Source organism: Naumannella cuiyingiana, assembly GCF_013408305.1.
In the GTDB taxonomy this organism is placed as follows: domain Bacteria; phylum Actinomycetota; class Actinomycetes; order Propionibacteriales; family Propionibacteriaceae; genus Naumannella; species Naumannella cuiyingiana.
Genome location: NZ_JACBZS010000001.1, coordinates 1,527,320 through 1,640,875, shown reverse-complemented (window position 1 = coordinate 1,640,875; position 113,556 = coordinate 1,527,320). Strand labels below are relative to the sequence as shown.

The 113,556-nt window shown below is 71.0% G+C and carries 104 protein-coding genes (2 of these 104 only partly in view); 56 read left to right on the top strand and 48 right to left on the bottom strand.

The window, feature by feature from the left end; genetic code table 11:
- Positions 1–370, top strand: the end of a protein-coding gene (locus GGQ54_RS07575) for a dipeptide/oligopeptide/nickel ABC transporter permease/ATP-binding protein (protein ID WP_179444838.1). 1,526 nt of this gene lie to the left of the window's left edge; only the last 370 of its 1,896 coding nucleotides appear in the window; the start codon falls outside the window, past its left edge; it ends in the stop codon at positions 368–370.
- Here GGQ54_RS07575 and GGQ54_RS07570 read toward each other — a convergent pair.
- Complete coding sequence (locus GGQ54_RS07570; protein WP_179444837.1) at positions 282–1,937, bottom strand: PucR family transcriptional regulator; 1,656 nt, start codon at positions 1,935–1,937, stop codon at positions 282–284. The two genes, GGQ54_RS07575 and GGQ54_RS07570, sit on opposite strands and share 89 nt — an antisense overlap.
- Positions 1,938–2,107: 170 nt before the next feature.
- Here GGQ54_RS07570 and menC point away from each other — a divergent pair, with 170 nt between their 5' ends.
- Genes menC through GGQ54_RS07555 form a run of 3 tightly spaced genes read left to right on the top strand, consistent with a single transcriptional unit; the run spans position 2,108 to position 5,636 of the window.
- A complete protein-coding gene (gene menC / locus GGQ54_RS07565) occupies positions 2,108–3,208 on the top strand; it encodes an o-succinylbenzoate synthase (protein ID WP_179444836.1) in 1,101 nt (366 codons plus the stop codon).
- On the top strand, positions 3,205–4,524 hold the full coding sequence (locus tag GGQ54_RS07560; protein ID WP_179444835.1) for a type I glutamate--ammonia ligase: 1,320 nt from the start codon (positions 3,205–3,207) through the stop codon (positions 4,522–4,524). Before menC ends, GGQ54_RS07560 begins: the two co-directional genes overlap by 4 nt.
- A 5-nt stretch (positions 4,525–4,529) precedes the next feature.
- Positions 4,530–5,636: an amidohydrolase family protein gene (locus tag GGQ54_RS07555; protein WP_179444834.1), complete on the top strand. Its 1,107-nt coding sequence runs from the start codon at positions 4,530–4,532 to the stop codon at positions 5,634–5,636.
- A 1-nt stretch (position 5,637) separates the two neighbouring features.
- Here the strand turns inward: GGQ54_RS07555 and GGQ54_RS07550 are convergent, their stop codons facing one another.
- From GGQ54_RS07550 to GGQ54_RS07480, 15 genes are all read right to left on the bottom strand, one after another.
- Complete coding sequence (locus GGQ54_RS07550; RefSeq protein ID WP_179444833.1) at positions 5,638–6,348, bottom strand: response regulator; 711 nt, start codon at positions 6,346–6,348, stop codon at positions 5,638–5,640.
- Entirely contained in the window at positions 6,345–8,846 is a 2,502-nt protein-coding gene (locus GGQ54_RS07545; protein WP_343045890.1) for a DUF4118 domain-containing protein, read from the bottom strand. Before GGQ54_RS07545 ends, GGQ54_RS07550 begins: the two co-directional genes overlap by 4 nt.
- A gap of 11 nt (positions 8,847–8,857) precedes the next feature.
- Positions 8,858–9,442 carry a K(+)-transporting ATPase subunit C gene (gene kdpC / locus GGQ54_RS07540; RefSeq protein WP_218844070.1) on the bottom strand — a complete coding sequence of 195 codons (585 nt, stop codon included), beginning with the start codon at positions 9,440–9,442 and terminating at the stop codon, positions 8,858–8,860.
- A 19-nt stretch (positions 9,443–9,461) separates the two neighbouring features.
- A complete protein-coding gene (kdpB, locus tag GGQ54_RS07535) occupies positions 9,462–11,582 on the bottom strand; it encodes a potassium-transporting ATPase subunit KdpB (protein ID WP_179444831.1) in 2,121 nt (706 codons plus the stop codon).
- Positions 11,579–13,240: a potassium-transporting ATPase subunit KdpA gene (gene kdpA, locus GGQ54_RS07530; protein ID WP_179444830.1), complete on the bottom strand. Its 1,662-nt coding sequence runs from the start codon at positions 13,238–13,240 to the stop codon at positions 11,579–11,581. Before kdpA ends, kdpB begins: the two co-directional genes overlap by 4 nt.
- A gap of 9 nt (positions 13,241–13,249) precedes the next feature.
- Positions 13,250–13,351, bottom strand: coding sequence for a potassium-transporting ATPase subunit F (locus tag GGQ54_RS17605; RefSeq protein WP_179444829.1), 102 nt, complete (start codon positions 13,349–13,351; stop codon positions 13,250–13,252).
- A 196-nt stretch (positions 13,352–13,547) separates the two neighbouring features.
- The gene (locus GGQ54_RS07520; protein WP_179444828.1) at positions 13,548–14,507 is read right to left on the bottom strand and encodes an ABC transporter substrate-binding protein; all 960 of its coding nucleotides are present in this window, start codon (positions 14,505–14,507) and stop codon (positions 13,548–13,550) included.
- Between the two features lie 54 nt (positions 14,508–14,561).
- Positions 14,562–15,455, bottom strand: coding sequence for a hypothetical protein (locus tag GGQ54_RS07515; RefSeq protein WP_179444827.1), 894 nt, complete (start codon positions 15,453–15,455; stop codon positions 14,562–14,564).
- Positions 15,456–15,473: 18 nt separating this feature from the next.
- Complete coding sequence (locus GGQ54_RS07510) at positions 15,474–17,183, bottom strand: FAD-binding oxidoreductase (protein ID WP_179444826.1); 1,710 nt, start codon at positions 17,181–17,183, stop codon at positions 15,474–15,476.
- Positions 17,180–17,971: a 1-acyl-sn-glycerol-3-phosphate acyltransferase gene (locus GGQ54_RS07505; protein ID WP_179444825.1), complete on the bottom strand. Its 792-nt coding sequence runs from the start codon at positions 17,969–17,971 to the stop codon at positions 17,180–17,182. The genes GGQ54_RS07510 and GGQ54_RS07505 overlap by 4 nt, the downstream gene beginning before the upstream one ends.
- Positions 17,972–18,035: 64 nt before the next feature.
- Entirely contained in the window at positions 18,036–18,818 is a 783-nt protein-coding gene (locus GGQ54_RS07500) for an SDR family NAD(P)-dependent oxidoreductase (RefSeq protein WP_343045889.1), read from the bottom strand.
- A gap of 9 nt (positions 18,819–18,827) precedes the next feature.
- Positions 18,828–19,562: a VOC family protein gene (locus GGQ54_RS07495; RefSeq protein ID WP_179444824.1), complete on the bottom strand. Its 735-nt coding sequence runs from the start codon at positions 19,560–19,562 to the stop codon at positions 18,828–18,830.
- Between the two features lie 79 nt (positions 19,563–19,641).
- On the bottom strand, positions 19,642–22,458 hold the full coding sequence (locus GGQ54_RS17345; RefSeq protein ID WP_179444823.1) for a helix-turn-helix transcriptional regulator: 2,817 nt from the start codon (positions 22,456–22,458) through the stop codon (positions 19,642–19,644).
- Positions 22,459–22,463: 5 nt separating this feature from the next.
- Positions 22,464–22,739 carry a hypothetical protein gene (locus GGQ54_RS07485; protein ID WP_179444822.1) on the bottom strand — a complete coding sequence of 92 codons (276 nt, stop codon included), beginning with the start codon at positions 22,737–22,739 and terminating at the stop codon, positions 22,464–22,466.
- A 101-nt stretch (positions 22,740–22,840) separates the two neighbouring features.
- Positions 22,841–23,635, bottom strand: coding sequence for a deoxyribonuclease IV (locus GGQ54_RS07480; RefSeq protein ID WP_179444821.1), 795 nt, complete (start codon positions 23,633–23,635; stop codon positions 22,841–22,843).
- A 107-nt stretch (positions 23,636–23,742) separates the two neighbouring features.
- Between GGQ54_RS07480 and GGQ54_RS07475 the strand changes: the two genes are divergently transcribed.
- A complete protein-coding gene (locus GGQ54_RS07475; protein ID WP_179444820.1) occupies positions 23,743–24,165 on the top strand; it encodes an organic hydroperoxide resistance protein in 423 nt (140 codons plus the stop codon).
- Positions 24,166–24,289: 124 nt separating this feature from the next.
- On the opposite strand, the gene GGQ54_RS07470 is transcribed toward GGQ54_RS07475, so the two are convergent.
- Positions 24,290–24,886 carry a DUF998 domain-containing protein gene (locus tag GGQ54_RS07470; RefSeq protein WP_179444819.1) on the bottom strand — a complete coding sequence of 199 codons (597 nt, stop codon included), beginning with the start codon at positions 24,884–24,886 and terminating at the stop codon, positions 24,290–24,292.
- 69 nt (positions 24,887–24,955) lie between these two features.
- Between GGQ54_RS07470 and GGQ54_RS07465 the strand changes: the two genes are divergently transcribed.
- Both GGQ54_RS07465 and GGQ54_RS07460 read left to right on the top strand, forming a co-directional pair.
- Positions 24,956–25,324, top strand: coding sequence for a MerR family DNA-binding protein (locus GGQ54_RS07465; protein WP_179444818.1), 369 nt, complete (start codon positions 24,956–24,958; stop codon positions 25,322–25,324).
- 40 nt (positions 25,325–25,364) lie between these two features.
- On the top strand, positions 25,365–26,645 hold the full coding sequence (locus GGQ54_RS07460) for an MFS transporter (protein WP_179444817.1): 1,281 nt from the start codon (positions 25,365–25,367) through the stop codon (positions 26,643–26,645).
- Here GGQ54_RS07460 and GGQ54_RS07455 read toward each other — a convergent pair.
- Positions 26,630–26,806 carry a hypothetical protein gene (locus GGQ54_RS07455; protein ID WP_179444816.1) on the bottom strand — a complete coding sequence of 59 codons (177 nt, stop codon included), beginning with the start codon at positions 26,804–26,806 and terminating at the stop codon, positions 26,630–26,632. The two genes, GGQ54_RS07460 and GGQ54_RS07455, sit on opposite strands and share 16 nt — an antisense overlap.
- A gap of 111 nt (positions 26,807–26,917) precedes the next feature.
- On the opposite strand from GGQ54_RS07455, the gene GGQ54_RS07450 reads away from it, so the two are divergent.
- Together GGQ54_RS07450 and GGQ54_RS07445 are read left to right on the top strand one after the other, a co-directional pair.
- Positions 26,918–28,321 carry a sigma 54-interacting transcriptional regulator gene (locus GGQ54_RS07450; protein ID WP_179444815.1) on the top strand — a complete coding sequence of 468 codons (1,404 nt, stop codon included), beginning with the start codon at positions 26,918–26,920 and terminating at the stop codon, positions 28,319–28,321.
- Between the two features lie 2 nt (positions 28,322–28,323).
- Complete coding sequence (locus GGQ54_RS07445) at positions 28,324–30,357, top strand: vWA domain-containing protein (RefSeq protein ID WP_179444814.1); 2,034 nt, start codon at positions 28,324–28,326, stop codon at positions 30,355–30,357.
- A gap of 12 nt (positions 30,358–30,369) precedes the next feature.
- Here GGQ54_RS07445 and GGQ54_RS07440 read toward each other — a convergent pair whose 3' ends face one another.
- Positions 30,370–32,001, bottom strand: coding sequence for an acyl-CoA dehydrogenase family protein (locus GGQ54_RS07440; RefSeq protein WP_179444813.1), 1,632 nt, complete (start codon positions 31,999–32,001; stop codon positions 30,370–30,372).
- A 111-nt stretch (positions 32,002–32,112) separates the two neighbouring features.
- Between GGQ54_RS07440 and GGQ54_RS07435 the strand changes: the two genes are divergently transcribed.
- Positions 32,113–32,661 (top strand): N-acetylmuramoyl-L-alanine amidase, encoded by a 549-nt coding sequence (locus GGQ54_RS07435; RefSeq protein WP_179446482.1) that lies wholly within the window; start codon positions 32,113–32,115, stop codon positions 32,659–32,661.
- Here GGQ54_RS07435 and GGQ54_RS07430 read toward each other — a convergent pair whose 3' ends face one another.
- On the bottom strand, positions 32,662–33,201 hold the full coding sequence (locus GGQ54_RS07430) for a dihydrofolate reductase family protein (protein ID WP_246292585.1): 540 nt from the start codon (positions 33,199–33,201) through the stop codon (positions 32,662–32,664).
- Positions 33,198–34,121 carry a helix-turn-helix domain-containing protein gene (locus GGQ54_RS07425; protein ID WP_179444812.1) on the bottom strand — a complete coding sequence of 308 codons (924 nt, stop codon included), beginning with the start codon at positions 34,119–34,121 and terminating at the stop codon, positions 33,198–33,200. Before GGQ54_RS07425 ends, GGQ54_RS07430 begins: the two co-directional genes overlap by 4 nt.
- A 97-nt stretch (positions 34,122–34,218) precedes the next feature.
- Here GGQ54_RS07425 and GGQ54_RS07420 point away from each other — a divergent pair, with 97 nt between their 5' ends.
- The 6 genes from GGQ54_RS07420 (at position 34,219) to GGQ54_RS07395 (ending at position 38,087) form a co-directional block, all read left to right on the top strand.
- Positions 34,219–34,785: an NADPH-dependent FMN reductase gene (locus GGQ54_RS07420; RefSeq protein ID WP_179444811.1), complete on the top strand. Its 567-nt coding sequence runs from the start codon at positions 34,219–34,221 to the stop codon at positions 34,783–34,785.
- 219 nt (positions 34,786–35,004) lie between these two features.
- Entirely contained in the window at positions 35,005–35,310 is a 306-nt protein-coding gene (gene rpsF / locus GGQ54_RS07415; RefSeq protein ID WP_179444810.1) for a 30S ribosomal protein S6, read from the top strand.
- An 89-nt stretch (positions 35,311–35,399) separates the two neighbouring features.
- The gene (locus GGQ54_RS07410) at positions 35,400–35,927 is read left to right on the top strand and encodes a single-stranded DNA-binding protein (protein ID WP_179444809.1); all 528 of its coding nucleotides are present in this window, start codon (positions 35,400–35,402) and stop codon (positions 35,925–35,927) included.
- Between the two features lie 62 nt (positions 35,928–35,989).
- On the top strand, positions 35,990–36,223 hold the full coding sequence (rpsR, locus tag GGQ54_RS07405; RefSeq protein ID WP_179444808.1) for a 30S ribosomal protein S18: 234 nt from the start codon (positions 35,990–35,992) through the stop codon (positions 36,221–36,223).
- A gap of 19 nt (positions 36,224–36,242) precedes the next feature.
- Entirely contained in the window at positions 36,243–36,689 is a 447-nt protein-coding gene (gene rplI / locus GGQ54_RS07400) for a 50S ribosomal protein L9 (protein WP_179444807.1), read from the top strand.
- 549 nt (positions 36,690–37,238) lie between these two features.
- Positions 37,239–38,087, top strand: coding sequence for a hypothetical protein (locus tag GGQ54_RS07395; protein WP_179444806.1), 849 nt, complete (start codon positions 37,239–37,241; stop codon positions 38,085–38,087).
- A gap of 4 nt (positions 38,088–38,091) precedes the next feature.
- Here the strand turns inward: GGQ54_RS07395 and GGQ54_RS07390 are convergent, their stop codons facing one another.
- The 3 genes from GGQ54_RS07390 to argE form a co-directional block, all read right to left on the bottom strand.
- Positions 38,092–39,156 (bottom strand): LLM class flavin-dependent oxidoreductase, encoded by a 1,065-nt coding sequence (locus GGQ54_RS07390; RefSeq protein ID WP_179444805.1) that lies wholly within the window; start codon positions 39,154–39,156, stop codon positions 38,092–38,094.
- 63 nt (positions 39,157–39,219) lie between these two features.
- Positions 39,220–40,482, bottom strand: a complete 1,263-nt coding sequence (locus tag GGQ54_RS07385) for an MFS transporter (protein ID WP_179444804.1) — start codon at positions 40,480–40,482, stop codon at positions 39,220–39,222.
- Positions 40,483–40,514: 32 nt separating this feature from the next.
- Complete coding sequence (argE, locus tag GGQ54_RS07380) at positions 40,515–41,687, bottom strand: acetylornithine deacetylase (protein ID WP_179444803.1); 1,173 nt, start codon at positions 41,685–41,687, stop codon at positions 40,515–40,517.
- 188 nt (positions 41,688–41,875) lie between these two features.
- On the opposite strand from argE, the gene GGQ54_RS07375 reads away from it, so the two are divergent.
- On the top strand, positions 41,876–44,800 hold the full coding sequence (locus GGQ54_RS07375; RefSeq protein WP_179444802.1) for a beta-galactosidase: 2,925 nt from the start codon (positions 41,876–41,878) through the stop codon (positions 44,798–44,800).
- Between the two features lie 3 nt (positions 44,801–44,803).
- On the opposite strand, the gene GGQ54_RS07370 is transcribed toward GGQ54_RS07375, so the two are convergent.
- Together GGQ54_RS07370 and GGQ54_RS17600 are read right to left on the bottom strand one after the other, a co-directional pair.
- On the bottom strand, positions 44,804–46,129 hold the full coding sequence (locus GGQ54_RS07370; protein WP_343045888.1) for an MATE family efflux transporter: 1,326 nt from the start codon (positions 46,127–46,129) through the stop codon (positions 44,804–44,806).
- 39 nt (positions 46,130–46,168) lie between these two features.
- Positions 46,169–47,632 carry a YibE/F family protein gene (locus tag GGQ54_RS17600; protein WP_179444801.1) on the bottom strand — a complete coding sequence of 488 codons (1,464 nt, stop codon included), beginning with the start codon at positions 47,630–47,632 and terminating at the stop codon, positions 46,169–46,171.
- Positions 47,633–47,850: 218 nt separating this feature from the next.
- Between GGQ54_RS17600 and GGQ54_RS07360 the strand changes: the two genes are divergently transcribed.
- From GGQ54_RS07360 to GGQ54_RS07350, 3 genes are read left to right on the top strand one after another with little or no spacing between them, the layout of a single operon-like run.
- Entirely contained in the window at positions 47,851–48,585 is a 735-nt protein-coding gene (locus GGQ54_RS07360) for a DUF3152 domain-containing protein (RefSeq protein WP_179444800.1), read from the top strand.
- Complete coding sequence (locus tag GGQ54_RS07355) at positions 48,558–49,487, top strand: DNA-3-methyladenine glycosylase family protein (protein ID WP_343045887.1); 930 nt, start codon at positions 48,558–48,560, stop codon at positions 49,485–49,487. Before GGQ54_RS07360 ends, GGQ54_RS07355 begins: the two co-directional genes overlap by 28 nt.
- 46 nt (positions 49,488–49,533) lie before the next feature.
- Positions 49,534–50,289 (top strand): enoyl-CoA hydratase family protein, encoded by a 756-nt coding sequence (locus GGQ54_RS07350; protein WP_179444799.1) that lies wholly within the window; start codon positions 49,534–49,536, stop codon positions 50,287–50,289.
- Between the two features lie 151 nt (positions 50,290–50,440).
- Here the strand turns inward: GGQ54_RS07350 and GGQ54_RS07345 are convergent, their stop codons facing one another.
- The 3 genes from GGQ54_RS07345 to GGQ54_RS07335 form a co-directional block, all read right to left on the bottom strand.
- Positions 50,441–51,001 (bottom strand): hypothetical protein, encoded by a 561-nt coding sequence (locus GGQ54_RS07345; RefSeq protein ID WP_179444798.1) that lies wholly within the window; start codon positions 50,999–51,001, stop codon positions 50,441–50,443.
- A gap of 186 nt (positions 51,002–51,187) precedes the next feature.
- Complete coding sequence (locus GGQ54_RS07340) at positions 51,188–52,609, bottom strand: sensor histidine kinase (RefSeq protein ID WP_179444797.1); 1,422 nt, start codon at positions 52,607–52,609, stop codon at positions 51,188–51,190.
- 5 nt (positions 52,610–52,614) lie between these two features.
- Positions 52,615–53,307 (bottom strand): response regulator transcription factor, encoded by a 693-nt coding sequence (locus tag GGQ54_RS07335; RefSeq protein ID WP_179444796.1) that lies wholly within the window; start codon positions 53,305–53,307, stop codon positions 52,615–52,617.
- Between the two features lie 173 nt (positions 53,308–53,480).
- On the opposite strand from GGQ54_RS07335, the gene GGQ54_RS07330 reads away from it, so the two are divergent.
- Positions 53,481–53,954 (top strand): hypothetical protein, encoded by a 474-nt coding sequence (locus GGQ54_RS07330; protein WP_179444795.1) that lies wholly within the window; start codon positions 53,481–53,483, stop codon positions 53,952–53,954.
- Here the strand turns inward: GGQ54_RS07330 and GGQ54_RS07325 are convergent.
- From GGQ54_RS07325 to GGQ54_RS07315, 3 genes are all read right to left on the bottom strand, one after another.
- Positions 53,932–54,402: an arsenate reductase/protein-tyrosine-phosphatase family protein gene (locus GGQ54_RS07325; protein ID WP_179444794.1), complete on the bottom strand. Its 471-nt coding sequence runs from the start codon at positions 54,400–54,402 to the stop codon at positions 53,932–53,934. The two genes, GGQ54_RS07330 and GGQ54_RS07325, sit on opposite strands and share 23 nt — an antisense overlap.
- Positions 54,403–54,478: 76 nt before the next feature.
- Positions 54,479–55,381, bottom strand: coding sequence for a PDDEXK family nuclease (locus GGQ54_RS07320; RefSeq protein ID WP_179444793.1), 903 nt, complete (start codon positions 55,379–55,381; stop codon positions 54,479–54,481).
- A gap of 121 nt (positions 55,382–55,502) precedes the next feature.
- Positions 55,503–56,096 carry a mycothiol transferase gene (locus tag GGQ54_RS07315; protein ID WP_179444792.1) on the bottom strand — a complete coding sequence of 198 codons (594 nt, stop codon included), beginning with the start codon at positions 56,094–56,096 and terminating at the stop codon, positions 55,503–55,505.
- A 175-nt stretch (positions 56,097–56,271) separates the two neighbouring features.
- Here GGQ54_RS07315 and GGQ54_RS07310 point away from each other — a divergent pair, with 175 nt between their 5' ends.
- Positions 56,272–57,138: a dimethylarginine dimethylaminohydrolase family protein gene (locus tag GGQ54_RS07310; protein ID WP_179444791.1), complete on the top strand. Its 867-nt coding sequence runs from the start codon at positions 56,272–56,274 to the stop codon at positions 57,136–57,138.
- 32 nt (positions 57,139–57,170) lie between these two features.
- Here GGQ54_RS07310 and GGQ54_RS07305 read toward each other — a convergent pair whose 3' ends face one another.
- Positions 57,171–57,575, bottom strand: a complete 405-nt coding sequence (locus GGQ54_RS07305; protein WP_179444790.1) for a hypothetical protein — start codon at positions 57,573–57,575, stop codon at positions 57,171–57,173.
- 36 nt (positions 57,576–57,611) lie between these two features.
- Between GGQ54_RS07305 and GGQ54_RS07300 the strand changes: the two genes are divergently transcribed.
- The 7 genes from GGQ54_RS07300 (at position 57,612) to GGQ54_RS07270 (ending at position 67,920) form a co-directional block, all read left to right on the top strand.
- Positions 57,612–57,983, top strand: a complete 372-nt coding sequence (locus GGQ54_RS07300) for a hypothetical protein (RefSeq protein WP_179444789.1) — start codon at positions 57,612–57,614, stop codon at positions 57,981–57,983.
- An 85-nt stretch (positions 57,984–58,068) separates the two neighbouring features.
- Positions 58,069–59,898, top strand: coding sequence for an ABC transporter ATP-binding protein (locus GGQ54_RS07295; protein ID WP_179444788.1), 1,830 nt, complete (start codon positions 58,069–58,071; stop codon positions 59,896–59,898).
- Positions 59,895–61,724, top strand: a complete 1,830-nt coding sequence (locus GGQ54_RS07290; RefSeq protein ID WP_179444787.1) for an ABC transporter ATP-binding protein — start codon at positions 59,895–59,897, stop codon at positions 61,722–61,724. Before GGQ54_RS07295 ends, GGQ54_RS07290 begins: the two co-directional genes overlap by 4 nt.
- 242 nt (positions 61,725–61,966) lie before the next feature.
- The gene (locus tag GGQ54_RS07285) at positions 61,967–63,010 is read left to right on the top strand and encodes a hypothetical protein (RefSeq protein WP_179444786.1); all 1,044 of its coding nucleotides are present in this window, start codon (positions 61,967–61,969) and stop codon (positions 63,008–63,010) included.
- Positions 63,011–63,209: 199 nt separating this feature from the next.
- A complete protein-coding gene (locus tag GGQ54_RS07280) occupies positions 63,210–64,970 on the top strand; it encodes a hypothetical protein (protein WP_179444785.1) in 1,761 nt (586 codons plus the stop codon).
- Positions 64,971–65,365: 395 nt separating this feature from the next.
- A complete protein-coding gene (locus tag GGQ54_RS07275) occupies positions 65,366–66,616 on the top strand; it encodes a hypothetical protein (RefSeq protein ID WP_179444784.1) in 1,251 nt (416 codons plus the stop codon).
- A gap of 110 nt (positions 66,617–66,726) precedes the next feature.
- Positions 66,727–67,920 carry a dipeptidase gene (locus GGQ54_RS07270; RefSeq protein ID WP_179444783.1) on the top strand — a complete coding sequence of 398 codons (1,194 nt, stop codon included), beginning with the start codon at positions 66,727–66,729 and terminating at the stop codon, positions 67,918–67,920.
- 9 nt (positions 67,921–67,929) lie between these two features.
- On the opposite strand, the gene hemG is transcribed toward GGQ54_RS07270, so the two are convergent.
- A complete protein-coding gene (gene hemG / locus GGQ54_RS07265; protein ID WP_179444782.1) occupies positions 67,930–69,333 on the bottom strand; it encodes a protoporphyrinogen oxidase in 1,404 nt (467 codons plus the stop codon).
- Between the two features lie 91 nt (positions 69,334–69,424).
- On the opposite strand from hemG, the gene GGQ54_RS07260 reads away from it, so the two are divergent.
- The 5 genes from GGQ54_RS07260 to GGQ54_RS07240 all read left to right on the top strand — a co-directional run bounded on the left by GGQ54_RS07260 (position 69,425) and on the right by GGQ54_RS07240 (position 75,258).
- The gene (locus GGQ54_RS07260) at positions 69,425–69,706 is read left to right on the top strand and encodes a hypothetical protein (protein ID WP_179444781.1); all 282 of its coding nucleotides are present in this window, start codon (positions 69,425–69,427) and stop codon (positions 69,704–69,706) included.
- Positions 69,707–69,975: 269 nt separating this feature from the next.
- On the top strand, positions 69,976–71,070 hold the full coding sequence (gene pdhA / locus GGQ54_RS07255) for a pyruvate dehydrogenase (acetyl-transferring) E1 component subunit alpha (protein ID WP_179446478.1): 1,095 nt from the start codon (positions 69,976–69,978) through the stop codon (positions 71,068–71,070).
- Positions 71,067–72,041, top strand: a complete 975-nt coding sequence (locus GGQ54_RS07250; RefSeq protein ID WP_179444780.1) for an alpha-ketoacid dehydrogenase subunit beta — start codon at positions 71,067–71,069, stop codon at positions 72,039–72,041. Before pdhA ends, GGQ54_RS07250 begins: the two co-directional genes overlap by 4 nt.
- 11 nt (positions 72,042–72,052) lie before the next feature.
- Positions 72,053–73,534, top strand: coding sequence for a dihydrolipoamide acetyltransferase family protein (locus tag GGQ54_RS07245; protein WP_218843751.1), 1,482 nt, complete (start codon positions 72,053–72,055; stop codon positions 73,532–73,534).
- Positions 73,535–73,593: 59 nt separating this feature from the next.
- Positions 73,594–75,258 carry a peptidase M16 family protein gene (locus GGQ54_RS07240; protein WP_179444778.1) on the top strand — a complete coding sequence of 555 codons (1,665 nt, stop codon included), beginning with the start codon at positions 73,594–73,596 and terminating at the stop codon, positions 75,256–75,258.
- A 78-nt stretch (positions 75,259–75,336) separates the two neighbouring features.
- Here the strand turns inward: GGQ54_RS07240 and GGQ54_RS07235 are convergent, their stop codons facing one another.
- Positions 75,337–77,607, bottom strand: coding sequence for a bifunctional metallophosphatase/5'-nucleotidase (locus GGQ54_RS07235; protein ID WP_179444777.1), 2,271 nt, complete (start codon positions 77,605–77,607; stop codon positions 75,337–75,339).
- 276 nt (positions 77,608–77,883) lie between these two features.
- Between GGQ54_RS07235 and GGQ54_RS07230 the strand changes: the two genes are divergently transcribed.
- Positions 77,884–78,357 carry a lamin tail domain-containing protein gene (locus GGQ54_RS07230; protein ID WP_179444776.1) on the top strand — a complete coding sequence of 158 codons (474 nt, stop codon included), beginning with the start codon at positions 77,884–77,886 and terminating at the stop codon, positions 78,355–78,357.
- On the opposite strand, the gene GGQ54_RS07225 is transcribed toward GGQ54_RS07230, so the two are convergent.
- Together GGQ54_RS07225 and GGQ54_RS07220 are read right to left on the bottom strand one after the other, a co-directional pair.
- Entirely contained in the window at positions 78,358–79,257 is a 900-nt protein-coding gene (locus GGQ54_RS07225; RefSeq protein ID WP_179444775.1) for an oxygenase MpaB family protein, read from the bottom strand.
- A gap of 54 nt (positions 79,258–79,311) precedes the next feature.
- Complete coding sequence (locus tag GGQ54_RS07220; protein WP_218843749.1) at positions 79,312–80,493, bottom strand: FAD-dependent oxidoreductase; 1,182 nt, start codon at positions 80,491–80,493, stop codon at positions 79,312–79,314.
- 126 nt (positions 80,494–80,619) lie between these two features.
- Here GGQ54_RS07220 and GGQ54_RS07215 point away from each other — a divergent pair, with 126 nt between their 5' ends.
- Entirely contained in the window at positions 80,620–82,470 is a 1,851-nt protein-coding gene (locus GGQ54_RS07215) for a VWA domain-containing protein (RefSeq protein ID WP_179444774.1), read from the top strand.
- Here GGQ54_RS07215 and GGQ54_RS07210 read toward each other — a convergent pair whose 3' ends face one another.
- From GGQ54_RS07210 to GGQ54_RS07200, 3 genes are all read right to left on the bottom strand, one after another.
- A complete protein-coding gene (locus tag GGQ54_RS07210; protein ID WP_179444773.1) occupies positions 82,471–82,935 on the bottom strand; it encodes a hypothetical protein in 465 nt (154 codons plus the stop codon). It lies immediately after the preceding gene.
- Complete coding sequence (locus GGQ54_RS07205; protein ID WP_179444772.1) at positions 82,932–84,389, bottom strand: hypothetical protein; 1,458 nt, start codon at positions 84,387–84,389, stop codon at positions 82,932–82,934. The genes GGQ54_RS07210 and GGQ54_RS07205 overlap by 4 nt, the downstream gene beginning before the upstream one ends.
- A gap of 124 nt (positions 84,390–84,513) precedes the next feature.
- Positions 84,514–85,044, bottom strand: coding sequence for a hypothetical protein (locus GGQ54_RS07200; protein ID WP_179444771.1), 531 nt, complete (start codon positions 85,042–85,044; stop codon positions 84,514–84,516).
- A 58-nt stretch (positions 85,045–85,102) separates the two neighbouring features.
- On the opposite strand from GGQ54_RS07200, the gene GGQ54_RS07195 reads away from it, so the two are divergent.
- The 12 genes from GGQ54_RS07195 (at position 85,103) to GGQ54_RS07140 (ending at position 95,378) form a co-directional block, all read left to right on the top strand.
- Positions 85,103–85,768 (top strand): prepilin peptidase, encoded by a 666-nt coding sequence (locus GGQ54_RS07195; protein ID WP_179444770.1) that lies wholly within the window; start codon positions 85,103–85,105, stop codon positions 85,766–85,768.
- A 148-nt stretch (positions 85,769–85,916) separates the two neighbouring features.
- On the top strand, positions 85,917–86,648 hold the full coding sequence (locus tag GGQ54_RS07190) for a hypothetical protein (protein ID WP_179444769.1): 732 nt from the start codon (positions 85,917–85,919) through the stop codon (positions 86,646–86,648).
- A gap of 23 nt (positions 86,649–86,671) precedes the next feature.
- Positions 86,672–87,376 (top strand): Flp pilus assembly protein CpaB, encoded by a 705-nt coding sequence (gene cpaB / locus GGQ54_RS07185; RefSeq protein ID WP_218843748.1) that lies wholly within the window; start codon positions 86,672–86,674, stop codon positions 87,374–87,376.
- Entirely contained in the window at positions 87,373–88,926 is a 1,554-nt protein-coding gene (locus tag GGQ54_RS07180; RefSeq protein ID WP_179444767.1) for a CpaE/TadZ family protein, read from the top strand. Before cpaB ends, GGQ54_RS07180 begins: the two co-directional genes overlap by 4 nt.
- Positions 88,923–89,252, top strand: a complete 330-nt coding sequence (locus GGQ54_RS07175; protein ID WP_179444766.1) for a TadE/TadG family type IV pilus assembly protein — start codon at positions 88,923–88,925, stop codon at positions 89,250–89,252. Before GGQ54_RS07180 ends, GGQ54_RS07175 begins: the two co-directional genes overlap by 4 nt.
- Positions 89,249–90,562 (top strand): TadA family conjugal transfer-associated ATPase, encoded by a 1,314-nt coding sequence (locus GGQ54_RS07170; RefSeq protein ID WP_218843746.1) that lies wholly within the window; start codon positions 89,249–89,251, stop codon positions 90,560–90,562. The genes GGQ54_RS07175 and GGQ54_RS07170 overlap by 4 nt, the downstream gene beginning before the upstream one ends.
- On the top strand, positions 90,559–91,482 hold the full coding sequence (locus tag GGQ54_RS07165; RefSeq protein WP_179444765.1) for a type II secretion system F family protein: 924 nt from the start codon (positions 90,559–90,561) through the stop codon (positions 91,480–91,482). Before GGQ54_RS07170 ends, GGQ54_RS07165 begins: the two co-directional genes overlap by 4 nt.
- 1 nt (position 91,483) lies before the next feature.
- A complete protein-coding gene (locus GGQ54_RS17595) occupies positions 91,484–92,398 on the top strand; it encodes a type II secretion system F family protein (RefSeq protein WP_179444764.1) in 915 nt (304 codons plus the stop codon).
- The gene (locus tag GGQ54_RS17590) at positions 92,395–93,582 is read left to right on the top strand and encodes a histidine kinase (protein WP_179444763.1); all 1,188 of its coding nucleotides are present in this window, start codon (positions 92,395–92,397) and stop codon (positions 93,580–93,582) included. The genes GGQ54_RS17595 and GGQ54_RS17590 overlap by 4 nt, the downstream gene beginning before the upstream one ends.
- A complete protein-coding gene (locus GGQ54_RS07150) occupies positions 93,543–94,223 on the top strand; it encodes a response regulator (RefSeq protein ID WP_179444762.1) in 681 nt (226 codons plus the stop codon). Before GGQ54_RS17590 ends, GGQ54_RS07150 begins: the two co-directional genes overlap by 40 nt.
- A 164-nt stretch (positions 94,224–94,387) precedes the next feature.
- Entirely contained in the window at positions 94,388–94,636 is a 249-nt protein-coding gene (locus GGQ54_RS07145) for a hypothetical protein (RefSeq protein WP_179444761.1), read from the top strand.
- A gap of 88 nt (positions 94,637–94,724) precedes the next feature.
- On the top strand, positions 94,725–95,378 hold the full coding sequence (locus GGQ54_RS07140; protein WP_179444760.1) for a pilus assembly protein TadG-related protein: 654 nt from the start codon (positions 94,725–94,727) through the stop codon (positions 95,376–95,378).
- Here the strand turns inward: GGQ54_RS07140 and GGQ54_RS07135 are convergent.
- From GGQ54_RS07135 to GGQ54_RS07125, 3 genes are read right to left on the bottom strand one after another with little or no spacing between them, the layout of a single operon-like run.
- Positions 95,335–95,838: a hypothetical protein gene (locus tag GGQ54_RS07135; RefSeq protein WP_179444759.1), complete on the bottom strand. Its 504-nt coding sequence runs from the start codon at positions 95,836–95,838 to the stop codon at positions 95,335–95,337. The two genes, GGQ54_RS07140 and GGQ54_RS07135, sit on opposite strands and share 44 nt — an antisense overlap.
- Complete coding sequence (locus tag GGQ54_RS07130) at positions 95,826–96,362, bottom strand: hypothetical protein (protein ID WP_179444758.1); 537 nt, start codon at positions 96,360–96,362, stop codon at positions 95,826–95,828. Before GGQ54_RS07130 ends, GGQ54_RS07135 begins: the two co-directional genes overlap by 13 nt.
- Positions 96,359–97,603, bottom strand: coding sequence for a hypothetical protein (locus tag GGQ54_RS07125; RefSeq protein WP_179444757.1), 1,245 nt, complete (start codon positions 97,601–97,603; stop codon positions 96,359–96,361). The genes GGQ54_RS07130 and GGQ54_RS07125 overlap by 4 nt, the downstream gene beginning before the upstream one ends.
- A gap of 117 nt (positions 97,604–97,720) precedes the next feature.
- Between GGQ54_RS07125 and GGQ54_RS07120 the strand changes: the two genes are divergently transcribed.
- The gene (locus GGQ54_RS07120; RefSeq protein WP_179444756.1) at positions 97,721–98,089 is read left to right on the top strand and encodes a DUF192 domain-containing protein; all 369 of its coding nucleotides are present in this window, start codon (positions 97,721–97,723) and stop codon (positions 98,087–98,089) included.
- 10 nt (positions 98,090–98,099) lie between these two features.
- Here GGQ54_RS07120 and GGQ54_RS07115 read toward each other — a convergent pair whose 3' ends face one another.
- From GGQ54_RS07115 to GGQ54_RS07105, 3 genes are all read right to left on the bottom strand, one after another.
- A complete protein-coding gene (locus tag GGQ54_RS07115) occupies positions 98,100–98,459 on the bottom strand; it encodes a DUF4186 family protein (RefSeq protein WP_179444755.1) in 360 nt (119 codons plus the stop codon).
- 4 nt (positions 98,460–98,463) lie between these two features.
- Entirely contained in the window at positions 98,464–100,995 is a 2,532-nt protein-coding gene (locus tag GGQ54_RS07110; protein ID WP_179444754.1) for an excinuclease ABC subunit UvrA, read from the bottom strand.
- A 200-nt stretch (positions 100,996–101,195) separates the two neighbouring features.
- On the bottom strand, positions 101,196–103,046 hold the full coding sequence (locus tag GGQ54_RS07105; protein ID WP_179444753.1) for an acyl-CoA dehydrogenase: 1,851 nt from the start codon (positions 103,044–103,046) through the stop codon (positions 101,196–101,198).
- Positions 103,047–103,548: 502 nt separating this feature from the next.
- Between GGQ54_RS07105 and GGQ54_RS07100 the strand changes: the two genes are divergently transcribed.
- The 5 genes from GGQ54_RS07100 to GGQ54_RS07080 all read left to right on the top strand — a co-directional run bounded on the left by GGQ54_RS07100 (position 103,549) and on the right by GGQ54_RS07080 (position 108,796).
- Positions 103,549–103,917, top strand: a complete 369-nt coding sequence (locus GGQ54_RS07100) for a hypothetical protein (RefSeq protein WP_179444752.1) — start codon at positions 103,549–103,551, stop codon at positions 103,915–103,917.
- A gap of 75 nt (positions 103,918–103,992) precedes the next feature.
- On the top strand, positions 103,993–105,498 hold the full coding sequence (locus tag GGQ54_RS07095; protein ID WP_179444751.1) for a sugar ABC transporter ATP-binding protein: 1,506 nt from the start codon (positions 103,993–103,995) through the stop codon (positions 105,496–105,498).
- 105 nt (positions 105,499–105,603) lie between these two features.
- The gene (locus tag GGQ54_RS07090) at positions 105,604–107,151 is read left to right on the top strand and encodes a molybdopterin-dependent oxidoreductase (protein ID WP_343045886.1); all 1,548 of its coding nucleotides are present in this window, start codon (positions 105,604–105,606) and stop codon (positions 107,149–107,151) included.
- A 25-nt stretch (positions 107,152–107,176) separates the two neighbouring features.
- A complete protein-coding gene (locus tag GGQ54_RS07085) occupies positions 107,177–107,533 on the top strand; it encodes a bifunctional 3-phenylpropionate/cinnamic acid dioxygenase ferredoxin subunit (protein WP_179444750.1) in 357 nt (118 codons plus the stop codon).
- Positions 107,534–107,707: 174 nt separating this feature from the next.
- Positions 107,708–108,796 carry an SH3 domain-containing protein gene (locus GGQ54_RS07080; protein WP_179444749.1) on the top strand — a complete coding sequence of 363 codons (1,089 nt, stop codon included), beginning with the start codon at positions 107,708–107,710 and terminating at the stop codon, positions 108,794–108,796.
- A 516-nt stretch (positions 108,797–109,312) separates the two neighbouring features.
- On the opposite strand, the gene GGQ54_RS07075 is transcribed toward GGQ54_RS07080, so the two are convergent.
- Together GGQ54_RS07075 and GGQ54_RS07070 are read right to left on the bottom strand one after the other, a co-directional pair.
- Positions 109,313–109,459, bottom strand: coding sequence for a hypothetical protein (locus GGQ54_RS07075; RefSeq protein ID WP_179444748.1), 147 nt, complete (start codon positions 109,457–109,459; stop codon positions 109,313–109,315).
- 173 nt (positions 109,460–109,632) lie between these two features.
- Entirely contained in the window at positions 109,633–111,171 is a 1,539-nt protein-coding gene (locus GGQ54_RS07070; protein ID WP_179444747.1) for a deoxyguanosinetriphosphate triphosphohydrolase family protein, read from the bottom strand.
- Between the two features lie 61 nt (positions 111,172–111,232).
- On the opposite strand from GGQ54_RS07070, the gene pgi reads away from it, so the two are divergent.
- Positions 111,233–112,903 carry a glucose-6-phosphate isomerase gene (gene pgi / locus GGQ54_RS07065; RefSeq protein ID WP_179444746.1) on the top strand — a complete coding sequence of 557 codons (1,671 nt, stop codon included), beginning with the start codon at positions 111,233–111,235 and terminating at the stop codon, positions 112,901–112,903.
- A gap of 9 nt (positions 112,904–112,912) precedes the next feature.
- A protein-coding gene (locus GGQ54_RS07060; protein ID WP_179444745.1) for a glycosyltransferase crosses the window boundary here: on the top strand, positions 112,913–113,556 show its 5' portion. 607 nt of this gene lie beyond the right edge of the window; 644 of the gene's 1,251 nt are visible here — the first part of the coding sequence; the start codon lies at positions 112,913–112,915; the stop codon falls past the right edge of the window.

Below are 113,556 nucleotides of genomic sequence, written 5' to 3'. Positions count from 1 at the left end.
TGCCAACCACGTGGACCGGATCGTCGTGATGTACGCGGGATCGGTGATGGAGGTGATCGGCGCCTCGGTGCTCGCCGAGCACGGGCCCGCGCATCCCTACACGCTGGCGCTGCTGCGCAGCGTGGTGCGTACCGATCAGGACCGCGACCAGCCACTGCCGTCGATCCCGGGCAGTCCGGCATCGGCTCCGACCGCTCCGGGAGCGGCCGGAGCCGGCGGCTGTCCGTTCGTGGACCGCTGCCCGGATGCCTTCGAGCCCTGCCACACCGTGCCGCCGCTGATCACTCTGGCGGTCGATCATTCCTCGCGTTGCTGGCTGCATCTGCAGGATCGCCCGGACGGGGTGGCGCCGGTCGCGGCCCAGCGATGAGGTAGGTCTGCAGGTGCGCGATCAACCGCTGCACCGGGTCGTCCAGATCCAGCCCGGTGATCTCCTGGATCCGGCGCAGCCGGTAGCGGACCGTGTTGGGATGCACGAAGAGCTGGCCCGCCGCCGTGGGGATGCCCATCGGCTGGACGTCGAGATAGGTACGCAGGGTGGCGACGTAGTCGGTGTCGTTCTCCTCGTCATGGGCCCGGAGTTGGCGTACCGGACCCGCGAGCAGCGCGTCGCGACCCAGCGCAAGGTCGCGGAGCTGGTTCAGGACCACCTCGTGCACGACGGTCGCGAACGGGGTCAGCGACAACCGATCCCCCGTCGCGGCGGGGGTCACCCGCATGGCCTGCTCTGCCTCCCAGCGGGCCCGCGGGACCTGGGCCCAGGTGGCGACGGGCGTACCGATGCCCGCGCGCAGGTCGGCGGCGAGGATCTCCCGCAGGAACGTCCCGGTGCTTCGCGCAAGCTCCAACACCCGGTCCTTGTCGTCGCCTGCCGGAACCGACAGGCAGGCGTAGAGCACCTGGTCGGTCGAGTGCACCACCGACGGCACCGACTTCGCCGCCAGATGCACCCGCAGCAGTCGCGCTGCCCGGTCCGCCCGCGACTCCCAGTCCTGCTGGTCCGGTCGGCCGAACGCGATCACGCTCAGCGGCCGCGCGGCGCTCGCCGGGACGCGGTCGAGAACCGACGGCGCGATCTCGCCGTCGAACAACAGCGCAGCGACATCGGATGCCGAGGCCGAGATCTCCGATGCCTCGCTGAACAGGATGCCGGCGATCCTGGCGGCCTCCTGGGCGATCTCCAGGTCGGCTGCGGACTCGCGGTTGTCACGCCGGATCACCGAGATGAATCCGACCACCTGGTCGCCGAGCCGGATCCTGGCCTGCAGTCGCGCGTGCAGGTCGCGGTGCGGGACGGCGGGGTAGTAGAACGTGTCGGCGGCGATCGTCCGGGCCGGCGGCCAGACTCCCGCGACATCGGGTGGCAGCTGGGCGCTGGTCCGGCCGCGCAGCGACGCCGAGCGGATCTCGTCGAGGTCTTCCAGCTCGTGGTTGGAGTACGCCGCGAGCCGGCCCTCCCAGTCGACGATGGTGACGGCGCCGTCCAGTGCCCCCGCGAGGGCATCGGCCAACGCGTACAGCGAGCCGATATTGCCCTCGGGCAGCCGTGCCCGCTGGTCGCCGGCGCGGCTGGTCCACAGCCGCTCGGTCAGCCCGGCGTACAGCCGTCCCCAGTCCGTGCCGGCGGGAACCAGCCCGACCCAGGCCTCGGCATCGAAGGGCTCCACGTAACCGGACCGGCGAAAGATCACGCCGCTGCTACGCGCCACCAGGGCGGCGGCCTCGGGTGAGTCCGGTCCGACGCCCACGGCCAGCACCAGGGCGCCGGGCGGGATGGTTGTGTCGTCATGGCGATCAACGATGTGCAGCCCCGAACAGCCGCGGCAGACGCCGCTCAGCGTGCGGATGTGCAGGGCCCGGGCCGCCGCGGCGAGCGTCTCGGCGCTGAACAGCGGCGCGGCGGCATCGGGCTCGACCGCCGCCTGATCCGCGCCCATGGCGTTCCGTCCTGTCCGATCCGCGCGCCCTGCACGGGTTCGCACCATCCTGCCAGTCACGGCCCGCCGGGCAATGGATCGGCGCACAATCACCGGGGCCCCCGCGTTGTCGGGACGCGCCATGCCCGGATCCGGCGTGCATAAGGAAGGCTGTGCCCGGGAGGACATCCATGCGCATCGTGAATGCCGAGCTTCATCAGGTCGAGCTGCCGCTGCGGTCGGCGTTCCGGACCTCGTTCGGGCACGAGGTCACCCACGCCCTCGGCCTGCTCCGAATCGAGACCGAAGATGCGGTCGGCTGGGGCGAGTGTGTCGCCCCGGCGCTGCCGCACTACTCCAGTGAGTACCTTGGGGCCGAGCTGGACGTCATCGAGCGGCACCTGTTGCCGCTGATCGGCGAGCGCGAGCTGCGCGCCGCCACCATCGCCGAGGATCTGCATCGGATCCGCGGCCATCGGATGGCCAAGTCGTGCGTGGAGACGGCCGTGCTCGATGCGGAGCTGCGCGGCCGGGGCGACTCGCTGTCCACCGAGCTGGGCGGGGTGCGCGAGCGCGTACCGTGCGGCGTCAGTGTCGGGATCCAACCCTCGATCGGCGAACTGCTCGACATCGTTGCGGGCTACCTGGCTGCCGGCTACCTGCGGATCAAGCTGAAGATCGAGCCCGGCTGGGACCTGGAGCCCGTCGCCGCGGTCCGGGAGAAGTTCGGGCCCGACCTGATCCTGCAGGCCGATGCCAATGCGGCCTACGAGCTGTCCGATCTGCCACATCTGCGCCGCCTCGACCGCCACGAAATGATCATGCTGGAACAGCCACTGGCCTCCGACGAGCTGCTCGGACACGCCGAACTGGCGGCCGCGATGACGACCCCGATCTGCCTGGACGAGTCGATCACCTCCGCGCGCGCCGCGCTCACCGCGCTGCGGCTGGGCGCCTGTTCGGTGATCAACATCAAGCCGGGCCGGGTCGGTGGCTACCTGGAGTCGCGGCGGATCCATGATCTGTGCCGGAGCTGGGGAGTGCAGGTCTGGTGCGGTGGGATGCTGGAGTCCGGGATCGGCCGGGCGGCCAATCTGGCGCTCGCCAGCCTGCCCGGATTCACGCTGCCGAACGACATCTCGGCCACCGAGCGCTACTACGAACGCGACCTGACCGAGCCGTTCACCATCGCCGACGGGCAGATGGCGGTGCCGACCGGGCCGGGCATCGGCATCGATCCGGATCCCGCCGCGCTCGCGGACTTCACCGTCCGGACGAGCACGATCCGATGACCGGTACGCCGACGGACGAGCGCCTGCGCGGGATGCGCACCCTGACCGCCGTGATCAGCGACACCGGCGGCGTGCTGCGCGCCAAGACCGCGCCCGCGCACCGGATCGAGGCACTGGCGACCTCGGGCTTCGGAGCCTCGGCGACCTGGTCGGTCTTCTGCGTCGACGGTTGCGTCGCCGAGACCGAGGCGATCAGCCCGGTCGGCGACAACCGGCTCACCGCCGATCTCGCCAGCGCCGTGCTGTTGCCCGGCGGGTTCGGCTGGGCGGCTGCCGACCTGCGCGATCAGGACGGTGCCATCTCTGCCTACTGCTGGCGTGACGTCGTGCGCCGCCAGGTCACGCGGTTGGAACGGATCGGCGTCGCCGCACGGCTCGGACACGAGCTGGAGTTCACCCTGTACGCCGCCGACGGTGGCCCGGTCAGCCCGGTCACGGGCTGGCCGCCCTATGGCGCCCAGCAGCACTTCGCCCACGCGGGATTCGCTGCCGATGTCTGCGCGGCGCTCGCCCGGGTCGGTGCGCCGGTCGAGCAGTTCCACGCCGAGTTCGGGGCCGGACAGGTCGAGCTGTCGCTGCCGCCTGCCGACCCGCTGACCGCCGCCGACCGAGTGATCCTGGCCCGCACCGTGATCGGCCGGGTCGCGCACGAGCACGGCCTGCTGACCAGCTTCTCCCCACAGCCCGCCCCCGGTGGCAGCGGCAACGGCGCGCACCTGCATCTGTCGCTGGCCCGCGACAAGACGCCCCTGTTCGCCGGCGACGGCACCGGCGTACCGGCCGACGGCCTGGCCGCGATTGCCGGGATCGTCACCGAACTGCCCGCCGCGATCGCCGTGCTCGCCGGCACCGTCGTCTCCGGCGAACGGCTGCAACCGGGCAGTTGGTCGGGCGCGTGGGCCGCGTGGGGTGTGGAGAACCGGGAGGCGGCGGTGCGCTACATCGCCGGTGGCCCGGGCACCCCGCGCGGGGCCAATGTCGAGGTCAAGTGCATCGACGGCGGCGCGAATCCCTGGCTGGCGACCGGGCTGGTGCTGGGTCTGGCCGCGCACGGCCTGGAATCGGCGGTGTCCGACGTCGCGCCGGTCCAGGTCGACCCACAGACCCTGGCCGAGACCGAGCGCCACAGCCGTGGCATCGTCGCCCTGCCCACCGACCCGCAGGAGCGGATCAACGCGTTCGCGGCCAGCGCGGTGGTCAGGTCGATCCTCGGGGACGCGCTGCACGAGGCCGTGCTGGCGGTGCGCCGGCACGAGGCCCGCCATGTCGATCCCGACGGGGTGCACGAGCGGGTGCGCTACGCCTGGTCGGGCTGATGATCATGAACGCCGCCGAAACGCTGGCCGAGTACGCGGAGAGCCTGCCGCTGGTCGATCATCATGTGCACGGTGCGCTGCGGAAGGCTCCGGACCGCGCGGAGTTCGAGGAGCTGCTGACCGAGCGGGCCGGCGGCAACGGGTTCGACACGCAACTGGGCTTCGCGGTTCGTCGGTGGTGCGCGCCGCTGCTCGGGCTGGAGCCGTCGGCGGATGCCGAGGCGTACCTCGCCGCGCGGGTGGCGCTCGGGGAGACCGAGGTGGCCCGGCGGCTGCTTGCCGCCGCCGGGACCGACACGCTGCTGATCGACACCGGCTTCGCCGCCGCCGGCCTGTTGGGCATCGAGGAGATGGCGGCGCTGACCGGGCAGCGGGTGGCCGAGGTGCTGCGGCTGGAGGCCCTGGCCGAGGACCTGCTCGCGGAGGACCCGAGCCCGAGCGACTTCCTGGATCGCTTTCCGGCGGCGCTGGCCGAGACGGATGCGATCGCGTTCAAGAGCGTGATGGCGTACCGCTCGGGCTTCGACGTGCCCGCCGAGCGCCCGTCGCGCGCGGCATTGCTGGCCGCCCTGGACCGGTACGCCGCGGCCGGCGCCGGGCGGCTGACGGACCCGGTCCTGCTGCGGCAGTTGCAGTGGTGGGCGATCGATGCGGGGCGGCCGTTGCAACTGCACTGCGGCTACGGCGATGCCGATCTTGATCTTCGGCTGGCCGACCCGTTGCTGCTGACTCCGTGGCTGCGAGCGGTCGAGGGATCGGGCGTACCGATCATGTTGCTGCACAACTACCCCTATCACCGGCAGGCGGGCTATCTGGCCGAGGTCTTCGGATCGGTCTACTTCGATGTCGGGTTGGCGATCACCCACTCCGGTGCGGCGAGCCGGGCCGTGATCGCGGAATCGCTCGAGGTGGCACCGTTCGGCAAGCAGCTCTATTCCTCCGATGCCTTCGGGCTGCCCGAGTTGCACCTGTTGGGTGCGCGGTTGTGGCGGCGCGGGATGGCGGCCGTGCTCGCGGGATTCGTCGACGCGGGGGAGTGGGAGCTCGCCGACGCCCGACGGGTGCTGGCGTTGATCGGCCGGGAGAATGCCGTGGCCGTCTACGGCCTGTGACTCACGCGTCGCCTGCGGCCGCGCGCCCGGTGACCAGCCGGTAGCCGAGCCCGGGCTCGGTGATCAGGTGCACGGGACGGGCGGGGTCGGCCTCGAGCTTGCGGCGCAGGGTGGCGAAATAGGTACGCAGGTAGTGCGTCTCCTTCTCATACCCCGGGCCCCAGACCTCGGCGAGCAGCCGCGCCTGGCTGACCAGCGTGTCGGGGTGCCGGGCCAAGATCTCCAGCAGCCGCCACTCGGTCGGGGTGAGCCGCACGGGCGTACCCGACCGTTCGACGATCGAGCGGGCCAGGTCGATCCGCAGCTCGCCCGCGCTCAGCACGGGTTCGGCGGGCGCCTCGCGGCGGTGGCGCAGCCCGGCCCGGATCCGGGCCAGCAGCTCGGTCAGCTCGAACGGCTTCGTCACATAGTCGTCGGCGCCGGCGTCCAGCGCCTCGACCTTGTCGTCGGCCGCCTGCCGCGCGGACAACACGATGATCGGTACGCTCGACCAGCCCCGGATGCCCGCGAGCACCTCCATCCCGTCGGCATCGGGCAGGCCCAGATCGAGCAGTACCAGATCGACGTGCGCATCGGCCATCGCGCGCAGCGCGGCGCCCGCGTCGGCGGCCGTGATCACCTGATAGCCGCGGGCGGAGAGGTTGATCTTCAGTGCCCGGCTGAGCGACGGCTCGTCGTCGACCACCAGGATCCTTGGGGTGGGCTCCGTCATCGGGCCTGCCCTGCCGGGAACGAGATGATCATCGTCAGCCCGCCGCCCGGTGTGTCCTCGGCCTGGATCCGGGCGCCGACCGCGTCGGCGAATCCGGCGGCGACGGCCAACCCGAGCCCGAGGCCCGACCCGGCCGGCGCATCGCCGGCGCGCTGGAATGCCCGGAACATCCGTCCGCGGACATCGGCGCTGACGCCCGGACCATGATCGATCACCCGCACCTCCACGCGATCTTGTTCGGGCAGCGCGGCGATGTCGACGCGGACCGGCTGCCCGGGTGGCTGATGGCGTACCGCATTGTCCACCACATTGGCGAGGATCCGCTCGGCGAGCCCCCGGTCGGTGTCGATCAGCAGCAACTGGCCGCGCTGGTCCACCGAGACGGCATCCGCATCCGCGCCGGCGAGCGCGCCGCGCAACACCTCGTCGACCAGTACGCGGCGGCGCTGCACCGCCATCTCCTGGGTCTGCAGGCGGGTCATGTCGAGCAGATTCCCGATCAACCGCGACAGTCGGTCCGCGCTCTCGTCGGCCATGATCAACAACTCGCGGCGGTGGTGTTCGGGCAGGTCCACGTCCTCGGCCAGGACGCCGCCGAGGCCCGCCTTGATCGAGGCCAGCGGGGTCCGCAGATCGTGTGAGACCGCGGCCAGCAGCGAGGTCTGGAAGGCGTTCCGGGCGGCCAGCTCGCGGGCCTGGCCGGCCTCGGCGGCGAGGTCGTGGCGCTCCAACTGGGCCATCACCTGGTTGCCGAATGCGGTCAGCACCCGCTGCTCGGCCGGGGTCAACCCGCGGCCGTGCAGCGCGAACGAGCGCCGGTCGTCCAGTGCCAGCTCGGTGTCCGGCGCCCCCTCGGCGGTGCCGCCCGCCCGCGCCTCCACCACCCAGGGTGCGGTGTCGCTGTCGCGATGGCGCAACAGCACGACCCGCTGCCGGAAGGTCTCCTGGATCCGGGCCAGCACCGAGGAGACCGACGCCTCGGGTCGCAGGGTGTCGGTGGTCAGCGCCAGCAGCGTGTCGGCCTCGGCCCTGGCCTCGGCGGCCTGCCGGGCCCGTCGTGCCGCACCGCCGACCACCAGCGAGACCGCGACCGCCACCACGACGAAGATGATCAGCCCGGCCACATTCAACGGATCGGCGATGGTCAGGGTGTAGCGCGGATCGGTGAAGAAGAAGTTGATCAACATGCTGCTCAGCAGCGCCGCGACGATCGCCGGCACCAGCCCGCCGACCAGCGCGACCAGCACCGTCGCGGCGAGGAAGCTGACCAGCGACACCTGGTGGCCCTGCAGCGCGGGGGAGGCGGCGAAGAAGGCCGTCAGCAGCACCGGCAGGACCACGGCAAGCACGGCGCCGATCAACCGCCGCCGCAGGCTGAGCTGGCGGGGCGTGGGATTCGCCCCGCTGCCCACCCAGTCGTGGGTGACAATCTGACAGTCGATGTCGCCCGAGCCGCCGACGATGCGGGCACTGACCGGCGTCCGGACGAGCCGCTGCCAGGACCGGCGGCGCGACTGTCCGACCACGATCGAGGTGGCGTTCACGCTCCGGGCGTACTCCAGCACCGCCTCGGCCGGATCGTCGCCGGTCAAGGTGTGGAAGGTGCCGGCGAGGTCCTCGACCAGCGCCCGCTGATCATGCAGGGCCCGGGAATCGCGGTGGGCCAGCCCGTCGCTGCGGGCAACGTAGACGGCGTGCAGCTCGCCGCCCACGCCCTTCCCCGCGGTACGCGCGCCGCGGCGGATCAGCGCCGCACCCTCGGGTCCGCCGGAGAGCGCGACGACCACCCGGTCCCGGGTCGGCCAGGGCGCGTCGATCCGGTGCTCGGTCCGGTAGCGGGCCAGCCCGGCATCGACCCGATCGGCCACCCAGAGCAGCGCCAGCTCCCGCAGCGCGGCCAGGTTGCCCGGCCGGAAATAGTTGTGCAGCGCGGCATCGACGCGCTCGGCCGGGTAGACATTGCCGTGCGCCATCCGGCGGCGCAGCGCCTCCGGCGCCATGTCGACGAGCTCGATCTGGTCGGCGGCCCGGACCACGGCATCCGGCACGGTCTCGTTCTGTCGGATGCCGGTGATCGACTCGACCACATCGTTCAGGGACTCCAGGTGCTGCACGTTCACGGTGGTGATCACGTCGATGCCCGCCGCGAGCAGTTCCTCGACATCGGCGCAGCGGCGCGCGTGCCGCGACCCGGGCACATTCGTGTGGGCCAGCTCGTCGACCAGCACCACCTGCGGCTCGCGGGCGAGGATCGCGTCGACATCCATCTCGGTGAACTCCGCGCCGCGGTGGGCGACGGTCCGGCGCGCGATCACCTCCAGCCCCGCCACCTGCTCGGCCGTGCGGGCCCGGCCATGGGTCTCGACGAACCCGACCACCACGTCGGTGCCGCGGGCGGCGCGCCGCCGGCCCTCGTTCAGCATCGCGTAGGTCTTGCCCACACCCGGGGCGGCCCCGAGCAGGACCCGCAGCTCGCCCCGGCGGTCGCCTCCCGTCACAAGGAGCCAGCCTAGGACAGCCGGTCCAGCGCCAGATTGGCCTGCACCACGTTCACCGTGGGCTGACCGAGGAAGCCGAGCAGCCGGTCATCGGTCGCCTCGGCGATCGCCGCTCGCACCTGCAGCCCGGTCACCCCGCGGGCGCGGGCGATCCGCTCGACCTGGATCTCGGCGTAGGCGGGGGAGATGTGCGGGTCGAGCCCAGAGCCGGAGGCGGTCACGGCGTCGGCGGGGACCTGCTCGGGCAGCACCCCGTTGACCTCGGCGAGGTACGCCCGGCGCGCCGCGATCTCCTCGGTCAGGCCGGCGTCGTTCGGGCCGAGATTGCTGCCGCCGGAGGACTGGGCGTCATAGCCGTCGCCGGCGGCCGAGGGCCGGCCCCACAGTTGTCCCGGCTGGTCGAAGGTCTGCCCGATCAGCGCCGAACCGACCGGCCGCCCGCCGGCGCTGACCAGCGACCCGCCCGCCTGCCAGGGGGCGGCGACCTGGCCGATGCCGAAGACGAGCAACGGGTAGCCGATGCCGAGCAGCAGCGTGAAGACGGCCAGCGCGCGGAGCCCGGCGAAGGTGTGGCGAGAAAGGGCAGACATGATCAGTTCCTTGGCGGTGTGGGGATCAAACGAGGAGCGAGACGACGAGATCGATCAGCTTGATCCCGATGAACGGGGCGATCAGGCCGCCGACGCCATAGATCAGCAGATTGCGCCGCAGCAGATCGGCGGCCGAGCGGGCGCGCGAGCGTACCCCCTTCAGCGCCAACGGGATCAGGGCCACGATGATCAGCGCGTTGAAGATCACCGCGGACAGGATCGCCGAGCTCGGCGAGGACAGCCCCATGATGTTCAGCACGGCGAGCTGGGGAAACACGGCGGCGAACATGGCGGGGATGATCGCGAAGTACTTCGCGACATCGTTGGCGATGGAGAAGGTCGTCAGGGCGCCCCGGGTCATCAGCAACTGCTTGCCGATCTCGACCGTCTCGATCAGCTTGGTCGGGTCGGAATCGAGATCGACCATGTTGCCGGCCTCCTTGGCCGCGGTGGTGCCGGTGTTCATCGCGACACCGACATCGGCCCGGGCCAGCGCCGGCGCGTCGTTGGTGCCGTCACCGGCCATCGCCACCAGATGCCCCTTGGCCTGTTCGGCGGTGATCAGGGCCACCTTGTCCTCCGGCCTGGCCTCGGCGAGGAAGTCGTCGACTCCCGCCTCGGCGGCGATGTGGGCGGCCGTGCGGCGGTTGTCGCCGGTGATCATCACCGTCCGGATGCCCATCGCGCGGAGCGCGTCGAAGCGCTCGGAGATGCCGTCCTTGACCACATCGGCGAGGAAGATCACGCCCAGGCAGCGGGCCGGCCCGTCGGCGGGCTGTTCGGCGACCACCAGCGGCGTACCGCCGACAGCAGCGACCCGGTCGACCGCCTCGGTGATGTCGTCGCCCACGGTGCCGCCGGTGGCGCGTACCCATGCGACGCAGGCGCTCGCCGCGCCCTTGCGGATGCACCCCCCGCCGGGGAGGTCGACCCCGCTCATCCGGGTCTGCGCGGTGAAGGCGACGAACGCGCAGCCGGGCGGTGCATCGCCGAGCGCGCCGTGGTCGGCGGCGACCAGGTCGACGATCGAGCGGCCCTCGGGCGTCTCGTCCGCCAGCGACGACAACCGTGCCGCCGCGGCCAGGTCGGCGACCTCGACGCCGCGGACGGGGGTGATCTCGCGGGCCTGCCGGTTGCCGTGGGTGATGGTGCCGGTCTTGTCCAGCAGCAGTACGCCGACATCGCCGGCGGCCTCGACGGCACGGCCGGACATGGCGAGCACATTGCGACGGACCAGCCGGTCCATGCCGGCGATGCCGATGGCCGACAGCAGGGCGCCGATGGTGGTCGGGATGAGGCAGACCAGCAGCGCCACCAGCACGATCACCTGCTGCTGCCCGCCGGAGTAGACGGCGAACGCCTGCAGGGTGACGACGGCCAGCAAGAAGATGATGGTCAGCGCCGACAACACGATGGTCAGCGCGACCTCGTTGGGAGTACGCCGCCGATCGGCCCCCTCGACCAGGGCGATCATCTTGTCCAGGAAGGATTCCCCGGGCTGCTGGGTGATCTTGACCACGATCCGGTCCGAGAGCACCCGGGTGCCGCCGGTGACCGCGGAACGGTCGCCGCCGGACTCGCGGATCACCGGGGCCGACTCGCCGGTGATCGCGGACTCGTCGACGCTGGCGACGCCCTCGACGACATCGCCGTCGCCCGGGATCACCTCGCCGGCCTCGACGACGACCAGGTCGCCGCGCGACAGCGCGGAAGCGGGCACCGACTCCTCGATGCCGTCGGTCAGCCGGCGCGCCACGGCATCGGTCCGGGCGGCGCGCAGGCTGGCCGCCTGGGCCTTCCCGCGGCCCTCGGCGATCGCCTCGGCGAGATTGGCGAACAGCACGGTCGCCCACAGCCAGATCACCAGGCCGACCGAGAACACGCTCGGGTGCAGCACGGTGAGGACGGTGGCGAGCACCGAGCCAACCCAGACCACGAACAGCACCGGTTGGCGCAGAAGGTGTCGCGGGTCGAGCCGACGGAACGCCCCCGGGATGGCCGCGATGATCACCTCGGAGCCGAACCCGCCGCGGGTCGGACCCTGCGCGCCCGCCCGGGCGCCGCCGGCCGGATCGGGCAGCGAGGCGCGCGGGCCGGTGCGGGTGGGGCCGGTGCGGGTGGGGCCGGTGTCGGTACGGGTGTTCATGCGAGTGCCTCCGCGATCGGGCCCAGCGCGAGCGCCGGGAAGAAGGTGAGCCCGGCGACGACGATCACCACGAACGTCGCCAGCGAGACGAACAGCGGGCCGTGGGTCGGGAACGTCCCGGCGTTGGCCTCGGTACGCGGCTGGGCGGCCAGCCGGCCGGCCAGCAACAGCACGCAGGCGATCGGCACGAACCGCCCGATCAGCATGGCCAGACCGAGGCCCGTGTTCAGCAGCGGCGTGCCCGCGCTCAGGCCAGCGAAGGCCGAGCCGTTGTTGTTGGCGGCCGAGGCGTACCCGTAGAGCATCTCCGACAGGCCGTGCGGCCCGGTATTGGCCAGCGAGTCCAGACCGCTCGGGTTCATGATCGAGATCGCCGCGCCGACCAGCAGCGCGAACGGCATCGCCAACATGGCAAGCGCGACCAGGGTGATATCGTCGCGGCCGATCCGCTTGCCGAGGTACTCCGGGCTGCGGCCGACCATCAGGCCCGCCAGGAAGACGGTCAGCACCGCGATCATCAGCATCGAGTACAGGCCGGTGCCGACGCCGCCGGGGGAGACCTCGCCGAGCATCATGTTCAGCATGGCCATCCCGCCGCCCGCGGCGGTGAACGAGTCGTGCATCGCGTTCACGGCGCCGGTCGACGTGCCGGTGGTGGAGGCGGCGTAGAGCGCGGAGGCCCATTCGCCGAAGCGGGCCTCCTTGCCCTCCAGCGCGCCGCCGGCGGCGACGGGTGCCGTGCCGCGGCCGGCGATCTCGGAGGCGGTGATGATGATCACCGAGCCGAGCCAGAGCGTACCCATGATCGCGGTGGTCGCGATCCCCTGGCGGCGGTCGCCGACCATCTTGCCGAAGGCATGGGGCAGCGAGAACGGGATCACCAGCAGCGCCCAGATCGACAGCAGGTTGGTCGCCGGATTGGGATTCTCGAAGGGATGTGCGGCATTGGCGTTGTAGAAGCCGCCGCCATTGGTGCCGAGCTGCTTGATCGCCTCCTGGGACGCGACCGGGCCGCCGGGGATGAGCTGCTGGCCGCCGTTCAGGGTGTCGACCGGTACCGGCGCGGCGAAGTTCTGCACCGCGCCGCCCAGCAGGAAGAGCACGGCGACGATGATCGACAGCGGCAGCAGCACGCGCAGCGTGACCCGGGTCAGGTCGACCCAGAAATTGCCGAGCTGCTCGGTGCCGCCCCGGGCGAATCCGCGTACCAGTACGAACGCGACGCAGATGCCGACCGCGCCGGAGAGGAAGTTCTGGACCGAGAGGCCCGCCATCTGCACCGTGTGTCCGAGGGCGGAGTCGCCCGAGTACCACTGCCAGTTGGTATTGGTGACGAACGAGATCGCGGTGTTGAACGCGCCGTCGGGTTCGAAGCCGGGACGGTCCAGGCTCATCGGCAGGTACGCCTGGAGCCGCAGCATGGCGTACAGCAGCAGGACGCCCGCGAGGCTGAAGCCGAGCACGGCCAGCAGATAGTTGCGGGCATTCTGCTCGGCACGCGGATCGACGCCGATCAGGCGGTAGATCACCCGCTCGACGCGGAGGTGGCGCTCGCCGGTGGCGGTGGCGTACAGCAGCCGGCCCACCGGGTCGTGACAGGCGGCGATGAGCATGATCAAGAGGCCGGCCTGCAGCGCGCCGGCGGCGGTCGGGGTCATGGTCGGTCCTCAGTAGCGGTCGGGGAAGACCAGTGAATGGAGCAGGTAGCACAAGAGCGCCGCGGCGATCACCAGGCCCGCGATGTTCTCGATGGCGAGGAGGTCGGTCACGGCCGGGCTCCACGAACCGTGGCGAGGGTGGCGACGGTGGCGAAGAACGCGATCAGGATGATCAGGAACAGTGCATCGAACACGTCCGTCAGGACACACCCGCGTGGACCGTTACGCGGGGGTTCTTGACGGGTTCTTGGCGACCGGCGCCGTGATCTTGACGAAATCTTGACGCGGGCGGCAACCGCCCGTGTGGTCAGGTCAGGGGACGGGCGGCGGTGTAGGCGTCGGCGAACTGGTTGAGCCAGGCGGCGTAGTTCGCGTGGTGATAGGGCCGCTTGTCGTTCCAGGGGGTACGCTGCCCCGCCCGGATCGCCGCCAGATCGCCGAAGACCGGATTCTTCTCCGCCTCCGCCGGGTAGCCGTCGAGCACCATGATCAGGTCGGACTCGTCGCCGGCGAGATTCTCCCAGCTCACCTCCGCCCACGCGCTGTCGCCCTCGACCGGGTACTCGGTGAACCGCACGCCGCACGCACCGAGCAGTTGGAGCTGGGCCTGGTTCACGCCGACATAGTTGGTGTCGGCGCCGATCGACAGCGGCAGGACCGTGAGTTGCTTGTCGGCGGCGAGGCCGCGGATCCGCTCCTGGGCGGCCGCGTAGTCGTCGCGGGCCCGGGCGAGCTCGGGGGTGTCGACGGCGCCGCCCAGGGAACGCGCCAGTTCGGCGTACTCCCCGATCAGCTCGTCCACACCGCGTCCACGCATCTCGATCGGCATGAACGGGGCGATGGCCGTGGCCTGCTCCGCGACGGGCTCCTCCCACCACGTCCACCCGGTGCCGTCGGCATTGCCGAATCCGATCAGCACGTCCGGGGTGAGACCGGCCAGCGTCTCGAGGTTGAACTCGGCGTCCTTGCCGACGATCGGCACGCCCTCGATCGACGCCCCGCCGAGCGAGGTGTCGTCGGCGAGCCCGTAGCCCCAGGCCCCGACCGGCCGGATCCCGTACGGCGCCATCGCCGCGAGCGAGTAGAAGTCCGTGACCACCCGCTGCGGCGCGCGCGGCAGCGTGACGGTCTTGCCGCCGTATCCGGTGAGCGTGTGCGAGTAGCTGTCGTCGGCGGGCGCGGCGGGCGCCGGGGCCGAGCACCCGGCGGTGCCGGCCGCGACGGCGGCCAGGCCGAGCGAGAACAACAACGAGCGGCGATTCAGCATGCGGCGAAGGTTAGCCACACCTAAGAACTCCTGTCGAGCCGGGCGGCCCGCCGGTCAGTCGCTCTGGCCGATGAGACGCTCCAGCGTCGCGCGGGCGTCGTCGGCGGCCGCCTCGGCGGACGCGACCGCCGCGCTCGCCTGGTCAGCGGCATCGCTCGCGCGGGTACGCCGCCTGCCCGCGTCCTTGCGGCCGGCGCGGGCCCGGGTGAGCTCGGCCTCCGCGGCCTCGACCGCCTCGTCCGCGGCAGCCACGGCGCCCTCGGCCGCGGCCAGCTCGGCCGCCGCCTCCTGCGCGCGCTCCCGCGCTGCCGCCAGCTCGGCCATGACGCGATCGGCGGCCTCCTGCGCCTCGGCGAGCGCCCGCTGCCGGGCCTGCTCGGCCGCCCTCGCCTGCGCATCGGCCGTGTCGTCTGTCCGCCCACGCCGGGCGCCGCCGGCCTGCCGCTCGGTCCGGGGCCGCAGCGGGATCACCCGCGCGTCGCCGCCGAGATCCAGCGTCCCGAAGCCGGAGGCGGGGACCGCCTGCAGCACGGTGCCGGTGCGCAACCGGTCGGCCAGCGCGGCGTCGGTCAGCGCGCCGGTCAGGATCTGCCCGATCTCGGCCTGGATCGCGGCGGAGACCGCGCCGCCGGCGATCTTGCGCGTCAGCGCGTTGATCAACTGGTTGCGCTGCCGGGTCAGCGCGCGAAGATCATCCGGGGCCAGGGTGCGGTGCGCCTGCGCCAGCAGCTCGGCGAGCCCGGCCAGCTCGTCGACCTCCTCCGGGGCGGCCCGTGCCCACCGGTTCACCAGCCAGGCCGACCGGGTCGGCTTGCGCAGCGCCTTGATCGATGTCGCCAGCTCGCGGTCGCCGTCGGCCCTGGCCTGCCTGGCCAGCGCGTCGCGTACCCCGACGAAGTCGGTCAGCTCCGCGCCGTAGAGCCGGTCCACCGCCTCCGCGAGGTCCATGATCGATCGATCCGGCGCTCAGTCCTCCGGCTGCTTCGAGAGCACCGAGACGCCCGGCCGGCCGGTGTGCACGACCTTGCCCGGATTGAGGTTCTGCTTGGGATCCACGCCGGCGAACAGCTCCCCGATGATCTTCATGCCGGCCGGGGAGAGATCTTGTTCCATCCACGGCGAGTGCTCGACGCCGACGCCGTGGTGGTGGGAGAGCGTACCGCCGGAATCGATGAAGGTCTGTTGGATGGCGCGCTTGACCACGTCATAGCGCTCCAGCACCTCGGGGGAGTCGTCGGCGATGGCGAAGGTGAAGTACAAACACGCGCCCGCGTGGTAGGAGTGCGACAGGTGGCACATGATGTAGCCGGAACGGTCGACCTCGGCGAGCGCGTTCTCCGCGGCCTCGATCACGTTGTCATACAGGGGCTTCAGCTTCGACCACGGTGCCGCCGTCTCCGACACGTCGGCGGCCGCGCCGCGATCGAGCAGGAAGTCGCGGATGTAGGGGGTGTCGAACTTCTTCTGGTCATAGAGCTGACCCGGGCCGGTGCCGACGTTCATTCCGCCGTGCTCGGAGATGATCTCCTTGACGATGCCCTTCTGGCGGGCGACATGGCCCTTGGAGCCCTCGAATCCGACGAAGGACAGGCAGATCTGATCAAGGTCCCAGCCACGCGCCTTCAGCACCCGCATCAGCCCGGCCGTGACCAGTTTCGACACCCCGCCGGACTTCTTCTGGGTGGCGAAGGAGAACGCCGTCTCGCGCTCGTCGGAGACCCGGGAGACGGTGACATTCGCCTCGGACCGGGTGATGTCGTGCATGGCCTTCAGCCCGGCGGCGAAGGAGGGGAAGAAGTACGCCTGGATCTCGCGCACCTCGGGCAGCCGGTGCACCTGCACCGTGGCCTCGGTGATCACGCCGAGCCGGCCCTCGGAGCCCAGCACCATCTCCCGCACGCTCGGCCCGGTGGAGGTGCTCGGCAGCGGCCGCAACTCCAGCGTCTCGCCGGGCATCGCCATCTTCAGGCCGCGGGTGATCTCGGCGATGTCGCCGTACTTGTCCGACTGCATCCCCGACGAGCGGGTCGCGATCCAGCCGCCCAGGGTGGAGTGGGAGAACGAGTCCGGGAAGTGCCCGAGGGTCCAACCGCGCCGGCCCAACTGCTCCTCCAGGTCCGGCCCGAGCGCGCCGGCCTGGATGGTCGCCAGCCCCGCCTCGTCGTCGATCGACAAGACCTTGTTCAGCCGGCCGAGGTCGACCGAGACGATCTGCCGATTCTCCTCCAGCGGCACCTCCAGCGACCCGGCGATGTTCGAGCCGCCGCCGAACGGGATCAGCACCGCATCGGCGTCGACGCATGCATCGACGATCTCCTGGACCTCCTCGTGGCTCCCCGGGTAGACGATCACGTCCGGCACCCGGCCGAGCTCGCCGCGGCGTACCCGGATCAGGTCGCGCACGCTCTTGCCCTTGGTGTGCACCACGCGATCAAGATCGTCGTCGACCACATTCGCCTGGCCCACGATCTTGGTCAGCGTCGCGCGGAGTTGATCACTGAGCCGGCTCGGCGGGATGGTCAGATCCTCGAGCTGCAGCGAGCGCCGGCCCGGGGTGGTGATGTCGAGCCCGACCTTGTCCAGCACGAACGGGGCCAGCCGAGGCTTGTCCTCGTGGTGGAAGGCGATGCCGTCGACACCCCAGCCCCACCACTTCATGTGCTTGACGCCGGTCATGTCAGCTCTCCTGGATTGATCGGTTCCTCGTTCTCGCTGTCCGGTGAGGCGACCGCCTTCGGCGGCTGCTCCTCGCGCAGCGACACTTCCCCGCGAGCGTACGCCTCCAGCGTCGGTTTCCCGACCTCGAGCGCCTTCGCGTCGTGCAGTTCGGCCACCGCCGCGCGGACCCGCTCGCTGAACTGACGCGCGCTCTCGCCGGGCCCGGGGAGCATCGGCGTACCGAAGACCACATCGATGGACGGCCGGCCGCGCTTGGGCCAACTGGTCCCGCGCGGCATTGCGGCGCCCGCGCCGACCAGCGCGGTCGGGATCACCGGCACGTCATTGCTGATCGCGAGGCTGGCCGCGCCCGGCAGAAAACGCGCCATCCGGCCGGTCTTCGACCGGGTTCCCTCGGGAAAGATCAACAGCGGTACGCCGTCGCCGAGCAGCTCGCCCGACAGGCCCCGGTGGGCGCCGCTGCCGGAGCGGTCGATCGGGTAGGAGTTGAACACCAGCGCCGTCGGCAACTGGCGGATCTTGGAGGAGTAGAAGTAGTCCATCGCCACGCCGGTCGCCAGCAGCCGCGACAGCCGGTAGGGCAGGCTCGTGATCAGCAGTGGCGCGTCGAGGTGGCTGGAGTGGTTGGACACCACGATGTAGGCCCCCTGCAGTCCGCTGAGCCGCTCGCGCCCGTGGATGCGTACCTTCGTCAACGCGCGCAGCACCGGCTTGAGCAGCAGGTGTTGGCCGACGAAACGGGAGGCAGCATGGAGGCTCGAGGTGTAGCGCTGCCGGGATTGCACGGCCCAACACTAGCGAGATCGCTGCGCCGGGCCGACCGCGGACACGAACGGCCTGTGCCCGCCCTCAGTCCCGGCCGGAACTGAGCTGGCGCGACACCCAGCGGACCACGGGGCGGGGGAGCAGGCGCGCGAGCTGGATCGCGGCCGCCCACTGTGGCGTCGGGATCGAGACCACCTTGCCTGCGGCGGCATCGCGCAGGCATTCGGTGACCAGGCGGTCGACGTCGATCCAGACCGCATCGGGCAGCTTCGAGGCATTCAGCCCGGCGCGCTCGTGGAACTCGGTACGCACCCAGCCCGGTGCCAGCGCGGTCGCGGTCACCCCGGTCCCGCGCAACTGGTTGGCGAGCGCCTCGGTATAGGTCGTCACCCACGCCTTGATCGCGGAGTAGTTGCCCAGCGTGATCCAGCCGGCGGTCGAGGAGACGTTGACGATCACGCCGCCGCCGTTCGTCCGGAGCTGGCGGGCTGCGGCGCCGCTGAGCACCATCACCGCGCGGATCATCACCTCGAAGGCCTCGTCGTGCAACTGCTGGTCGGGGGTGATCAGATCACCCGCCAGCCCGAAGCCGGCGTTGTTCACCAGCATGTCCACGGGGCTGGTGCTGGTGTCCTCGATCCGGTCGGCCACCGCGCTGACCGCGCGCCGGTCCGTCAGGTCGGCGGGCAGCGCCTCCACCTCGACCCCGAACTCGGCCGACAGCTCCTCCTGCATCGCGACCAGCCGCTTCACGTCGCGGGCGACGAGGACCAGGTTGACGCCGCGGGCGGCGAGGATGCGGGCGAAGGCGGCGCCGATGCCGGAGGTGCCGCCGGTGATCAGGGCGCGCTTGACGGGGAGACTCACCCCCCAACGTTAACCAACGCGCGGCGGCCGATCGGTCAGGCAGTACTCGTGTCCGCCCGGCGCGGTCAGCACGGTCCAGTGTTCGGTGCGCCGGACCAGCTTCGCGCCGAGCCGCAGGTGCCGGGCGGTCTCGGCCTCGACATCGGAGCAGCCGAGGTCGAGATGCGCGCGGGTGAGCGGCGTGGGTTCGTCGAGGCGCTGCAGCAGCAGTTGCAGCGGCTGGTCCGGCGACGCCAGCCGGGAGAACTCGGTCCGGACGCGGCCCGGGGTGTGCGCCCAGCCGGTCAGGCCTGCCCAGAACGCCGACTCGGCCTCGTGCAGCTCGGGCGCGATGTCGATGCACACCTGGTCCACCGCGCTGCTGTGCCCGCCCCAGTCCCGGGCGGGCGGCGCCACCGCCGCGCCGGCGGGCTCGACCAGGCAGAAGCGCATCCCGCCGGGCGAGGTCATCACCAACACGTCGCCGTAGTCGGTGTGCTCGCGCCCGCCCAGTTCGACCGCCCGCGAGACCGCGGCCGAACGGTCGGCGACCTGCAGGTCAAGGTGTACGCCGAGTCCGCCGGTGCCGGTGTTCTGCACCCGCAGGTACGCATCGCCCTGCGCGGGCTCGATGGTCGCGAACTGCCCGTGATCGCCGCGCGCCGGGGACAGCTCCCCGCCCGTCACGGCGCACCAGAAACCGGCCGCCCGCTGGTGCGCGGCAGCCGGGACATCGACGAACGCCGAGATCCAGTCGATCTGCATGGGCGCCACGCTAGGTCAGAGGTGTCGCGGCGGCGGTGCTGCTCACATGGCGAGGCGGGCAGGCGTACCGATCAACCGGTCAACCGGCGAGCAGCGATTCCCGGTGGGCGACGGCGGCGGCCTCGCCGCGCGAGGAGACGCCGAGCTTGGCGAGGATGTTCGACACGTGCACGCTGGCGGTCTTGGTGGAGATGAAGAGCTCGCGCCCGATCTGGCCGTTGGAGCGGCCGTCGGCGACCAGCCGCAGCACCTCCAACTCGCGGCCGGTCAGCCCGACCGTAGCGCGGGATCCGTTGCCGGCGAGGAACCCCGAACGGGTACGCAGCCGCGCGATCCGCTCGGTCAGGACGCTCGCCCCCATCTGCTCGGCGAGATGAGCCGCCTCGGCCAGCACCCCGCGGGCCTCCTCGCGGGTCTTGTCGGCAATCAGCCGCTCACCGAGGACCAGGCCCGCATGACAGCGCAGAACGGCGGGCCCCGCGGTCAGCGCCTTGACCGCCAGTCGCCACGACTCGGTCTCGTCGGCCAGCTCGGCGTCGATCAGGGGCCGCAACACCGGGGTCAGCCCGACCTGCGGCAGGTCGCCGATCCAGCCCAGCAGCGGCGCGGGATCGGGATCGGCGCCGCCGGCGCGCAGCTCGCGGATCGCGGCCGCCGCGACCGCGGCGATCAGGAGCTGTCGGCTCGGGTGGTGCTGATCTGACTGCGCGGTGGCCGCAGCGGTGGCCAGCGCCCCCTCGGCATCCCCGCGCAGCAGGCGCAGCCGGGCGTCGACCAGCGTGAACATCTGGTGGTACTGCGGGTGGCTCGCGCCGGCGATCGACCGGAACTCCGCGAGATTGCGGTCAGCGGAGTCGAAGTCGCCGCGCCAGGTGTCCAACTCCGCACGCAGCAGTCGGAGCTGGATCCAGTACTGCTTCGGTGGGCGCAACTCCAGCGCCCGGTTGATCAACTTCTCCGCCCGCTGCCACTCGCCGAGCGCGAGCAGCGGTTCTGCGGCATTGCCGGCCAGCATCGCGCCCTTGGTGCGCTGCGTCCCCTCGCGGCTGGTGTGGGCGATGCCCTGCATGGCCTCATCGACCGCCTCGGCGTACCGCCCGGCGAGATGCAGATTGTCGGACAGGTTCACCCAGTAGCGCGCCAGCCCGGAGTCGTTGCGGATCAGGGCGCGGCTCTCGCGCAGCGCCGCGATGCCGCGGTCCTCCTCGCCGCGGATGGTCAGGTGGCAGGCCCAGGTGTTCATCGCATGGGCCTCGATGTCGGTGTCGCCGATCTCGCGGGCGGCGGCGATGGCCTGGACGATGATCTCGTCGCCCAGCCGGGCGCGCGGGTCGCGCAACATCAGGTGCCCGGCCATCCGCATCAGCGCCTGCGCCCGCGCCTGAGTCATCGGGTGTTCCGGGGTGAGCGCAAGGGCCTCGGCGATCAGCTCGCCGTCGCCGGCGCGCATCTGTACGCCGAGCGCCCAGGACTTCATCAACAGCAGCCGCGACCGGACCAGCGGCTCGGCGGCCCCGGGATCGTCGAGTGCCTCGTCCACCAGCGCCAGCGTCCGGTCGCCCTCGCCGGCCTCGTGCGACGCGAGCGCCGCGGCATGCAGCACCTCCACCCGGGGGCCGGCCACCGACTCCGGGTCCGGCACCCGCTCCCAGATGCCGAGCGCGCGCTCGTAGAGCCGCAGCGTCTCGTGCGGGGCGGTACGCGCCTCGCGGGCGGCGGTCAGCGCGGCCGCGAAAGCCCGCTCCAGGTCGTGGGCGGCGAAGTAGTGGTGGGCGATCTCGACCGCCGCCGCGGCCGACAGCTCCGGGCGTGCGGTGAACGCCTCGGCATACGCGTGGTGTGCCCGGACCTGTTCGCCGGGCAGCAGATCCTCGTTGATCACCTCGTGCAGCAGCGCATGCCGGAAGCAGTACGCATCGTCGTCGATGATCAGTACGCCCGCGTCGATCGCCTCGCGCAGGCAGCGCTCGATCGCCTCCGGTTCGGCCCCACTGACGGCGGCCAGCAGCTCGTCGCCGATCCGGAACCCGGCGACGCTGGCCAGCCGCAGCAGCCGCTGGGTCTCGTCACCGAGCAACTGGATCCGCTGCTGCAGGGCCTCGCGCAGCGTCCACGGCAAGGTGTCGCAGGAGCCGCCGCAGCGGGCGAGCTCCACCACGAAGAACGGGATGCCCTCGCTGCGCTCGGCCAGCACATCGATCGCGTAGTCGGTGGCATCGGGCTCGGCCCGGTGGACCAGCTCGGCCACCTCGTCGCGGGTCAGCCGGGGCAGGTCGATGCGGCGTACCGCCGGAATGCGCTGCAGCTCGGCCAGGAACGGCCGCAGCGGGTGGCGGCGGGTCAGCTCGTCGGTGCGGAAGGTGCCGATCAGCAGCACCGGGGCATCGGCGACGGCGCTGGTCAGGAAGTTCAACAGGTGCCGGCTGGACTCATCGGACCAGTGCAGGTCCTCCAGCACCACGAGCAGCGGGGTCTCCCGGGCCGCCCCCTCCCAGATCCGGGCGATGGCCTCGAACATCCGCAGCCGCTCGGTCGTGGAGGGTTCCGGCGTCGCGCCGAGCTCGGGCAGCAGCGGCGCCAGCGACGGCCAGCCGGCGCCGGCCCAGTCGATGATCCGGTCGCGGCCGTAGCGGGCGAAGAGCTCCCGCATCACCTGCAGCACGGGCGCATAGGGCAGGCCCTCGCCGCCCAGCGGTACGCACTGGCCACGGACCAGTTGGGCACCGGACAGCGAAGCCGCGAAGGCGCCGGCCAGGGTGGTCTTGCCCCCGCCGGCCTCGCCGCCGAGCAGCACGAGACGCGGTTCGTGCTGCAGCGCCTGTGCCCACATGGTCTGCAGCTCGGCCAGTTCGCGGGCGCGCCCGACCATCCAGTCGGAGTCGGCGCCGATACCCATAACGGTCATCGTGCCACGGGCAGGTGACCACGCAGCGGGGTTTTCGCGGTGCGAGCATCGGTACGCGAGGCGGCGGCGTCGGCGCGCGAGGAGCGGGCTTCGGTGCGCGAGGCGCGGGCGGTCGGCGTACCGCCCGTCGCGGAGGCGAGCGCGTCGGCGAAATGCCGCCACCAGGTCCGGCGCCCACGGGTGGCCTCACGGGCCAGGCGGTCGTCGGCCGCCTCGGTCAGGAAGTCGTTGATCCGGGCCTCGGTGAGGAGCTTGGCTTCGAAATCGTTCATGTCCCCAAGCCTCGTGCTGAGGCAGGGGGTCGCACATCGGGCAGATGCCCACAGTTGCCGGGATGCGGCTACCTCAGAGCGGGCGGGGGTGCCTTAGTGCCTCAGGTGGCGCGCTCGCGCAGCCACGCCAGATCGGCGACGTGGCCCTCGACTCCGCCCGGGGTCTCCACGACGATGGGCGCGCCGGCGGTCAGCGCGGTCTCGGCGAGGCCGTCGGGGTCGCAGTGCCCGGCGCCGAGGTTGGTGTGCCGGTCCGCGCCGGAGTCGAAGGCGTCGCGGGAATCGTTGGCATGGATCAGGTCGATCCGCCCGGTGATCGCCATGATCCGCTCGACCAGCCCGGCCAGCTCGTTGCCGCCGGCGTGGGCGTGGCAGGTGTCCAGGCAGAAGCCGACCCGGCCCGTGTCGTCGGCCGCCGCGACCGTCTCCCAGAGTCGCGCGATCCGGTCCAGGCGGCGGGCCATCGCGTTGTCGCCGCCGGCGGTGTTCTCGATCAGCATCGGGACCGGCAGCTCCATCCGCTCGACGGCCTTGCGCCAGTTGTCGAAGCCGGCCTCGGGGTCGTCGTCGTTGCCGACGTGGCCGGCGTGCACGATCACCCCGGCGGCGCCGATCGAGGCCGCCGCCTGCATCGTCTGGTCGAGCAGCTTGCGGCTCGGGATGCGGATCCGGTTGTTGGTCGAGGCGACGTTGATCCGGTACGGCGCGTGCACGTAGAGCGCGACTCCGGCTGCCTCGGCGGCGGCGCGCAGGGCGTCGGCGCCGCCGGCGTACCTGACTTCCGGTTTCTTGTAGGACTGCGGGTCGCCCAGGAAGAACTGCGACAGTTGCGCCTCGCGGGCCTGCGCCTCCGCCACCGGGTCGGTCTGGTCGACGTGGGCGCCCATGCTGGTCATGGATCCAACCTAGCGGCGGGCGGAGACGGGTCGCGTGATCGCTCCGGCTAGCGTGGAAGCCGATCACCCCCCACCGGGCGATCACCACCGATCAGAGAGGGAGCGCCATGCCGCTCGAGGAAGTCACCGAAGTCGTCTACACCACCGCCGCCACCGCCAAGGGCGGCCGCGAGGGACGGGTCACCAGCGAGGATCAGGTGATCGACCTGCCGCTGGGCAAGCCCGGCAGCACGAGCGACCCGAAGGCCAATCCCGAGACGCTGTTCGCGGCCGGGTACGCCTCCTGCTTCTCCGGCGCCCTGAACGCCGTCGCCAAGGCCGATGGGCTCGATGTCAGCGAGTCGACCGTGACCGCCAAGGTCAGCTTCGGCAAGACCGACAGCGGCTTCGGGCTCGCGGTCGACCTGGTCGCAGACATTCCGGGCGTCGAGGAGGATGTCGCCCGCGAGCTGGTGGAGAAGGCGCACCAGATGTGCCCGTACTCCAAGGCGACCCGCGGCAACATCGCCGTCTCGGCCAACCCGTCCTGACCGAGGCTCCTCCGGATCGCACTTTTCTGGCTCGGAGCGCCAGGGCCGCCCGGGCGGCGCCCGCCATCTCGCGGCGGTGCGCGACCCGGCTCGGGCTCCGAGCCAGAAAAGTGCGCTGGGCCCATCAGCGGCGGCCACCGGCCAGCGCTGCGGCAACGAACCACACCTTGGCCGGATAGCTGATCGCCCGCTCGACCAGACCGGGGTACGCCCCGAGGGGCGCGCCGGCCTGGATCGCCACGAAGAGCACCGTTCCGACCAGGCCCAGGACGCCGGCAGCCACCGCCGTGGCCCCGAGCCGCGGGCGGCCGCCCCGCAGCAGCCCGGCGCCGATCAGCAGCAGGCCGATGCCGGCGAGCGGGAGGTTCAGCGCGCCGATGCTGTGCAGGGCGAGATTCGCGTCCTCGGGTACCGCCGCCACCAGCAGTCCCAACGCGCCCGCGATCGCGATCAGCACCGAGCCGGCGCGGACCGGGCCGCGTCCCGCGACCACCAGCACGATCCCGCCGCCCGCGAGCGCGAGGGCGTTGATCACGAATACCGCATTGACCAGCGCGTGCCACGGCGAGGCCGCCGTGCCCAGGGAACTGATGGTCCGGGCCAGCGGGTCGTAGCCCGGCCAGGCGGCCGCGGCTAGCGCCTGCGTACCGATCCCGACGACCGCGCCGGCGGCGATCACCGCTGTGCCGGGTCGGGAGATGGTTGCTCGTGAGATGTCCATGCCGGGGACGCTAGAGCTTGTAACAATTGCAAGGTCAAGCGGCGACTTCACGGGCTCAGGAGGATGCGGATGCAGATCGGCGAGCTGGCCCGCCGGCACGGGATGTCGACGGCCATGATCCGACACTACGAGCGCCTCGACCTGTTCGATCCCGATCATGTGGTGCGCGCGCCGAACGGCTATCGCGAGTTCACCGAGGGCGCGTCCGCGCGAATCCGGCTGATCCGGATCGGCCAGCAGGCGGGGTTCTCGCTGCGGCAGATGCGCACCGAACTCGCGCACTGGGCCGACGGCACCATGGCGCCCGAGGAGCGGGCCGCGCTGCTGCGCCGCCAGTTGGCGACGATCGAGGCGAAGTTGCGTGAGCTGCGCGCCTCCCGGCGCTTGATCCGCGCCCGCCTCACCGAGCTGGACGGCGCCGAACGGGCCGCGCGATAAGGGATTGTGTCGCCCCGAACCGTGGTCGTAGGTTCCGGGCATGACCTCGGCGCCGGTGACCACGCGGGTACGCCGGCGCGCGATGGGCGCGTTGATCACGGGCCAGGTGCTCGGCGGGGTGGGCGTGGCGACGGGCGTCTCGGTGGGTGGCGTGCTTGCCCAGCAGCTCGCGGGCACCAGCGCGGCCGGCGGGCTGGCCTCGACCGCCTCCATCGTCGGCGCCGGGATCGCGGCCGGACCGCTGGCCGGGCTGTCGGCGCGGCGGGGCCGGCGCGCCGGGCTCGCCGGTGGGCTGGCGATCGCGGCGGCGGGCGCCGCGCTGGTGCTGGCGGCGGCCTTCGCCGGCTGGTTCTGGCTGCTGCTGATCGGGATGATCGGATTCGGCGCGGCCACCGCCGCCGGTCTCCAGGCGCGCTACGCCGCCGGTGATCATGCCCGGCCCGGTCACGAGAGCCGCGCGCTGTCCATCGTGGTCTGGGCGACCACGATCGGCGCCGTGCTCGGTCCCAACCTCGCCGAGCCGGCGGCCGCGCTCGGCGTACGGCTCGGCATCCCGGACCCCGCGGGCCCGTTCGCCCTCGCGCTGCTGGCATTCGCCGCCGCGGCGGCGATCATCGCGACCAGCCCGCCCGCCGACCACCCGGCCGCCGCGGATGATCAGAACGGCGAGCGGGTGTCGTCGTGGCGCCTGCTCGCCGAGGCGTGGCGCGATCGACTTGTCCGATTGGGAATCACGGCCGCCATCGCCGGGCACTCGATGATGGTCGCGGTGATGGTGATGACCCCGGTGCACATGTACGACCGCGGCATGACCCTGACGATCATCGGGCTGACGATCAGCATCCACGTGCTCGGGATGTACGCGGCCAGCCCCCTGTTCGGCATCCTCGCCGACCGGCTGGGCGCCCCCGCCGTGGTCGGCGTCGGCATGATCATCTTCCTGGCGGCCTTCCTCACCGGCGCGTTCGCGCCGACCGAGGGCGCGGCGCCCGTGCAACTGATGATCGCGCTCGGCCTGCTCGGCCTCGGCTGGTCGGCCTGCCTGATCGGCGGGTCCGCGCTGGTCAGCGCCGGGGCGAGCGGCGAGCGCCGGGTACGCCTGCAGGGCGCGGTCGACTCGGTGATGTCGCTCGGCGCCGCGCTGCTCGCCGCGCTGGCGGGCCCCGTGCTCGGCGCGGCCGGCTACCCGGGCGTCAACCTGCTGGGCGCGCTCGCCCTCGCCGCCCTGATCGGCGTCGCCGCCAGCGCGTGGCTCGGGCGTACCACCGGTCGATCGCAACCGCTCGGGGGAAAGCGCGTGTCAGGTCATCGATCTCGATGATCCTCGACCGGTTCTTCGCGACCCTTGAGCTCGTCCCTGCTCGGCAGGATCACGAAATCACTCGGGTCGCTGACGAACCGGTCGTGCCGAATCTCGTCGCGCTGCGCCGGATCACGCTCCGGTCCTGGCGGTCCGCCGTCGACCCACTCGTTCTCGCTCATCCCACGCACCTTTCGTCCCCGCCGACATCACGAGACGTTAGCGACGTGAGTCGCTGATCGACAGGTCCGGCCATCCGGACCTGCCCTTGACCGGGGGAGTTGGATGGTGTCATGGCCGAAACCACCACCCGGCCCGATGCCACCACCGTTGGTGAGCTGCGTGCCTCGGGCCACACCGCCAAGCCCCTGCGTACCGAACTCCGCGACAACCTGCTCGCCGCGCTCGCCCGCGGCGACGATCCCTGGCCCGGCCTGCACGGCTTCGCCGGCACCGTCATCCCCCAGGTCGAGCGGGCGATCCTCGCCGGCCACGACATCGTGTTGCTCGGCGAGCGCGGCCAGGGCAAGACCCGGCTGCTCCGCACGCTCGGCAACCTGCTCGACGAGTGGACGCCGGTGATCGACGGCTCCGAGCTGGGCGAGCACCCCTTCGAGCCGATCACCGCCGCCTCGATCCGGCGCGCGGCCGCGCTCGGCGACGACCTGCCGGTCGTCTGGCGTCACCGCTCGGAGCGGTACGCCGAGAAGCTGGCGACCCCCGACACCTCCGTGGCCGACCTGGTCGGCGATGTCGACCCGATGAAGGTCGCCGAGGGCCGCTCGCTGGGCGATCCGGAGACGATCCACTACGGGCTGATCCCGCGCTCCCACCGCGGCATCGTCGCGATCAACGAGCTGCCCGACCTGGCCGAGCGGATCCAGGTGGCGATGCTGAACGTGATGGAGGAGCGCGACATCCAGATCCGCGGCTATCTCGTCCGGCTGCCGCTGGACGTGCTCGTGGTGGCGAGCGCCAACCCCGAGGACTACACCAACCGCGGCCGGATCATCACCCCGCTGAAGGACCGCTTCGGCGCCGAGGTGCGCACCCACTACCCGGTCGAGCTGGCCGAGGAGGTCGCGGTGGTACGCCAGGAGGCCGAGCTGGTCGCCGAGGTGCCCGAGCCGCTGATCGAGATCATCGCCCGGTTCACCCGCGAGCTGCGCGACTCCAGTTCGGTCGACCAGCGCTCCGGGGTCTCGGCGCGGTTCTCCATCGCCGCCGCGGAGACCGTGGCCGCGGCCGCGCTGCACCGCGCCACCGTGCTCGGCGAGGAGGCGGCGGTGGCCCGGGTGGTCGATCTTGGAACCGTGCTCGACGTGCTCGGCGGCAAGGTCGAGTTCGAGAGCGGCGAGGAGGGGCGCGAGCGGGTCATCCTGGAGCATCTGCTGCGTACCGCCACCGCCGAGACCGCCCGGGAAACCTTTCGTGGGTTGGATTTCCGGCTGCTCGTGGACGCGATCTCCGACGGCGCGACGATCACCACCGGCGACCGGGTCTCGGCCGCCGATCTGCTCGCCGGGTTGCCGGTGCTGGGGGAGTCCGAGCTCTACGACGAGATCGCCGAGCGCGCCGGCGCGACCGGGCCGGGCGAGCGTGCCTCGGCGATCGAGCTGGCGCTGGAGGGCCTGTATCTCGCCCGCCGGATCTCCAAGGACAGCGACGGCCGGACCACCCTGTACGGGGAGGCGTGATCATGCCCGGCCCGCGCTCGCGCCCCGATCCGCACCGCGCCCGCTACGGCCGGTACGCCGGGGGCCCGGATCCGCTCGCGCCACCCGTGGACCTCGGCGAGGCGCTGGCGGCGGTCGGCGAGGACGTGATGGCCGGCTACTCGCCGGAGCACGCGCTGCGCGAGTTCCTCCGCCGCGGCGGCGCCGACCAGCGCGGCCTGGATGATCTTGCCGCGCAGGTCGCCCGGCGGCGCTCCGAGCTGCTGCGCCGCAACAATCTCGACGGCACGATGCGCCAGGTACGCCAACTGCTGGACTCCGCGGTGCTGAACGAGCGCAAACAGCTCGCCCGCGACCTCGACGACGACGCCCGGTTCGCCGAGCTGCAGCTGGAGAACCTGCCCGGCCAGACCGCCGCCGCGGTGAACGAGCTGGCCGACTATGACTGGCGCAGCTCCGACGCCCGCGCCGACTACGCCAAGATCAAGGACCTGCTCGGGCGGGAGGCCCTTGATCAACGCTTCGCCGGGATGAAGCAGGCGCTGGAGAATGCGACCGACGCCGACCGGGCGGCCGTGCAGGAGATGCTGCGCGACCTGAACGAGCTGCTCGACGCGCACCGGCGCGGGGAGCCCACCGACGAGCTGTTCGCCGACTTCATGGACAAGCACGGGCACCACTTCGCTGAGAACCCGCGCACCATCGACGAGCTGATCGACGCCCTCGCCGCCCGGGCCGCGGCCGCGCAGCGGATGCGGAACTCGCTCACCGAGGAGCAGCGCGCCGAGCTGGATGCCCTTGCCCAGCAGGCCTTCGGCTCGCCCGAGCTGGCCGACCAACTCTCCCGACTCGACCAGAATCTGCAGTCGCTGCGGCCGGGCCAGGACTGGTCCGGGCGGGAGTCGTTCGACGGCGAGCAGTCGATGGGGCTCGGCGAGGCGACGGGCGCGATGCAGCAGCTCGCCGACCTCGACGCGCTGTCCGAACAGCTCGCCCAGGCCCGTCCCGGCGCGCGGCTGGATGATCTTGATCTTGACCTGCTGGCGCGCGAGCTCGGCGCGGAGGCCGCGGCGGACGCGCGTACCCTGCAACGGATCGAGGCGGAGCTGCGCGATGCGGGGATGCTTCGGCGTACCCCCGACGGCGACCTGCGGCTCTCCCCGCGCGCGATGCGCCAGCTCGGCCGCTCGCTGCTCCGCGACGTCGCCGAGCGGCTGGCCGGGCGCTCGGGGCAGCGCGACACCCGGCAGGCCGGCGCGGCGGGCGAGCCGAGCGGCGCGAGCCGGGAGTGGCGGTTCGGCGACACCGAGCCGTGGGACGTCACGCGTACCGTCGGCAATGCCGTGCTGCGCACCGCCGGCGAGGGCCGCGACGCGTCGACGGGGGTACGCCTGGACGTGCGCGACATCGAGATCGCCGAGACCGAGGCCCGCACCCAGGCGGCCGTCGCGCTGCTGGTCGACACCAGCTTCTCGATGGCGATGGAGGGCCGCTGGGTGCCGATGAAGCGGACGGCGCTGGCGCTGCATCACCTGGTGTCGACGCGGTTTCGTGGCGACCGGATGGAGCTGATCGGCTTCGGCCGGTACGCGCAGCGGATCGGCATCGAGGAGCTGACCGGCCTGGACGCGCTGTGGGACAAGGGCACCAACCTGCACCATGCGCTGCTGCTCGCGAACCGCTTCTTCCGCAGGCATCCGAGCGCCCAGCCCGTGCTGTTGATCGTCACCGACGGCGAGCCGACCGCGCACCTGGAGGGCGACGGGCAGGTGTTGTTCGACTACCCGCCGCATCCGGTGACCATCGCGCGTACCGTCGCCGAGTTGGACGCGTCCGGCCGGCTCGGCGCGCAGGTCAGCTTCTTCCGGCTGGGCCAGGACCCGGGGCTGGAGCGGTTCATCGGCCAGCTCGCCCGGCGGGTCGGGGGTCGGGTCGTCTCGCCCGAGCTGGACGACCTGGGTGCTGCCGTGGTCGGGTCCTATCTCGGCGCCCGGACCTCGGATGCTCCGGCGTCGTTCCGCGACCTGTTCGGCGAACGGGGCTTCTGGGCCGGCTGAGGTGCCGGCCGGTCAGGCCGGTGACGAGGTTTCGACGATTGCCCGGTCGATGATCGGGTCGAGGTCGATTCCCGGCGGGAGGGTGCCGAAGGCGCCGCCCCAGTCCCGATCCAGGCGGGTCGCGCAGAAGGCGTCGGCGACGGCCGGCGGGGCGTAGCGCAACAACAGCGATCCCTGCAGGACCAGCGCCAACTGCTCGACCACTCGTCGCGCCCGCAGCTCAAGATCGTCGACGGAGGTGAACTCCTTCTTCAGTCGGCTGAGCGCGTCGTCGAAGCGGCCATCGCCGGTGGCCTGTTCGACCTCGGCGAAGTACGCGTCGAGCGTCTGCGGCTCCTTCGCCAGCGCTCGCAGGGCGTCGAGCGCGGCCACATTGCCCGAGCCCTCCCAGATCGACAGCAGCGGCATCTCGCGATAGAGCCGCGGCATGCCGGATTCCTCGACATAGCCGTTGCCGCCCAGGCATTCCAGCGCCTCCCCGACCTGCGCCGGGCCGCGCTTGCAGATGTAGTACTTGCTCACGGCCAGGCCGATCCGCCGGAGCGCGGCCTCCTGCTCGTCGCCACGGATCGCGCGGTCGTTGGCACCGGCGAGGCGCAGCATCGCTGTGGTCGCGGCCTCCGACTCGACCGCGAGGTCGGCGAGCACATTGCGCATCAGCGGTTGATCGGCCAGCGCCTTGCCGAACGCCGCCCGGTGCCTGGTGTGGTGCACGGCCTGCACCAGGGCCGCCCGCATGCCGGCGGCCGTGCCGATCACGCAGTCGAGCCGGGTCATGTTGACCATCTCGACGATGGTCCGTACGCCGCGACCGGGCTCGCCGACCAGCCAGCCGAGCGCGCCGTCGTACTCGATCTCGGAGGAGGCGTTGGAGCGGTTGCCGAGCTTGTCCTTCAACCGCATCAGGCGCAGCGCGTTGCGCTCGCCACCCGGCAGGACGCGGGGCACCAGGAAGCAGGACAGCCCGCCGGGCGCCTGCGCCAGCGTCAGGAACAGATCCGACATCGGTGCCGATGTGAACCACTTGTGGCCGGTCAGGGCGTACCCGCCCGAACCGTCCGGCGTGGCGCGGGTGCTGTTGGCACGGACATCCGACCCGCCCTGCTTCTCGGTCATCGACATGCCGGCGATCAAGCCGCGCTTGGTTGCCGGATCGCGCAGTCCGAAGTCGTAGTCCCGGCTGGTCAGCAGCGGCTCGAAGGTCCGCGCGAGATCCGGATTGGCGCGCAGCGCGGGCACCGAGGCGTAGGTCATCGAGATCGGACAGCCGTGCCCGGGGTCCACCGACCAGACCATGAACTTCGCGGCCCGCGCGACATGCGCGCCGGGCCGGTCGTCGGCCCACGGCGCCGCGTGCAGCCCGTTGTCGACCGCGGTCTGCATCAACGAGTGGTACGCCGGGGCGTACTCGACCTCGTCGATGCGGTGGCCGAAGCGGTCATGCGTCAGCAGTCGCGGCGGATGACGCTCGGCCAACGCCGCCCACTCCTGACCCTGCGCGCTCCCGGCCAGCCGCCCGAGCGCGTCGATATCCGGCAGCGCCCACGCCGCGCCCTCGCGCTGCACGCCCTCGCGCAGGGCTGGATCGTCGGCGGTGTTGTGGCCGACCAGCGGGGGCGCCTGATTCACCACCTCGTGAGTCATGCGCCCGACGCTACCAGCGAGTAACCTGCCGGGCCAGGGTCGCCGGATCCCCGATCAAGCCCAGTGCTTAATCCATTCCCGCCCGCGGGTTCGCCTGCCTAGCGTCGTGTCATGCACCTCACACGACGAAAGTTCTTCGGCCTGACCGGTGCAGCCACCGCGGTGGCGGCAACCGGCCTGGTTCTCCCGGAGATTGCCCATGCAGACACCAAGGCTCTGAATCCGGTCTGGATCGAGTCCCCCAACTTCACTGCCGGCCGTGGCGGCGCCGCGGTCGACAAGATCGTCATCCACCACATGGCCGGCACCCGGGCCGCGACCGACTCCTGGTTCCAGCAGACCGAGGCCCAGGTCAGCGCGCACTACGGGATCGGCGAAGGTCAGCTCAGCCAGTACGTCGCGGAGGAGAACACCGCCTGGCATGCCGGCGATTCCGCGGCCAACCGCTCCAGCATCGGCATCGAGCACTCCGCCGACATCGGCCGGCCGCCGGACGACTACACCTACAACACCTCCATCGAGCTGTGCACCGACCTGTGCCGTCGCTACGGCATCGACCCGAACACCGGAATCCTTCCGCACAAGCAGTTCTCGTCGACCGACTGCCCGGGCGAGATCAACCTGCAGCGGATCATCGACGGTGTGAACGCCGCGCTCTGATCAACGTTCGACCGCGTACCGGACGGCCGCGAAAGCACCATTGCGGGCCACCTCGACGGTACGCAGATCCAACCGGCGGGGCAGCAGCGGGCGACCCGAACCGAGCGTCACCGGCGCGATGCTGACGATGATCTCGTCCAGCAGCCCCGCATCGGCGAACTGACCGGCAAGATCACCGCCGCCGACGATCCACACATCGCGATCGCCGGCGGCGGTGATCATCTGCGCATGTACCGGAGCGACATCGCCGGTCGCGTACCGGATGTCCGCGCCGTCCGGTACGCCGCCCGGCCGAGTGGTGAAGACCCAGGTCGGCTGGGTGTACTCCCAGGCGCCACCGGATCGGGCGAGATGATCGAGCACCCACCGATAGGTGGTGCCGCCCATCACGATCGCGCCCACCCGCTCGATGAACGCCGGATAGCCGAAGGCCCCGGCGTCGTCGTGCTCCTGCACGAACAGCCAGTCCAGCGAGTCCTCGTCATCGGCGAGATAGCCGTCGAGCGTGGTCGCCGTGTAGTAGATCGTCGCCATGATCATTGCCTCTCGTTGGTGGTGCGCAGCCAGCTGATCGGATCGGGATCCGGTGTCGCCGCGCCGGTCTCGGCGAGCATCCAGCGCAGCAGCATCCGACGATGTGCGTCGAAGGTGATCACATGCGCGACGATGCTGGAGATCACAAAGCTTTCCGGGGGATCGCAGATCGCGTCGACGATCCGGTCCTGCCAGGCGCCCCGCCGGTCGATCTCGGCGAGCGCGGATCGCCAACGTGTCGCCGCGGCGTCGTGCCGGGCGAGCAGGTCCAGCCCCGGAGTGGGCGCCGGAGGTTCGGTGCCCTCGATCGCGGCGAGCCACTGCTCCAGCGTGTCGACCAGGTGCTCGGCGAGTTGGGCGATCGTCTCGTCGGGCCCGTGCCAGGGGAGGGCCGACGAGCCGGGTAGGCGTACCCGATCCGCCTCCGCCGCGGGCAGATCGACCACCACCCGGAGCAGGGCCCGGGTGTCGGCCAGGTCGTGTTCGATCAGCAACCAGGTGGGCCGGTCGCGGCCGTCGGGACCGCCGCTGTCGATCCACAGCGACATCGGGGGGTGGAAGTGGATGCCGTTCGGGGCGGCCAGCCAGTGGGTGTGGTCACCGCCGAATGCGCTCGGCGGCACACCGTGAGCGCGCGCGAACGCCCGACCGAATCCCTCCACCGATTCATAGCCGGCCTCGAGCGCCGCATCGGTCACCGAGGCGCCCGAGCGCAGCCGCCAGGCCGCGCGCTCCAGCATGACGCGTCGGCGCATGGCGACCGGCGGCTCGCCGGCGAGTTCGCGCAGTTGCCGGGAGAAGTGGAAGGGCGAGGAGTACGCCCGCGCGGCCATCGCGTCCAGTTGCCCGTCGTCTCCGTCGAGGACCGCGTCGAGCAACTCGCGGAGTCGATCGCGGCCGGTGCCCCGGCGTACCGCATCAGTCATCTGCCCACTCTCGCCGATCCGCGACCGGCACCGCCCGACCGATCTTGCTGAGGCATGATTGGCGCGGCCCACGTACCCGAATCGAGGAGCACATCCGATGACCGAGCCCGTCCTCCAGGTGATCATCGCCAGCACGCGCCCGGGGCGCGTCGGGAGGGCCTTCGGCGAATGGTTCGCCGAGATTGCGCGCGAGCACGGCGGCTTCCGGGTCGAGCTGATCGACCTTGCCGAGGTCGGGCTGCCGTTCCTCGACGAGCCGAAGCATCCGCGGCTCGGCGACTACCAGCATCAACACACCCGGGACTGGAGCGCCACCATCGCCCGCGGCGATGCCTATGTCTTCGTCACCCCGGAGTACAACTACGGCTACAACGCGGTGTTGAAGAACGCGATCGACTTCCTGCACAACGAGTGGCACGACAAGGCGGTCGGGTTCGTCGGCTACGGCGGGATCGGCGCCGGTACGCGAGCCATCCAGCAGCTCAAGCAGGTCGTGACCACGCTGCGGATGGTGCCCGTGTTCGAGGCCGTGAACGTGCCCTTCGCCGCGAAGTCCCTCGACGCCGAGGGGAGGGTCGTCCCCGATCCCGAGCGCACGGCCGCGGCGAACGCCATGCTGGACGAGCTGGCCCGGGTCACCGCCAAGCTGCGCCCCGCGAGCTGACTCCCCGTTGTTTCCGCAGTTGAGCCCGCTCAGCGAGCCCGATGGCGGGCTCAACTGCGGAAACAAATCTGACGGGCGGCGCAGATTCGCCGCGGCGGCGGGGGTGGCGTACCATGTCACGCGGCCCGGACGGCACCTGTCGCCCCGGGCCAGGCATTCGCCCTCCTGTCACGGGACCGTCCCGTGGCCGCTCGAGACCAGAGGAGGTGGAGTTCGCGTATGCGCAAGTACGAAGTCATGGTCATCCTGCAGTCCGAGACCGACGATCGTCAGGTCACTCCGATCCTGGAGAAGCACCTGTCCGTGATCACCAAGGCCGGCGGCACCGTCGACAATGTCGATGTCTGGGGCCGGCGCCGGTTCGCCTACGAGATCCAGAAGAAGTCCGAGGGGATCTACGCGGTCATCGATCTGACCGCCACCCCGGACGCCGTCAAGGAGATGGATCGGCAGTTCGGCATCAACGAGCAGATCGTCCGCACCAAGGTGATCCGCCCGGAGCTGCACGCCAAGAAGATGCGCTGAGTCATCACAGATCCACCCGCCCCGGCCCGATTGTCGGCGGCAGGTGGCAGGCTGGGCCCGATACCGCTCACCCGATCGAGAGACGAGACATGGCAGGCGAAACGATCATCACCCTCGTCGGCAACCTGACGGCCGACCCGGAGCTCCGGTTCACCCCGTCGGGGGCCGCCGTGGCCAACTTCACCGTGGCCTCGACGCCGCGGACCTTCGACCGGCAGACCCAGGAGTGGCGCGACGGCGAAGCGATGTTCATCAACTGCTCCGTGTGGCGTCAGGCGGCCGAGAACGTGGCCTCGTCCCTGCAGAAGGGGATGCGGGTCGTCGTCCAGGGCCGGCTGAAGTCGCGCAGCTTCGAGACCCGCGAGGGCGAGAAGCGTACCGTCTTCGAGATCGACGTGGACGAGATCGGCCCGTCGCTGCGCTATGCGACCGCCGATGTCACCAAGACCAGCGGCGGCGGTGGCGGTGGCGGGGGCCAGCGCGGCGGTGGCTACGGCGGCCAGCAGTCCCAGGGCGGCGGCAATGACCCGTGGGGCGGCGGTGGCGGTGGCCAGCAGCGGCCCCAGGGCGGCAATGACCCGTGGGCCGGCGCCCAGAGCGACGAGCCCCCGTTCTGACCAAATATCCAGATCAGGCACATTCCGGCGCGAGCCGGGCTTCATAAGGAGGAAGCACCACAATGGCCTCACGCAAGCCAATCCAGAAGAAGAAGGTCGTCCCGACCAAGACCGTTCGCATCGGTCAGGTCGACTACAAGGACACGCAGTTGCTGCGGAAGTTCATCTCCGAGCGGGGCAAGATCCGTGCCCGCCGGGTGACCGGGCTGTCCGTGCAGGACCAGCGCAAGGTCGCGATGGCGATCAAGAACGCCCGCGAGATGGCGCTGCTCCCGTACGCCACGACGGCTCGCTGAGCAAGGAAGGACGACGCAGATGAAGCTCATCCTCACCAGCCCCGTCGACAACCTCGGCATCGCCGGGGACGTCGTCGAGGTCAAGGACGGCTACGGCCGCAACTTCCTGCTCCCGCAGGGGTACGCCATTGCGTGGACCCGGGGCGCGGAGAAGCAGATCGACGGCATCAAGCGGGCGCGCGATGCCCGCCAGGTCCGCGACGCCGAGCACGCCCAGGAGCTGCGCGAGCAGATCGAGGGCCTGTCCGTGTCGCTGGCGGTACGCGCCGGCGACAACGGCCAGTTGTTCGGCGGCATCACCCCGGCCACCATCGCCACGGCGATCAAGAAGGCCGGTGGCCCGAACGTCGACAAGCGCTCCGTCGAGATCGCCAAGCCGATCAAGACCGTCGGCAAGCACACCGTCGGCGTGAAGCTGCACGACGCCGTCACCGCGCACCTGCCGGTGCAGGTCGACGCCGAGTGATCATTCCTCGCTGACCGACACGTCGGCCCGGGTCCCCAAGGGGCCCGGGCCTTCGTGTTCTCGAAGCTGGCTGAGCCGACAGGCGCCCCTGCCAGGGCAGGTTGGTGTCACCGCCAATCGTTGTGCACCTGAACCGTGGCTGGTACGTGTAGCGACAGCAGAAGAACGTCACCTGCCTCGAGCGAACGGAGCACACCGATGCGTGCATGTCTGATCGGGGCGCTGCTCGGCATCGTGGCCGCAGTCGGCTGCGTTGCTGTCGGGTCGGCGCTCAGCGAAGCCGGTGTCGGGGGAGTGTGGGCGCCGAGCACATGGGTTGCGGCAGCAGTCGGGGGCGTCACGGGCGCCGTCGTGGCGCGACGGGCGACCGTGTCGTCGGCACGTCGCAAGTAGCGGACCTGGGTTGACGAGGATCATGCACAACGCGGCACATCTTCCGCCCTTTGCATGATCCTCGCGTGCGGGATGACCACCCATCCCGAAGCGACCTGTGGACAACGTCCCGAGCGGCTGGCCGAGCACCGCAAGGGCTCGCCAGCATGGGTGCGCATGGAACGACGACGGCGTGCGGGTCTCGTTCGCGGGCTCGCCGATGATCATGATGGCGTCGCGCACCGCCGTGACCTGCGACGGATCGGGATCACCCGGGAGGATGTCCGCGGAGAGGTGCGCGCCGGGCGATGGGCTGTGCACGGCAGGCACACGATTGCCATCGACGGCGAGCCGGGCGGTCGCGCGTTGCTCTGGTGGGCGGTCTGGGAGTCAGGTCCGGGGGCGGCACTCGACGGTGTGAGTGCACTGCTTGCCGACGGGCTGCCCGGCGTCATCCTGCACCGCCCGGGCCGCGTCGCACGCGCAACGCGCGCCGGTCTCCCGCGGGTGCTCCTCGAGGTTGCGGCGATCAATGCCGCCCGATGGGCCACCTCGGACCGCCAGCCCGCGTTGTTGCTGTGCCTTCCCGTGCAACAGCGCCTGATCACGCCCGCTCACCTCGAGCAGGCGTGGCGCGACACGGGTCGCGTGTCCAACCGCAAGCGCCTCGATCGCTTCATTCCGGACATCTGTGACGGGGCGCACTCCCTCGGCGAACTCGACTTCGCGGCGATGTGTCGCACCCGCGGGCTCCCGGAACCGACCCGGCAGGTGCGCCGGGCAGGCCGCCACGGCAGCTACTACCTCGACGCGTACTTCGATGGCCCCGGGGTGGTCGTCGAGATCAACGGCGCCCAGCACGGTTGGGGACTGGCGACGATCGAAGACGACCTGCGCGCCAACGACCTCACCCTCGACGCCGACCGGGTGCTGCAGATCTCGCTTCTCGGCCTGCGCCTGGAGCCCGACGCGTTCTTCGTCCAGCTCGCCGCCGCACTGGGGGTGAGCGCGCCGGTCGCGGCCTGACCGATCAGCCTTCGGCCAGCAGCTCCCGGACGCGGGGCACCACCTGGGTGGCGTACCGCTCGATGGAGCCCATCAGTTGATCATGGCCGACCGCGCCGTCGTACTTCAGGTCGAACCGGTCCGCCTGCAGCAGCGAGATCGTGCGGGCGATCCGGCGGGCGACGGTCTCGGGCGAGCCGACGTACTGGCTGCCGGTCCGCGTCTCCTCGTCGAACTCCTCCCGGGTCGGCGGCGGCCAGCCGCGCTGGCGCCCGATCCGCTCGCGCATCCGCGCGTACCCGGGCCAGTACGCCTCCCGCGCCGACTCGTCGTCCTCGCCGACGAAACCCGGCGAGTGCACCCCGAGCGGCAGCCGCTCCGGCGCCGAGGCGTCGACCTGCTCGCGGTACGCCGCCTGCGCCCGCTCGTAGAGATCGACATAGGGCACGAAGCGCTCGGAGTCGCCGCCGATGATCGCCAGCATCATCGGGATCTGGTAGTTCACGGTGCGCACCACCGACTCCGGGCTGCCGCCCACGCCGATCCACGCGCCGAGCCGTCCCGACTCGGTCTTGGGGAAGACGTCCGCGCCCTCCAGCGGCCGCCGGTGGCTGCCGGACCAGGTCACCGGCCGTTCCTTGATCAACTCCGCGAACAGGTCAAGCTTCTCCGAGAACAACATGTCGTAGTCGGCCAGATCGAAGCCGAACAGCGGGAACGACTCGGTGAACGATCCGCGCCCCAGGATCACCTCCGCGCGACCGCGGGAGATCGCGTCGATGGTGGAGAACCGCTCGAACACCCGGACCGGGTCGTCGGAGCTGAGCACCGTCACCGCGGAACCGAGCTTCACCTTCGAGGTACGCCCGGCCAGCGCCGCGAGCACGATGTCCGGCGCGCTGACGGCCATGTCAGGCCGGTGGTGCTCGCCGACATCGAACGCGTCCAGGCCCAGCTCGTCGGCCAACACCCCTTCCTCGACGACCTGCCGGATCACCTCCGCGCCGCCCGGCTCCTTGCCCTGCTCATCGGGCACGACCGTGCCGAAGGTGTTCAGCCCGAACTTCACCGCTGCCGGATCAACTGCCATCTCGTCCTCCCACGACTCACGTTGATGATTGAACAGTCAATCTTCGGCCGGTATTCCGGCGCATCAGGGCTGGTGGTACACCCGGCGTGCCAGCGCCAGCCCGATCAGCGAGATGACGCCCACGATGATGTAGTAGAAGCCCGGCGCCAGCGGGGTGGACTGCACCCAGTTGGCCAGGATTGCCGGCGCGAAGCTGCCCATCGCGGTCACCCCGATGTTGTAGCCCACCGACAGCCCGGTCGCCCGCACCTGCACGGGAAAGAGCTGCGCCATCAGCGACGGCAGGGGGGCGAAGTACGTCGCCATCAACAGCCCGAGCACCACCTCGACCACCAGCAGCGCCCAGACCGCCCCGGTGGAGATGATCAACTGCACCATCGGCACCACGGCGACGATCCCGACGACGGCCGCGACGATCATGATCCGGGTCTGCCCGATCCGATCCGCCAGCATCCCGACGAAGGGCGACAACACGAGCGCGACCAACCCGGCGAGGAACGCCCCGGCGTACCCCGACCAGTTCGGCAGACCGAGCTTCATCGCGAACGCAGGCAGGTAGGTGATCAGGTAAACGCTCATGGTCGCGACCCCGACGCACATCGCGGCGACCAGGATCCGGCCGATGTACTTGGCGAACGCCGCGCGCAGCGGGAACGACTCCGGCGACGCCGCGGCGAACTCGGCGGTGTCGGGCAACTGGCTGCGGATCCACAGCCCGACCGGGCCGATCAGCAGCCCGAAGATGAACGGCACCCGCCAACCCCAGGAGTCCAGCGCGGCCGGGTCGAGGAAGCTGAACAGGAGCCAGCCGGCGAGCCCGGCGAGCAGCAACGACGCGCCCTGGGTAGCGACCTGCCAGCTCGCGTAGAACGCCTTGCGCGACCCGCTGTTCTCTGTCATGAAGGCCGTCGCCGAGCCGAACTCGCCGCCCGCGGAGAAGCCCTGCACCAGGCGGGAGATCAGCAACACCACCGGGGCGCCGACCCCGATCATCGCGTACGTCGGCGCGAAGGCCATGATCGCCACCCCGAGCGTCATCAGCCCGATGGTCAGGGTCAGGGCCGCCTTACGGCCGTGCCGATCGCCGTAGTTGCCGATGATCACCGCGCCCAGCGGACGGATCAGATAGCTGACGCCGATGCCGAGGTACGCGCTGATCAGCTTGACGGTCTCATCCTCGCCCGGGAAGAACAACCGAGCGATCACCGGCGCCATGAAGGCGTAGACGATGATGTCGAACCACTCCAGCACGTTGCCCAGGCTGGCGGCAACCACCGCCCGTCGGGCGCGGGCGGGATCGTAGGCGGTCGGTGCGGTCGCGCTCATCGGGTCTCCTCCCGGGCCGATTCCTCGGCAGACTACCCGGACAATACCTTGATCAGCTTCTCGACGAAGCGTTCACAGGCCACGAGTTGGTCGAGCGCGACGTACTCGTTCGCGGCGTGCGCCTGCGCGATGTCGCCCGGACCGCAGACCACTGTCTCGATGCCGGAGCCGGCGAACTGCCCGGCCTCGGTGCCGTAGGTGACCTTCTCCTCGCTCGGGATCGCGCCCAATTGATCACCCAGCGCGATCGCCGCGGAGTCGCCGGGGGTGTCCAGGCCGGGCACCTTGGCCAGCACCTTCACCTCGATGCCGGCGGCGGGATTCTCCGCGCGCATCCGCTCGGCCAGCTCGTCGGCCTTGCCGCGGATCCGGTCGATGATCTCGTCCGGGTCGATCTCGGCGATGCCGCGGAACTCCAGCTCCACGAAGCATTCCTCGGGCACGGTGTTGGAGGCGATCCCGCCGCGGATCAGGTTCACGCTGGCGGTGGAGTAGGCCAGCGGGTACGCCTCGTCGAACGGCCCGTCGGCCCGCCAGGCGTCGGCGATCGAGCGGACGAAGGTGATCAACTCCGCGGCGTACTCGATCGCGTTCACCCCGGAGCTGGTCAGCGAGGAGTGCGCGGCCACCCCGGTGAACTCGACGCGGATCAGGTTGATCGACTTGTGCCCCCTGATCACCCGCATCGAGGTCGGCTCGCCGACGATCGCCGCGCGCGGTGCCAGGCCGAGGTCGGCGATCTGCTTGACGATCTCCTCCCCGCCGAGGCAGCCGACCTCCTCGTCATAGGTCAGGGCGAAATGGATCGGCTCGCGCAACTCGGCGGCGACCATCTCGGGTAGGTAGGTCAGCCCGACCGCGGTGAAGCTCTTCATGTCGGCGGTCCCGCGGCCGTAGACCCGGCCGTCGCGTACCTCGGGCACGAACGGGTCGGAGTCCCAGTCCTGGTCGTCGACCGGCACCACGTCGGTGTGCCCGGATAGCACGACGCCGCCGGAGGTGGTGCCGTCGGCCGCGGGCACGGTGGCCACCAGATTGGCCTTGCTGCCGTCGGCGTTCGGGAACACGTGCGGTTCGATGCCGTGGCGCCGGAACTCCGCGCTCACCGTCTCGATCAGCGGAAGGTTGGAGTCTCGGCTGGTGGTGTCCAAGCTGACCAGGCGTTCGATCCAGGGCAGCGACCTGGGTGTGTTGTCATCGCTCACGGGTCCATGTCAGCACGAGCCGCCCGGCCGCGCATCCCGCCCACCATGCGGATGCCACGGAGGTCTTGACATCCGACCATTGATACGGAGATCTCCCAGAAACCCCGCATTATCACGAGGATTCGCCATATTGGTCCGATCAGTCTGAATCAATCAGTGGCGGTCCGCGGCAAAGGAGCCCCCCGGCCATGATCAAGCGCATCGTTGCGATCGTCGTCTCCGTGCTGTGTGCCGTGGTGGCCCTGCCGCAACTCGCCAGAGCCGAGCCCGCTCTGCCACCGGTGGTCGACGGTCGCACGGTCTCCTACGACGGTGACTCGATGATCATCGACGGCAAGCGGGAGTACATCTACGCCGCGGAGTATCACTACTTCCGCGACCCGAGTCCGGGGGTGTGGCGGGACAAGCTGGAGAAGGTGCGAGCGGGCGGTTACAACGCGGTGTCGCTCTACGTGGCCTGGAATCAGGTCTCGGCGCGGGCCGGGGAGTTCGACTGGTCAGGAGTCCGCGACCTCGGTGCGGTGATCGACTACGCAGGCGAGCTCGGCCTCTTCGTGATCGTTCGCCCCGGGCCGTTCATCGGCGCGGAGACGAGCGCGGGCGGCCTGCCCGGCTGGATCAAGGCATCGGAGGACCCGGGCCGCGGCGCGACCCGGACCATGTTGGATGCCGGGCGGGAGTACTTGGCGTCCGTCGACGAGATCATCGCACCCCGGCAGTGGCAGTTCGGCGGCCCGGTGATCGGCTACCAGGTCGACAACGAGTACTGCCGGGACAACCTGCAGCGCGAGCCCGACCGCGCGTACATGGCGGCGATGGTCGACCAGGTCACCGAGGACGGGATCACCGTGCCGCTGACCGCGAACAACTGCGGCACCTGGGACGACCTGGTCGACATCTCGGGCAAGGACACCTACCCGATCGGCTGGGACTGCAAGGCGCCCCAGGGTCGCGTCCCGGACCTTTTCGAGGACTTCTGGGACTTCAAGCCGGGGACCCCGCGCTACATGGTCGAGTACCAGGGCGGCATGTTCGACTACTGGGGCGGTGGCGGGTACGCCAACTGCACCGAACGCTACGTCGACGGGAAGGCCGAGATCGCGCTGCGCAATGTCGCGCTTGCCAGCGGTTACACCATGCAGGGCATCTACATGGCGGTCGGGGGAACCAACTGGGGCTGGTCGGCCAGCCCGCCGCTCTACACCTCCTACGACTACGGCGCGGGCGTACCCGAGGATCGCGTACTGCCGGCCAAGTACTACGAGTCGAAGGCGCGGGCCTACTTCATGTCGACCTTCGCGCCACTGCGCCGGACCGACCCTGCGCCAGCCCCCGCGGTGACCGACGCGGACGTGCGGGTCGAGGCGCGCCGCAATCCCGAGACCGGCACCCAGTTCAACTTCGTGCACCACCGCGGCGACTGGAACGCCCGCGCCGACCGCTCCGTGCGGGTCACCGTGCCCACCAGAACGGGCGAGCGGACGATCCCGGCGGAGGGTACGCCGGAGCTGCGCGTCGGGCCGCGTGAGTCGCGCACGGTGCTCACCGACTACATCTTCGGTAGCGGCGACGGGGGCAATCCCGGAGCCGAACTGGCCTACACCACCTCGGACCTGATGGTCGATGCGCCCGGTCGTGGCCGGGGGCGGCTCGGCGTCCTGTACGGGACGAAGGGCGATGCCGGACAGACCGTGCTGCGTTACCGCGGTACCCGGCAGCCGAAGGTCTCGGTCGACGGCGGCGAGGTCAGCACCACCTGGGATCGGGCCACCGGCGAGCTGCGCCTGGACTACCGCCATGACGGCGTCGCCACGGTGACCATCGACGGCGGCGGCTATCGCGACCTGACCCTGGTCATCGCCGACAGCGAACGCGCGCAGCGCTTCTGGGTGCTGCCCGCCGACGACGGGCCCCTGGTGATCGAGGGCCCGGACCTGGTGCGCAGCGCGACGCTGTCCGCGGGGCGGCTCACACTGACCGGCGACACCACCGGCGCCGGCCGGACCGTCACGGTGCACGGGCGCGCCGCGAGCGCCACGGCGATCACCTGGAACGGCGACGGCATCCGCGCCGGGGCTGAACTGCCGGCCCCCGCGGAGCTCGCGTTGCCGGAGCTGACCGACTGGCGGCGCTCACCGGTCGACCCGCAGACCGCGCCGGGCTTCGACGACTCCGGTTGGGTCCGGGCGGACAGGACCACCACCAACTACCAGGTGGTGCCCCAGACGCCCGTGTCGCTGTACGCCGACGACTACGGCTTCCACACCGGCGACATCTTCTATCGCGGGCGCTTCAGCACCGACCGGATCCCGACCAGGCTCGACCTGACGGCCCACTTCTCCTCCGACGGATCGGGCGGGGACTACTCGGTCTGGCTCAACGGTGTCTTCCTGGGCAGCCATGGCACCACCGGTCAGCAGAACGCCGTCGAAAAGTCCTTCGCCATCCCGGCCGGGACGGTACGCCCGAATCGGCCGAACGTCCTCGCCATCCAGTTGCAGGGCCAGGGTCAGTACCAACTGACCATCCCCGGTCGCTGGAAGGTGCCGATCGGGATCAGCAAGGTCGCGCTCAGCGGCCGCTCCGGCGCGCTGAACCCGGCGATCGACTGGCGCCTGCAGGGCAATGCGGGCGGTGAGGATCATGCCGACCGAACGCGGGGACCGCTGAACAACGGCGGCCTGTGGGGCGAGCAGCAGGGTTGGGGTCTGCCCGGCTTCGACGACTCGGCCTGGCGGCCGGCACAGGTGCCGAACGACGACCAGCGCACCCCGGGCGTCACCTGGTACCGCACCACGGCCACTCTCGACGTACCGGACGGCCTCGATGCCTCGATCGGGTTGACGATCACCGAGCCGAGCGCCGGGGTGCACCGGCGAGCGCTGATCTTCGTCAACGGCTGGCAACTCGGACGCTATGTGGCCGACACCGGGCCGCAGCGTACCTTCCCGATCCCGCGGGGCATCCTGGACGAGAACGGGGAGAACACCATCGCCATCGCGTCGTGGAACACCGACGCGACGACCGGCGGGATCGGGGAGGTCTCCTTCACCGAACTCGGGCGCGCGAACAGCCCGCTGGAGGTGCCGCTGGTCGACAGCCCGGGGCGGTGATCCTCAGATCCCCAGCCGCAGCCAGCCCTCGCCGCGGGCACGCACCCCCAGCGTGACCAGCCGCGCCACCAGGTAGCCCGCCCAGGCCGCCCACAGCCACGCGATCCCGGCGTCGAGCCCGGCGACGACGAGCGCCAGCGGCAGGTACGCCGCCAGCGCGCAGACGCCCGCCACCGCGAGGTAGCGCGCGTCGCCGGCGCCGATCAGCACCCCGTCGAGCACGAACACCAGCCCGGCGACCGGCTGGGCCAGGGCCAACACGATGAGCGTCGCCCCGAGCAGCGCCTGGACCTGCGGGTCCGGCGTGAACAGGCCCGCCAGCGCCCCGCGTCCCAGCGCCAGCGCCGCCCCGAAGATCACGCCTGCGCCGGCGCCCCACCAGAGCAGGGTTCGCAGCAGCGCCCGCGCCCGAGCCGCATCGCCCGCGCCCAGGGTCTTGCCGACGATGGCCTGGGCCGCGATCGCCAGGGCGTCCAGCGCGAAGGCCAGGAAGATGAAGATGGCGCCGGTCACCTGATGGGCGGCCAGCGACGGCGCGCCGAACCGGGTCGCGATCACCGTGCCGATCACGGTGGCGGCCTGCAGGCTGAGCGTGCGCAGGAACAGCCAGCCGCCGGCCCGCGCCGCGACCAGCACCCGGACGGGATGCGGCCGGAGCGGGGCGCCGGCCCGGGCAGCGCCGCGCAGCACCACCCCGACCAGCACGAGTGCCCCGAGCGACTGCGCGATCACCGTGCCGAGCGCGGCGCCGGCGATGCCCAGGCCGGCGCCGTAGACCAGCGCGAAGTTCAGCCCGATGTTCGCGAGATTGATGGTCACCGCCACGTACAGCGGCGTCCGGGTGTCCTGCAGCCCACGCAACACCCCGGTCGCCGCCAGGATCGCGAGCAGCGGCAGCAGCCCGAGCGAGGCGATCCGGAAGTAGGCGAGGCCCTGGTCCAGCACGGCGGCCGGTGGGGCGTACCAGCCGAGGACGGTACGCCCGGCCACCTGCGCGACCACGACCAGCGCGATCCCGAGCACTCCGGCCAGCACCAGCCCGTCGACACCGGCGCCGAGCGCCCCGGTCCGGTCGCCGGCGCCGAGCCGACGGGCGACGGTCGCGGTGGTGGCATAGGCGAGGAACACGCACAGGCCGACGGTGACGTTGAGCACGCTGCCGGCCAGGCCGAGCCCGGCGAGCTGGGTGGTGCCGAGGTGGCCGACGATCGCCGAGTCGGCCAGCAGCATCAGCGGCTCGGAGACGAGCGTCGCGAACGCCGGGATCGCCAGCGCGAGGATCTCCCGGCCGACGGAGCGCGGCGGCGTACCCGCGCGCGAGTTATCCACAGGGCTTTTCCACAGTGGGGATAACTACACCGGTGTGATTCAGGCCTGGCGGCGCGGCTTCGGGCCCTCCGGCTCGTCGCCGCCCTCACCGCGCGAAGGACGCGGCAGCGACGGCCGCGGCAGCTTGGGCAGCCGCCGCCCGCGCTGGCTCGGCGCGCTCGGCACCCAGTCCGGGTGGCTGGTGTCGAGGTCGAGCAGCTCGTCGTCGGGGTGCCCACCGGGCGTACCGCCCTCGGTCGCGGGCTTCAGGTCGCCGATCCGGCCGCGGGTGGCGCTGACCACGGCAACGCCGATGGCGGTGGTCAGCGGCATCGCCAAGATCACCGAGATTGCGCCGACCATCGTCGCGATGATCTCCATCGAGAACTGCTCCAGCCCGATCACGTCGAGCAGCGGCCGGTTGTAGACCACCAGCATCAGGTAGGTGGCGAGCGAGGCGCCGGTGGTCGCGAAGGCGATGGTGTAGACGGTCGAGGCGATGTGGTCGCGGCCGATCCGCATGGCGCGACTGAACAGCCGCTTGCCCTCGGGGTCGACGCTGGACAGCTCCCAGACCGCCGAGGCCTGGGTGATCGTCACGTCGTTCAGCACCCCGACCGAGGCGATGATGATCGCGCAGATCACCACCCCGGTGAGCTGCATGTCCGGCGCCGAGGCCCACAGCAGCGAGTCGTCCTCGCTGCCCACGCCGGTCAGGTGCGCCCAGGTGCTCGCCAGCCAGCCGAGGAACGTCGCCACATACATGCCGAACAGGGTGCCGAGCAGGGCCGTCGTCGTGCGGACGGAGAATCCGTGGGTGACATAGAGCACCACGAACAAGATCGCCGACCCGCCGAACAGCGCGACCAGCACCGGACTGGAGCCCGAGATCAGCGCCGGCAACATGAACTTCACGATGATGAACGCGGAGAACGCCAGCCCGACCAGGGCCAGCGCGCCGCGTTTGCGCGCGATCGCCACCAGCGCCACCGCGAACAGGAGCGCCATCGTGATCAGCGGCACCGTCCGTTCGAAGTCGGTGAACTGGTAGGACGCCGGGGCGCCCTCGATGGGCACGCGATAGACGGTGACGGTCTGCCCGACCGCGACCCCGGAGGAATAGACGGCCGGCTGCATGCTGATCTGGGTCTGCTGGCCTGCCTCGGGCCCGTCGAGCAGCTCGACGGTCAGATCGGCGGCCGGGCGCGGGTCGTTGGTGCCGTCGCTGCCGACCTGGCCCGAGCTGCTGATCTCGCGTACCTCGAGGATCCGCGCGCGCTGCACGCTGACATCGGCCTGGGAGTACGCCGTATTGCCCCGCAGGTGGTCGCTGACATTGCCGGGCCACATCACGATCAGTCCCACCAGCGTCCACAACGCGATCGGGATCAGCACCAGGATCATGATCCGGGTGGCCCGCCGCTGGCGCGCGATGTCCTCCTCGGACAGCGGTGCCGGGTCGTCGTGCAGCGCGATGTGCGAGTGCGCGGTCATGCCGCGGTTGCGTACTGGGTTCTCGCTCACGGGTTCGCCTAGTCTGAGTCGTCGTGACAGGTCATTCGGGTCGGGGGGCTCATCCGGACCCACGGCAAGATACCTCGCCGCGCCGCGATGCCCGACATCCGCGGCGCGCGGCCGCCTCCGGTCCGCGCCGCGCGCGCGGCACCGACGAGGGTACGCGCGGTGGGCGCGAGCTGCGGCCCGGTGGCGCCCCGCTGGCCCGTCCGATCACCATCGCCTGTGTGGTTCTGGCGCTCACCGTGCCGGTCGCGATGGCCGTGCGCGCCGCGACCCCGCAGGACCAGGCAACCATCGCGATCCCCGACGCCGTCGTCGAACCGACGCCGACGCCGTCGGTCACGCCGACCGTCGAGGTCGAGGAGGACGAGGGTCCGGAGCCCACCCCCGAGCAGCGGCCGGACCCGAAGAAGAAGGCCGAGCCGCCCAGGATCCCCGAGCGCGGGCCCGGCACCTGGCAGACGTCGAGGTTCGCCGCCGAGTCCGACCGCGGGGACGGGCGTACCGTCCGGGTCCGGGTCCGGGTGGAGAAGACCCTGCCGATCAAGGCCGACGATGCGGCCAAGGAGGCGGCGAAGATCCTGCACGACGACCGGAGCTGGCAGCGCTCGGAGAATCTTCGATTCGATTTCGTCGGGTCCGGCGACAGTGCCGACCTGACGATCAACATCGCCACCCCCGCGACCACCGACAAGAACTGCCTACCGGCCCGCACCGGCGGCGAGCTGAGCTGCCGCAACGGGAACGAGGTCAATCTGAACGCCAAGCGCTGGCTGCTCGGGGCCCGGGCCTACGGCGATGACATGGAGAACTATCGGCGCTATCTGGTCAACCACGAGGTGGGGCACTTCCTCGGGCACGGCCACGAGGGCTGCCCGGCCGCCGGCGAGCGCGCCCCGCTGATGATGCAGCAGACCAAGGGTGTCGGGAAGTGCAAGCCCTACCCGTGGCCGAACTGACCCGCCGGATCCGCACCCCGGTTGACCTGGGGCAGGCGATCGGCCGGCTGCGCCGCGGTGCGGGCGATCCGACCCACCGGCGTGCGAGCGACGGCTGGTGGCGTGCCACCCGGACGCCGCAGGGCCCGGCGCTGCTGCGGCTGCACCGCGAGGGGGAGGCGATCGTCGCGCGGGCATGGGGCAGCGGCGCCGATTGGGTGCTGGAGCAGGTGCCCGAGTTGCTCGGGCTGCACGACGATGCCGCCGGGTTCGAGCCTCGGCACCCGCTGCTGGTCGATCTGGCCCGCCGCAACCCGTGGCTGCGGATCGGGCGCACCCGGGCGGTGCTGGAGGCCTTCGCGCCGACGGTGATCGAACAGAAGGTGACCGGCCGCGAGGCCTTCGGGGCTTTCCGGCGGCTGGTCCGGCGGTTCGGCGAGCCGGCGCCCGGCCCTGCGCGGGACCCGGCCTCGCCGGCGTACGGGATGTGCGTCCAGCCCGACGGCGCCGGGTGGGCCGCGATCCCGAGCTGGGAGTGGTTGCGGGCGATGGTGGACGGCAAGCGGTCGACGGCGCTGGTCCGCGGGGCGCGCCGGGCCGCGGCGCTGGAGCGTACCCTCGAATCGGCCGATGTCGACGCGGCGCTGCGCTCGCTGCCGGGGGTCGGCCCCTGGACCTCGGCGGAGGTCCGCGCGGTCGCCCACGGCGATCCCGATGCCTGGTCGATCGGCGACTACCACGTGCCGCGGATGATCATCTTCGCGCTGACCGGTGAGGATCGGACGTCCGACGAGGTGGCCACCGAGTTGCTTGAGCCGTGGCGCGGGCACCGGCTTCGGGTGCAATTGTTGATCATGAGCGCCGGCCTGGGACCGGAGCGGCGCGGTCCGCGCCGCTCGCTGCCCACCCATCTGCCCCGCTGAGCCCTGCGGCAGGATGGCCCACGGATTCGACGGCGAAAGGGACCGGATGAGCAGGGTACGCACGGAGCTGCGCGGCAACGCGTACTGGGTGATCTTCGACTCGCCCGAGAACCGCAACGCCCTGTCCGGGCAGTTGATCGCCGAGGCCCGCGAGGCGCTGGCCGGCGCGAGCGCCGAACCGGCCGCGCGCGCGGTGGTGCTCTCCCACACCGGCAACACCTTCTGCGCCGGGGTCGACCTGGCCGAGGCGCGCCGGGCGGCGCCGGAGGACCAGCCGGCGCGGCTGATGCTGCCGCTGATGCGCGACCTGATCACCCACGAGCTGCCGGTGATCGCCGCGGTGGACGGGCATGTGCGCGCCGGCGGTGTGGGGCTGGTCGGCGCCTGTGATCTTGCCGTCGCGACGGATGCGGCGAGCTTCGCGCTGACGGAGGTACGCCTCGGCCTGGCCGCGTCGGTGATCTCCGTCGTGGTGCTGCCGCGGCTGCGCGATCGCGATGCGGCCCGGCTGATGCTCGGCGGCGCCCGGCACGACACGGCGCAGATGGTGGAGATGGGCTTCCTGAACGCGCGGGTGGACGACCTCGGCGCGGCCGTCGACGAGTTGCTGGCCGAGCTGGTGAAGGGATCGCCGCAGGGGCTGCGGGAAACCAAGCGGACCCTGAACGCGGCGCTGCTCGCCGACTTCGACGCCCGGATCGACGGGCTGGCCGATCACTCGGAGTCGCTGTTCGTCAGCGAGGAGGCCCGGGAGGGGATGGCCGCCTTCCTCGCCAAGCGGCCGCCGCGCTGGGCGCAATGAGTGCGCCGGCGCGACCCCGTCGCCTGCCTCAGCGAACGGGGCAATGGTGCTCTCCGACGAACACGAGGCATTCCGGCGAAGTGTCGGAGCGTTCATCGAGCGGGAGTTCGCAGGCCGGAACATCCGACCGGCGTGCGGTTCGTTCAGTCGCTCACTGTGGCGGCGTCCGTGCCGACTTGAGTTCGCGCTCGCGTCGGCCGTAGAGCTCGGCGAGGATCCTCAGCCTGCGCACGGCCTTGAGCCCGCGCCAGCTGGCGAGGACCGCGCCGAGCCAGACGATCATGACCACGAGAATGGCCACAACCGTTGGCCAGGCCGATTGCTCGAACGACAACACGACGGCCCCGGCGACCCCTGCAATCAAGGCCGAGGGCACGGCCGACACTCTGATTTGCCACTCGAGCGCTGCGCCGCTTGAGATCTCGTCGATCTCGCCTTCGGCCCGCGCCTGCCAGTCCTGACACTGTCGCTCGGTCCGTAGTTGGGATGGGTTCGGGTAGTGGCTGATTCGGCCTTTGCGATCATGCTCGATCGCGATCGGCGCGTGCGGGTCCTTCGGTAGCCACGAAGGTACGTAGAGCACCGGCAGGTCGTTGTGCGCTTCGTCGTCACCTGACGTCGGGTGACGCGCGACCTGTTTCCGGGTGGTCCCTGCCGTCCACCGAGTCGAGCCGCTATCACTCGGCTGACGCTGCGCCCTGGTCGGCTTCATTCCTCGACCTTCCTCGCGCCGATCGGAGAGGCCAAACCCCGACCCTCCTCGATCACGGCCCCGAATCCGCGGTCCGCGCCGGCGCGGGTTGCTGCCGCGACCGCGATACCGGCGCACGCTACCCGCACGCCGCAGTCTGCGCACCCACGCCGGGGTCGAAGCGCCTGGTCATGAGGGCCCGGGCCCTCAGATGAGCTGTTGCGGGGCCGGCTCGGCGGGCTCGTCCAGCGGGGTGGTCGAGCCGGGCAGCCGGAGCGTGAACTCGGCGCCGCCCTGCGCCGACCGGGAGGCCCGCACCCAGCCGCCGTGCCGGGCGACGGTCTGCGCGACGATCGACAGGCCGAGGCCGGTGCCGGGGGTGTTGCGCGCCGCATCGGCGCGATAGAACCGGTCGAAGACGTGCGGCAGGTCCTCCTCGGCGATGCCGGGGCCCTCGTCGGCGATGCGTAGTTGATCACCGTCCAGGTAGACCCGCACGGTGCCGCCCGGCGGGGAGAACTTCACCGCATTGTCGAGCAGGTTGGTCACCGCCCGCTCCAGGGTGTCCGGCTCGCCGATCAGGTAGAGCGGATTCAGCTCGACATCGAAGTGCAGCCCGGGGCCGCGTCGGCGTACCCGCTCCAGGGCGTGGGTGACGATGTCGCGCAGGTCGATCTCCTCGCGCGTGGGCTCGATCCGGTCCTCGCGGGCGAGCTGTACCAGGTCCTGGATCAAAGTGGTGAACTCGGCAAGCTGGGCGGAGATGTCGCCGAGGATCTCCTCGCGTGCGGAGTCCGGCAGCATGTGGGATCGCTGGTCGGCGACGAGCAGTTCGATATTGGTCCGCAACGAGGTGAGCGGCGTCCGCAGTTCGTGGCCCGCGTCGGCGATCAGGCGGCGCTGCCGCGCGCGAGAACTGCCGAGGGAGTACAGCATCGTGTTGAACGAACGCGTCAGCCGGGACAGTTCGTCGTCGCCGTGCACCTCGATCGGGTCGAGCGCGTCGGTCCGGGTGATCCGGGTGACCGCTGCCGACAGCTCGCGCAGCGGCCGCAGGGTGGATCGGGCGACCAGCGCGCCGACCACCGCGGCGGCCAGCGCCAGCAGCGCGCCGACCAGAATCACCGTGATCAACAAGGTGGCCAGCGCGCTGGTGGTCGGCCCCAGGTCGCGGCCGATCACCAGGGCATACGGGTGGCCGTTGACCTGCATCGGGACGGCCACGATCCGGTAGGGCGTACCGTCATCGGCCCGGCCGGTACGCGCCGAGGAACCCTCCTGCAGGCGCGCCACGGCCAGCTCGGGCGTGCCCCACTGCAGGGTGCGCGGGGCGCTCTGGATGGTGATCGGCTGCCGGTCCGCACCGACCACGACGAGCGTGACGTTGACGGCGTTCAGCGCCTCGGCGTTCAGCCCGCCCATGGTGTTCAGATCGGCGGCGACCGTACGCGAGGCCGTGGTAGCGACGGAGATCAGCTCGCGGTCGAGCTGGTCGAACAGGACGAGCCGGGTGACGAAGTACGCCGAGAGGCCGGCGATCCAGACGCCCGCCGCCACCACGATGGTGGTCAACCAGGTGATCCGGCGGGGGAGCGACGGGGCCCCGAAGATCCGGCGCAGCAGCCGCATCGGGCTCAGGAGTTGGTCTCGCGCAGGACGTAGCCGACGCCCCGCACGGTGTGGATCAGGCGCTCCTCGCCCTCGGCCTCGGTCTTGCGGCGCAGGTAGCCGATGTAGACCTCCAGCGAGTTCGCCGTGGTCGGGAAGTCGAAGCCCCACACCTCGTTCAGCAGCCAGGACCGCTCCAGCACCCGGCGCGGATTGCGCAGGAATGTCTCCAGCAGCGCGAACTCCGTGCGGGTCAGGTTGATGTGCCGTCCGGCGCGCAACACCTCGCGGGTGTGCACATTGAGGCTGAGGTCGGCAAAGGTCAGGGTCTCCTTGTCCTCCTCGCTCTCCTCGCCCGCGCCCGCCCGCCGGACCAGCGCCCGCAGCCGGGCCAGCAGCTCGTCGAGGCTGAACGGCTTGGCCATGTAGTCGTCGCCGCCGGCGTCCAACCCGTCGACGCGGTCGTTCACCGCATCGCGCGCCGTGAGCACCAGGATCGGCACATCATTGCCCATCTGGCGCAGCATCCGGGTGGCCTCCAGGCCGTCCAGCCGGGGCATCATCACGTCCATGATCACCGCATCGGGACGGTCGGCGGACAGGCTGGCCAGCGCCTCGACACCGTCGGAGGCGGTGCTCACCTCATAGCCGTTGTACTGCAACGACCGGGCGAGCGAATCGCGTACCGCCTGATCGTCGTCCACCACCAGGATCTGCATGGCGGACAGTGTGTCACGACCGCGCCCGGTCGCTGGCATGTCGCGCCGCGCCCTGACGTTCGTCACGTCGTCGCGATGAGGCGTACCCGCAAGCCCGTGATCACCAACACTGCCCGCGGCGCCGATCGGCCGATTGGATGGTGTGGACCGCAAGCGATCAGAAGGAGAAGGAAATGCTCGACGCGATCAGAGGCTTCGCCGAGACGACGCCCGAGGCGGTGCAATGGCTGGCCGTGATCGCGGTCAGCGCGATCCCGTTCGTGGAGTCCTATTTCGGTTCGGTGATCGGAGTGGTGATCGGACTGCCGCCGGTCGTGGCGATCGGCGCCGCGGTGGTCGGCAACTTCATCAGCATGGCGGTGCTGGTGCTGGGCGCCGCGAAGGTGCGTGGCGCGGTCCGCGGCGGACGGACGGAGACCACGCCGAAGCGGGCCCGGCTGAAGCGGATGTTCGACCGGTTCGGGGTGCCGGGGGTGAGCCTGCTCGGGCAGACCGTGCTGCCGAGTCAGATCACCTCGATGGCGATGGTCTCCTTCGGCGCCTCGCGGGATCAGGTCCTGATCTGGCAGACCATCTCCATCGTGCTCTGGGGCATCGTCTTCGGCACGCTGGCCACCTTCGGGATCAATCTGCTCGGCATGCGGTGACGATGCCGGGCATCGCCGCCTCGATCGTGGCGAGGGTGCTCTCGAAGCCGTCCTGACCGCCGTACCAGGGGTCGGGTACGCCGGGGCCCGGCTCGGCGGCCGGGTCGAAGTCGGTGAGCAGCCGGCCCTTGTCGCCGAGCGGCTCGCCGAGGACGCGGGCCATCCGGTCGAGGTGGCTGTCCTCCATGGCGATGACCAGGTCGGCGTCGCGGATCTCCGCGGCGTCGATCTGGTGTGCGGTGTGGTCGTCGACGGGGTAGTCGTGCTCGCGCAGTGTCCGGGCCGCGCGGGGGTCGATGGGATTGCCCAGTTCCTCCGCGCTGACCCCGGCCGAGCTGATCTCGATGTCGACGCCGGCGTCGTCGGCGTACCTCCGGGCGACCTGGGCCGCCATCGGCGAGCGGCAGATATTGCCCCAGCAGACGAAGATCACATGCGGTCGTGTCACGCTCCGGGAGCCTACCGAGCGTGCGTACCGACGTTTGCGTCAATAGTGACGCGAACGTCGGTACGCACGACTCGCCTCAGCTCGCCTCGCGCAGGTCGAGGGCCCGACGCACCTGTTCCAGCCACGGCGCCGGGTCCAGCCGCAGCCCGAGCAGGGGAATCCGGAGCACGCGGTCGGACTGCAGCACCAGCTCGTTGCTACGCAGCTGATCCTGCAGTGGATTGAGGCCCCAGCCGTGCTGGGCGCCGTCGATCTCGACCACAAGGTTGTGCTCGTCGAAATGGCAGTCGAGGTAGACCGCGCCGCGAGGCCCCGCGCGCGGCACCTGCCGGCTCGGGGCCGGCAGCCCGGCACGAACGCACAACCGGGCGAAGTCGAGCTCGCCCAGCGACTCGGCGCCGGCGCAGACCGTGGTGATGATCAGGTCGAGCCGCATCGGCCGCCTGCCGGATTCGAGCCAGGCGGCGAGCAGCGCCTCCGGGTGGATCAGCCGTTGCTGGACCGGCAGGCAGACCAGCAGCGCGGCCTGAGTGTCCGAGACGGCCCACCGCGCGGCATTGAGCACGGCGAGTTCGCGCGCCAGCCGCGGGACGCCGGCACCGTCCAGGGCGCCTCGGATGCGACGGCGGTGCAGCCGGACACCCGGCCCGCGGTGTGCGCGGGCATTCGGCGGCACCCACACGTCGATCACGGAGGCGTCGAACTGCCTCATCCCGGCACCGATCAGGGCTGCGGCCCCGTCGAGGATGGCTCGCGGACCGGCCTCCCATACGGCGCGCCAGAGCGGGGCCCGGCCGCGCAGCTCGCTGCCGTCGGGGGAGATGGTGTTGCGACCGACGGCGCTCCAGTAGCCGCATCGCAGCTCGGTGCGCAGCTCGTGGCGGCCGACGCCGGCCGCAAGCAGCGCCCGCCGATGGACCACCCCATCGTGATCGTCCGCCAGCTCGGCGGCGAGCCGGCGGCGGGTGGCGCGATCCATGCCACCAGCCTGTCGGGGCGTCACCCCGCTCCGCTCGCCGAGCCGAGGGTTGTCCACAGGGCAGATCGTGCGTACCGACGTTTGCGTCACTATTGACGCAAACGTCGGTACGCACGATGCCTCAGGCGCCGATGGTGCCCGGGGCGGGCTGATAGTCGCCGATGAACTCGTTCGCGGGTACGCCCGCCGCGCGCAGTTCCAGGCTCGGCACCTGCACGCCGTCGAGCTGTTCGCGGATGATGTCGGCATGCCCGGCGTGCCGGGCGATCTCCTCGATCAGATGCACCAGGTAGAAGCGCTGCCGGATGGGCCGGGCGTCGAAGATGCCGAACCAGGGCGCCGGTGCATCGTGGGTCGGCTGATCGGGATCGCTGGCGAGGATTGCCTCCCGCAGCTCGCCCCGCGCCGCGGCAAGCTCGGCCAGAATGCCCGCGGTGGTCTCCTCGGGGCCGACCACGAACTGCGCCTCGTGCGCGGCGATCTGGTCCGCGGTGATCTCTTCGGTCGGGGCGCCGTCCCGAATCCGGCCGGGGGCCGTGCGGACGATCGCCGTGATGTGCTTGGCGATCCCGCCAATCGACAGCCCGCTGCGCAGCGGCGTCTCCCGGGCCTGCTCCTCGGTGAGCCCGGTCGCCGCCGCGGCAATCGCGTCGAGCTGGCTGTCCACATAGTTGGCGAGTCCGGTGACCTCGTCGTGTTCGGCCGGTGCGTACATGTCTGTCCTCCTGGTTGTGCCGTGACCTGCACCGACACCCTGACCCCCTATGCGGACAGCTTCGGTCCGCACGAGGCCGGCGCCGGTGGGTGGACAATGGACCCGACGAGACGGCGCGACGACGACGCCAGATTCTGTTATGAATACGTCGAGTCGCGACGAAAGGTGGTGTCAGATGGACTGGGGGCGGAATTATCTACTGGTCGACCCGGAGCATTTCCGGATCGACTACCGGATCAACCCGTACATGGATCCGACCCAGCAGCCTGACCTCGCCCGGGCTCGCGCCCAGTGGCAGTCGCTGATCGAGGCGATCGATGCCGCCGGCGGCTCCGTGGAGGTGCTCGACCAGAGCCCCGACTGCCCCGACATGGTCTATGCGATGAACCTCGCGCAGGTCTGGACCCGCGCCGGCCAGCGGCACGCCCTGCTCAGCCACATGCGCTACCCGCAGCGCCGCCTGGAGACCCCGGCCGTCGCCGAGTGGCTGACCGAGCACGGCTACCAACTGCACTGGATCGGTACGCCGGAGCTCGCCGACACCACCCAGCTCGATACCGACGGTTCCCCCGCGCCGCACTTCGAGTCGGGCGACGCGTTCTGGTGGCGGGACGAGTTGATCATCGGCCACGGGCCGCGCAGCCAGGCCGCGGCCGTCGACCGGGTCGGCGCGATCACGGGCGTACCCACCGTCGGCATCGCGATCACCCACCCGGCGATGTTCCACCTCGACCTCTCCTTCTGCCCGCTGACCGAGACCGCCGCGCTGGTCTGCCCGGGGGCCTTCGATCCGGCCGACGCCGACGCGCTCCTGGCCCGCGTACCCGATCCGATCACCCTCGGCGTGGACGAGGCACTGGATTTCGCCGCCAACTGCATCGTGGTCGGCGACACCGTGCTCGGGCCGAGACTGGACGATCGGTTGATCAAGGAGCTCGACAGTCGCGGCCTGCGCCATGTCGCGCTCGACCTGTCGGAGTTCCAGCTCTCCGGCGGCTCGGCGCGCTGCCTGAGCAACCCGCTGGACATCACCTTCTCCTGATCACCACCGACCCGATGATCACGAATCGATGATCACCGGCCCACCCGGCGCAGCCACCACATCCCGACGATCGGCAGCAGCAACGGAATGAACAGATAGCCCATCCCGAACCGGGACCACACCGTGTCGCGGGCGAACAGCTCGGGGTGGGTCAGGCTGGCAATGCCGATGGTCAGCACGCCGATCAGCTCGACGGTGATGGTCAGCCAGGAGATCAGGTACGCCAACCGCCCGCGCCTGGCCAGCGCGACCGTGGCGACCAGGTAGATCACCCCGGAGAATGCCGACAGCCCATAGGCCAGCGGTGCCTCGCCGCCGCGGGTGATCAACTGCACCGCCGAGCGCGCGGTCGCGGCGAGCGCGAAGATCGCATAGACGGCGATCAGCGCGCGGCCGAATCCGGACGAGCGCTCGGGGTGGGGCGCGGGTTGACTCACCGGCCCAGCCTAGGTGCGCGGCGCTACGCTGCGGCGGTGCTCGTCCTGCCGTACGCCCTGGGTGTCGTCGCGCTGCTGCTCGCGCTGTTCGCCGGCTACCACGCCTGGCGCGAGCTGCGGGTCAGCAATCTGCTGATCTACGGCATCGGGCTGCTGGAGCTGGGCGTCCTCGTCCAGCTCGGCGTGTTCGCCGCCGCGCTCGTCGCGACCGGCCGTGTGGTCGACGGGCCGGTGCTCGTGGCGTACCTGATTGCCGCTGTGGTCGTGCCCCCGGCCGCCACGATCTGGGGCATCGCCGATGCCTCGCGCTGGGGCCCCGGCGTGCTCGCCATCGGCCTGGTCGCCGTCGCGGTGCTCTGTCTGCGCGTCGCGTCGATCTGGTCGGCGGTGCCGGCCGCCGGCGGCTGAGCGGCGCGCCGGATATCCGGTTGACCTCGACGACGGTTGAGGGAGCAGGATGGCAGGCGTTCCCGCGCTCACCCGAAGGAGATCCATGTCGTCCGACCCGGCCCGCCCGCTCGGCGAGCAGGACGTCCTGGCGCCACCGCCGCGCGGCCGCCGGCACAACTGGACCTCGATGTGGCGGTTCCGTCGGGCGATCGTGCCGTGGTGCGGCCGGTTCGCGATCAGCTACCTGGCCACCTTGGGCGCCGTGCTCGCCACGCTGGCCATCCCGCTGCTCACCCGCTGGGTGATCGACGGCCCGGTCGCGCGTTCGGACTACATCGGCCTGTACGCCCTCGGCGCACTCGTCCTCGCGCTCGGCATCGTCGAGCCGCTGCTGCTGTTCCTGCGCCGCTGGCTCGCCTCGCGCGCGGGCCTGGCCACGGAGAACCGGATCCGCACCACGCTCTATCACCGGCTGCAGCGGTTGCCGATGAGCTTCCACGGCCAGTGGGAATCCGGCCAGTTGTTGTCCCGGATCATGACCGACCTCGGCTACCTGCGCCGCTTCCTCGGCTTCGGCCTCAACTTCCTGGTGGTCAACATCGTCCAGATCGCCATCGTGGTGATCTTGCTGATCCAGCTCTACTGGCCGCTCGGCATCATCGTGGCCATCTCGGTCGTCCCGATCGTCTGGCTCTGCCTGCACATGGAGCGCCAGTACACCCGGCTGTCCCGGCAGGTCCAGGACCAGACCGGCGATGTGGCCTCCTCGATCGAGGAGGGTGTGCATGGGCTGCGGGTGATCAAGGCCTTCGGCCGCAATGCGTACGCGTTCGACAAGATGAACCGCCGCGCCACCCTGCTCTACGAGACCTCCGTCGCCCGCACCAGGCTGTCCGCCCGGTTCTGGACCTTCCTCGAGGTGATCCCCACCCTGACGCTGATCATCGTGCTCGGGATCGGCGCGTACGCCGCGGCGACCGGCGCGGTCACGCTCGGTACGCTGATCGCCTTCGTCACCTTGCTGCTGTCGCTGATCTGGCCGGTCGCGGCCCTGGGCTTCCTGCTGGCGATGGCGCAGGAGACCTTCACCGCCGCGGACCGGGTGGCCGAGATCCTCGACACCGAGAACCTGATCACCGACGGCCCGCGGGAGCTGACCGCTGCCGCCGGTCGGGTCGAGTTGCGCGAGGTCGCCTTCCGCTTCCCCGACGGCGATGTCGACGTCCTGGACGGCGTGGACCTGGTCGTCGAGCCCGGCGAGACCCTCGCGCTGGTCGGCGGGACCGGCTCGGGCAAGACCACCCTGACCGCCTTGATCCCGCGGCTGCTCGATGTCACCGGCGGGCAGGTGCTGCTCGACGGCGTCGACGTCCGGGACCTGCGGCTGGACAATCTGCGCACGCTGGTGGCGACCGCCTTCGAGGACCCGACCCTGTTCTCGATGTCGGCCCGGGAGAACCTGACGCTGGGCCGGCCCGACGCCACCGAGGCCGAGATCGACGCCGCGCTCGACCTCGCCCAGGCCGGCTTCGTGCGCGACCTGCCGTGGGGCCTCGACACCCGGATCGGGGAGCAGGGGATGAGCCTGTCCGGCGGCCAGCGGCAACGGCTGGCACTGGCCCGCGCGGTGCTTGCCCGGCCCGCCGTGCTGGTCCTCGACGACACCCTGTCCGCCCTCGACATCCACACCGAGGCGCTGGTCGAGGAGGCGCTGCGTACCGTGCTCGGGCGGGGGCGTACCACCGGCATCATCGTCGCCCACCGGGCCTCCACCGTCCTGCTCGCCGATCGGGTGGCGCTGCTGCAGGAGGGCCGGATCGCCGCCGTCGGTACGCATGCGGAGCTGCTGTCCGGCGTACCCGCCTATCGCGAACTGCTGTCCGCGGAGTTCGACTGCGAGGCCGAGCTGGACGAGTTGGAGGCCGCCCGATGACGGTCGAGACCACCGACGCCTGGCGCGGCGTCGCCGCCGAGGGAGCGCAGGACATCACCGAGGCCGGCTCCGTCTTCCTGCGCCGGCGCAGCCGGCGACTGCTCGGCGAGCTGCTGCGCCCCTACCGCCGGATCGCCTGGCTGCTGCTGCTCGCCGTGCTGATCGAGAATGCCGCCCGGCTGTCCATCCCCTGGTTGGTCCAGCGCGGGATCGACCTCGGCATCCCGCCGCTGGCCGAGAGCGGCTCGTCGACCGTGCTGATCGAGATCATCGCGGTGATGGTGGTCGCGGTGATCTGCCAGGCGCTCGCGCGGATCTGGTTCCTGCGCGAGTCCGGCCGGATCGGCCAGCGGATCTTGTTGACCATCCGGCGCCGGCTGTTCGGGCACTTCCAGAAGCTCGATGTGGCGTTCCATGATCGCTACACCTCCGGGCGGGTGGTCTCGCGGCTGACCAGCGATGTCGAGGCCATCGCGGAGATGGTCAATGCGGGCGTCGACTCGTTGATCACCGCGGTGCTGACCATGGTCGGCGTCGGTGTGTTGTTGCTCGTCCTCGACTTCGAGCTCGGTCTGATCTGCCTGCTCACGTTCGTCCCGCTGATGCTGCTGGTCCGCTGGTTCGCGCGGCAGAGCTCGCGGATCTATCGCCGGGTACGCGAGCTGTCGGCCCTGGTCATCGTGCAGTTCGTGGAGTCGATGACGGGCATCCGCGCCGTCCAGGCGTACCGCCGGCAGGGCCGCAACGACGAGATCTTCTCCGGGCTGTCCCGCCGGTACGCCGATGCGAACCTCGACGCCTTCCGGCTGGTCGCGATCTTCATGCCGGCCGTCGGGCTGGTCGGGAACCTGGCGATCTGCGCCGTCGTGGTGTTCGGCGGCGCGCAGGTGATCGAGCGCGAGATCTCCCTCGGCGTGCTCGCGGCCTTCCTGCTCTATCTGCGGATGTTCTTCGCGCCGATGCAGGAGATCAGCCAGTTCTACAACACCTTCCAGTCCGCGATCTCGGCGCTGGAGAAGTTGTCCGGGGTGCTGGAGGAGCGCCCGGGCGTGGCCGAGCCGGCCGATCCGCTACGCCCCGCCGCCGCCCGCGGCGAGCTGCGCCTGGATCACGTCGGCTTCTCCTATGTCGACGGTGTACCCGTGCTGCCCGACCTCGACCTGACCATCCCCGCCGGACAGACCGTCGCCCTGGTCGGCACGACCGGCGCGGGCAAGACGACGATCGCGAAGCTGTTCGCGCGGTTCTACGACCCGACCAGCGGGCGGGTGCTGCTGGACGGTGTGGACGTGCGCGGGCTCGCCGACGACGAGCTGCGCGAGCGGGTGGTGCTGGTCACCCAGGAGAACTTCATGTTCGAGGGGACGATCGGCGACAACATCGCCTTCGGCCGGCCCGGGGCATCGGCGGAGGAGATCCGCGCGGCCGCGCGCGCCGTCGGGGTGGACGTGTTCATCGATTCGCTGCCCGACGGGTACGCCACCGACGTCGGCAAGCGCGGTGGCCGGCTGTCGGCCGGGCAGCGGCAATTGATCGCGTTCGCCCGGGCGTTCCTGGCCGATCCGGCGGTGCTGATCCTCGACGAAGCGACGTCGAGCCTGGACATTCCCAGCGAGCGGTTGGTCCAGCGGGCCCTGCGTACCGTGCTGGCCGACCGGACCGCGGTGATCATTGCGCACCGGTTGAGTACCGTCGAGATCGCCGATCGGGTGCTGGTGCTGGAGCACGGTCAGGTGTTGGAGGACGGCAGCCCGGTGGAGTTGATGAACCGGCGCGACGGTCGCTACGCCCGGCTGTACGAGGCGTGGGCGGGCTCGTTGGCGTGACTCGCCGGGGCAACCGTCTCGCATGTTGGAGTGATTTTCTCGCCGTGTTGGGGTGACACGATGGGTGGGTGATCGTACGCTGAGCCAGTGCTGGCGCGGGTCAGCGGCGGGTAACCCCGGGCCCGGGCGGTGTCCGGAGGGGGCGCCCGGGGTTGCGCAAACATATGAATTCTCTAAGGTTCCGGTCAGGGCTTGATGGGAGCCCTGTCCGATTCTTCGACAACGTGGGGAAGAGAACACACATGACCAAGACCTTTGCGCGGCGCTCCGCCGCCGGGCTCGCCGGCGTGGCGCTGGCCGCCTCGGGCCTTGCCTTCTACGGCTTCGCCGGCACCGCCTCGGCAGATCCCAGTGACGTCACCGTTGCTAACGCCGTCTTCGACCCGGAGCGGGTCAAGGTGGGCGAGTCGTTCACCGCTACCTGGGAAGTCACCGTTGCTGACGGTGTCGAGGCCAGCACGCCGATCACGCTGAACCTGTCCGACGCGCAGAACCTCGAGTGCGACCCGCTGACGCGCAGCCTGCCCACCGGCACCACCGGCACCAAGTCGGTCTCCGTGACCTGCACGCCGAAGACCGACGACAACGCCCAGATTCACTACTCGTTCGTCTACGAGGGCACCGAGATCTACCAGGGCAACTTCGGATTCGATCCGGACCCGGTGGATCCGAGCTCGTCGCCGACCCCCGAGCCGTCTTCGCCGACCACCGAGCCCTCCTCGCCGACCACGGAGCCGACGACCACGACGCCGCCGAGCAGCACGGCGACCCCGTCGCCGTCGGCGACCCCCACGGTCAAGGCGCCGAAGGTCGAGGTCAAGCAGGGCACCTTCAACCCGACCCGCGCCAAGGTGGTGGCCGGTGGCAAGTTCACCTTCACCAAGCAGGTCGTGATCTCCGACGGCCCGCTGACCGGTGACCTGGTCATCAAGCTGTCGGACTACAAGAACCTCAAGTGCGAGCCGACCGAGGACAAGCTCGCCGCGGGGACCAAGCCCGGCACCTACGAGTTCGTCTTCAACTGCCAGTTCGTGAAGGACGGTGAGCAGGCCCAGGCCACCTACACGATCAGCGGTGTGGACATCAAGACGATCACCTCGCAGTTCGGCTACGGCTCGCTCGACACCGACGACGATTCGGACAAGGGCAACGGCAAGTCGGACAAGGGCACCAGCACCAAGGGCGGCCTGGCCGACACCGGTGCTCCGGCGCTCGGCGTCGTGCTCGCCGGTGGCGTCGCCGCCGCCACTGCCGGCGGCCTGATGCTGCGCCGTCGCAACAAGTGATCGCAGGCTGATCACCCGGGTACAGTGATCTGACCCCACGAGAAGGCGGGTCCGGCTTCGGCCGGGCCCGCCTTTCGCGTACCCGAGCTGAGGACGGTTCGCCGACAAAGGCACCGCCGGGGTCTTCCGGGGAGCCTGTGAATTGTCTATGGTCAGCGTGGGACGGGTCCCGCCGCCCGCTGACCCCAGGGGATCTGACATGACGAATCTCATCGCCCGCCGTGCCGCCGCCGGCCTCGCCGCGATCGCTTTCGCGGGCTCCGGTCTCGCTTTCGGCAGCGCCGGCTGGGCCAGCGCCGACGACTCGACCGCCAAGACGGAGACCGCCACCAGCGCGCAGGCCGAGAAGGAGGCCGCGGCGAAGGCGAAGGCCAAGAAGGAGGCCGCCGCGAAGGCCAAGGCGAAGAAGGAGGCCGCGGCCAAGGCGAAGGCGAAGAAGGAGGCCGCGGCCAAGGCGAAGGCTGAGGAGGAGGCTGCGGCGAAGGCGAAGGCCGAGGAGGAAGCGGCGGCCAAGGCCAAGGCCAAGAAGGAGGCGGCGGCAAAGAAGCAGGCCGACGCCGACCAGGCACAGGCCGCCCAGGCCGATGCCACCGCGAAGGCGGAGCAGGAGGCTGCGGCGAAGGCGAAGGCCGAGGAGGAAGCGGCGGCCAAGGCCAAGGCCAAGAAGGAGGCCGCGGCCAAGGCGAAGGCCGACAAGGAGGCTGCGGCCAAGGCCAAGGCCGAGCAGGAGGCCGCGGCCAAGGCGAAGGCCGAGCAGGCAGCGCCGCCGGAGGTCACCGCGGGCGAGCCGTCGGCCAGCCCGACCGACGTCGCAGAGGCGGGGCAGAAGGTGGTCATCACCTTCCCGTTCACGGTGGGCGACGGCGATTTCAGCGACCCGCCCACCCTGCATGCCGTGGTGACCGACCTGCAGAACCTGACCTGCGAGCCGGCCTCGGCCACGAAGCGGGTGGACTCCGCCGGCACGTACGCGTTGACGATCACCTGCACGATCACCGAGGACGACAAGGCGACCTCCGTTCGATTCGCGAGCGAGGTCAGCGGAGACGAGCTGATGTCCGGCGCGCTCCCGATCGCCGACCCGACGCAACTGGACATCACCGCGGGCGATCCGACGATCGACCCGTCCCGGCTGCCGCTGCAGGCGGGTGCGACGTTCCGGCTCGGCTTCCCGTTCGAGGTCTCGGGTCGTGACGCCGAGGGCTTCACGGTCGCGGTCGAACTGAGCGACACCGACAACGTCCGCTGCGAGCCCGAAAGCCCGAGCCAGACCGATCCCAAGCTCGGCAAGCACACCCTGACCATCGACTGCACACTGTTGCGGGACAACACGAAGGCGCGCGGCAAGTACCGGATGGTCGCCCGCGGAGGGAGCGACCCGATCGTCCTCGCCACCGGCAGCTTCGCCGTTGGTGAGCCGGTCGACGACGGCAACACCCCGCCGCCCGCGCCGAAGCCGGTCGTCAAGGTGGGCGAGGGCACGTTCAACCCGAAGCAGGCTGTCGTCAGGAAGGGCGGGAAGTTCACCTTCACCAAGACCGTGACGATCAGCAAGGCCCCGCTCACCGAGGACCTGGTGATGAAGCTCTCGGACTTCCGCAACCTGGTCTGCGAACCCGCCGGGGCGAAGCTGCCGAAGGGCACCAAGCCGGGCACCTACGAGCTCGTGTTCAACTGCCGGTTCGCCAAGGACGGGACGCGCGCCAAGGCCACCTACACGATCACCGGCAACGGCGTGAAGGAGAAGGCCGAGTTCGGCTTCGGCGATCTCTCCGACAAGCCCGACAAGCCCGCCAAGCCACACAAGAACAACGATGCTGCGGGCCGGCACGATGATCGCTACACCGACACCAGCGGCGGCCTCGCCGACACCGGCGCCCCGGCGCTCGGCGTGGTCCTGGCCGGCGCCCTGACGGCGCTGACCGCCGGCGTGCTGGTGCTGCGGCGCCGCGTCTCCTGACCGATCGACCGAGCGGGCCCGGCTTCGTGCTGGGCCCGCTTCGCCTGTGCCCGTCGGATCGGGGTGAGCGCACCGATCTGGCGCTGAGCCGCGGTCCTCGTTCCGGAAACCGCGTCGTTGCGGGGCGCCGATCCGGTCGGCCGATGTTCCGGTCAGAAAGGTGCGGGAGCTGCCTCAACCCTCAAGCGTTACGTGAGCCTGAGGTGATTTATGAGGTTGATGTGAAGCATGTGATTTGGCTGTCGAGCCCGCCATGACGCGCCGTGCCGCGGTTTCGGGACGACTCCGGCGCTGTCAACCCCATCGAGGCGCGCTTCACAGCGGCCGACCCGCCTGCCTAATCTCGCGCCCGGCGTCACCTCCGGGCGCCGGACCCGACTTCCCAGGGAGCAGAGATGACCGCGTCCCGCACGAACCTGCGGCTGGCGTCCGCCGCCGTGGCCGGCATGGCGCTGATGACGACATCGCTGGCCGCCGTCGTGATTCCCGGTCTGGCGAGTGCCGACCAGAACGGGCCGAAGCAGGCGTCCGCGAGCGCGAGCAGCACCGCGCAGCCGAAGGCGGATCGGTCCACGGACAGCACCCGTGCGCCGAAGGCCAGCACCGCGCCGAAGGCGAGCGCCGCGACCAGCTCCGGCTCGAACGACGACTCGGGCCCGAGCGCGAGCCCGCGGGTCACCACGACCAACGCGCCGGGCTCGACCGCCTCCTTCGGGCCGACCCAGGAGTGGGACGTCCTCGACCCGCGATTCAACAAGAACAAGCTCAATCTGCTGGCCGGCGAGACCTTCGTTGTCTACGCCGATGTGCTGCACTCCCAGCCGCTGGAACAGGACCTGTCGATCCGCGTCGACAAGCTCGTCAACCTCAAGTGCGAGCCGAAGAACGAGACCGCCGAGGCGGGCGCGGACTCCGGTCTGGAGACGTTCGCGGTGGAGTGCATGATCACCAAGGGCAACAGCCGGGTGAGCGGCTACTACCAGCTCGTCCAGGCCGACGGCACCGTGATCGGCGAGGGTGTCTTCGCCGCCAGCCCGAACGCCGACCCGAGCAACCCGAGCGCGTCCAGCACGGCGGCCACGCCGGGCGGCACCAGCGACAACAAGCCGACCGCGTCGCCGACCAGCACCACCAGCAAGCCGGCGTCCACCGCGGGCGCGAAGTCGGAGATCGCGATCGCCAAGGCCCGCTTCGAGCCGGCCAGCTTCCCGCTGCGGGTCGGGCAGAAGTTCGTGGTGAACAAGGACGTCACGATCTCCGGCGTACCGCTGCACAGTGCGCTGACCATGCAGATCACCAAGCAGCAGAACCTCGACTGCACCCCGACCAGCGCCAAGATCCCCGAGGGCGCCGAGGGGACGAAGACGCTGACGTTCAGTTGCGAGATCACCGGGGTCGACCGGGCGCCCGGCGCCTGGTACTCGATCACCCTGGCCGATGGCACCAAGCTGGTCACCGATGCCTACTTCGGTCTCGACTCCTCCGGTGGCATGGCCGAGGGCGAGCGGGACAACGGCAAGCAGACCAAGATCGACACCTCTGGTGGTCTGGCCGACACCGGTGCGCCGGCCGTCGGGGTCTTCCTCGCCGGAGCGCTCGTCAGCACCGTCGCCGGTGCCCAACTGATCCGGCGCCGCCGGGGCTGACCGGGACGGATCTGATCAAGGGAAGTTGATCAAGTAGGGCCAAGCGCCCGGCCGGAGAGATCCGGCCGGGCGCTCGGCGTGTTGTCGCGCAGGATCGGTACGCTCCTGCCATGGCAAAGGCCGGTCGCAGGCGTCGGTGGGTGAAGGGTGTGCTGCTGGGGTTGCTGGGGCTCTTGTTGATCATCGTGGCGGCATTCTTCGTGGTCGCACCCGGGGAGCTCGAGAATCGGATGAACAGGGTCGAACCGGCCGTGCTGCCGGCGGTCAGCCCGCAGACGCAGCAACTGCACGATTCGCTGCAGGTGGTCGACATGCACTCCGACACCCTGATGTGGAAGCGCGACCTGCTCACCCGGTCCGATCGCGGTCACGTGGACCTGCCGCGGCTGGAGGAGGGCAATGTCGCCGTCCAGGTGTTCTCGTCGGTCTCGAAGGCCTCCGGCAGTCTCAACCCCGACATCAACACCGGCGAGCCCGATGACATCACGATGCTCAGCGTCGTCCAGTTGCAGCCGCCGCGTACCTGGAACTCCCTGCTGCAGCGCTCCCTGTACCACGGCCAGAAGCTGGAGCGGTTTGCCGCCGACTCGAACGGCGCGCTGCGGCTGATCCGGACCCGCGAAGACCTCGACCGGCTGTTGGCCGACCGCGCGGCCGGCCAACAGGTGACCGGCGCGATGTTCTCCGTCGAGGGGCTGCAGAACCTCGAGGGCGACATCGAGAACTTCGACAAGCTCTACGGGGCCGGGATGCGGATGGCCGGGTTCACCCACTTCTTCGACAACGAGGCCGCCGGCTCCATGCACGGAGTGCAGAAGGGCGGCCTGACCGATCTCGGGCGGGCGGCGTTCCTCCGCGCGCAGCAGCGCGGCGTGATCGTCGATGTCACCCACTCCAGCAGCCAGACGATCGACGACATGCTGGGGCTGGCGACCGGACCGATCGTGCAGAGCCACGGCGGGGTCAAGGCGACATGTGAGAACAACCGCAATCTCACCGACGAGCAGATCCGCGGCATCGCCGAGACCGGGGGCGTGATCGGGATCGCGTACTTCGACTGGGCGATCTGTCAGACCACCACCAAGGCGGTGGTCGATGCGATCGATCATGTGGTCGAGGTCGGCGGAATCGGGGCGGCGGCGCTGGGCAGCGACTACGACGGAAGCGTGACGACCGGTTGGGACACGGCCCAGCTCGCCGCGATCACCCAGGAGCTGGTCGACCGGGGCTACGACGACCAGGAGATCGCCGCGATCATGGGCGGCAACACCATCCGGGTGATGCGGGCCGTGCTGCCCCCGTAGCGGGCGCTCTCACGCTGCGCTGATGGCCTCGGCGGCGGCCAGCGCGGAGCGTACCGTCGCGGAGAGCCCGAGCCCGTCGACGGCCGCACCCGCCAGGTGCAGCCCCGAGCCGGCCACTCGGGCCCGCACCGCGGCCATCCGCGCGGCGTGACCGACCTCCAGCTGCGGGAACGCTCCCGGCCAGCGGGTGACCAGCGAGCCGACCGGCTCGGCCGCCAGCCCGGTCACCTCGGCAAGATCGCGATGGATCCGCCCGGCCAGCCCGGCATCGTCGAACCCCGACAGCTCATCCACGCCGGCTCGCCCGGCGGATGCCCGCACCAGGAACAGCTCCGGATCGCGCAGCCGCGCCCACTTGCGCGACAGCCAGGTCGCCGCCTTCAACACGCGCCCGCTGTCGGTACGCAACAAGACGCCATTGCCCGCCAATCGGCCCTCCGCGGCCGCGCGCGGATAGGCCAGCACGATGGTCGCCACGTCGGCGGTACGCCCGGCCGTCAGCTCGGCGCCCAGTCCCGGGAACTCCGGCTCCAGCAGCGCCGCAGCCACCGCGCCCGGCACCGCCAGCACCACCTCTCCCGCAGCGCTCTCGCCCGCGTCGGTGAGCACCGTCCAGCCGTCACCGCCGCGCCGAAGACCGCGCACGGGCGTACCGGTCCGCACGGTGCCGGCGGGCAGGCCCTCGGCCAGCGCCGACGGCAGTCGCGACAGCCCGTCGGGCCAACTCGCGAAGAGCGGCCCGGGCGTACCGCCGGGCCGGCGGCGGCGCAGCACCAGCGAGCGCCCGGTCGCCGCGGCCGGCGCGAGCTGCGGCGCCACAGACGACAGGGACAACCGGTCGATGTCGCCGGCGTGCAGATTCCCCAGCAGCGGGTCGACGAAGGTCTCGGCGACCTCGTCGCCGAAGCGAGCCCGGACGAACTCCCCGACCGACACGTCGCGCGCGAAGCGTCGCCGCGCGGTCAGCGGCTCCAGCCCGGCGCGCGCCAGCCCGGCCGGTGACAAGATGCCCGAGCGCAGCACCGGCCACAGCCGGGTCGGGCCGGTCGGGGCGATCCCGGCGGGCAGCGGCCGCAGCCCGCGGGCCGTGACCAGCCGCGAGGCGCCCGGTTCGGCCCCGACGACCGAGTCGCGCAGCCCGAGCTCGCCGACCAGGCGCGCCAGTTGTGGCGTACCGAGGTGGATCGACTCCGCACCGACATCCACCAGACCGCCGCCCAGCGCGGCCGGAAGCCGCTCGGTGCGGATCTGACCGCCGACGCGGCCGGCGGCCTCGAACACCAGCACCGACCGGCCGGCCCGGTGCAGCGCCCAGGCGGTCGCCAGCCCGGTGATCCCCCCGCCGATCACGATGACCGCCGAGTCCTGATGAGCCGGCTCCGCGGCATTCTGGCGGGGTTGGTGGTCGGCCACGACCGGCAAGCGTACGCTGACGAACGGCGGCCGCCGCACCCCGATCGGGCGCGGTGGGGACAGCCGCCGCAATTGGGAGGGCACTCACACCATGATCAACCACCTGAACCGCGGGCTCGCCGTCACCGGCCCTCTGGTTTTTGCCGCCGGGGCGCTGATCGCGATGCTGGCGAAGTCCGGCAGCGCGGCGCCAGGCCACCTCGCGGCGACCGGTTCGAGCCTGGGCCCGGCTCTGCTCGTCGTGCTGGCCGTGCTGCTCGTCGGCGGGATCGTCCTGCTCCTGCTCGGCCGCCGCGGCAAGGTCGTCGACGGCGCCGACCCGGGCTCGTCGGGGACGAGTTCGTCCGAGAGCGGGGACCGCCCCGGCGAGTGACCCGCGCCGACGGTCGTAGACGCAAACAGGTACCCGGACCCGATCCCGGCGTACCCGGCTGCGGGGACCATTAGCGCCCACGTGCGGCGCGGGCTACGGTGATGCCACCGGCCCGGCGATCCCGGGCCTCGGCACTGTCGCCGGACCGCCCGCCCCACCCGACGGCGGCGACTCCCGGAGGCGGACGATGAGCGTGCGGATACCCCGCACCGGGAGGAGAGGACGGCGTGACTGACCTTGGTCAAGGCACCGCGAGCGGTGGCGACGACATGATCCAGTTGCTGACCCCCGAGGGTCAGCGCGTGGCGCATCCGGATTTCGAGTTCTCCGGAGACGACGAGGCCATCGCGGGCCTGCTCCGCGACATGGTCCTCACCCGGCGCATCGATGCCGAGGCGACCGCCCTGCAACGGCAGGGCGAGCTCGGGCTGTGGGCGCCGCTCCTCGGCCAGGAGGCCGCCCAGGTCGGCTCCGGCCGCGCGCTCGGCCCCAACGACGTGGTCTTCCCGACCTACCGCGAACACGGTGTGGCCTGGACGATGGGCATCCCGCCGGTCACGCTGCTCGGACTGTTCCGCGGCGTCAGCCTCGGCGGCTGGGACCCCGCGGAGCTGCGGTTCAATCTCTACACCGTGGTGATCGGCGCGCAGGCGCTGCATGCCACCGGGTACGCGATGGGCATCCAGCGCGACGGCCGGGTCGGCAACAATGACGGCACCGATGCCGGGGTGGTGGCCTACTTCGGCGACGGCGCGACCAGCCAGGGCGATGTCAACGAGGCGTTCATCTTTGCCTCCTCCTACAACGCGCCCGTGGTGTTCTTCTGCCAGAACAACCAGTGGGCGATCTCCGAGCCGACCACGCGGCAGTCCCGCGTACCGCTCTACCAGCGCGCGCACGGATTCGGGTTCCCCGGGGTACGCGTGGACGGCAACGACGTCCTCGCCGTGCAGGCCGTCACCGAGTGGGCGATGCGGCGCGCCCACGCCGGCGAGGGCCCGACCTTCATCGAGGCCTTCACCTACCGGATGGGCGCGCACACCACGTCGGACGATCCGACCAAGTACCGGCTCGCCGACGAGCTGGAGCACTGGAAGCTGAAGGACCCGATCGAGCGGGTACGCGCGCTGCTGCAGCGCTCCGGAGCCGTCGACCAGAAGTGGTTCGATGATCTTGGCGTCGAGGCTGATGATCTTGCCGCCGAGCTGCGCCGGGACTGCCTCGCCCTGCCCGATCCGGAGCTCGCCGAGAGCTTTGCCCATACCTATGCCGATGCGCATCCGCCGCTGGCCGCGCAGGGGGAGGCGTACGCCGAGTACGCTGCCTCGTTCGATGTTGATCAGCAGCCGGAGGCCGCGCGATGACGAAGTTGACCATGGCCAAGGCGCTCAATGCGGGGCTTCGCCGCGCCCTGGAGGCCGACCCGAAGGTGGTGCTCGCGGGCGAGGACATCGGCCGGCTCGGTGGTGTCTTCCGCGTCACCGAGGGTCTGCAGAAGGACTTCGGCGAGGATCGGGTGATCGATTCCCCGCTCGCCGAGTCCGGGATCGTCGGCACGGCGGTCGGGATGGCGCTGCGCGGCTACCGACCGGTGGTGGAGATCCAGTTCGACGGGTTCGTCTTCCCCGCCTACGACCAGATCGTCACCCAGGTGGCGAAGTTCCGGCACCGCTCCGGCGGGCGGGTACCGATGCCGATCGTGATCAGGATCCCGTTCGGCGGGGGTATCGGCGCGGTCGAGCACCACAGCGAGTCGCCCGAGGCGTACTTCTCCCACACCCCGGGGCTGAAGGTGGTGGCCTGCGCCAATCCCTCGGATGCCTACTGGATGCTGCAGCAGTCGATCGCCTCCGACGACCCGGTGATCTTCTTCGAGCCGAAGCGGCGCTATCACGAGAAGGGCGAGGTCGACGAGGCCGGCACCCCGGACCCGTTGCACAGCGCCCGGGTGGTGCGCGACGGCACCGACGTGACGTTGCTGACCTACGGGCCGATGGTGAAGACGTGCCTGGATGCCGCCGCCGCGGCCCAGGAGGAGGGGCGCAGCGTCGGTGTTGTCGATCTTCGCACGCTGAGCCCGCTGGACCTGCCGACGATCTTCGACGCGGTACGCCGCAGCGGTCGCGTCGTCACGGTGCACGAGGCCCAGTTGACGCTCGGTCTCGGCGCGGAGCTGGCGGCCCGGATCAGCGAGGAATGCTTCTACGAGCTGGAGGCGCCGGTGCTGCGGGTCGCCGGCTACGACACCCCCTACCCGCCGAGCCGGGTCGAGCACGAGTATCTTCCCGATCTTGATCGGGTGCTCGACATGGTCGACCGGTCGCTGGCGTACTGAGGAGGGTGGGGATGAAGGAGTTCAAGCTGCCCGACCCGGGCGAGGGCCTGGTCGAGGCGGAGATCATCAGTTGGCACGTCGCCGAGGGTGACGAGGTCAAGATCAACGACATCCTGGTCGAGGTGGAGACCTCGAAGTCGATCGTCGAGCTGCCCAGCCCGTTCGCGGGCACGGTCGCGAAGCTGCTCGTCGACGAGGGCCAGATGGTCGACGTCGGTACGCCGATCATCGCGATTGACGACGGCACCGGCGACGACGGCTCCGGCGACGCCGATCGGCCGGGCGAGCCCAGCGCCGCGGCGCCGAGCGAGCCCGCGCCGAGCGCCGACGAGGCCGCCGAACGCACCCCCAACCTGGTCGGCTACGGCGCCATTGCCGGGTCGACCCGGCGGCGGGCGCGCCGGGCCGCCACCCCGGTGGCCGAGGAGTCCGCAGCCGAGACCCACGAGCAGCTCAGCGCGGCATTCGACACGTCCGTGCCGGTGTCGCGGCGTGCCGACGAGCGCGATCCGATCAAGGGCGTACCGGCCGAACCGTCCGGTGAGCCGCTGCCCCCACCGAAGGAGCCGCCGTCGCTCGCCGGCGCCACCGGGAACGGGCAGCGGCCCAAGGCCAAGCCGCCGGTGCGCAAGCTTGCCAAGGACCGCGGCGTTGATCTTGCCCAGGTCCCCGCGACCGGGCCCGGCGGGGTGATCACCCGCGATGACGTGCTCGCGTTCGCCGGGGGAGCCGATCAGGGTGCTGCGGCGCAGCCCGCCGCGATCGCCCCGCAGCCGGCCGGGCTGGAGGCGCGTCGCGTACCGATCAAGGGAGTCCGCAAGGCCACCGCCACCGCCATGGTCAGCTCGGCATTCACCGCGCCGCATGTCACCGAGTGGGTCGAGGTCGACGTGACCGCGAGCGTGGAGTTCCTGGAGCGGCTGCGGCAGCGTCGGGAGTTCCGCGAGGTGAAGGTGTCGCCGACCCTGCTCGCCGCGAAGGCGGTCTGTCTGGCGGCCGCGCGTACCCCGGAGGTCAACTCCAGTTGGGACGAGGCGGCGCAGGAGATCATCTTCCACGGCGACGTGAACCTCGGCATCGCCGCTGCGACCCCGCGCGGACTGATCGTGCCGAACATCAAGGGCGCCCAGCGGCTCGGGCTGCTCGGCCTGGCCGAGGCGCTCGGCGAGTTGATCGGCACGGCCCGCGCCGGGCGTACCCAACCGGCGCAGATGTCCGGCGGGACGATCACGATCACCAATATCGGTGTGTTCGGCATCGACGGCGGTACGCCGATCCTGAACCCCGGCGAGGCCGCGATCCTCGCCATGGGCGCGATCGCGCGTCGCCCGTGGGTCGTCGGCTCGGGTGCCGACGAGCGGATCGAGCCACGGTCGGTGATGACCCTCGCGCTGAGCTTCGATCATCGGCTGGTCGACGGCGAACAGGGGTCGACCTTCCTCGCCGATGTCGCCGCGCTGCTGTCCGACCCCGCGACCGCGCTGTTGTACTAGTCGCTGCACGGCGGCGCGGAAGGACGGCGGCGACGGCGCCGCTCCGCTATCGTCCCCGCATGGCGGGGGTGCGGGCGGGCGATGTCGCCGGCGTGCCGGTGTTCTGGGTCGAGACGGGGCGACCCACGCTGTCGGCTTCGTTGATCTTCCGACGCGGGCTCGCCGACGAGACCTTCGCCACGTCGGGGTGGACTCACCTGGTGGAACACCTCGCGTTGGCCGACGGCGATCGCGGCGCGCTGCAGATGAACGGTCACGTCGGTCTGTTGATGTGTCGGCTGAGCGCCGATGGGCCGCGGGACCGGGTGATCGAAGCGTTGACGCGGACGTGCCGATGGCTCGCCTACCCCGAGCTCTCTCACCTTCAGCGCGAGCTCTCGGTGTTACGCGCGGAGTCGGCTGCGCGTCCTCACAGCCCGATGCGCACCGCGCTTGCTCAGCGCTACGGCGCGCAAGGGCCGGGACTGGCGGACTATGACGAGCCCGGGCTGGTCAGGGCGGAGGCTGCCGTGCTGGCCCGGATGATGCGCGAACACTTCACCAACGGCAATGCCGCGTTGGTGCTCGATGGGCCGCCCGACGGGCTCGTCCTCGAGCTGCCCGACGGGTGCCTTCGGCCGCTGGTCCGGGCGGCGCCGGTGGAGGACGACCTCCCCGTGGGTTACCGGGTACCAGATCTACCCGCGGTCGTGTCCGGCGCCGTCACCGATCATCCCGACGTGCTGGCCGCCGTGTTGCAGGAGTTGATGCACCGACGTTTCCGAGACGCCGTGGGCGGGGCCTACGCGCCATGGTCGATCCACGAGCGAGTCGACGGATCGACCTTCATCGTGTGTTGCGGCAGCGATGCCAACGCGCGGCTGCGAGCCGGTCTTCCCGCGGCGATGATCGACATCGTCCGGTGTGCCGCCGAGGGCGGCCTCGCCGATCGCGTCGTGAAGGACGTCATCGAGCGGTACCACCAGGACCTGAGGGATCCGTATCGCGAGATGGCATTCGCCCATCTGGCGGCAGATGATCATCTGCACGGGCGCCCGGTGAGAACTACGGAGGAGAGGTTGGCCGAGCTGGCATCGATCGATGCCGACGCGGTCGCTGCGGCGGCACAGCAACTGCTGGGCTCGCTCATGGTCGGCATCGGTCCGGGCAGCGGCTGGCCCAGCGGGTTGCGTGCGCTGACGCGGCCCGCGCAATCAGCGCAGATCGCCGGATCGGTTCGCCGCGCGCGGGCGCCGCTCGATCCCTCGCGGTTGATCATCACGCGAGACACCGTTCAGCTCTGGGACGGTGACCGAGGGGTATCGACGCGAACCGATGAGCTCGTCGGGATGATCAGCTATCGAGATGGCCGGCGAGACCTCATCGACAGATCCGGATGGGCCACGGTCATCGAGCCCACTCTGTGGTCGGACGGCGAGGGTCTTGCCGGATCGCTGGACGCGATGGTGCCGGCGGAGTTGCACCTGCCACGACCTCGCCGGCGGGTCGACGAGATCCCCCTGCCGCTGTCATTGTGGGCGAACCTGCGCGCGATTGGGCAGTCCCTGCCCACCTGGCGACGAGACCTCATCCGAGTGTTGGGCCTGATTGGTCTGACCGTCGCCTGGCTCGGCATGCTGGCTGCGCCGTTCTTCGGTTGGAACCGTCTGTGGCTGCTCTGCGCCGCCGTCGGATTCGGAGCCCTCGTCGCCGGGACCTATCTGTTCACCGACGGTGACGACTGAGGACCCGCCGCTTGCCGCGACGAAACGCGAAGCGCGCCCCGGCCCGAAGGCCGAGGCGCGCTCTGCGTACCCGCTGGATCAGCCGCGGCGGCGCGATGCCATGGCGATGCCGGCGGTGGCGGCACCGAGGCCGATCAGGGCGATCAGGCCCGCGGGGCCACCGGTGTCGGCCAGCGGCGGGCGCGGGCCCGAGCCGTCGCCGTCACCCGGGCCGGGGTTCGGCGAGGCGGTGCCGGTCGGGCCGGGCGTAGCGGTGGGGCTGGGCGACGCGGTCGGCTCGCCGGTCGGGCTGGGCTCGCCGGTGGGCGTCACGGCCGAACCGCCGCTCACGGTGACGGGGATCGACACGGTGGTGCCGGAGTCCGGCGCGGTGAGCACGAGCTGCTGCTCGCCGTTCGGCACCGACGCGGGCAGGTTCAGGGTCAGGGCGGCGACCGAACCGTCGGCCACGGCGGCCCTGCCGACCTCGACATCGCCGATCGTGGCGATCAGCTCGGTGTTCTGCACCGGGAAGCCGCCGGTGAAGTCGAGCTGATCGACCTTGATCGTCGTGGGCTCGCCGACCTTCAGCTCGGTCGGGGTCGGGGTGACCGCCAGACCGCGCTTGACGAAGGACGGGGCGATCGGATCGTCCTCGGTTCCGCGCAGCCAAGAGACCCACGCATCAAGATCAACCAGGCCGGAGTCGACCGGCGTGGTCTCGGTGAAGACATGGAAGTTGTCGCCGCCGCCGAGCAGGAAGTTGCCCGAACCCACGACATATTCACCAGCCGGGTCGATCGGCTTGCCGTCGATGGTGATCGAGGTGATCCGGTCGCCCAACTCGCGCGATTCGTCGTAGGTGTAGGAGACACCGTCCGACAGGCCGAGGCGCAGGAACGATCCCGTCACGTTGCCGTCCTCGTCGACCGACCACTGCTGCTCCAGCATCGTCTTGAACTGCTCGCCGGTCAGCGTCGTGGTCATCAGCGTGTTCGCGAACGGCAGGATCGAGGCCGCCTGCCCGTAGGTGATCGTGAACGCCTCGTCGGCGCACGGGTTGTTCTGATCACCCGACGGGGCGCACAGATCGGCACGCGTACCGCCCGGGTTCTGGACGCCGATCACGGTCTGGCCGGTACGCTCGCTCAACTCGTCGCTGAACATGTTCGCCACGGCATTGGTGATCGTCGACTCACCGCTGCGGTCGTCGATGTAGCGGCCCTCGGCGGGGTCGTAGCGACCCGGCCTGGCCAGCGCGCCCGCGGCCTTGCCGATCGGCTCCTCGCCGATCTCGGCCGCCTCGGCGAGGGCATCGGTGACGATCTGCTGCACCTGCGCCACGCGCGGGTACTCGGCCACCAGGTCATCGACCGGGGTGTCGGTCAGCTCGAGGTTCTCCGCGGTGTAGGTGCAGGTCTCGCCGGTGGCGGGGTCCACATTGAGCTGGACCCGGGTGACCAGGCCCGCGTAGCTGCCGGCCTGGGTCACGGGACGGGTCTGGTCGGTGCCCGGCACCGGCCCGTCGAAGACGTAGGCCTGGTGGGTGTGCGCGGTGAAGACCGCCTGCACCTTGGGGCTCAGGTCCTGCACGAGCGAGGCGAAGGCCGGGCGGGCCTGCTCGTTCTCGGCCAGCGAACCGCCGCCGTCCGGGCCGCCCTCGTGGATCTCGGCGACGATCACATCGGCCTCGCCGTTGGCGTCGTCGCCATCGGTGAGCTTGTCGGCGACCCGATTCACGGCGGCGACGGGATCGCCGAAGTCGAGATCGGCGACGCCCTCCTTGACCACGATGTCGGGCGTCTCCTGGGTGACGGCGCCGATCACGGCGACGCGCAGGCCCGCGCGCTCGAAGATCTCGTACTCCTCCAGCGCCGGGTTCTCGGTGCCCTTGTCGTAGACATTGGCGCCGAGATAGCTGAAGTCGGCCGCCGGGATGACCCGTCCGGTCAGATCGTCGAAGCCCTTGTCGAACTCGTGGTTGCCCACGGCCGCGGTGTCCACGCCGGCGGCGTTGAAGGCGTCGATCGTCGGCTGGTCACGCTGGGAGGCGGATGCGAACAGCGACCCGCCGATCGAGTCGCCGGCGGCGGCGACGATCGTGTTCTCCTCGCCGGCCTCGGCGCGCAGCTCCTCGATGGTGCCGAAGAACTGCACGGTGTCCGGGCGGCTCGACGCGATGCGGCCGTGGAAGTCGTTGAAGTTCAGCAAGGTGAGCTGGGCCGGAGCGGCGCAGTCGGCGGCCGCCGCCCGCTCCTGCGGGTTCGGCGTCTCGGACGGGGCGGCCTGCGCCACCGAGGCGCCGGCGCCGCCGATCAGGCCGACGGCGCAGACGGAGGCCGCAATCCGCAGCCAACCGGACTTGTGCATGGGGAATCCTTTGTGAATCGGGCGTGAGACCCCCACTCTTCGATGCCCGCCGCCTCGCTGGCAAGAGGTGTCGCCGAAGTTTCCGGAGTGTTCACCGCAACGGCCGGCGACAGCGAAGTTGCGCGCGACAGTTAAGAGGGCTAACTTATGCTCGCCCTGCGGCGACGGCCTCTCCGAACGTGCGGGCAAACCCTCCTCATCCCTCGATCGGAGCCCGCGCGGGCGCCGACCGGCGGGTGACCCTGCCGTCAGCACCCCGCGTACAAGGAAGTCGCCATGCCCCTGCCTCGCCTCGCCCGCATCCTCGCCCCCGCCATGATCTGTGCCCTGCTGTCAGCCTGCGCCCTGCTCGGCTCCGCCGCGCCGGCCCACGCCGCCTCGCCGCTGCGGTTCGGCAGCTTCGTCGCCGACCCCTCCGGCCCCGACCACAACACCAACCGGCAACTGGTCCGCGAGACCATCGAGCTGCGCAACACCGGCTCGAAGTCGATCAACCTCACCGGCTACCGGATCAAGGACAAGCAGAACCACGTGTACGCCTTCCCGCGGGGCTTCACGCTGAAGCCGCGGACGTCCGTGATCGTGCACACCGGGAAGGGCCGCAACGGATCGCGCGATCTCTACTGGGGCAAGACCAGCTACGTCTGGAACAACACCGGGGACACGGCCTACCTGCTCGCCCCGGGTGGCAGCAGGGTCGTCACCAGTTGCGCATACCAGAAGAACGCGACCGGCACGAAGCGCTGTTGATCATCGGTGCGGGGGCGCGCCCGTGAGCGCCCACCGGGTGAGCCGGGTCGCGCCCGACCCGGCCAACCGCCCGCCGCGCGAGGGCCGCAGCCCCAGCTCGCGCCGCGCCCAGCCGGGCAGCAGCGCGACCGCGCCCGCCGCCAGCCCGGCGTAGACGGGCCGGGCCGCGGCCGGCAGCGGCGGCTCGCGGAGCAGGAAGGCCGCGGTGTCGCGCGCCGCCGGCGTGACCTGCAGCTCCGGGCGGTACGCCTCGATCACCGCGTGCAGCGACCGGGTGTCGCCCGGCGGGTCGATCACCCCGAGCCGGGCGGCGATCCCGCCGAGCTGGGCGACATAGCGGTCCGCGTCGGCCGGCGTCAGCGGCGCGGGCCCGAACGTCTGGTAGGCCGCGAGGAAGGCCGTCGCCTCGGCGGCATGCACCCAGGCCAGCAGGTGCGGATCGCTGGCCCGGTAGGCGATCCCGCGCGGGTCGCGGCCGCGTACCCGATCATGGATGGCCCGCACGCGGCCGATCGCCCGGTCGGCCTCCTCGACGGTGCCGTAGGTGGTTGCGGCGATGTAGTCGCTGGTGCGCTGCAGCCGGCCCCACGGATCGCCCCGGTAGCCGCTGTGCCCCGCCACGCCGGCCATCGCCAGCGGGTGCAGCGACTGCAGCAGCAGCGCGGCCAGGCCACCCGTGAACATCGCCGGATCGTTGTGCACGCGCCAGATCGGATCCTCGGGGGCGAACCGACGCGGGCCCGGCGTGGCCCAGATCTCCCGGGCCCGCTCGCGCCGATCCGCACCGGCGATCCGGTCCCGGATGGCGTCGGCCGTGGCCACCCGCGCCCTCCGGACGCTGCCGCGGGCGAACGCGGCGATCTCGCCGCGGGGGATCGCTGGCCGGGGGATCGGTGGCATCTCGCCACGCTAGCTCGCCCCGGCGCGCGCCGAGGTCGCGCGGGCCGCGACCAGTTACGGGAGGGTCGAGCGGAACCAGCCGCCGATCGGCTCGCCCGCCAGCGCGTGCGCGACCGCGGCCCGCGCGGCCACCGGGCCGACCAGGTTCCCGTGGCCGGAGTAGCCGCCGACCGCGACCACCCCTTCGTCGACCGGTACGCACAGCGCCCGCTGATCTTCGGTGTAGCCGACGGAGGCGGCCCACCGGTGGGTGATCGGTACGCCCGGACCGGCGACGCGCCCCACGACTGTCTCGATCCAGTCCTGCACCGGTGCCGTCGGCCGGTCATCGGGGGTTTGCTCGTCGGCGGCGTGCCGGTCCCGGCCGCCGCCGAGCAGCAGCCGTCCCGCGGCATCTTGCTGCAACCACTCATAGCCGCTCCGCGCGCTGACGACCGCCCGGGGCAGGACCCTTCGGCGAAGCGGCGCGGTTGCCAGCATCTGCAGCCGATGGGTACGCACCAGCGGCGCGAGCTGCGGCACCAGCAGGTCGAGCCGCCCGTCGACCGCGACGATGATGATCGCGGCCTCGATCGCTCCGTCCGCCAGTGTCACCCGGCCGGGCCCGATCACCTTGGCCCGGCTGTGCTCGAACAACCTCGCGCCCCGCTGGACGACCAGCTCGGCCAGCCGCAGCGCACGCTCGGCGGGATTCATCCGCGCCTGCTCGGGCACCGCGAACCCCCGGCCGAGCGGGTCGGCGTGCTCGACCGCGCGGATCCCGATCCGCCGCAGTGCCCGACGATCGGCGTCGAGGCGTGCATACTCCGCGGCCTCCCAGGCCTCCTCCTCGGCGCTGCGCGGGCCGCCGATCATGCCGGCGATGTTGATCCACGGGCAGCGCGTGATGATCGTCGACCCGAGTACCGACTCCAGATGATCAAGCTCGACCCGGGTGCGCCGCCACAATTCGATCTTGTCCGACAGATCCCAGCCGGGCGTCTCGGCGGCGAGCGGGACGGCCGGCCCGCCGATCAGGAAACCGCCGTTGCGGCCGGCCGCGCCCGCGGCGACGCGCCCGGCGTCGATGCCGATCACCGAGGCGCCGCGGTCGAGCAGCTCCTCGATCGCCGCCAGCCCCGAACCGCCGAGCCCGATCACGCACGCGTCGGCGCGCAGCGTACCCGTCACGGCCGGCAGGCCCGGCCACTCGCGCACCCGCGCCGAGTCGTCCCAGCCGGGCAGATTGTCGATCACCCCGCCCACTATGGCAGGACGGTCGCACGCGCCGGACGAGCCTGCGCCCGGTGTGCCGAGCAACCTCCACCGCGCGCATGGAAGCTGGCATAGTGCAGCCTGACCCACGGAAGGAAGGTGCGATCGGTGTTCACGAAATCGCGCGCGTCCGTCGTTCGCATGCTGATCGCGCCGCTGGCGGTGCTGTCGCTGATCTTCGCGCCCGGCACGGTGCGGGCCGCCGGCCCGGACGATGCCGCGCGCGTGATGCTGCTGCTCGACGTGTCGGGCTCGATGAACGAGAAGCTGCCGTCCGGCGAGACGCGCCTGGCCGCCGCCCGCAGCGCACTGCGCCAGGTCGCCGACGCCCTGCCGGCCGGCACCCAGGTCGGGCTGCGGGTCTACGGCTCCGAGATCGCCGAGCCGAAGGAGGAGAACCCCAAGGCCTGCCGGGACAGCAAGGTCGTGATGCCGCTCGGCCCGCTGGACAAGCAGAAGATGTACGCCGCCGCGGACTCCTTCGACGCCAAGGGCGAGACGCCGATGGCCTACGCGCTGGAGCAGACGGTCGGCGACCTCGGTGACAGCGGCAAGCGGATGGTGGTGCTGATCTCCGACGGCGAGGAGAACTGCGTACCCGATCCCTGCGCCTCGGCCAAGAAGCTGGCCGATGCCGGGGTCGACCTGCAGTTCAATGCGGTCGGATTCGGCGTGAACGCCAAGGCCCGCGAGCAGTTGCGGTGCATCGCCGACGCCGGCAACGGCTCCTACTACGACGCCGACGACGCCGAGGACCTGGCCGAGTCCATCCGCCGCCTGGCGCGCCGCGCCCTGCGACCGTTCGGGCTGAACGGACAGCCGGTGTCCGGAGCGAGCGCCCCGGACGGAGCGCCGCCGCTGGCCGCCGGACAATACCTCGACACCATCGCCCGCCCCGGGGAGAAGAAGTACTACCGGATCGAGCGATCCCCGGGCGGCACGATCAGCGCCGGGTTCGCCGCGATCACGGCGGCGCCGACCGCCGACGGGATGAACCAGGACATCTGGGGCATCGACCTGCAGACCCCCGGCGGGGATTCCTGTGACAGCTCGAGCACGGCTCAGGCGGCCTATCAGGCGGCGGCCGTGGTGGGTCTTGGGGTGCGCAGCGACCGGACCAGCAATCCGGACTGTGCCGCCGGCCCGTTGGTGCTGGAGGTGAGCCGGCAGGCCGGCGCGTTCAACAACGACGCGGCGACCGACATCGAGCTGATGATCGACGACGAGCCGGCGATCACCAATCTCGACCGGCTGCCGCCACCGGAGGACGGCGTACCGCAGGCACGCGCGGTGAGCGGCGGCAAGGTCGAGGAGGTCGACGGCGGGACCGCGTTCAGCGACGCGCCCGATGTCGGCACGGGAAGCTGGGACGACACCATCACCGTCGGCGAGACCCGGGTCTACCGGGTGCCGCTCGAGCCGGGCCAGCAGTTGCGGGCGTCGCTCACGGTGCCGAGGCCGGGCGCCAAGAACGGCATGGCCACCCCGGCGGAGGTCGTGACCAGCAGGATCGGGCTGTTCGCCCCGGGTCGCGCGGCCCTCGGCGAGGGGGCGTCCGCCGTGATCCAGGCGGGCAACGCCCAGACGGTCAGCGTCGCGACCCCGGAGATTCGCGTGCGCAACCGGGAGAGCGAGAGCCGCACGGTCGCCGCGGCGTCCCAGGGCGGGGACTACTTCATCGCGGTGGAGGTGGCCTCGGTCGGGCCCGATCAGGTCGGCCGCCCGCTGGACATCCGCCTCGACGTGGCCGTCGACGGCCAGCCGGACGGCTTGCCCGAGTACGCCGAGCCGGTGCCGAGCGCGCAGCCGTCGGCCGGCACACCGGGCGAATCGCCCGAGGGCCCAGAAGCGTCGGCCCCGGGCTTCGGTTTCCCGATCTGGGGCGCGGTGCTGGGCGGAGTCCTGCTGCTGGTCGCCGCGGCCGGTGCCGGGTTGCTGGCGTTGCGTCGCCGGCGCTGATCAGCGGCCGCGGGTACGCCAGACCAGGGCCGAGACCACCGCGTGCCCGACGATGATCATCAGCACGGTGCCGATGGAGGCCAGGGGCTCCGGCCGGGCGTACCACGGCGCGCGGAACGCGGTCACCATCATGAAGCAGGTCGCGATCAGGGCGCACAGTCCGGTGCTGATGGCCGGCAGCAACCACGCCGGCCCGCGCCGCGGGACCAGCAGTGCCGCTGCCGCCCCGGACAACGCGCCACCGGCGGCCGCGATGGCCACCCCGGAAAAGGTCGGCGCCTGGCGCGGGGCGTCGGCGAGATCGAGGATCAGGCCGCTCGCGACCACGCCGAGGAAGAGCCCGACGGTGCAGCCGATGAACAACCGGCACACGGCCATCGGCCAGGTCAGCCCCCGACGCGTGCGGGTCGACGGCTCGGCGGTGCGGTACGCCGAGCCGCCCGGCGGCTGCCGGAGCCCGCTCACTTGCTCACGCATTCGGGGTTGTCGACGGGCTGCCGAACACCCCCCGCATCCGGCAGCCCGAGATAGGAGGCCGAGACGGCGCGCGAGGTGGCGGTCTCGAGGGAGAAGTCGACGCCGAGGGTCAGGCCCAGCTTGACCTCGGCGGCGAAGCCGGTCGTATCGGTGATGTTGTTGTACTGCACGGTGCTGACCTGCGCGTTGTTGTAGAGCAGCATCTGGAAGGGGTCGCTGCTGTCCGGGCGATCGGGGTTGAGTCGGGCGTCGTTGAGCCGGCCGTCGTTGTTGATCCAGTCATCGACCACTGCCCGCTGCGCGTCGGTCTCGACGTTGAGCGTGGTCGTCACGACCTCGGCGTTGGCGCTCTTCTTCGACCCGGAGGCATTGCCCTTGCCGGTGCCGATCTTGCCCTTGCCGTTCAGGCTCGACTCGCGGGTGGTGGTGAATTCGATCTTGACCACCTTGCCGTTCTTGTCCCGGGTGATCGACACGTCCTGGCCGTAGAGCGCGCGGCCCTCGCCGTCGACCGGACCGAGCTGTCCGACGAACGATCCGTAGCCCTCGCCGCTGGTGGTGTAGGTGGTGTTGCCCGTGGTCGAGTCGTGCACGGTCGTCCACTTGCCGGAACCACCGAACTTGAGGCCGCCATTCGCCAGATTGATGTTGGGCTTGGTGCCCGGCTTCGGAGGCGGGTCTCCCTCCTTGGGCTTGTTGGCCCACGGCGGCACGATGCCGACGCGTGCGCCGATGTCCCCCTCGAGGGTCACGGTGCTGACCGACTGGTTCGGCGGCTTGGGCGGATCGACCCACTTGTTCGCAAGGGACAGGTAGATCGCGTACCCGGCGCCGCCCCTGCCCTTCAGCATCTGCTGCTGGGCGAGATAGTCGTCCAATTGCGTACGCATGGCATCGGCCTCGTCCTGGTTCGCGAAGGTCCAGGTGCTGCCGTAGTCGAACTTCAGCCCCCCGCCGAAGTCGACCTTGGCCCCCGCCTTGATCTTGCCGACGTCGAACTTGCCTCCGAAACCGGTCTCCAGCCCGATCGTCGCCCCGTCGGTCACCGTGTACGTCACGGTGCCGTCGCTGTAGACGGTTTCGACGAAGCCGGCATTCTCGCCGAACTTGAAGATCCCGATCTTGACGACGCTGGTGACCTTCTCCGATTTCCGGGAGACCCGGCACTTCGGCGGCTTCGGATCGAGCGGCGGATTCGTGCTCGGCGGAGTGGTCGGTGTCGGGGCGGTGCAACTGCCGAACTTCGCTGCCTTCTGCACCTGGCACACGGCCTCGGGGATCACCGCTCCGATCTGGCCGTTGTTCGCCGTGAGCGCCACCGAGCCGACCATGACCGCGGCCAGCGCCGTCGCCGCGGCGTACTCCAGCGCGCCCGCGCCCCGCTCGCGTCCGGCGTCGCGCAGCCGTTGCCACCGGTCCGAGACCACGCTCCTGATGCCCACAGTCATTCCTCCACGCGCGCTACCGCTGATCGTCACTCGTCCGGAACGCTACTGGGGAACAGGTCATCGACCGTAGGTCCGCGGGCCCAATCGCGGGCCCCATTGCCGCGTGCCGCGCGACCGGTCACTCCCGGGTCGGCGAGACCACGATCGAGTCGAGCACGCGGCGCTCCAGCTCCGCATCGTGCCGAGGCGTCAGGATCGACACCGCCACCGATTGCGGATACGGCCAGACGGCGCCGATGATCCACGTCCCGAAGACCTGATTGCCCTGGGGATCATCGATCGTGTAGCGGACGAGCTGGCCGGTGGTCGCGCCCTTCAGCTCGACATCGCGGGTCTCCACGATCTCGAAGCCCTCCAGCGACACCTGGGCCTGGGCGATCAGCGAGGCCATCGCCTCGGCGGCGGAGGTGTACTCCCCGAAGTCGCCCGACACCTGGATCTGCTCCACCGAGTCCGGGGCGAGTGCATAGCCGACCGTCCAGGGCGCCTCGACCTGGAGCGGGGACTGCCAGGCGCTCGGTCGCACCACTTTGATCTTGCCGACCTCGTCCTCGACGTAGGCCGGATCGTCCGCAGCCGTGCACGCGCCCAGCACCATCGCGCAGGCGGCCAGCAGGGCGGCGATCATGGTCGCGGATCGTCGGAACATGTGGTCAGCGTAGCCACTCGCCGTTGTGGTGGCCCCGCTCCTGTGCTTGGCTGCCCCGGTGCCAGCACCCGTTGTGACGCTCGCGTTGGTCGGCCTCGGCGCCGTCGGCGGGATTGTCGCCGCGATCTGGCTGCGCGGGCGCGGCTATCGCCGTGACGATGACGAACTGCACCACTCGCTCCCGGTGGCCGCCGTACCGATCCTCAGCACGCTGCTGTCCGTTCCGGTCGCCGTGCTGCGCGCCGACGAGCCGATCGTCGCCGGGCTGCTGGTGGTGGCGGTGGTGTGGTTCGTGGTGCTCGGCTTCATCGACATCGAGGTGCGTCGGCTGCCGGACCGGCTGGTCCTGCCGGGGTACGCCGTGGCGTTGGCCGGCCTGGCGGCCGCGGCCTGGTCGTCCGGCGCCGGCGAGGCCCTCGTGCGCAGCGTCGCCTGCGGCGCGATCGCCTTTGCCGGCTACCTGGCGCTGGCGCTGATCGGCGCGGGCCGCTCCGGCCTCGGCCTGGGCGACGTCAAGCTCGCCGGGGTGCTGGGTCTCCTGCTCGGCTGGTCCGGCTGGCTGGTCGCGGCGCTCGGGATGTTGTCGGGGTTCGTCGTCGGCGGGCTGGTTGCCGGGTTTCTGCTCGTGGCCCGGCGCTCGGACCGCCGCTCCCACATGCCGTTCGGGCCCGCGATGCTGATCGGGGCGTACCTGTGGTTGTGCCTGCCGAACCTGTCCGCCTGACGAGACCGGCGGCTTCCGGCCGGGAGGGGGCGACACGCTGCTCTGCTACCGTCCGGCCGGGATCGCGCAACAGCGCTCGAATGGGGGAGAGGCCCGGATGCTCGTTGTGGTGAAGGGATGCCCGGATTTCGGTTCGGTACCGGGGCTGATGGGCGACGCACCGTCGGCACTGTTCGACCTGGTACGCCGGCGCCAGTCGAGCGGACACGTACTGGTCCTCGCTCCCGAGTACGCCGAGATCGAGACCGCCCGCCAGAAGCACGTGTTGGCGTCGGCTATGCCCGAAGTCGCGTGCGCGGTCCTCGCGTTGCCGCACCACGCCTTCGGGCTGATGGCGTTCGCCGTCACCATCGACTCCGGCCGCGGCCGGCTCTGGCACGACCCCGGACAGGCGGTGGCCATCGTCCAGGATCTGTCCGACCGGAGCCGCAGCGTCGTCTGGCACCCGCGGCTCGGCGGCCTCGCCGATCCGCGCCCGAATGCGTTGCAGACGATCGGGGGACTGGTCGGTCAGGGCTGGTTCGCCACGGTCGGCGAGCCGGGGCTGAGCAGGCAGCCGCCGCAGCCGGAGGGCGGGCTGCACTGGAGCGTGGCGGGAGCGCCGCCGGCGAAGTTGCGTCAAGCCCTCGGCGGGCTCTCGGTGACCGAGGTCGACTTCCCCGACGAGCAGGGCGCCCCGTACTGCACCCGCGGTTCGGTTCAATTGGGCGGGCTGGCGGCCGTCCGGCCCGCGGCCGAGGGCGCGGGGTGCCGTGTGTGCGGGGCGATGATCGTCGACGAGCACTGCCGGTTCTGCCTGCAGCGACCGACCGAGAGTCGTTCGAGACAAGGATTCCCGTTCGATTCGGGAAGCACTGAGTTGATGGAGGTTGCCAGGTGAATCCACGACAGCGACGGGGGGTCATGCTGATGATCCTCGCGGGCCTGGTGGCGATCTTGGTGTTCGTCGGGGTGTCCCGGTTCGTCAGCGATGTGAACTCCCGGGTCGGGCCGATGGTCACCGTCTACCAGGTCACCCAGGACCTGGAGCCGTTCACTCCGCTGTCACAGGAGAACACCACGCCGGTCGAGATCCCGGAGCGCTGGGCCGCGCCGAACACCGTCCTGCAGGGCCAGGAGATCGACGGTCGGGTGACGGCGATCCCGCTCACGGCCGGCTCGACCGTCAGCCTCGATGCACTGGTCCCGCCGAGCAATCTGGATCCCACCGAGCGCGAGATCGCGGTCAATGTCGACGCGGTGACGGGCCTGGCCGGTCGGGTGCGGCCCGGCGACCGGGTCGACGTGTACGCCGTCTTCGCCGACGTGCCGGGCCTGCCCAAGCAGGCTCGCATCCTGGTCGAGAACGTGCGCATCGTCTCCGTCGAGGGCCAACAGCAGGTGCCATCGGCCGACGCCAGGTCCGTGCAGAACGTGATCCCGGTGACGCTCGCCCTGCCGCCCGACGATGCGCTGTCGGTCACCTACGCCAACGCCTTCGCCCAGGAGGTACGCCTGGTCGGCCTCCCGCCGGGCGTTGCGCAGGACCGGACGTCTGAGCAGAAGACCTATGACGCGGAAGAGCTGGGCGGGACCGCGGTGCCCGAGGGCGAGGAGGGCAACCGATGACCAAGGCAGTGGTCGCAGTCGCCGACCAGATCCTGTTGCAGGAACTGCGCTCTCGGCTGGAACAGATCGACACCCCGATCGAGATCGCCTCGGTGGCCGAATCCACCCACGAGCTCGCGTCGGTGTTGACCAGGGAGCAGCCCACGCTGCTGTTCGTGCACGACCGGATCGGTCCGGGGGCGGTGTTGCCCATGATCCGCGATCTCACGATGCGCAATCCCGCGCTGGCGGTGTTGATGATCACCTCCTCGCACGGGCAGGACGCCTACCAGCGGGCGATCGAGATGGGCGCCCGTGGCGTACTGGTCAATCCCTTCGGTCTGGAGGAGCTCGAACAGCGGATCGGCACCGCGCTCGAATGGGCGCGGGCCGGCCGCAGCGTGCCGCTGCTGGAGGCCACCGCCGGCCGCGGGTCGGGCCGCGTGGTCACCGTCACCGGGGCGAAGGGCGGTGTCGGCGTCAGTGTGATCGCCAGTCACCTGGCCTGGGACATCGCCACCCAGGAACGCGACATGCGCGTCTGTCTGGTCGATCTCGACGTCGAGAAGGGCGATGTGCCGAGCTACCTCGACGTGGCCCATCGGGTCTCCATCGCCGATCTGGCCAAGATCAGCGAAGACCTCTCGCCGCGGGCCGTCGCCGATACGGTGCTGAGCCACGCATCCGGTCTGAACCTGCTGCTCGCGCCGATCGAGATCCGCGACACCGAGTACGTCACCGCCGAGGCGGTACGCCGGATCGTGGAGCAACTGCGCTCGATGTATCACCTGGTGATCATCGACGCTGGAGCGGCGGTGACGGCGGCCCAGGCCGCGGCCGTCCAGTCCGCCGATGTGGTGCAGCAGGTGGTCACCGCCGACGTTCCGGCGCTGCGCGCCGCGCGGCGGCAGGTGCTCGCGTGGGAATCCCTCGGGGTGGTCAACCCCGGCGAGGTGCGGATCGTGGTCAACCGGTTCGACCGGCGCAGCGAGATCCAGCAGGACACGATCGACACGCTTGTCCTGGGCGAGCGTTCGCAGGTGCTGATCCCCGACCTCGACCAGGGGTTGGCGCGGGCGAGCAATACGCGTACCCCGTCCGAGGTGCGCAACGGTCGCTGGTGGAAGAGCCTGCGGGCGATCGGGCAGGAGTTGGACGTCGTGCGGGCGTACCGGGAATCGGCCGCCGATGCGTCAGACGGCGACCCGGGCCAGCAGCCGGTCGCCGCCGGGCGGCGCGCCCACGATGCCGGTCAGATCACGCTCGAGACCGCCGCGCTGATTCCGCTCGCGCTGGTGGCGCTCGTCGTCTGCATCCAGATGATCCTGCTCGGGATGGCCTTCGTCTGGTCGGGCGTCGCCTCGAGTGCCGCCGCCCGGGCGGTCTCGGTCGGCGACAGCCCGCCGCAGGTCGCGGCCCGGGCTACCCTGCCGCCCGGATTCGACGCCGAGGTGACGCAGTCGGGCAATCGGATCAGCGTTCGCGTGGATTCGCCGCTGTTGCTGGGCACCGGGGTGCAGCGCGAGATCGGCATCGAGACAAGACACACCGTCCAGGAGGAACCGCGATGAGGGCACGGCGGGGGGAGACGGGCGCCGCATCCGTCGAGTTCGTGGCGCTGCTGCCGCTGTTGATGATCTTCGCGATGATGCTGTTGCAGCTCTTCTTCGTGGTCAACACCAGCTTTGCGGCAGACCAGGCGGCACGCGATGCCGCGCGTGCCTATTCGCTCGGCCGTTCGCCGCACGACGCGGCCCGGCGGAGCCTGCCGCAGGGGGTGTCGCTGATCGCCGTCCAGACCTTCGGGCCCGACTCCGGTGTCCGCGTCGAGGTCGAGGGCCCGCACTTCCTGCCCGCGGTGGACGGCCGGGTCGTCCGGGAGGTGGTGATGCCGTGAGGACCTCGTTCAGCACCGGCTTCGCGCGCCGGGACCTGCCGGCGGCCGATTCGACCTCGGCCGCCGACGACGCGCAGGTCGCCAGGTTCAAGCAACTTCTGTTGGACGAGGTCGACCTGCAGGAGCTCTCCCGGATGCCGAGCGACGAGCGCCGGATCCGACTGGAGCGGGTGCTGGCGCACCTGATCTCGCGGGAGGGCGTGATCTTGTCGACCCGGGAGCGGGCCATCCTGGTCCGCCGGGTCGTCGACGAGGCGGTTGGGCTCGGGGTCCTGGAACCGCTACTGGCCGACGACTCGATCTCCGAGATCATGATCAACGGTCATGACACCGTCTATGTCGAACGCTACGGCCGGTTGGAACGGATCCCGTCGGGTTTCACCTCCGAGGCCCAGTTGCTGCAGACCATCGACCGGATCGTCTCGGCCGTGAACCGGCGCGTCGACGAGGCCAGCCCGATGGTCGACGCGCGCCTGCCGGCCGACGCCCGGCTGCCGCGTGGCGCCCGCGTCAACGTGGTGCTGCCGCCGCTGTCGCTGAACGGGCCTGCGGTCACCATCCGGCTGTTCCCCAAGGCCTACGGGCTGGACGAGCTGATCCGCCGCGGCACGATCGACGAGGCGAGCGCGGAACTGCTGCGGGCCTGCGTCCGGGCGCGGCTGAATGTGGTCGTCTCGGGCGGCACCGCTTCGGGCAAGACCACGTTGCTGAATGCGCTGTCGCAGTTCGTGCCCGAGCACGAGCGGATCGTCACCGTCGAGGATGCGGCGGAGCTGTCGCTCTACCAGGAGCACGTGATCCGGCTGGAGACCCGGCCGCCGAATGTCGACGGCCGCGGCGGGATCACCATCCGCGAGCTGGTTCGCAATGCGTTGCGCATGCGCCCGGACCGGATCATCGTCGGCGAGGTACGCGGCGGCGAGGCGCTCGACATGTTGCAGGCGATGAACACCGGCCACGACGGATCGCTGTCCACGGTGCACGCGAACAGCCCGTTCGACGCGCTGTCGAGGATCGAGACGCTGTCCACGATGAGCGACATCGAGGTGCCGTTCGCCGCCATCCGCGATCAGGTGAACAACGCCATGCACCTGGTGGTCCAGTTGACCAGGCACGCCGACGGGACGAGGCGGGTGACCGAGATCGGCGCCGTCGTCTCCGAGCGCCGCAGCGACTACGAGATCGAGACGATGTTGCGCTGGAACGGCGCATCGCGCGAGTTCGAGCGATTCTCGATGCCGCCGCGCCTGCGGCAGTTGCTGGAACTCGGCGGTGAGACACTGCCGGAGCGCTGGGAGACCCTGCGATGACGCTGATCTACCTCGGGCTGGTCGTCGCGACGGTGCTGTTCTTCGTCGGCATGGGCCAGCTCGGGGCCTCGATCCGCGACCGGCGCCGGCTGGCCCGGGGCGTGGTGGAGGGGATGGAACGCGAGGTCGCGCCCGGCAGCCCGTTCACCCGCGCCGATCGCCGCTTCACGCGGACCCGCGTCGGCCGCTACCTGCAGCGCGAGCTGAGCACCGCCGGTCTGAACTATCCCCCGCTCGGCGTCGCGGCGGTCATGCTGGTGGTCGGCATCGTGTTGCCCTACCTGCTGTCGGTGCTGTTTGCGCCGGTCTTCGCCGTGTTCGGGGTGCTGGTGGTCTTCCTGATCCTGCGGCTGTGGCTCAGTCGACAGCGCGAACGCCGGCTGGAGCGGCTGGTGCAGCAGATCCCCGAGCTGGCGCGCGTGCTGTCGAACGGCACCAACGCCGGGCTGAGCATCGCCACCGCGTGGACGGTCGCCGAGCGCGAGATGTACGAGCCGGCCAAGTCGGAGATCCGTCGCCTGAACGACTCCGTCCGGTTCGGCTCCTCGCTGGAGACCGCGATGCTCGAGCTGTACGAGCGGCATCCGGCGCGGGAGATCCGGGTGCTGATGTCGACCCTGGTGGTGAGCGCGCGGTCGGGCGGCTCGCTGGTCAAGGCGCTGCGCGACATCTCGCGTACCCTCGACGACCGCAAGGAGGTACGGCGGGAGATCCGCACCACCCTCGCGCAGGCGCGCGTCACCAGTTGGCTCGTCGCCGCGATGGCCGTCGGGATGCTGGTGATGTTGAACGCCGTGCAGCCGGGCACCGTCGAGAAGATGACCGGCAACCTGATCGGTCAGATCGCGCTCGTGGTCGGCTTCGGCCTGATCGCGGTGGGCCTGCTGATCGTCCGACGGCTGACCAGGATCGACGTCTGAGGTGGGCGGCTTCTCGGCGTTCTGGCCCGCGCTCGCCGCCACCGGCGCGCTCGTGCTCTTCCTGCTCGGCTACCGAATGTTGCGCTCCGATGTCGGGAGCTATCTGGACGCCGAGGACCTGATCCTGCTCAAGGACGAGCGGCGGCGCGAGGAGGCGCGGCGCAACTCGCCGCTGAGCCGGCTGGCCGGGCGGCTGGTGCCGTCGATCAGGCGGCTGATCGGGCCGGCGGGCAGCTTGTACCTGCAGCGCACGATCAATCGGGCGGGCCGCCCCGACGGGGTGTCGGTGGACACGGTGCTGCGCCGGATCGCGTTCTGGTTGATCCTGCTGGCGCCGGTCGGCCTGCTCTTCATCGTCCAGGGCCAGCCGTTCGCGCTGCCGCTGCTGCTGATCTGCGCGCTCTGGCTGCCGCTGGCGGGAATCCTGCGGCGCGCGCGCACCCGGCGCGCCCGGATCGACCGTGACCTGCCGGACTTCCTCGACATCCTGGCGGTCACGGTGAGCGCGGGCATCGCCTTCCGGGCGGCCCTCGCCCGGGTGTCCGACCGCTTCGACGGCCCCCTGGCCGAGGAGGTGCGGATCACTCTGGACCAGTTGACCCACGGCGCGAGCCTGCGGTCGGCATTTCTGGGCCTGCAGGAGCGTACCGGCTCGGTCCCGATGCGCAGCTTCGTCACGGCATTCCTGCAGGCAGAGGAGCTCGGCGCGCCGCTGGCGGAGACCCTGAACCAGATTGCCGTCGACATGCGCCGCGACAGCGCCCAGGCGATGCGCCGACTCGCCGGCGAGACGGCGCCGCGGATCACCCTGGTGACGACGCTCTTCCTGGTGCCGGCCGCGCTGATCTTCACCGTCGTCGGGCTGGTGATCGGTGCCGATCTTAACCTCAGCGAGCTGCTCGGGGCCTTGCGGTGAGCGACGCCGGGGGGCAGGCACTGATCGAGGATGCGCAGTTCACGCACCTCGTTCGCTGGGTCGTCACGGCGCGGCTGATCTGCCTGGTGCTCGCGGCACCATTCGCCTTCTGGGGAGAATCTGGGCTCGTCGGCGCCGTCGCCGTCGCGGTGCTCGGGCTGTTCAGCCTGGTGCTCGGGCGCAGCGATCGCCTGCTCGGCCGGATGGTACGCCACCCACTGCTCGGCTCGCTCGACCTGGCGCTCACCGTGGTGGTGCTGCTCGCGGTGCCGGCGGGCGACCCGGCGAGCCTGGCCGCCGTCTGTTCCGCACTGTTGGCCGGGTTGTTGTTTCCGCCGCGGATCCTCGTGCTGCTGATCGTGCCGCTGATGCTGGCCGGGGCGACCGCGGCGCTGCAGGGCGCCGCGCGCCAGCTCGACCCGCGGCTGTGGCTCGGCGGTGCGCTGGCGCTGCCGATCCTGATGCTCGGCCTGGCCATGATCGGCGTGGTCATCCGGCAGATCGTGGGCCGCCTGGTCGAGGCGCGCGACCAGACCGCCGAGGCCATCGCGGCGCGCAGCGCCGCCGAGGAGCGGGCCCGGCTGGCGCGAGACATGCACGACTCGGTCGGCAAATCCCTGTACGGGATCTCGCTGGCGGCGCAGTCGTTGCCGGGCGCGGTCGAGCGCGACCCCGAGCTGGCCGCGAGCACCGCCCAGGGCCTGTCCGAGGCCGCGGAGCACGCGGCCCGGCAGGCCCGCGAGCTGCTGGTCTCGTTGCGGCGCAGCGAGATCGATCGCCCGACGATCGAGGTGGTCTCGGAACTGACGCAGGCCTGGGGCGAGGCCACCGGGATCGCCGTCGAGATCGACGGCGTCACCGCTGTCGACGTCTCCGCACCGGTCGCCGAGGAGATGGCCGCCGCCCTCGGCGAGATGTTGCACAACATCGCCAAACATGCCGAGGCATCCCGGGTCACCGTGCGGCTCGCCGACGAGGGCGAGCGGGTTGCGCTGATCGTGATTGACGACGGGGTCGGGTTCGCGCTCGACCGGGCGGCCCGGAAGGCCGGACACTTCGGGCTGCGCGGGCTGGCCGAGCGGGCGGACCGCGTCGCGGGGGAGCTCGAGATCGACTCGAGTCCGGGAGAAGGAACGAGGATCAGATGGACGGCACTGCGCGACCCGGCACCGACGCCGGGCTGAGCATCAACGTCGACGGGCCTTGCCGCGTCGTGATCGCCGACGACAATGCGGTGATCCGGATGGGCGTGCGCAGCCTGTTGGCCGGGGCGGACGACATCGAGGTGGTCGGCGAGGCGGGCGACGGGCGCGCGGCCATCGAGCAGGTCCGGCTCCACCATCCCGATGTGTTGTTGCTCGACGTCCGGATGCCACGCCAGGACGGGGTGTCCACGGTCAACGAGGTGGCCGCCGACACCGCGGTGATCATGCTCACCTACTCCGATGCGCCGGAGGTGATCAACGCGGCCGTGCGCGGCGGCGCCCGGAGCTATCTGGTGCACGGCCAGTTCTCCGCCGACGAGCTGATCGGCGCGGTGCGGATGGCACGCCGAGGCATGGGCACCTTCTCGCCCCAGGCCGTGGCCCAACTGGCGAGCGTGGGCAGGCCGGCGCACGGCGAACTGATCGAACGCCACGGACTGTCCGAGCGCGAGGTCGAAGTGATGGAGCTGATCGCCAAGGGCGCGCCCAATGCCGATATCGCCGGCGCGCTGTTCATCTCGCAGAAGACGGTGAAGAACCACGTCAACCGGATCTTCGCCAAGCTCGGCGTCACGCGGCGCGGCGAAGCGATCGCGCTGTGGCTGGACGGGTCCCGATGACGGGCGGGTCGGCGAGGAGTGGAATGGGCCCGGGATTGGGTCTTCGGGCCCATGCCGGGAGAGCCGACGCTCGGTAACTTTCTTGGTGTCGGCACGGGAAACCGGGCCAGAGGACACCAAGAATCACAACCGGGGCAGCACGACCCAGACGAAGGGAACCGAAGATGAGCAACATCACCAACCTGATGATCACCCTCTACGCGTGGAACGCCTCCGCCGTGCAGTCGGCCGCGCACCGGCTGCGGCAGCGCCGGGAGGCCGGCCAGGGCGCGCTGGAGTATGTGGGCATGGTGGCCGTGGCGGCCCTGATCGTGATCGCGATCATCGGCATGGTTGGCCAGTTCGACATCGGCGGCCTGATCTCGACCGCGATCGCCAAGGTCAAGGAAGCCACCGGCTGGGAAGCCAAGTGAGCCAGAGCCGGATCAACACCCCGGGGGTAGGGCCCAGTGCCCGCCCCCGGGGTCGTTGCTGCTCATGATCATCGGGAGGCGGGGAGCGATGCGTCCAGGATCCGGCGTCGAGCGCGGATCGGGGCCGATCACGGCACTGCTCGCCCTCGGTTCCCTCGCGCTCGTGGTCGCGGTCATCCTCACCACGCTGACCGCGGTGGCCGCGCGTGAGGGCAATCGGGCCCAGCATGCCGCCGACGCCGCGGCCCTGGCCGGCGCCGAGGCCGCGCTGACGGACATCCCCGGCCTGCTCGGCGCCGGCTTCGCCCGACCGGGCGACCTGCTCGACCAGCTCGGCCTCAGCGGTTGCGCGCAGCTCGGCCGCGCGAATGCCCAGCGGCTCGCGACCGAGAACGGCGCGAGCATCACCAGCTACTGCTACAACCCCTACCGCGATCGGGTCGAGGTGAGCGTGGTGGCGAACGACAGCGCCGACGGCCCGCCGGCCCGCTCCCGCGCCGTCGCCGAGACCGGGCTCGACCTCGACAGTTGCGCGATCGATCCGTCCTTCGAACGACCCACGCCCACGCCGACCCCACCGCCGCCGTCGGTCCCGCCGACCCCGGACCCGCCACCGCCACCGCTGCGTACCACGATGAAATGCGGCCCGGTCGAGTTCGCCCTGCGGTTCGCCGAGGGCCGGTTCCGGTTCGTCGACATCAATGCCGACCTGGTCGGCCTCGATTCCCGGCTGATCGACTGACCCGCGCGGTACCACCGCGTTTGACCCGCGCGGTACCACCGCGTCTGACCCGCGCGGTACCACCGCGACGGCCCGGCCACAGCCGGGCTATCCCGGGCAGCAGCGGACCGAGCAGCACGGCGGCCCAGATCGCGCTGCACCACGGCAGGAACGCCCAGAACGCAACGGCCGGATCCCCCGACTCCGTGTACGCCAACGCGCCGGTGGCGAGCCCGACCAGAACCGGGACCGGCGCCCCGCAGAGCAGACAGCCCAGCGGTGTCCGGTCCTCGCGCGGGGTCAGGACCACCGAGACAACGGCGGTGTAGGCGCTCAGCACCGCGGCCGCCACCGCCATCCGCGGCACCGAATAGGTGGTGATTCCCGAAGCGATCGCGAACAGCCCGGCCGCGGCCGCGCCCAGCGCCACGAATCCGCCCAGCCAGGCGAGCAGGACCGTGGACCGCTTCAGCCGACCCATTGCACCGACTCGAGGACTGCGTCGATCGACTGGGCGGTCAGCGAGTCGTCGCCGAGCACGACGACGACTCCCGCCGGCGGCTCATCCCGCGTGGTGATCAACATCGCCCCCCGATAGGGGCGGCGGCCGGCGAGGGTGAGCACGGTGCGGACCTGCTTGCCGCCCGGCATCGAGCGCGGTTCCGGGGGCGTGTGCGCAACGGGTACGCCGCCCGCGATTCCGGTGGAGAGCAGGGCGGCCAGGACCTCGCGGGCATCGATCGACGGCAGGTCCGCCCGCGCCAGGATGATCATCGACGGCTGCTCGGGTCGCCCGGCCACGCCCTGCCACTGCCAGCCGGCGCCCAGTGCCGGATCGTCCACCTGGCTCACCGATGGCGGAATGATCATGGACAGATCGCCGACGCGTACGCCCGTCGCCGCAGATGCGCGGCCGGGGACGAGCGCGGCCAGCCCGACGGCCAGGACGGCGCGCCGGCTCCACACCCGCAACGACGTGCGCTGTTGATCTTCGGGGCTGGTCACAGGCAGCTCGTGTCCGCCGTCGCCTGCCGGCGACCGCTCGTCGGATCGGGTCGGATCTGCTCGGCCTGCAGCAGGCGAACCGCCGGATCCTCGCGACGCTCGTTGCCGCTCAGCTCCCGGACCAGACGCTCGGTCGTCGGTGCCGCCCCCGGACCGGCCAGCCCGAGGGAGAACGCCGCCGCGCCGCGCACCAGCCATTGCTCGCGCCGGTTGGCATCGGCGGCCGGCCGATGACCGAGCAGGGGCGCGAGATCGACCGCGAATCCGGACGGGGCCCCCAGCCAGGCGTTGGCCAGGTCGCGCTCGGCCGCGGTCTTCACGGGCACCGAGACGACGGTCGCCCACGCATCGGCCTGCCCGACCGGCTTGCCCGGCAGCAGGCGATCGGCCGAGCCGGTGGCGATCACGATCCGGGTGACCTGGCCGGCGGGGTCACGGGTGACCTGGACGGCGCCGGCCAGCGGCTGTTCGTCGGTTCCGCCGCGCAGCCGCGCCGTCACGCGGCTGGTGCCGGTGGCGGTGTTGAACTGCATGACGGCGGGCGTGCCCGGCTGGATGGCCAGCGTCAACCCGCCCACGCCCGCGGGCGGCGCCGGCTCCGCGGGGCTGAGGAAGGGCGATTGTGTGAGGTCGATCCGGCTCGTGTACAGCGTGGGCGGCGGCACCCGGTAGCCGCCGCCGTCCAGCAGCGCGGACAGCAGCGCGAGCGCCGAACGGTCCTGCAACCAGCGCCGATGCCCCGCATCGATGGCGGCGATCACCGCCTCGCCACCCTGCCCGCCCGGCAGCGCCCACCCGGCGGCGGTCGGCACGATCACGCCGGGCGTCGGCTCCCACGACTCCCGCGGCTGGCCGGCCAGCATGTCGGGCGGGGGAGCATCGGAGCCGGGCAGGCGCAGGGTCGCATCGCCGTCGCGGGCGGTGCTGATCACCACCGGCACCCCGGCCGCCGACGTCACCGAAGTGTCGCGTACCTCCGGGATGACCTGGTCGAACTCCGCCAGCAGCCGGCACCGCGGGGGCCCGAGCTGGCTCGGCACGGTCTCGGGAAAGAGGCTGCTGCAGGAGCTGAGGCCGAGCGATGTGACCTGACAGGCCGTGCGCGCGACAGTGGCCTGGCCGGTGCCGGGAAGCAGGCTCATGGCCCCCGACAGCGCCAGCACGATCAGCAGCGCCACCACCACTCGATCCAGCACGCCGCGGCGCCGGTTGGCCTGTTCCACGGAGCGACGACGTGCCATTCTTCCCCTCGTGGTGCTTCGATGTCCCCTCGTACGGCCCGGTCAGTGTAGAACGCCGACCGGTCACCGGCCGGCGCCCCGAAACCAGGTGCCGGCACCGCCGATCGGGGTACGCCGATGACCGCAACCTTCGGGCCCGGCCCGCACACGCTGCTGCTCGACGGTGAACCGATCGCGCCGCTGGCGGTCGCCGAGAACTATCGCGACCGGCGGCGGGGCCTGCTCGGGACCGATGCGGTCGACGGTGCCCTGTGGATCACCCGCTGCCCGTCGGTACACATGATCGGGATGCGCTATCCGATCGACGCGGCCGTACTCGACCGCGACGGCGTCGTGCTGCACGTGACCACGCTCCGGCCGTGGGTCGGGCTGACTCGGCCCCGGCTGGCGGCGAGCGCGACCCTGGAGGCCGCCGCCGGGCAGCTCGACCGGTGGGGGGTCCGGCCGGGCAGGCGGCTGGCGATCCGCCGCGCCGCCGATCGGTGACCCACCCCGATCAACCGCGGGCCTCCCGTTCCACCCACCGGCAGATCACGTCGACGACGTAGTCCCGCTGGGCCTGGCTCAGCTCGACGCCGGAGTCGATCTTGTGGTTGATCCGCAGGCAGCGCCGGCAGCAGGTCGCGGTGGCGTGCTGGGCGCGGAACACCGGATGCCCGCCCCACGGCGTCTGCCGGCCGTCGTTGTCCGGGCGCGCCGGCGCGAGTCGCTTGTCGATCAGCTCGGCGGCGTGCTCGCGTACCGTCGGCAGACCCCGCAGCGCCACGAACTCCCGCTCGGCGGCGCGCAGGTGGAACCGGGAGCGGAACGGGATCGCGGTGATCTTGTCGATCACCGCATCAAGATCATGGCCCACCCGATCAGGGTAGTTCGAGATAGCGGCCGGTCCGGCTCGCGGCGACCCCGGCGATGTCTTCGGGTACGCCCGCGGCGACCACGCGGCCGCCGTCGTCGCCCGGGCCCGGGCCGAGGTCGACGATCCAGTCGGTGACCGCCAGCGTGCGCGGGTCGTGGGTGGCGATCAGCACGGTATTGCCGGCGTCCACCAGCCGCTGCAACTGGCCGACCAGCAGATCGGTGTCCGCGGCGTGCAGGCCGGTCGTCGGCTCGTCCAGCAGGTAGAGGCTGTGCCCGCGCGGCGCGCGATGCAGCTCCGAAACCAGCTTGATCCGCTGCGCCTCGCCGCCGGACAGGGTGGGCGCGCTCTGCCCCAGCGCCAGGTAGCCGAGCCCGATGTCGGTGAGCAGTCGCAGGATCCGCGCGGCGACCGGCACATCGCCCAGGAAGTCGGCCGCCTCGTCGACGCTCATCGCCAACACGTCGGCGATGCTCCGTCCGCGGTAGGTCACCTCCAGCGTCTCCGGGTTGTAGCGCCTGCCGTGGCAGACCGGGCAGGGCGTGGTCTCGGTCGGCATGAACAGCAGCTCGATGCTTACCACCCCGTCGCCGAGACAGTGCGGACACCGTCCCGCCGGCTGGTTGAACGAGAACCGGCCCGCCCCGAAGCCCCGGCGAGCGGCCTCCGGTTGGGCGGCGAAGAGGCGGCGTACCCCGTCGAACAATCCGGTGTAGGTGGCCAGGTTCGACCTGGAGGTACGCCCGATCGGCCGCTGGTCGACCACCACCAGCCGATCGATCGCGCCCAGCCCCTCGGCCGCGGCGACGCTCAGCCGGTCCTCGCCGAGGTCCCACAGGGGTACGCCCTCGGCCAGTTCGTCGGCCACCTCGACCGAGTCGGGCTCGCGCGCCTCGTCGGCTGCTGTCTCGGGGGCGTCGAGGTGCGCGCGCACCTCGTTCGCCAGCGCGGTCAGCACGCTGGTCTTGCCCGATCCGGACACCCCGGTGAGGGCTCCGAATGCCGCCAGCGGCAACCGCACATCCGTGCCGCGCAGGTTGTGGCCGGTGATCTGGCGCAGGGTGATCCAGTTCGCGATCGGCCGACGCGAGGCCGGGCCTGGCGCGGGCGGGGCGTCCGGGCCGAGATAGCGCGCGGTCGCGGAGCCGTCGACGCCGGCGATGCCGTCGCGCGGCCCGTTGTAGAGCACCCGGCCCCCGTAGCGGCCGGCGCCCGGCCCGAGGTCGACGATCCACTCGGCCGCCTCGAGCACCCGGGAGTTGTGCTCCACCACGAACACCGTGTTGCCCTCGTCGCGCAGGCGGTGCAGCGCGCCGAGCAGCAGCTCGGTGTCGGAGGGATGCAGCCCGGCCGACGGCTCGTCCAGCACGTACAACACCCCGAACAGCCCGCTGCGCAGTTCGGTCGCCAGATGCAACCGCTGCAACTCACCGCCCGACAGGGTCGAGGTCGGTCGGGCGGTGGCCAGATAGCCCAGGCCGAGGTCGATCAGCGTACCCAGATGATCATCGAGCACGTCGATCAGCGCGTGCGCGGCCTGGCGCCGCTCGGCCGGCAGGGCCTCGGTTTCGGGATGGGTACGCGCGGCCGTCAGGAACGCGGCCAGCTCGGTGAGCGGCAGTCGGGCCGCGTCGGCGATGTCGGAGCCCGCGATCGTCACCGCGAGCGCCTCGGGGTTGAGCCGCTTGCCGTGGCATGTCGGGCACAGCCGTTCGCTCATGAACGACGCCGCCCTGGCCCGCATTTTTGCCGACGGGGAGTCGGCGAAGGTGTGCTGCACCCAGCGCTTCGGGCTCATGTAGGTGCCCTGATAGCGGTTCTCCACGCGCACGGTCGGCTGCTCGTCGGTGGTCAGCACCCAGCGCCGGGTCTTCGCCGGCAGCGTCCTGAACGGTGCGTCGACATCGATGCCGAGGATCCGCAGGATGCGCCGGTAGTTCTTGCCGCCGAAGGCGCCGGGCCAGGCCGCGATCGCCCCGTCCTCGATGCTCAGGTCGGGGTCGCCGACCAGCAGGTCCTCATCGACCTGGAGCAGCCGGCCGAGGCCGGAGCAGGTGCGGCAGGCACCGACGGCCGTATTGGGCGAGAAGCTGTCGGAGTCCAGCGGTGCGGCGTCGCGCGGGAACGTGCCGGCCAGATCGGCGGGTCGGTAGCCCTCGGGGTAGGTGCCCGAGCGCGAATAGAGCATCCGCAACACGTTGGAGACCCGGGAGACGGTGCCGACCGTGGAGCGGGTGCTCCCGCCGTGCTGCTGGCGCAGCGCGACGGCCGGCGGCAGGCCGGTGATCCGGCGTACCCGCGGCGCCGAGCCCTGGTCGATCAGCCGCCGGGCGTAGGGGGCGACCGATTCCAGGTAGCGCTGGCGGGACTGGGCATAGATGGTGTCGAAGGCCAGCGAGGACTTCCCGGAGCCCGAGATCCCGGTGAACGCGACGACGGTGTCGCGGGGGATGTCGATGTCGAGCTCGCGCAGATTGTGCTCGGCTGCCCCGCGTACCGCGATCTGCCCCGGCACCGCTTCGGGTCGCTCGGACATGATCACCTCCTGCGTCCTCGGCCTACCCGAGTAGGCCACAGCGACGCCTCTCGGGCAAGCCGGATCGCGCGGCGACGATCCCCCTCCCCCTCAATTGTTTCCGTAGTTATGACCCTCATTCGTCTCCCAGAGCGGGCATAACTACGGAAACAATCCGGAGGGAGGGGCCGTGAGCGGTCCCCGGGCGGCCAGGGGCTGCCTCAGAAGGCGGCCTCCGGCAGGTCCATGATCGCCAGATCGGTCCGCTCGGCGATCTTGCGCTCGGCGGTCAGCTTCGGCAGGACCTGGGCGACGAAGAACCGCGCCGAGGCAACCTTGCCGGTGTAGAACGCCTCGTCGGCCGCCGACAGCCCGCCCTGCTCGAGCTTCGTCGCCGCCACGTCTCCCGCGCGGACCAGCAGGTACGCCACGACGAGGTCGCCGAGCATCATCAGCAGGCGGGTGGTGTTCAGCGCCACCTTGTAGGTGTTGCGCGGCTCCTGGGCGGCGGCGGTGATGTCGTTGATCATCAGCCCGACCACGCCGGCCACGTCGTCCATCGCCCGCTTCAGCGTGGCGCGCTCCTCGGTCAGCGGGCCCTCGGACTCGATGAAGGCGGACAGTTCGGCGGTGAGCAGGCCGATGGCGTGACCGCCGTCCTTGATGATCTTGCGGAAGAACAGGTCCTGGCCCTGGATCGCGGTGGTGCCCTCGTAGAGGGTGTCGATCTTGGCGTCGCGCACATACTGCTCGATCGGGTAGTCGGCGAGGAAGCCTGAGCCGCCGAAGGTCTGCAGCGACTCGGTGCCGAGCAGCACCCAGGAGCGCTCCGAGCCGTAGCCCTTGACGATCGGCAACAGCAGGTCGTTGATCCGCTCGGCGTCCTCGTCGCGCTCGCCCGCGGCCTCGGCCATCCAGACCCGGTCCTGGAAGCCCGCGGTGTAGGCGACCAGCAGCCGCATCCCCTCGGCGAACGACTTCTGCGTCATCAGCGAGCGTCGCACATCCGGGTGGTGGGTGATCGTCACCCGCGGCGCGTCCTTGCCGGGATTGAGCAGATCGGCGCCCTGCTTGCGCTCCTTGGCGTACTCCAGCGCATTCAGATAGCCCGTCGACAGGGTCGCGATCGCCTTGGTGCCCACCATCATCCGCGCATGCTCGATGACCTTGAACATCTGCGCGATACCGTCGTGCACCTCGCCCAGCAGCCAGCCCTTGGCCGGCTCACCGTCGCCGAAGGTCAGTTCGCAGGTGGTGGAGACCTTGATCCCCATCTTCTTCTCGACGTTGGTCGCGTACACGCCGTTGCGCTCGCCGGTCAGCTCGCCGGTCTCATGATCGAAATGGTACTTGGGGACCACGAACAGGCTCAGTCCCTTGGTGCCCGGGCCGCCGACGCCCTCGACGCCGACCGGCCGCGCCAGCACCAGGTGGATGATGTTCTCGGTCATGTCGTGCTCGCCGGAGGTGATGAAGCGCTTCACGCCCTCGATGTGCCAGGAACCGTCGTCCTGCGGGATCGCGCGGGTACGCCCGGCGCCCACGTCGCTGCCCGCGTCGGGCTCGGTCAGCACCATGGTCGCGCCCCACTGCCGATCGACCATGTGCCTGGCGATCGAGCGGTCGCGCTCCGTCCCGCCGTTGCCGCCACCGGTGTAGACGACCTCGGAGAACTTCGGGCCCGCGGAGTAGATGTAGACGGCCGGATTCGCGCCGAGCACCATCTCCATCAGGCTCCAACGCAGCGACGGCGGGGTCGGCTGACCGTCGAGATCGGCGGACAGCTCGACTCGCCACCAGTCCGAGTCCATGTAGGACTTGAAGGCCATCTTGAACGACTCCGGCATCGCGACGGTACGCGTCTCCGCGTCGTAGTGCGGCGGGTTCCGGTCGCTGTCGGCGAACGGCTCGGCCAGCTTGGTACGCGCCAGCACGTCCACCTCGGCGAGCATCGCCCGGGCGGTCTCGACGTCCAGTTCCTCGGCCGGGCCGGTGCCCAGCACCGCATCTCGTCCGAGCACCTCGAACAGGTTGAACTCGATGTCACGGACGTTCGACTTGTAATGGCTCATGGTTGCTGCCTTGCCCCTCGGAGTCACGTGTTACTGACCGGTAACCAGTTCGAGTGTAGACACGATTCCCTCGGTCGGGCAACGCCGCGATCCCGTGTGTCGGGGCCGGCATCGCACTGTGCAGAAGACCGACCCGGGACCGCTTCCGCAGCGACGGTGGGACCCGGTAGGGTCTGCAACCGGCAGGTGATTGGTTCGGGGGAATCATCGGTCTGCCAGTTCCGATGGCGCAGACCGGTGGAGGAAAATGTCACCTCAGTGGTGGACACGATTGTCGGGGCGGCGTAACCGCTCGAACGATCAACCTGCTCCCCGCCGTTCTGCCGGCGATTCTCCCTCCCCGTCCGATGCCGAGGACGACTTCTATGAGTGGCTCGACCGCGCCAAGCAGTCGGCCGCGCCTGATCAGGCCGGGCATCAACCCGACCCGCAGTCGCCCCCAACCGGCGTACCCGAACGCGTGGGTACGCCGTCACCACCACCATCCGAAAGGCAGTTCCTGATGTCCCAACTCGACCAGTCCGTCGCCGAACTCACCGCCATCGAGGGAGCGACGGCCGCGGCCATCGTCGACATCGGCAGCGGGATGGCTCTCGCCGCCAGCGGCAACCCCGGCTTCAATCTCGATGTCGCCGCCGCCGGCAATTCGAATGTGGTCCGGGCCAAGTTGAACACCATGCGCGAGCTCGGGCTGACCGGCGCCATCGACGACATCCTGATCACCCTCGAAGATCAGTACCACCTGATCAATGTCTTGTCCGAGGAGTCGACCCAGGGGCTGTTCATCTACCTCGTGCTGAACAAGAACACCGCGAATCTCGCGCTGGCCCGGCACCGCCTGTCCAACGTGGCCAAGAAGGTCAGCGTCTGACCTGCCCCGCGGCGCCCCGTCGCCGGGGCGTCGCGGGATCCCCCCGCTCACTTGCTCACCGAAAGGGTCCTGCCGATGGCAGAGCTGCTCGAAATTCGTGACATCGCCAAGTCCCGCGAACATGTTCCGGTGTTGCGGGGGGTGAATCTCTCCCTGGCCGAGGGGGAGGTGCTCGGCCTGGTCGGCGCCAATGGCGTCGGCAAGTCCACCCTGATGGCGATCCTCGCCGGTGACCTGCGTCCGGACACCGGCCAGATGCGACTGTCGGGCGAGCCCTATGCCCCGCACGACAACGACGAGGCTCGCCGGCACGGCGTCGGCATCATCCGTCAGCAGTTCCGCCTCGACCCGGGTCAGACCGTTGCCCAGGCGATCTTTCGGGAGAGCTTCCACGCCGGCCGGCCGCACGAGGAGCTGCGTCGCCCGGCCGCCCAGTTGTTGCGCGATGTCGGCACCGAGATCTCCGCCGACACCCTGCTCGGAGATCTTCGCCGCGCCGAGCACGCGATCATCGAATCGGTCCGGATGTTGGCCGAGGACGCCCAGGTCGTGATCATGGACGAGGTGGGCTCGACCTTCAACGTGCGCGAGATCGACGACCTGCACTTCATCACCAGCCGGTTGACCAGCCAGGGGCGGGCGGTGATCTACATCTCGCACCGGCTGACCGAGGTGAAGGCGGTCTCCGACCGGGTCGTCGTGCTCCGCGAGGGCCGGGTCAGCGCCGAGCTCGACCCCTATCGGGTGTCCACCGACGACATCGCCGAGGCCATGATCGACCGGCGTCCGGGTGAGCTGGTCCGGGTCAGCCACGTCGTCGACGAGCCGGTGCTCGAGGTCAGCGGCCTTCGGGTCGCCGATGCCGTGCACGGGGTGGACCTGAAGGTACGCCGGGGCGAGGTGGTCGGCCTCGTCGGCGCGCGTCGCGGCGGCATGTACGAGCTGGTCGGGGCACTCGTCGGCCAGTTCCCGATGACCGCGGGCACCGTGCTGGTGCAGGGCGAGCCCCGGGTGATCAATTCCCCGGCCGACGCGACGGCGCTGCGGATCGGCTATTTCTCCGACGATGACGACGAGCTCGGGCTGTCCAACAGCGAATCGATCGCCCGCAACCTGATGATCGGCGGCTGGGACGAGGGCGTCGACTTCGAGACCGAGGTCGCCGCCCTGCGCGACGTGATCGAGACCATCCAACGGCTCAACGTGCGGGCGGTGAGCATCCAGCGCGGCGTCGGCGACCTCTCCGGAGGCGACCGGCAGAAGATCGCGCTGACCCGGTGGATGACCGAGGACCGCGACGTGTTGATCCTGAACGAGCCCACCCGCGGCCTCGACATCGGTGCCCGCGAGGACGTGTTGCAGATCCTCGGCGAACACACCGAGGCCGGCCGATCGGCGATCATCGTCTCCTCCGACCTGGAGGACATCGTCGCCTGGTGTGATCGGGTCGTCGTGATGCGCGACGGCGTGATCGTCGACGACCTCTCCACCCAGGGCCTGTCGGCCGACGCGCTGGACTCGCGGGTCCATCCGCTCCCGCAGGGCACGCGGACCGCGGGCGGCAGCACCGCCTTCGGCTGACCGGCCTCGATCCGGCACGACGCCGATCCGGCTAGGGGGGATCCGGCTTGAGGGGAGCTGGCTTGAGGGGGATCTGGGGGCGCCGGCGCGACCTAGACTGAGCGTGTGCAGCGCGTCGCCACCCAGGGCCCGGCCCGACCGGGCCGGCGGGACCGTGCGACAGGCGCGCCGGGTGCCGCCGGCTGGCTCGCCGGCATCCTCGCAGCCGCGGCCGGCCTGATCGCCAGCGAGCTCGTCGCCCGACTGAGCGGCACGGTCTCGCCGTTCGTCGCGGTCGGCAACCGCGCGGTCGATCTCAGCCCGACCCCGGTCAAGGAATGGGCGATCGCCACCTTCGACACCGCCGACAAGGCGGTGCTGCTCGGCGGGGCCCTGATCGTCGTGCTGGCGCTCGCGGCGCTCGCCGGCGCGGTCGCGGTACGCCGGTTCACCGCCGGCATGTTGATCGGTGTCGGCCTCGCGGCGCTCGCGCTGCTCGCTGTCGTCTTCGAGCCGGGCGGCAGCGCCGCCGCGCTGTTGCCCCTCGCCGCCCTGGTCATCGTGGGGCTGGGTGCGCTGCGCCTGCTGGTCACCGCCGCCGCCGAGCCCGCAAGCGGACCGGACGGCCGACGGCGCTTCCTGGTCCGCGCCGGCGGGGTCGCCGCCGCCACGGCCGTCGGCGGGCTGCTGCTCGGCGTACTGCCCGAACCGGCCGCCACCCGAGTTCGCCGCGCGCTGCGGCTGCCGGCCCCCACCCGGCCCGCCGCCGCGCCACCTCCCGCGCTGCCGGTCCCCGAGCTCGGGCCGCACATCGTGCCCAGCGACTCCTTCTACCGGATCGACACCGCGCTCGTGGTCCCCGATGTCGACCCCGCCGACTGGACGCTGCGGGTCACCGGCCTCGTCGACCGTCCGCTCACCCTGAGCTTCGCCGACCTGCTGGCCCGCCCGCTGGTCGAGCGGCGGGTGACCCTGGCCTGCGTCAGCAATCCGGTCGGCGGGGACCTGATCGGCAACGCGACCTGGCTCGGCGTACCCATCGCGGAGATCCTGGCCGAGGCGGGTGTGCAGGCGGGGGCCGATGCGGTGAAGTCGACCAGCGCCGATGGCTGGACGTGCGGTACGCCGCTCGCCGCGCTGACCGACGGCCGCGACGCGCTGCTGGCCGTCGGGATGAACGGCGAACCACTGCCGGCCGAACACGGATTCCCGGTGCGGATGGTGGTGCCCGGTCTGTACGGCTATGTCTCGGCGACGAAATGGTTGGCCGAGTTGGAGGTGACGCGATTCGCCGACTTCGCCGCGTACTGGACGGTGCGCGGGTGGTCCGAGCAGGGTCCGGTGAAGACGTCGTGCCGGATCGACGTGCCGCGCGAGTCGCAAGTGCCGGCCGGTCGGGTCTGGTTGGCCGGGGTGGCCTGGGCCCAGCACACGGGCATCGACCGGGTCGAGGTCCAGATCGGCGACGGCCCGTGGCAGGCCGCCGAGCTGGCCGACGAGGACACGATCGACACCTGGCGGCAGTGGCGGCTCGCCTGGGACGCGGTGCCCGGCGAGTACCGGGTGACCGCGCGGGCGACCGACCGGACGGGGGCGACACAGACCTCGGAGGTGCGCGGGGTGCTTCCCGACGGCGCCACCGGCTGGCCCTCGCGTACCTATCGGGTGGCCTGAGTCGCCCTCGCGTACCCTCCTGATCATGAGCGAGGCCAGCCAGACCGAGTCGAACGGCGCCGTCCGGGTGGCGGCGGTGGACGACGTGCCGCCCGGGGAGACGCTTCTGGTCAGCGCCGACCTGCTCGGCACCGACGACGATGTCGCGCTGATCCGCGACGACGACGGCACCTACTACGCGCTCGACGACACCTGCAGCCACGAGGAGGCCTCGCTGGCCGACGGCTGGGTGGAGGGCGGCGCGATCGAGTGCCCCCTGCATGCGTCGACCTTCGATCTGGCGACGGGGCGCCCGCAGTGCCTGCCCGCGACCCGGCCGGTGCGTACCCACGCTGTGCAGACCCGCAACGGCGAGGTCTGGATCACGCCCGACCGTTCCTGAACGACTCCTCAGGAACGGTCCCGATCGGCGCCGGGACGGGCTCTCGGCGGTCCTCCGCGCGGCGACCAGGTGACAGCCATAGAAGATTTCCTCAGGAAGATTTCAGAATCCGCCGAAAGTCGCCTAGACTCCCCAGCGAATCGGACAGAGTCTTCCCGAAGCAGGAGTTTGATCTTGAGCAACGCACCTCGACGCGGCCTTCCCCAGGACCAGGCACCGATCGACGACGCGCCGGCGACCTCGGCCCGCGGCCGCCGTGCGGCGGCCGCCGCCGCCGGTCCGTTCGGTCGGCTGGCGCGGCTGAGCCCGAAGATGGGCAACCGGGTCGTCCGGATCGCCATTCCCGCCGTCGCCGCGCTGGCCCTGACCGGCACCGTGGCGGCCGCGACGGCGCTGCGCACGCCGCAGGCGGCCGAGCCGGCACCGGCCGTGGCGACCCTGCCGGCCCGCGCCCTCGACGAGCGCGCCACTCGCGACGAGGCGCGCCCGGAGCTGAGCCCGTCGGCCTCGCCGTCGCAGGAGCCGAGCAAGTCCCCGACCCCGGATCCGAAGAAGAAGCCGAAGCCGACGGCGACCCTCAAGGAGAAGAAGGAAGAGTCGACCAAGGCGGTCGGAACGCGCTACGCCACCGAGTCGGTGAACGTGCGGTCCGAGGCCGATGCCGGTTCGGGTTCGGTCGGCTCGCTGGAGGCTGGCGACGAGGTCAGCATCACGGCCAATGACTCCGACGGCTGGCAGCAGGTTCTGTACAAGGACAAGCCGCGCTGGGTGAAGGCCGAGTTCCTGAGCAAGAAGAAGCCGCAGCTCTCGTCGGGCTCGGGTTCCGGTTCGTCGGGTTCCTCGGGCTCGTCCGGGTCCTCGTCGGGTTCGAAGTCGGACTCCGACTCGGGCTCCTCGGGCGGTACCGGGGGTAGCTGCAACCGCGACCTCGGCTCCCAGTCGGGCCTGTCGAGTTCGGCCCGTCGGACCTGGAACGCGGTCTGCGCGCAGTTCGCGGCGGTGAAGAGCATCGGTGGCACCCGGGGCGGCAGCGGCAGCTACCACAACACCGGCCAGGCGATCGACGTGATGGTCAGCCTCGACGCCGGCTACGAGATCGCCGACTGGGCCCGGGCGAATGCCTCCGAGCTCGGCATCACCGAGGTCATCCACGCCAAGCGGATCTGGACCACGCAGCGCTCCAGCGAGGGCTGGCGTTCGATGTCGGATCGCGGAGGCACCACGGCCAACCACATGGACCACGTGCACATCTCGACCAAGTGAGCCGCGCGGGCTTCGTCCCGCCGCCAGCCACGAGCCGGCCGCACCCCTCGGGTGCGGCCGGCTCGCTGTCGTTCGGGCCGTCTGCCGCCCCAGACGCGGGTTGAACCGGCAGCCGCGGGCTGGGTCGGCAGGCGCGAGGGTTGCGACGTTCGCGGGTGCCGGTTGGGTTCGCGGGAGGGGTACGCCGCTGCAGGCGCGGGCTGTACTGGCAGGCGCAGTCTCAGTCGGCAGCCACGGGCCGAACCGGCATGCGCAGGCCGAGTCGGCAGGCGCGGGCAGAACCGGCAGGCGCGGGCGGAACCGGCATGCGCGGGCTGTGCTGGCAGCCGCGGGCTGGGTCGGCAGGCGCGAGGGTTGCGACGTTCGCGGGTGCCGGTTGGGTTCGCGGGCGTGGGTACGCCGCTGCAGGCGCGGGCCGAACCGGCAGGCGCGGGATGAGTCGCCGGGCCCGGAATCCGGGCACGAGAACGGCCCCCGTCGAGGACGGGGGCCGGCTTGGTGGGGTTGACGCTGGCGTCAGCCCATGTGGCCGCGACGCTGCGCGACCAGGATCAGCTCGTCGCGCATCGAGGGGGTCGCGGCGTTGTTGATCGCGCGGTTGATGGCGCGGCGGGAGCGGGCCGCCTCGCGGCGGGCCCGGAGGTTGGTGGCGATCGACGACATGGTGATCAGTCCCTTCCAGGGTCGTGGGTGTCAGGATGAGGATTTCCCGGAGGATCGACTCTGATACGGGAACATCTTCATGATACGTCGTTATTCCCCGGAAGATCTAACCCAGAAGCACCAAATCACGGGCAGATTCGTATGAGTTCCCTCACATGATGCGGCCGCTCCGCTCAGAGCGCCCCGCTGGCCCACAACAAACCGCTGCCGCCGCCCGACAACCGGGCCGCATAGGCCGTCGCCTGGGCGTCCGTCAGCCCCGCGATGAAGTCGATCACCCCGCGCCCGCGCGACATCCGGGCCAGTTCCGCGTCACCGGTGTGCCCGGCCAGCAGCTCGGGCTGTTCGCGAGCCACCCGCCGATAGCCCTCCTCGGCCGTCGCCACCAGATCGAGCAGCCGGCGCGGCGCGCGCGGCGCCTCCCGCCGCTCGGACAACCAGTCATCGAAGGCGCTCGCCAAGGTCTGCAGCAGCCGGGCCTGGCCGCGCTGCTGCATCGCCAGGTCGGGCCGGTGCAGCACGAACCGCTGATGCAGGAACTTGAGCACCTGCACCCGGTGCCAGGCCCCGGTGCCCAAGGTGGCGTAGGAGGTACGCACCGGCGGGTCGGGCAACAGGCGTACCTCCGAGATCAGATCGTCGATCCAGGTCGCGGTGAATCCGGACAGCGCGCGATCGGCGGCCATCGAGCCGTCGTAGGGGAGGATCAGCACGGTGTCGATGAAGCCCTCGCTGACGGCCAGCACGGCCTCGCGGAAGGCATCGGCATCGAAGATCCACCCGTCGCGACCGGCCAGCCGCCGGCGCAACAGCTCCAACCCCGCGCCGGGGACCCGGCCGGGCGCCAGCTCGGCATCGGGCAGCCGACCGAGCTCGCCACCGCGCGACAGCCAGTTGTGGAACTCCCCGGAGATCGGCGAGTACTGCAACACCCCCGAGCGGTGGAAGTCCTCCAGATCATGGATCGAGTAGGCGATGTCGTCGGCGAGATCCATCACCGCGCATTCCAGGCTTTGGCGCCCCGGGGCGAGACCCATCGTGGCGATCACCTCGGTCATCTCGGCAAGATCGGGCAGGTACGCGCCGAACTTCGCCGCCCCGTGACCATCGGGCCCCGGCGCCGCCCCGCGCGGCGGGACCGGCCAGCCCGTCGGGTGCGGATCGGGCAGGTGGGTACGCCCCCACGGGTACTTCAGCACGGCCGCGCGGGTCGCCGCGGTCAGGTTCAGGCCGTCGCTGCCGGGCCCGTGCACCTCGAGCTCGGTGAGGATCCGCCAGGTCTGGGCATTGCCCTCGAAGCCGTCGGCGAGCCCGAACTCCTCGCGCCCGATCCGGTCCAGGATCTGCTCCCCCAGATGCCCGAACGGCGGGTGACCCAGGTCGTGGGCGACCGCGCCCGCCTGGGCGACCACATGATCAAGACCGCCGAGCGTACCGATCAGCTCGGGGTCCGCGGTCCGGAGCAGGCCGACGGCGACGGCGCGGGCCACCGCGGTGACCTTGATCGAATGGGTCAGCCGGTTGTGCACCACCCGGTCGGTGGCGCCCGGCGTGACCACCTGGGTCACCTCCGCCAGCCGGGCGAAGCTGGGCGCGAAGCGCAGGCGTTCCAGATCGACCCGGAACTCCGACTCCGAGCCCGGGGTCAGCGGTTTCCAGTCGCTCGATTCCGGCCGGGCCCGGCGCATTCGGACGTGGGTTGGGACGGCCATGGGCCGAGCGTAGTCCGGGATCGCTGATCGGACGCCGAACGGCCGGACTAGCGTGGGGCACATGAGCGCTCCGGTTGATCCCACCACCACCACCGCCTGGGCCGAGCTGGACCGGTTGCGGGGCGAGTTCACTCCCGATCTGCGGGCCTGGTTCGACGCCGAGCCGAGCCGGGTCGTCGACCTCACCCACGATGCCGCCGATCTGCATGTCGACCTGTCCAAGTCCTACCTGACGCCCGACGTGATCGCCGCGCTGATCAGGCTCGCCGAGCAGACCCGGGTGGCCGAGCGCCGCGACGCGATGTTCGCCGGCGAGAAGATCAACACCACCGAGGACCGCGCGGTGCTGCACACCGCGCTGCGGCTGCCTCGCGATGCCCGGCTGGAGGTCGACGGAGAGAACGTTGTCGAGCATGTGCACGCCGAATTGGACAAGATGTACGCCTTTGCCGACCGCGTGCGCTCCGGGGAGTGGACGGGCAGCACCGGCAAGCGCATCGAGACGGTGATCAACATTGGCATCGGCGGCTCCGATCTCGGGCCGGTGATGGTCTACGAGGCGCTGGCGCCCTACCGCCAGGAGGGGCTGGAATGCCGGTTCGTCTCCAACATCGACCCGGCCGACCTGGCCGAGACCACCCAGGGCCTCGACCCCGAGACCACCCTGTTCATCGTCGCCTCCAAGACCTTCACCACGCTGGAGACGATGACCAATGCCCGGATGGCGCGGGCCTGGCTGCTCGACGGGCTGCGCGCGGCCGGCGCGATCACCGGCGATGATCAATCCGCCGAGGCGATCGCGAAGCATTTCGTCGCGGTCTCCACCGCCTTGGACAAGGTCGCCGAGTTCGGTATCGATCCCGACAACGCCTTCGGCTTCTGGGACTGGGTCGGGGGCCGCTACTCGGTCGACTCGGTGATCGGCACCAGCGTCTGCATCGCGATCGGGCCGGAGCGCTTCGCCGAGTTCCTCGGCGGCTTCCGGGCCATCGACGAGCACTTCCTGAACGAGCCGGTGGCCAGCAATGTGCCGATGATCATGGGCCTGCTGAATGTCTGGTACAACAACTTCCTCGGCGCGCAGAGCCATGCCGTCCTGCCTTATCAGCAGTACCTGCACCGCTTCCCGGCGTACCTGCAGCAGTTGACCATGGAGTCCAACGGCAAGTCGGTGCGCTGGGACGCGACCGCGGTGACCACCCAGACCGGTGAGGTCTTCTGGGGTGAGCCGGGCACCAACGGTCAGCACGCGTTCTTCCAGTTGCTGCACCAGGGCACCAAGCTGATTCCGGCCGATTTCATCGGCATCGCCAATCCGGCCCACGCGCTGACCGACGGCGAGACGGACGCCCACGACCTGCTGATGGGTAACTTCTTCGCCCAGACCGCGGCGCTGGCCTGGGGCAAGACCGAGCAGGAGGTACGTGCGGAGGGCACGGACGAGTCGATCATCGGCGCGCGGATCTTCCCCGGCAATCGGCCGACCGCGGCGATCATGGCGGCCGAGCTGTCGCCGCGCGTGGTCGGCGAGCTGATCGCGCTGTACGAGCACATCACGTTCACCGAGGGCGCGGTCTGGGGCATCGACTCCTTCGACCAGTGGGGCGTCGAGCTGGGCAAGAGCCTGGCCAAGGAGCTTGCCCCGGCCGTCGCCGGCGACGCCGCCGCGCTCGACCGCGCCGACCCGAGCACCCGCGCGCAGATCGAGTGGTACCGCCGGCACCGCCGCTAGGCTGGCGCGATGGCAGCCGCTGAGCGGGAGCCGGCCGGGCCCTTGCGGCTGGCCTTCGTCTCGATGCACACCTCGCCCGACGACAAGCCGGGTTCGGGCGACGCCGGGGGCATGAATGTGGTCGAGTCGCACCAGGCCTTCGCGCTGGCCGAGCTCGGGCACAGCGTCGAGTTGATCACCCGGCGCAGTTCGCCCGACCAGCCGGAGCTGGCCGAGCTGCGGCCGGGCGTGACCCTGCGCCGGCTCACCGCCGGCCCGGCGGAGCCGGTGGCCAAGTCACGGCAGAACCTGTTGATCGGCGAGTTCTCCGCCCAACTGGCCGAGCTCGACGCCGACTGGGACCTGATCCATTCCCAGCACTGGATGTCGGGCGTCGCGGCGCTGCCGGTCGCGCGGGCGCTCGGCGTACCCCACGTGCAGAGCTATCACTCGGTGGCCGCCCCGCCGGGCGCCACGCTGGACGAGGGCGAGCCGCCGGAATCGGCCGACCGCGTCGCGGGCGAGGCCTTGATCGCGCGCGAGTCCGATCTGGTGATCGCGGTCAGCGGACACGAGGCGGCGACGATCATCACCCGCTGCGGCGCCGCGCCCGACCGGGTGGTCGTGGTCCGCCCGGGCGTCGACGAGTCGGTCTTCACCCCCGACGGCGAAGG

What these genes read in the sequence shown, in the direction of transcription:
- GGQ54_RS07455 (WP_179444816.1), bottom strand. Translation starts at nt 26,806, where the DNA reads ATGAGCGAGAACGAGTGGGTCGACGGCGGACCGCCAGGACCGGAGCGT.
- GGQ54_RS07290 (WP_179444787.1), top strand. Translation starts at nt 59,895, where the DNA reads ATGACGGTCGAGACCACCGACGCCTGGCGCGGCGTCGCCGCCGAGGGA.
- GGQ54_RS07260 (WP_179444781.1), top strand. Translation starts at nt 69,425, where the DNA reads ATGATCAACCACCTGAACCGCGGGCTCGCCGTCACCGGCCCTCTGGTT.
- GGQ54_RS07385 (WP_179444804.1), bottom strand. Translation starts at nt 40,482, where the DNA reads ATGAGCGCGACCGCACCGACCGCCTACGATCCCGCCCGCGCCCGACGG.
- GGQ54_RS07460 (WP_179444817.1), top strand. Translation starts at nt 25,365, where the DNA reads ATGACCTCGGCGCCGGTGACCACGCGGGTACGCCGGCGCGCGATGGGC.
- GGQ54_RS07420 (WP_179444811.1), top strand. Translation starts at nt 34,219, where the DNA reads ATGACCGAGCCCGTCCTCCAGGTGATCATCGCCAGCACGCGCCCGGGG.
- GGQ54_RS07515 (WP_179444827.1), bottom strand. Translation starts at nt 15,455, where the DNA reads ATGGACCTCGCGGAGGCGGTGGACCGGCTCTACGGCGCGGAGCTGACC.
- GGQ54_RS07125 (WP_179444757.1), bottom strand. Translation starts at nt 97,603, where the DNA reads ATGGCACGTCGTCGCTCCGTGGAACAGGCCAACCGGCGCCGCGGCGTG.
- GGQ54_RS07200 (WP_179444771.1), bottom strand. Translation starts at nt 85,044, where the DNA reads ATGTTCCGACGATCCGCGACCATGATCGCCGCCCTGCTGGCCGCCTGC.
- GGQ54_RS07250 (WP_179444780.1), top strand. Translation starts at nt 71,067, where the DNA reads ATGACGAAGTTGACCATGGCCAAGGCGCTCAATGCGGGGCTTCGCCGC.
- GGQ54_RS07225 (WP_179444775.1), bottom strand. Translation starts at nt 79,257, where the DNA reads ATGCCACCGATCCCCCGGCCAGCGATCCCCCGCGGCGAGATCGCCGCG.
- GGQ54_RS07495 (WP_179444824.1), bottom strand. Translation starts at nt 19,562, where the DNA reads ATGCAGATCGACTGGATCTCGGCGTTCGTCGATGTCCCGGCTGCCGCG.
- GGQ54_RS07095 (WP_179444751.1), top strand. Translation starts at nt 103,993, where the DNA reads ATGGCAGAGCTGCTCGAAATTCGTGACATCGCCAAGTCCCGCGAACAT.
- GGQ54_RS07315 (WP_179444792.1), bottom strand. Translation starts at nt 56,096, where the DNA reads ATGTACGCACCGGCCGAACACGACGAGGTCACCGGACTCGCCAACTAT.
- GGQ54_RS07520 (WP_179444828.1), bottom strand. Translation starts at nt 14,507, where the DNA reads ATGCTGAATCGCCGCTCGTTGTTGTTCTCGCTCGGCCTGGCCGCCGTC.
- GGQ54_RS07190 (WP_179444769.1), top strand. Translation starts at nt 85,917, where the DNA reads ATGGGCGACGCACCGTCGGCACTGTTCGACCTGGTACGCCGGCGCCAG.
- rpsF (WP_179444810.1), top strand. Translation starts at nt 35,005, where the DNA reads ATGCGCAAGTACGAAGTCATGGTCATCCTGCAGTCCGAGACCGACGAT.
- GGQ54_RS07245 (WP_218843751.1), top strand. Translation starts at nt 72,053, where the DNA reads ATGAAGGAGTTCAAGCTGCCCGACCCGGGCGAGGGCCTGGTCGAGGCG.
- GGQ54_RS07120 (WP_179444756.1), top strand. Translation starts at nt 97,721, where the DNA reads ATGACCGCAACCTTCGGGCCCGGCCCGCACACGCTGCTGCTCGACGGT.
- GGQ54_RS07285 (WP_179444786.1), top strand. Translation starts at nt 61,967, where the DNA reads ATGACCAAGACCTTTGCGCGGCGCTCCGCCGCCGGGCTCGCCGGCGTG.
- GGQ54_RS07430 (WP_246292585.1), bottom strand. Translation starts at nt 33,201, where the DNA reads ATGATCATGGCGACGATCTACTACACGGCGACCACGCTCGACGGCTAT.
- GGQ54_RS07175 (WP_179444766.1), top strand. Translation starts at nt 88,923, where the DNA reads ATGAGGGCACGGCGGGGGGAGACGGGCGCCGCATCCGTCGAGTTCGTG.
- GGQ54_RS07465 (WP_179444818.1), top strand. Translation starts at nt 24,956, where the DNA reads ATGCAGATCGGCGAGCTGGCCCGCCGGCACGGGATGTCGACGGCCATG.
- GGQ54_RS07395 (WP_179444806.1), top strand. Translation starts at nt 37,239, where the DNA reads ATGGAACGACGACGGCGTGCGGGTCTCGTTCGCGGGCTCGCCGATGAT.
- GGQ54_RS07555 (WP_179444834.1), top strand. Translation starts at nt 4,530, where the DNA reads ATGAACGCCGCCGAAACGCTGGCCGAGTACGCGGAGAGCCTGCCGCTG.
- GGQ54_RS07475 (WP_179444820.1), top strand. Translation starts at nt 23,743, where the DNA reads ATGCCGCTCGAGGAAGTCACCGAAGTCGTCTACACCACCGCCGCCACC.
- pdhA (WP_179446478.1), top strand. Translation starts at nt 69,976, where the DNA reads ATGATCCAGTTGCTGACCCCCGAGGGTCAGCGCGTGGCGCATCCGGAT.
- GGQ54_RS07485 (WP_179444822.1), bottom strand. Translation starts at nt 22,739, where the DNA reads ATGAACGATTTCGAAGCCAAGCTCCTCACCGAGGCCCGGATCAACGAC.
- GGQ54_RS07280 (WP_179444785.1), top strand. Translation starts at nt 63,210, where the DNA reads ATGACGAATCTCATCGCCCGCCGTGCCGCCGCCGGCCTCGCCGCGATC.
- GGQ54_RS07270 (WP_179444783.1), top strand. Translation starts at nt 66,727, where the DNA reads ATGGCAAAGGCCGGTCGCAGGCGTCGGTGGGTGAAGGGTGTGCTGCTG.
- GGQ54_RS07165 (WP_179444765.1), top strand. Translation starts at nt 90,559, where the DNA reads ATGACGCTGATCTACCTCGGGCTGGTCGTCGCGACGGTGCTGTTCTTC.
- GGQ54_RS07105 (WP_179444753.1), bottom strand. Translation starts at nt 103,046, where the DNA reads ATGAGCCATTACAAGTCGAACGTCCGTGACATCGAGTTCAACCTGTTC.
- rplI (WP_179444807.1), top strand. Translation starts at nt 36,243, where the DNA reads ATGAAGCTCATCCTCACCAGCCCCGTCGACAACCTCGGCATCGCCGGG.
- GGQ54_RS07240 (WP_179444778.1), top strand. Translation starts at nt 73,594, where the DNA reads ATGGCGGGGGTGCGGGCGGGCGATGTCGCCGGCGTGCCGGTGTTCTGG.
- cpaB (WP_218843748.1), top strand. Translation starts at nt 86,672, where the DNA reads ATGCTGATGATCCTCGCGGGCCTGGTGGCGATCTTGGTGTTCGTCGGG.
- GGQ54_RS07410 (WP_179444809.1), top strand. Translation starts at nt 35,400, where the DNA reads ATGGCAGGCGAAACGATCATCACCCTCGTCGGCAACCTGACGGCCGAC.
- pgi (WP_179444746.1), top strand. Translation starts at nt 111,233, where the DNA reads ATGAGCGCTCCGGTTGATCCCACCACCACCACCGCCTGGGCCGAGCTG.
- GGQ54_RS07070 (WP_179444747.1), bottom strand. Translation starts at nt 111,171, where the DNA reads ATGGCCGTCCCAACCCACGTCCGAATGCGCCGGGCCCGGCCGGAATCG.
- GGQ54_RS07425 (WP_179444812.1), bottom strand. Translation starts at nt 34,121, where the DNA reads ATGACTGATGCGGTACGCCGGGGCACCGGCCGCGATCGACTCCGCGAG.
- GGQ54_RS07345 (WP_179444798.1), bottom strand. Translation starts at nt 51,001, where the DNA reads ATGAAGCCGACCAGGGCGCAGCGTCAGCCGAGTGATAGCGGCTCGACT.
- GGQ54_RS07570 (WP_179444837.1), bottom strand. Translation starts at nt 1,937, where the DNA reads ATGGGCGCGGATCAGGCGGCGGTCGAGCCCGATGCCGCCGCGCCGCTG.
- GGQ54_RS07150 (WP_179444762.1), top strand. Translation starts at nt 93,543, where the DNA reads ATGGACGGCACTGCGCGACCCGGCACCGACGCCGGGCTGAGCATCAAC.
- GGQ54_RS07235 (WP_179444777.1), bottom strand. Translation starts at nt 77,607, where the DNA reads ATGCACAAGTCCGGTTGGCTGCGGATTGCGGCCTCCGTCTGCGCCGTC.
- GGQ54_RS07310 (WP_179444791.1), top strand. Translation starts at nt 56,272, where the DNA reads ATGGACTGGGGGCGGAATTATCTACTGGTCGACCCGGAGCATTTCCGG.
- GGQ54_RS07375 (WP_179444802.1), top strand. Translation starts at nt 41,876, where the DNA reads ATGATCAAGCGCATCGTTGCGATCGTCGTCTCCGTGCTGTGTGCCGTG.
- GGQ54_RS07295 (WP_179444788.1), top strand. Translation starts at nt 58,069, where the DNA reads ATGTCGTCCGACCCGGCCCGCCCGCTCGGCGAGCAGGACGTCCTGGCG.
- menC (WP_179444836.1), top strand. Translation starts at nt 2,108, where the DNA reads ATGCGCATCGTGAATGCCGAGCTTCATCAGGTCGAGCTGCCGCTGCGG.
- GGQ54_RS07390 (WP_179444805.1), bottom strand. Translation starts at nt 39,156, where the DNA reads ATGGCAGTTGATCCGGCAGCGGTGAAGTTCGGGCTGAACACCTTCGGC.
- GGQ54_RS07135 (WP_179444759.1), bottom strand. Translation starts at nt 95,838, where the DNA reads ATGGGTCGGCTGAAGCGGTCCACGGTCCTGCTCGCCTGGCTGGGCGGA.
- GGQ54_RS07350 (WP_179444799.1), top strand. Translation starts at nt 49,534, where the DNA reads ATGAGCAGGGTACGCACGGAGCTGCGCGGCAACGCGTACTGGGTGATC.
- GGQ54_RS07140 (WP_179444760.1), top strand. Translation starts at nt 94,725, where the DNA reads ATGCGTCCAGGATCCGGCGTCGAGCGCGGATCGGGGCCGATCACGGCA.
- GGQ54_RS07510 (WP_179444826.1), bottom strand. Translation starts at nt 17,183, where the DNA reads ATGACCGGCGTCAAGCACATGAAGTGGTGGGGCTGGGGTGTCGACGGC.
- kdpA (WP_179444830.1), bottom strand. Translation starts at nt 13,240, where the DNA reads ATGACCCCGACCGCCGCCGGCGCGCTGCAGGCCGGCCTCTTGATCATG.
- GGQ54_RS07560 (WP_179444835.1), top strand. Translation starts at nt 3,205, where the DNA reads ATGACCGGTACGCCGACGGACGAGCGCCTGCGCGGGATGCGCACCCTG.
- rpsR (WP_179444808.1), top strand. Translation starts at nt 35,990, where the DNA reads ATGGCCTCACGCAAGCCAATCCAGAAGAAGAAGGTCGTCCCGACCAAG.
- GGQ54_RS07440 (WP_179444813.1), bottom strand. Translation starts at nt 32,001, where the DNA reads ATGACTCACGAGGTGGTGAATCAGGCGCCCCCGCTGGTCGGCCACAAC.
- GGQ54_RS07340 (WP_179444797.1), bottom strand. Translation starts at nt 52,609, where the DNA reads ATGCGGCTGCTGCGCCGGATCTTCGGGGCCCCGTCGCTCCCCCGCCGG.
- GGQ54_RS07145 (WP_179444761.1), top strand. Translation starts at nt 94,388, where the DNA reads ATGAGCAACATCACCAACCTGATGATCACCCTCTACGCGTGGAACGCC.
- GGQ54_RS07100 (WP_179444752.1), top strand. Translation starts at nt 103,549, where the DNA reads ATGTCCCAACTCGACCAGTCCGTCGCCGAACTCACCGCCATCGAGGGA.
- GGQ54_RS17345 (WP_179444823.1), bottom strand. Translation starts at nt 22,458, where the DNA reads ATGGGTATCGGCGCCGACTCCGACTGGATGGTCGGGCGCGCCCGCGAA.
- GGQ54_RS07335 (WP_179444796.1), bottom strand. Translation starts at nt 53,307, where the DNA reads ATGCAGATCCTGGTGGTGGACGACGATCAGGCGGTACGCGATTCGCTC.
- GGQ54_RS07450 (WP_179444815.1), top strand. Translation starts at nt 26,918, where the DNA reads ATGGCCGAAACCACCACCCGGCCCGATGCCACCACCGTTGGTGAGCTG.
- kdpB (WP_179444831.1), bottom strand. Translation starts at nt 11,582, where the DNA reads ATGAACACCCGTACCGACACCGGCCCCACCCGCACCGGCCCCACCCGC.
- GGQ54_RS07445 (WP_179444814.1), top strand. Translation starts at nt 28,324, where the DNA reads ATGCCCGGCCCGCGCTCGCGCCCCGATCCGCACCGCGCCCGCTACGGC.
- GGQ54_RS07275 (WP_179444784.1), top strand. Translation starts at nt 65,366, where the DNA reads ATGACCGCGTCCCGCACGAACCTGCGGCTGGCGTCCGCCGCCGTGGCC.
- GGQ54_RS07085 (WP_179444750.1), top strand. Translation starts at nt 107,177, where the DNA reads ATGAGCGAGGCCAGCCAGACCGAGTCGAACGGCGCCGTCCGGGTGGCG.
- GGQ54_RS07435 (WP_179446482.1), top strand. Translation starts at nt 32,113, where the DNA reads ATGCACCTCACACGACGAAAGTTCTTCGGCCTGACCGGTGCAGCCACC.
- GGQ54_RS07320 (WP_179444793.1), bottom strand. Translation starts at nt 55,381, where the DNA reads ATGGATCGCGCCACCCGCCGCCGGCTCGCCGCCGAGCTGGCGGACGAT.
- GGQ54_RS07470 (WP_179444819.1), bottom strand. Translation starts at nt 24,886, where the DNA reads ATGGACATCTCACGAGCAACCATCTCCCGACCCGGCACAGCGGTGATC.
- GGQ54_RS07180 (WP_179444767.1), top strand. Translation starts at nt 87,373, where the DNA reads ATGACCAAGGCAGTGGTCGCAGTCGCCGACCAGATCCTGTTGCAGGAA.
- GGQ54_RS07330 (WP_179444795.1), top strand. Translation starts at nt 53,481, where the DNA reads ATGCTCGACGCGATCAGAGGCTTCGCCGAGACGACGCCCGAGGCGGTG.
- GGQ54_RS07480 (WP_179444821.1), bottom strand. Translation starts at nt 23,635, where the DNA reads ATGACCAGCATGGGCGCCCACGTCGACCAGACCGACCCGGTGGCGGAG.
- GGQ54_RS07230 (WP_179444776.1), top strand. Translation starts at nt 77,884, where the DNA reads ATGCCCCTGCCTCGCCTCGCCCGCATCCTCGCCCCCGCCATGATCTGT.
- GGQ54_RS07075 (WP_179444748.1), bottom strand. Translation starts at nt 109,459, where the DNA reads ATGTCGTCGATCGCCACCAACCTCCGGGCCCGCCGCGAGGCGGCCCGC.
- GGQ54_RS07550 (WP_179444833.1), bottom strand. Translation starts at nt 6,348, where the DNA reads ATGACGGAGCCCACCCCAAGGATCCTGGTGGTCGACGACGAGCCGTCG.
- GGQ54_RS07110 (WP_179444754.1), bottom strand. Translation starts at nt 100,995, where the DNA reads ATGTCCGAGCGACCCGAAGCGGTGCCGGGGCAGATCGCGGTACGCGGG.